Origin of the sequence: Echinicola jeungdonensis (assembly GCF_030409905.1) — a bacterium.
Lineage (GTDB): Bacteria > Bacteroidota > Bacteroidia > Cytophagales > Cyclobacteriaceae > Echinicola > Echinicola jeungdonensis.
In genome coordinates this window covers 288,357-403,699 of record NZ_JAUFQT010000002.1, presented here as the reverse complement: position 1 = coordinate 403,699, position 115,343 = coordinate 288,357, and the positions used below count along the sequence as shown (strand labels likewise).

107 protein-coding genes (1 of these 107 only partly in view) are annotated in these 115,343 nt (G+C 38.4%); 52 read left to right on the top strand and 55 right to left on the bottom strand.

What is annotated here, in order from left to right; all coding sequences use genetic code 11:
• Positions 1 to 1,008, bottom strand: the 5' portion of a protein-coding gene (locus QWY93_RS14975) for a DUF4861 domain-containing protein (protein WP_290249195.1). 258 nt of this gene lie to the left of the window's left edge; only the first 1,008 of its 1,266 coding nucleotides appear in the window; it begins with the start codon at positions 1,006 to 1,008; its stop codon lies off the left edge, out of view.
• Between the two features lie 710 nt (positions 1,009 to 1,718).
• Between QWY93_RS14975 and QWY93_RS14970 the strand changes: the two genes are divergently transcribed.
• The 15 genes from QWY93_RS14970 (at position 1,719) to QWY93_RS14900 (ending at position 18,463) form a co-directional block, all read left to right on the top strand.
• Positions 1,719 to 2,504, top strand: a complete 786-nt coding sequence (locus QWY93_RS14970) for a gluconate 5-dehydrogenase (protein WP_290249194.1) — start codon at positions 1,719 to 1,721, stop codon at positions 2,502 to 2,504.
• Between the two features lie 48 nt (positions 2,505 to 2,552).
• Entirely contained in the window at positions 2,553 to 3,593 is a 1,041-nt protein-coding gene (locus QWY93_RS14965) for a LacI family DNA-binding transcriptional regulator (RefSeq protein WP_290249193.1), read from the top strand.
• Between the two features lie 24 nt (positions 3,594 to 3,617).
• A complete protein-coding gene (gene uxaC / locus QWY93_RS14960) occupies positions 3,618 to 5,051 on the top strand; it encodes a glucuronate isomerase (RefSeq protein WP_290249192.1) in 1,434 nt (477 codons plus the stop codon).
• Between the two features lie 20 nt (positions 5,052 to 5,071).
• Positions 5,072 to 6,487 (top strand): tagaturonate reductase, encoded by a 1,416-nt coding sequence (locus QWY93_RS14955; RefSeq protein WP_290249191.1) that lies wholly within the window; start codon positions 5,072 to 5,074, stop codon positions 6,485 to 6,487.
• Between the two features lie 620 nt (positions 6,488 to 7,107).
• Entirely contained in the window at positions 7,108 to 7,584 is a 477-nt protein-coding gene (locus QWY93_RS14950; RefSeq protein WP_290249190.1) for an Lrp/AsnC ligand binding domain-containing protein, read from the top strand.
• Between the two features lie 238 nt (positions 7,585 to 7,822).
• Positions 7,823 to 9,268, top strand: coding sequence for a Fe-S cluster assembly protein SufB (gene sufB / locus QWY93_RS14945; protein WP_290249189.1), 1,446 nt, complete (start codon positions 7,823 to 7,825; stop codon positions 9,266 to 9,268).
• A gap of 97 nt (positions 9,269 to 9,365) precedes the next feature.
• On the top strand, positions 9,366 to 10,127 hold the full coding sequence (gene sufC, locus QWY93_RS14940; RefSeq protein WP_290249187.1) for a Fe-S cluster assembly ATPase SufC: 762 nt from the start codon (positions 9,366 to 9,368) through the stop codon (positions 10,125 to 10,127).
• 37 nt (positions 10,128 to 10,164) lie between these two features.
• A complete protein-coding gene (sufD, locus tag QWY93_RS14935) occupies positions 10,165 to 11,457 on the top strand; it encodes a Fe-S cluster assembly protein SufD (RefSeq protein ID WP_290249186.1) in 1,293 nt (430 codons plus the stop codon).
• A 10-nt stretch (positions 11,458 to 11,467) separates the two neighbouring features.
• Complete coding sequence (locus QWY93_RS14930) at positions 11,468 to 12,691, top strand: aminotransferase class V-fold PLP-dependent enzyme (RefSeq protein WP_290249185.1); 1,224 nt, start codon at positions 11,468 to 11,470, stop codon at positions 12,689 to 12,691.
• A complete protein-coding gene (locus QWY93_RS14925) occupies positions 12,688 to 13,119 on the top strand; it encodes a SufE family protein (protein WP_290249183.1) in 432 nt (143 codons plus the stop codon). The genes QWY93_RS14930 and QWY93_RS14925 overlap by 4 nt, the downstream gene beginning before the upstream one ends.
• A gap of 3 nt (positions 13,120 to 13,122) precedes the next feature.
• A complete protein-coding gene (locus QWY93_RS14920; RefSeq protein ID WP_290249182.1) occupies positions 13,123 to 13,461 on the top strand; it encodes an SUF system Fe-S cluster assembly protein in 339 nt (112 codons plus the stop codon).
• 26 nt (positions 13,462 to 13,487) lie between these two features.
• The gene (locus tag QWY93_RS14915) at positions 13,488 to 13,910 is read left to right on the top strand and encodes a BrxA/BrxB family bacilliredoxin (RefSeq protein ID WP_290249181.1); all 423 of its coding nucleotides are present in this window, start codon (positions 13,488 to 13,490) and stop codon (positions 13,908 to 13,910) included.
• A 307-nt stretch (positions 13,911 to 14,217) separates the two neighbouring features.
• Entirely contained in the window at positions 14,218 to 15,504 is a 1,287-nt protein-coding gene (locus tag QWY93_RS14910) for a citrate synthase (protein WP_290249180.1), read from the top strand.
• A gap of 346 nt (positions 15,505 to 15,850) precedes the next feature.
• Entirely contained in the window at positions 15,851 to 17,536 is a 1,686-nt protein-coding gene (locus QWY93_RS14905; protein WP_290249179.1) for a DEAD/DEAH box helicase, read from the top strand.
• Between the two features lie 219 nt (positions 17,537 to 17,755).
• On the top strand, positions 17,756 to 18,463 hold the full coding sequence (locus tag QWY93_RS14900) for a 16S rRNA (uracil(1498)-N(3))-methyltransferase (protein ID WP_290249178.1): 708 nt from the start codon (positions 17,756 to 17,758) through the stop codon (positions 18,461 to 18,463).
• A gap of 294 nt (positions 18,464 to 18,757) precedes the next feature.
• Here the strand turns inward: QWY93_RS14900 and kdsB are convergent, their stop codons facing one another.
• The gene (gene kdsB / locus QWY93_RS14895; protein WP_290249177.1) at positions 18,758 to 19,489 is read right to left on the bottom strand and encodes a 3-deoxy-manno-octulosonate cytidylyltransferase; all 732 of its coding nucleotides are present in this window, start codon (positions 19,487 to 19,489) and stop codon (positions 18,758 to 18,760) included.
• Between the two features lie 343 nt (positions 19,490 to 19,832).
• Between kdsB and QWY93_RS14890 the strand changes: the two genes are divergently transcribed.
• The 4 genes from QWY93_RS14890 to istB (QWY93_RS14875) all read left to right on the top strand — a co-directional run bounded on the left by QWY93_RS14890 (position 19,833) and on the right by istB (QWY93_RS14875) (position 24,024).
• Positions 19,833 to 20,381: a ferritin gene (locus QWY93_RS14890; RefSeq protein WP_290249176.1), complete on the top strand. Its 549-nt coding sequence runs from the start codon at positions 19,833 to 19,835 to the stop codon at positions 20,379 to 20,381.
• A gap of 218 nt (positions 20,382 to 20,599) precedes the next feature.
• Positions 20,600 to 21,061, top strand: coding sequence for a DUF1801 domain-containing protein (locus tag QWY93_RS14885; RefSeq protein ID WP_290249175.1), 462 nt, complete (start codon positions 20,600 to 20,602; stop codon positions 21,059 to 21,061).
• Between the two features lie 666 nt (positions 21,062 to 21,727).
• Positions 21,728 to 23,275, top strand: coding sequence for an IS21 family transposase (gene istA, locus QWY93_RS14880; protein ID WP_290249173.1), 1,548 nt, complete (start codon positions 21,728 to 21,730; stop codon positions 23,273 to 23,275).
• A gap of 11 nt (positions 23,276 to 23,286) precedes the next feature.
• Positions 23,287 to 24,024 carry an IS21-like element helper ATPase IstB gene (gene istB / locus QWY93_RS14875; RefSeq protein ID WP_290246385.1) on the top strand — a complete coding sequence of 246 codons (738 nt, stop codon included), beginning with the start codon at positions 23,287 to 23,289 and terminating at the stop codon, positions 24,022 to 24,024.
• 125 nt (positions 24,025 to 24,149) lie between these two features.
• On the opposite strand, the gene QWY93_RS14870 is transcribed toward istB (QWY93_RS14875), so the two are convergent.
• From QWY93_RS14870 to alaS, 7 genes are all read right to left on the bottom strand, one after another.
• A complete protein-coding gene (locus QWY93_RS14870; RefSeq protein ID WP_290249172.1) occupies positions 24,150 to 26,597 on the bottom strand; it encodes a leucine-rich repeat domain-containing protein in 2,448 nt (815 codons plus the stop codon).
• Complete coding sequence (locus tag QWY93_RS14865; RefSeq protein ID WP_290249170.1) at positions 26,584 to 27,426, bottom strand: hypothetical protein; 843 nt, start codon at positions 27,424 to 27,426, stop codon at positions 26,584 to 26,586. The genes QWY93_RS14870 and QWY93_RS14865 overlap by 14 nt, the downstream gene beginning before the upstream one ends.
• Entirely contained in the window at positions 27,423 to 28,001 is a 579-nt protein-coding gene (locus QWY93_RS14860) for a hypothetical protein (protein WP_290249169.1), read from the bottom strand. Before QWY93_RS14860 ends, QWY93_RS14865 begins: the two co-directional genes overlap by 4 nt.
• Positions 28,002 to 28,030: 29 nt before the next feature.
• Complete coding sequence (locus tag QWY93_RS14855) at positions 28,031 to 28,498, bottom strand: nucleoid-structuring protein H-NS (RefSeq protein ID WP_290249168.1); 468 nt, start codon at positions 28,496 to 28,498, stop codon at positions 28,031 to 28,033.
• 75 nt (positions 28,499 to 28,573) lie between these two features.
• On the bottom strand, positions 28,574 to 29,689 hold the full coding sequence (locus QWY93_RS14850) for a TlpA disulfide reductase family protein (RefSeq protein ID WP_290249167.1): 1,116 nt from the start codon (positions 29,687 to 29,689) through the stop codon (positions 28,574 to 28,576).
• 4 nt (positions 29,690 to 29,693) lie between these two features.
• The gene (gene gatB, locus QWY93_RS14845; RefSeq protein ID WP_290249166.1) at positions 29,694 to 31,154 is read right to left on the bottom strand and encodes an Asp-tRNA(Asn)/Glu-tRNA(Gln) amidotransferase subunit GatB; all 1,461 of its coding nucleotides are present in this window, start codon (positions 31,152 to 31,154) and stop codon (positions 29,694 to 29,696) included.
• Positions 31,155 to 31,251: 97 nt separating this feature from the next.
• Positions 31,252 to 33,882, bottom strand: a complete 2,631-nt coding sequence (gene alaS / locus QWY93_RS14840) for an alanine--tRNA ligase (RefSeq protein WP_290249165.1) — start codon at positions 33,880 to 33,882, stop codon at positions 31,252 to 31,254.
• A gap of 135 nt (positions 33,883 to 34,017) precedes the next feature.
• Here alaS and QWY93_RS14835 point away from each other — a divergent pair, with 135 nt between their 5' ends.
• Complete coding sequence (locus QWY93_RS14835; protein WP_290249164.1) at positions 34,018 to 34,995, top strand: M23 family metallopeptidase; 978 nt, start codon at positions 34,018 to 34,020, stop codon at positions 34,993 to 34,995.
• Between the two features lie 174 nt (positions 34,996 to 35,169).
• On the opposite strand, the gene QWY93_RS14830 is transcribed toward QWY93_RS14835, so the two are convergent.
• The 7 genes from QWY93_RS14830 to QWY93_RS14800 form a co-directional block, all read right to left on the bottom strand.
• Complete coding sequence (locus QWY93_RS14830; RefSeq protein ID WP_290249163.1) at positions 35,170 to 35,382, bottom strand: hypothetical protein; 213 nt, start codon at positions 35,380 to 35,382, stop codon at positions 35,170 to 35,172.
• A gap of 140 nt (positions 35,383 to 35,522) precedes the next feature.
• Positions 35,523 to 35,687, bottom strand: coding sequence for a hypothetical protein (locus QWY93_RS14825; protein ID WP_290249793.1), 165 nt, complete (start codon positions 35,685 to 35,687; stop codon positions 35,523 to 35,525).
• 29 nt (positions 35,688 to 35,716) lie between these two features.
• Positions 35,717 to 35,881 (bottom strand): hypothetical protein, encoded by a 165-nt coding sequence (locus QWY93_RS14820; protein WP_290249162.1) that lies wholly within the window; start codon positions 35,879 to 35,881, stop codon positions 35,717 to 35,719.
• 6 nt (positions 35,882 to 35,887) lie between these two features.
• On the bottom strand, positions 35,888 to 36,043 hold the full coding sequence (locus tag QWY93_RS14815) for a hypothetical protein (RefSeq protein WP_290249161.1): 156 nt from the start codon (positions 36,041 to 36,043) through the stop codon (positions 35,888 to 35,890).
• Positions 36,044 to 36,057: 14 nt separating this feature from the next.
• Positions 36,058 to 36,291 carry a type 1 periplasmic-binding domain-containing protein gene (locus QWY93_RS14810; protein WP_290249160.1) on the bottom strand — a complete coding sequence of 78 codons (234 nt, stop codon included), beginning with the start codon at positions 36,289 to 36,291 and terminating at the stop codon, positions 36,058 to 36,060.
• A gap of 648 nt (positions 36,292 to 36,939) precedes the next feature.
• A complete protein-coding gene (locus tag QWY93_RS14805; protein ID WP_290249159.1) occupies positions 36,940 to 38,196 on the bottom strand; it encodes an MFS transporter in 1,257 nt (418 codons plus the stop codon).
• 604 nt (positions 38,197 to 38,800) lie between these two features.
• The gene (locus tag QWY93_RS14800) at positions 38,801 to 39,028 is read right to left on the bottom strand and encodes a hypothetical protein (protein ID WP_290249158.1); all 228 of its coding nucleotides are present in this window, start codon (positions 39,026 to 39,028) and stop codon (positions 38,801 to 38,803) included.
• Between the two features lie 392 nt (positions 39,029 to 39,420).
• On the opposite strand from QWY93_RS14800, the gene QWY93_RS14795 reads away from it, so the two are divergent.
• The gene (locus QWY93_RS14795) at positions 39,421 to 39,855 is read left to right on the top strand and encodes a hypothetical protein (protein ID WP_290249157.1); all 435 of its coding nucleotides are present in this window, start codon (positions 39,421 to 39,423) and stop codon (positions 39,853 to 39,855) included.
• Between the two features lie 39 nt (positions 39,856 to 39,894).
• Here QWY93_RS14795 and cfa read toward each other — a convergent pair whose 3' ends face one another.
• Entirely contained in the window at positions 39,895 to 41,067 is a 1,173-nt protein-coding gene (gene cfa, locus QWY93_RS14790) for a cyclopropane fatty acyl phospholipid synthase (protein ID WP_290249155.1), read from the bottom strand.
• Positions 41,068 to 41,625: 558 nt separating this feature from the next.
• On the opposite strand from cfa, the gene QWY93_RS14785 reads away from it, so the two are divergent.
• The 3 genes from QWY93_RS14785 (at position 41,626) to proB (ending at position 45,292) form a co-directional block, all read left to right on the top strand.
• Entirely contained in the window at positions 41,626 to 43,164 is a 1,539-nt protein-coding gene (locus QWY93_RS14785; protein WP_290249154.1) for a SulP family inorganic anion transporter, read from the top strand.
• A 132-nt stretch (positions 43,165 to 43,296) separates the two neighbouring features.
• Positions 43,297 to 44,073, top strand: a complete 777-nt coding sequence (locus QWY93_RS14780) for an amino acid kinase family protein (RefSeq protein WP_290249153.1) — start codon at positions 43,297 to 43,299, stop codon at positions 44,071 to 44,073.
• 394 nt (positions 44,074 to 44,467) lie between these two features.
• Entirely contained in the window at positions 44,468 to 45,292 is an 825-nt protein-coding gene (proB, locus tag QWY93_RS14775; RefSeq protein WP_290249152.1) for a glutamate 5-kinase, read from the top strand.
• Between the two features lie 230 nt (positions 45,293 to 45,522).
• On the opposite strand, the gene gap is transcribed toward proB, so the two are convergent.
• Together gap and QWY93_RS14765 are read right to left on the bottom strand one after the other, a co-directional pair.
• Positions 45,523 to 46,530, bottom strand: coding sequence for a type I glyceraldehyde-3-phosphate dehydrogenase (gene gap / locus QWY93_RS14770; protein WP_290249151.1), 1,008 nt, complete (start codon positions 46,528 to 46,530; stop codon positions 45,523 to 45,525).
• 339 nt (positions 46,531 to 46,869) lie between these two features.
• Entirely contained in the window at positions 46,870 to 48,276 is a 1,407-nt protein-coding gene (locus tag QWY93_RS14765; RefSeq protein ID WP_290249150.1) for an alpha/beta hydrolase family protein, read from the bottom strand.
• 123 nt (positions 48,277 to 48,399) lie between these two features.
• On the opposite strand from QWY93_RS14765, the gene QWY93_RS14760 reads away from it, so the two are divergent.
• On the top strand, positions 48,400 to 48,627 hold the full coding sequence (locus QWY93_RS14760) for a DUF3820 family protein (protein ID WP_290249149.1): 228 nt from the start codon (positions 48,400 to 48,402) through the stop codon (positions 48,625 to 48,627).
• Between the two features lie 65 nt (positions 48,628 to 48,692).
• Here the strand turns inward: QWY93_RS14760 and QWY93_RS14755 are convergent, their stop codons facing one another.
• Positions 48,693 to 49,934: a S8 family peptidase gene (locus QWY93_RS14755; RefSeq protein WP_290249148.1), complete on the bottom strand. Its 1,242-nt coding sequence runs from the start codon at positions 49,932 to 49,934 to the stop codon at positions 48,693 to 48,695.
• 379 nt (positions 49,935 to 50,313) lie between these two features.
• Here QWY93_RS14755 and QWY93_RS14750 point away from each other — a divergent pair, with 379 nt between their 5' ends.
• From QWY93_RS14750 to QWY93_RS14740, 3 genes are all read left to right on the top strand, one after another.
• Positions 50,314 to 53,097 carry a TonB-dependent receptor gene (locus QWY93_RS14750; protein ID WP_290249147.1) on the top strand — a complete coding sequence of 928 codons (2,784 nt, stop codon included), beginning with the start codon at positions 50,314 to 50,316 and terminating at the stop codon, positions 53,095 to 53,097.
• Positions 53,098 to 53,382: 285 nt separating this feature from the next.
• Positions 53,383 to 55,587 carry a TonB-dependent receptor gene (locus QWY93_RS14745; RefSeq protein WP_290249146.1) on the top strand — a complete coding sequence of 735 codons (2,205 nt, stop codon included), beginning with the start codon at positions 53,383 to 53,385 and terminating at the stop codon, positions 55,585 to 55,587.
• Between the two features lie 134 nt (positions 55,588 to 55,721).
• Positions 55,722 to 56,333 carry a hypothetical protein gene (locus QWY93_RS14740; RefSeq protein ID WP_290249144.1) on the top strand — a complete coding sequence of 204 codons (612 nt, stop codon included), beginning with the start codon at positions 55,722 to 55,724 and terminating at the stop codon, positions 56,331 to 56,333.
• A 65-nt stretch (positions 56,334 to 56,398) separates the two neighbouring features.
• On the opposite strand, the gene QWY93_RS14735 is transcribed toward QWY93_RS14740, so the two are convergent.
• Entirely contained in the window at positions 56,399 to 56,878 is a 480-nt protein-coding gene (locus QWY93_RS14735; protein WP_290249143.1) for a hypothetical protein, read from the bottom strand.
• A 261-nt stretch (positions 56,879 to 57,139) separates the two neighbouring features.
• Between QWY93_RS14735 and QWY93_RS14730 the strand changes: the two genes are divergently transcribed.
• Positions 57,140 to 58,297, top strand: a complete 1,158-nt coding sequence (locus QWY93_RS14730) for a PQQ-dependent sugar dehydrogenase (protein ID WP_290249142.1) — start codon at positions 57,140 to 57,142, stop codon at positions 58,295 to 58,297.
• A 6-nt stretch (positions 58,298 to 58,303) separates the two neighbouring features.
• On the top strand, positions 58,304 to 58,741 hold the full coding sequence (locus QWY93_RS14725; protein ID WP_290249141.1) for a c-type cytochrome: 438 nt from the start codon (positions 58,304 to 58,306) through the stop codon (positions 58,739 to 58,741).
• A gap of 50 nt (positions 58,742 to 58,791) precedes the next feature.
• On the opposite strand, the gene argJ is transcribed toward QWY93_RS14725, so the two are convergent.
• From argJ to QWY93_RS14680, 10 genes are all read right to left on the bottom strand, one after another.
• Positions 58,792 to 60,003, bottom strand: a complete 1,212-nt coding sequence (argJ, locus tag QWY93_RS14720; protein WP_290249140.1) for a bifunctional glutamate N-acetyltransferase/amino-acid acetyltransferase ArgJ — start codon at positions 60,001 to 60,003, stop codon at positions 58,792 to 58,794.
• A 10-nt stretch (positions 60,004 to 60,013) separates the two neighbouring features.
• Positions 60,014 to 61,060: an N-acetyl-gamma-glutamyl-phosphate reductase gene (gene argC / locus QWY93_RS14715; protein WP_290249139.1), complete on the bottom strand. Its 1,047-nt coding sequence runs from the start codon at positions 61,058 to 61,060 to the stop codon at positions 60,014 to 60,016.
• Positions 61,060 to 62,253, bottom strand: a complete 1,194-nt coding sequence (locus tag QWY93_RS14710) for an aspartate aminotransferase family protein (RefSeq protein ID WP_290249138.1) — start codon at positions 62,251 to 62,253, stop codon at positions 61,060 to 61,062. The genes argC and QWY93_RS14710 overlap by 1 nt, the downstream gene beginning before the upstream one ends.
• An 11-nt stretch (positions 62,254 to 62,264) precedes the next feature.
• Positions 62,265 to 63,089, bottom strand: coding sequence for an acetylglutamate kinase (gene argB, locus QWY93_RS14705; RefSeq protein WP_290249137.1), 825 nt, complete (start codon positions 63,087 to 63,089; stop codon positions 62,265 to 62,267).
• 742 nt (positions 63,090 to 63,831) lie between these two features.
• The gene (locus QWY93_RS14700) at positions 63,832 to 65,283 is read right to left on the bottom strand and encodes a TrkH family potassium uptake protein (protein ID WP_290249135.1); all 1,452 of its coding nucleotides are present in this window, start codon (positions 65,281 to 65,283) and stop codon (positions 63,832 to 63,834) included.
• A gap of 3 nt (positions 65,284 to 65,286) precedes the next feature.
• A complete protein-coding gene (gene trkA, locus QWY93_RS14695; protein WP_290249132.1) occupies positions 65,287 to 66,633 on the bottom strand; it encodes a Trk system potassium transporter TrkA in 1,347 nt (448 codons plus the stop codon).
• A gap of 178 nt (positions 66,634 to 66,811) precedes the next feature.
• Positions 66,812 to 66,886, bottom strand: coding sequence for a hypothetical protein (locus QWY93_RS20145; protein WP_494337482.1), 75 nt, complete (start codon positions 66,884 to 66,886; stop codon positions 66,812 to 66,814).
• The gene (locus tag QWY93_RS14690) at positions 66,873 to 67,148 is read right to left on the bottom strand and encodes an avidin-fold protein (protein ID WP_353959654.1); all 276 of its coding nucleotides are present in this window, start codon (positions 67,146 to 67,148) and stop codon (positions 66,873 to 66,875) included. The genes QWY93_RS20145 and QWY93_RS14690 overlap by 14 nt, the downstream gene beginning before the upstream one ends.
• Positions 67,149 to 67,264: 116 nt before the next feature.
• Positions 67,265 to 67,828, bottom strand: a complete 564-nt coding sequence (locus QWY93_RS14685; protein ID WP_290249130.1) for a DUF4136 domain-containing protein — start codon at positions 67,826 to 67,828, stop codon at positions 67,265 to 67,267.
• 181 nt (positions 67,829 to 68,009) lie between these two features.
• On the bottom strand, positions 68,010 to 69,257 hold the full coding sequence (locus tag QWY93_RS14680) for a DNA recombination protein RmuC (protein WP_290249129.1): 1,248 nt from the start codon (positions 69,255 to 69,257) through the stop codon (positions 68,010 to 68,012).
• Positions 69,258 to 69,505: 248 nt separating this feature from the next.
• On the opposite strand from QWY93_RS14680, the gene pxpA reads away from it, so the two are divergent.
• From pxpA to QWY93_RS14635, 9 genes are all read left to right on the top strand, one after another.
• A complete protein-coding gene (pxpA, locus tag QWY93_RS14675; protein ID WP_290249128.1) occupies positions 69,506 to 70,234 on the top strand; it encodes a 5-oxoprolinase subunit PxpA in 729 nt (242 codons plus the stop codon).
• A gap of 6 nt (positions 70,235 to 70,240) precedes the next feature.
• A complete protein-coding gene (gene pxpB, locus QWY93_RS14670; protein WP_290249127.1) occupies positions 70,241 to 70,966 on the top strand; it encodes a 5-oxoprolinase subunit PxpB in 726 nt (241 codons plus the stop codon).
• Positions 70,953 to 71,804, top strand: coding sequence for a 5-oxoprolinase subunit C family protein (locus QWY93_RS14665; RefSeq protein ID WP_290249125.1), 852 nt, complete (start codon positions 70,953 to 70,955; stop codon positions 71,802 to 71,804). The genes pxpB and QWY93_RS14665 overlap by 14 nt, the downstream gene beginning before the upstream one ends.
• Positions 71,805 to 72,202: 398 nt before the next feature.
• Positions 72,203 to 72,886 (top strand): hypothetical protein, encoded by a 684-nt coding sequence (locus QWY93_RS14660; protein ID WP_290249124.1) that lies wholly within the window; start codon positions 72,203 to 72,205, stop codon positions 72,884 to 72,886.
• Between the two features lie 23 nt (positions 72,887 to 72,909).
• On the top strand, positions 72,910 to 73,353 hold the full coding sequence (locus tag QWY93_RS14655; protein WP_290249123.1) for an SRPBCC family protein: 444 nt from the start codon (positions 72,910 to 72,912) through the stop codon (positions 73,351 to 73,353).
• Between the two features lie 19 nt (positions 73,354 to 73,372).
• Positions 73,373 to 73,714, top strand: coding sequence for a YciI family protein (locus QWY93_RS14650; protein ID WP_290249122.1), 342 nt, complete (start codon positions 73,373 to 73,375; stop codon positions 73,712 to 73,714).
• A 328-nt stretch (positions 73,715 to 74,042) separates the two neighbouring features.
• Positions 74,043 to 74,432 carry a SpoIIAA family protein gene (locus QWY93_RS14645; protein WP_290249120.1) on the top strand — a complete coding sequence of 130 codons (390 nt, stop codon included), beginning with the start codon at positions 74,043 to 74,045 and terminating at the stop codon, positions 74,430 to 74,432.
• Positions 74,433 to 74,445: 13 nt separating this feature from the next.
• Positions 74,446 to 75,132, top strand: coding sequence for an NADPH-dependent F420 reductase (locus tag QWY93_RS14640; RefSeq protein ID WP_290249119.1), 687 nt, complete (start codon positions 74,446 to 74,448; stop codon positions 75,130 to 75,132).
• 66 nt (positions 75,133 to 75,198) lie between these two features.
• Positions 75,199 to 75,957 carry a Mut7-C RNAse domain-containing protein gene (locus tag QWY93_RS14635; protein WP_290249118.1) on the top strand — a complete coding sequence of 253 codons (759 nt, stop codon included), beginning with the start codon at positions 75,199 to 75,201 and terminating at the stop codon, positions 75,955 to 75,957.
• Between the two features lie 492 nt (positions 75,958 to 76,449).
• On the opposite strand, the gene QWY93_RS14630 is transcribed toward QWY93_RS14635, so the two are convergent.
• From QWY93_RS14630 to istA (QWY93_RS14615), 4 genes are all read right to left on the bottom strand, one after another.
• Entirely contained in the window at positions 76,450 to 77,802 is a 1,353-nt protein-coding gene (locus QWY93_RS14630; protein WP_290246189.1) for a transposase, read from the bottom strand.
• A gap of 276 nt (positions 77,803 to 78,078) precedes the next feature.
• On the bottom strand, positions 78,079 to 78,801 hold the full coding sequence (gene istB / locus QWY93_RS14625) for an IS21-like element helper ATPase IstB (RefSeq protein WP_290246350.1): 723 nt from the start codon (positions 78,799 to 78,801) through the stop codon (positions 78,079 to 78,081).
• 18 nt (positions 78,802 to 78,819) lie between these two features.
• A complete protein-coding gene (locus tag QWY93_RS14620) occupies positions 78,820 to 79,344 on the bottom strand; it encodes a Mu transposase domain-containing protein (RefSeq protein ID WP_435380197.1) in 525 nt (174 codons plus the stop codon).
• Positions 79,345 to 79,382: 38 nt separating this feature from the next.
• Positions 79,383 to 80,396, bottom strand: coding sequence for an IS21 family transposase (istA, locus tag QWY93_RS14615; protein WP_290249116.1), 1,014 nt, complete (start codon positions 80,394 to 80,396; stop codon positions 79,383 to 79,385).
• 541 nt (positions 80,397 to 80,937) lie between these two features.
• On the opposite strand from istA (QWY93_RS14615), the gene QWY93_RS14610 reads away from it, so the two are divergent.
• Positions 80,938 to 82,275 carry an aminotransferase class I/II-fold pyridoxal phosphate-dependent enzyme gene (locus QWY93_RS14610; RefSeq protein ID WP_290249115.1) on the top strand — a complete coding sequence of 446 codons (1,338 nt, stop codon included), beginning with the start codon at positions 80,938 to 80,940 and terminating at the stop codon, positions 82,273 to 82,275.
• A 383-nt stretch (positions 82,276 to 82,658) separates the two neighbouring features.
• On the opposite strand, the gene QWY93_RS14605 is transcribed toward QWY93_RS14610, so the two are convergent.
• The 8 genes from QWY93_RS14605 to QWY93_RS14570 form a co-directional block, all read right to left on the bottom strand.
• A complete protein-coding gene (locus tag QWY93_RS14605; protein WP_290246175.1) occupies positions 82,659 to 83,579 on the bottom strand; it encodes an IS1595 family transposase in 921 nt (306 codons plus the stop codon).
• Positions 83,580 to 83,757: 178 nt separating this feature from the next.
• Positions 83,758 to 84,873: a formylglycine-generating enzyme family protein gene (locus tag QWY93_RS14600; protein WP_290249114.1), complete on the bottom strand. Its 1,116-nt coding sequence runs from the start codon at positions 84,871 to 84,873 to the stop codon at positions 83,758 to 83,760.
• A gap of 190 nt (positions 84,874 to 85,063) precedes the next feature.
• Complete coding sequence (locus QWY93_RS14595) at positions 85,064 to 86,443, bottom strand: aminopeptidase P family protein (RefSeq protein ID WP_290249113.1); 1,380 nt, start codon at positions 86,441 to 86,443, stop codon at positions 85,064 to 85,066.
• Positions 86,444 to 86,687: 244 nt separating this feature from the next.
• Positions 86,688 to 87,740, bottom strand: coding sequence for an ACR3 family arsenite efflux transporter (gene arsB, locus QWY93_RS14590; RefSeq protein WP_290249112.1), 1,053 nt, complete (start codon positions 87,738 to 87,740; stop codon positions 86,688 to 86,690).
• 2 nt (positions 87,741 to 87,742) lie between these two features.
• Positions 87,743 to 88,360: an arsenate reductase/protein-tyrosine-phosphatase family protein gene (locus QWY93_RS14585; protein ID WP_290249110.1), complete on the bottom strand. Its 618-nt coding sequence runs from the start codon at positions 88,358 to 88,360 to the stop codon at positions 87,743 to 87,745.
• A gap of 43 nt (positions 88,361 to 88,403) precedes the next feature.
• Positions 88,404 to 88,937 carry a DUF6428 family protein gene (locus tag QWY93_RS14580; RefSeq protein ID WP_290249109.1) on the bottom strand — a complete coding sequence of 178 codons (534 nt, stop codon included), beginning with the start codon at positions 88,935 to 88,937 and terminating at the stop codon, positions 88,404 to 88,406.
• A gap of 51 nt (positions 88,938 to 88,988) precedes the next feature.
• Positions 88,989 to 89,324, bottom strand: coding sequence for an ArsR/SmtB family transcription factor (locus QWY93_RS14575; RefSeq protein ID WP_290249107.1), 336 nt, complete (start codon positions 89,322 to 89,324; stop codon positions 88,989 to 88,991).
• 69 nt (positions 89,325 to 89,393) lie between these two features.
• A complete protein-coding gene (locus QWY93_RS14570; RefSeq protein WP_290249106.1) occupies positions 89,394 to 90,038 on the bottom strand; it encodes an SDR family oxidoreductase in 645 nt (214 codons plus the stop codon).
• Positions 90,039 to 90,566: 528 nt separating this feature from the next.
• Here QWY93_RS14570 and QWY93_RS14565 point away from each other — a divergent pair.
• The 7 genes from QWY93_RS14565 to ftsH all read left to right on the top strand — a co-directional run bounded on the left by QWY93_RS14565 (position 90,567) and on the right by ftsH (position 97,059).
• On the top strand, positions 90,567 to 90,746 hold the full coding sequence (locus tag QWY93_RS14565; protein ID WP_290249105.1) for a BF3379 family histone-like protein: 180 nt from the start codon (positions 90,567 to 90,569) through the stop codon (positions 90,744 to 90,746).
• Between the two features lie 287 nt (positions 90,747 to 91,033).
• Positions 91,034 to 91,672, top strand: a complete 639-nt coding sequence (locus tag QWY93_RS14560; protein ID WP_290249104.1) for a phosphoribosyltransferase — start codon at positions 91,034 to 91,036, stop codon at positions 91,670 to 91,672.
• A 69-nt stretch (positions 91,673 to 91,741) separates the two neighbouring features.
• Positions 91,742 to 92,092, top strand: coding sequence for a C2 domain-containing protein (locus tag QWY93_RS14555; RefSeq protein WP_290249103.1), 351 nt, complete (start codon positions 91,742 to 91,744; stop codon positions 92,090 to 92,092).
• Between the two features lie 658 nt (positions 92,093 to 92,750).
• Positions 92,751 to 93,218, top strand: a complete 468-nt coding sequence (locus tag QWY93_RS14550; RefSeq protein WP_290249102.1) for an Hsp20/alpha crystallin family protein — start codon at positions 92,751 to 92,753, stop codon at positions 93,216 to 93,218.
• A gap of 245 nt (positions 93,219 to 93,463) precedes the next feature.
• Positions 93,464 to 94,453: a CapA family protein gene (locus QWY93_RS14545; RefSeq protein ID WP_290249101.1), complete on the top strand. Its 990-nt coding sequence runs from the start codon at positions 93,464 to 93,466 to the stop codon at positions 94,451 to 94,453.
• A gap of 193 nt (positions 94,454 to 94,646) precedes the next feature.
• Positions 94,647 to 95,108 (top strand): hypothetical protein, encoded by a 462-nt coding sequence (locus QWY93_RS14540; RefSeq protein ID WP_290249100.1) that lies wholly within the window; start codon positions 94,647 to 94,649, stop codon positions 95,106 to 95,108.
• 7 nt (positions 95,109 to 95,115) lie between these two features.
• Positions 95,116 to 97,059, top strand: coding sequence for an ATP-dependent zinc metalloprotease FtsH (ftsH, locus tag QWY93_RS14535; RefSeq protein WP_290249098.1), 1,944 nt, complete (start codon positions 95,116 to 95,118; stop codon positions 97,057 to 97,059).
• Here the strand turns inward: ftsH and QWY93_RS14530 are convergent.
• The 6 genes from QWY93_RS14530 to QWY93_RS14505 form a co-directional block, all read right to left on the bottom strand.
• Complete coding sequence (locus tag QWY93_RS14530; protein WP_290249097.1) at positions 97,038 to 97,283, bottom strand: hypothetical protein; 246 nt, start codon at positions 97,281 to 97,283, stop codon at positions 97,038 to 97,040. The genes ftsH and QWY93_RS14530 overlap by 22 nt on opposite strands.
• Positions 97,284 to 97,452: 169 nt before the next feature.
• On the bottom strand, positions 97,453 to 97,938 hold the full coding sequence (locus QWY93_RS14525) for a YbhB/YbcL family Raf kinase inhibitor-like protein (RefSeq protein ID WP_290249096.1): 486 nt from the start codon (positions 97,936 to 97,938) through the stop codon (positions 97,453 to 97,455).
• Positions 97,939 to 97,953: 15 nt separating this feature from the next.
• A complete protein-coding gene (locus tag QWY93_RS14520) occupies positions 97,954 to 98,214 on the bottom strand; it encodes a YtxH domain-containing protein (protein ID WP_290249095.1) in 261 nt (86 codons plus the stop codon).
• A gap of 130 nt (positions 98,215 to 98,344) precedes the next feature.
• Positions 98,345 to 99,370, bottom strand: coding sequence for a hypothetical protein (locus tag QWY93_RS14515; RefSeq protein ID WP_290249094.1), 1,026 nt, complete (start codon positions 99,368 to 99,370; stop codon positions 98,345 to 98,347).
• Positions 99,360 to 99,863 carry a P-loop nucleotide/nucleoside kinase family protein gene (locus QWY93_RS14510; protein ID WP_290249092.1) on the bottom strand — a complete coding sequence of 168 codons (504 nt, stop codon included), beginning with the start codon at positions 99,861 to 99,863 and terminating at the stop codon, positions 99,360 to 99,362. The genes QWY93_RS14515 and QWY93_RS14510 overlap by 11 nt, the downstream gene beginning before the upstream one ends.
• 43 nt (positions 99,864 to 99,906) lie before the next feature.
• The gene (locus QWY93_RS14505; protein ID WP_290249091.1) at positions 99,907 to 100,341 is read right to left on the bottom strand and encodes a hypothetical protein; all 435 of its coding nucleotides are present in this window, start codon (positions 100,339 to 100,341) and stop codon (positions 99,907 to 99,909) included.
• Positions 100,342 to 100,709: 368 nt separating this feature from the next.
• Between QWY93_RS14505 and QWY93_RS14500 the strand changes: the two genes are divergently transcribed.
• From QWY93_RS14500 to QWY93_RS14480, 5 genes are all read left to right on the top strand, one after another.
• The gene (locus QWY93_RS14500; protein ID WP_290249089.1) at positions 100,710 to 101,186 is read left to right on the top strand and encodes a hypothetical protein; all 477 of its coding nucleotides are present in this window, start codon (positions 100,710 to 100,712) and stop codon (positions 101,184 to 101,186) included.
• A gap of 26 nt (positions 101,187 to 101,212) precedes the next feature.
• Positions 101,213 to 102,916: an alpha-amylase family glycosyl hydrolase gene (locus tag QWY93_RS14495; protein WP_290249088.1), complete on the top strand. Its 1,704-nt coding sequence runs from the start codon at positions 101,213 to 101,215 to the stop codon at positions 102,914 to 102,916.
• Between the two features lie 143 nt (positions 102,917 to 103,059).
• A complete protein-coding gene (locus tag QWY93_RS14490) occupies positions 103,060 to 103,509 on the top strand; it encodes a pyridoxamine 5'-phosphate oxidase family protein (RefSeq protein ID WP_290249087.1) in 450 nt (149 codons plus the stop codon).
• A 683-nt stretch (positions 103,510 to 104,192) separates the two neighbouring features.
• A complete protein-coding gene (locus QWY93_RS14485) occupies positions 104,193 to 105,473 on the top strand; it encodes a glycosyltransferase family 4 protein (protein WP_290249086.1) in 1,281 nt (426 codons plus the stop codon).
• Between the two features lie 26 nt (positions 105,474 to 105,499).
• Positions 105,500 to 106,771: a glycoside hydrolase family 57 protein gene (locus QWY93_RS14480; protein WP_290249085.1), complete on the top strand. Its 1,272-nt coding sequence runs from the start codon at positions 105,500 to 105,502 to the stop codon at positions 106,769 to 106,771.
• A 310-nt stretch (positions 106,772 to 107,081) separates the two neighbouring features.
• Here the strand turns inward: QWY93_RS14480 and QWY93_RS14475 are convergent, their stop codons facing one another.
• From QWY93_RS14475 to QWY93_RS14450, 6 genes are all read right to left on the bottom strand, one after another.
• A complete protein-coding gene (locus tag QWY93_RS14475) occupies positions 107,082 to 108,839 on the bottom strand; it encodes an adenosylcobalamin-dependent ribonucleoside-diphosphate reductase (RefSeq protein WP_290249084.1) in 1,758 nt (585 codons plus the stop codon).
• Between the two features lie 209 nt (positions 108,840 to 109,048).
• Positions 109,049 to 110,143: an AI-2E family transporter gene (locus tag QWY93_RS14470; RefSeq protein ID WP_290249083.1), complete on the bottom strand. Its 1,095-nt coding sequence runs from the start codon at positions 110,141 to 110,143 to the stop codon at positions 109,049 to 109,051.
• A 105-nt stretch (positions 110,144 to 110,248) separates the two neighbouring features.
• On the bottom strand, positions 110,249 to 111,097 hold the full coding sequence (locus tag QWY93_RS14465) for a universal stress protein (RefSeq protein ID WP_290249082.1): 849 nt from the start codon (positions 111,095 to 111,097) through the stop codon (positions 110,249 to 110,251).
• 99 nt (positions 111,098 to 111,196) lie between these two features.
• On the bottom strand, positions 111,197 to 112,261 hold the full coding sequence (locus tag QWY93_RS14460; RefSeq protein ID WP_290249081.1) for a response regulator: 1,065 nt from the start codon (positions 112,259 to 112,261) through the stop codon (positions 111,197 to 111,199).
• Between the two features lie 9 nt (positions 112,262 to 112,270).
• A complete protein-coding gene (locus tag QWY93_RS14455; protein ID WP_290249080.1) occupies positions 112,271 to 113,884 on the bottom strand; it encodes a sensor histidine kinase in 1,614 nt (537 codons plus the stop codon).
• A gap of 411 nt (positions 113,885 to 114,295) precedes the next feature.
• Positions 114,296 to 115,303: a 2-hydroxyacid dehydrogenase gene (locus tag QWY93_RS14450; RefSeq protein WP_290249079.1), complete on the bottom strand. Its 1,008-nt coding sequence runs from the start codon at positions 115,301 to 115,303 to the stop codon at positions 114,296 to 114,298.
• Positions 115,304 to 115,343: the final 40 nt, after the last annotated feature.

Sequence of the window (115,343 nt, the reverse complement as noted above, 5' to 3'; positions counted from 1 at the left end):
TGCCAAGTAAGTAAACTTTTGGCTTTTATCTCCTACCATCAATGGGGCTTCTTCATTCTTTATCAGCCCTGTGCAAAAATTATTGATACCCTGTTCAGCTACTACTTCATGTTTTGTCATACGTGACCCTGCTTGAATTGAAAGCTTCGAAATAATATTGGTCTTTCCACTTTCCAAATCCCAACCAAAATATTGGGTTTGTATCACTGACTTCAAAATTCCATCTAGAAGGATCTTTACATGAACACTATCCGTTTCATCCACACGCCTTGCCTTGCCGTTTTCCCAGGTTCCCAAAGAGCCCAATCCTAGAGAAGGACCTACTTTTAGGATATCCATCCCCCATTCAGCCGGCTCATGGTAACTGTCAAACCCGTCTAACCCCACATGTTGAAGAACAGGTTGGTTTACTTTTTTCCCAAACACATCTATCCCATTTCTCCAATCTAGATAAAACCGGTACCCTACTTTGTCTGATTCCCAACCAGGCCCTTCATACCTTATAAAGTAAGAATGGTCGGTATGTTCTTCTGGCACAAGAAGTTCACTTACATTCTGGAAATCTCCTCCAATGTATTTATTGTTTTCGAAATGCCCACCTGTTTTATGGGATAGTTCGGCTTGAGTTCTTTTTGGATAGTCGTGGTTGATTTTCTTTTCGGGGTGGTATTGGATCGATAACCCTTTTGAATCGCCCTTTTCCAATTGAGGAATGGAACAAATCAATTGTTTTTCCCCTTTGGCGTTACTATAAATTTCTGAGGAAACCTCTTTCTCATCATAAAATACCGTAAACCCTTCCGGGTTAAAATCCGGATGCTTTTCTAAAATTTTATCCAAAGGCACTTGGATAAATGCATCTTCCCGGTCCAATTCATTGACCAGCCCAAAAGTAATTTCCTTTTTCTCATTATTTTCAGAATTGCTTTGGCAAGCACCCATTATTTGAAAGGCCAATCCAACAGCACAAAGTCTAATAAAAAATCCACCTCGTAAACTTTGTTTCATAATACGGTTATTTAGGGGTTTAAAATCCACCTAGTTGCACCCAAATTTGGCCTCATATTTAAGACCAATTAATTTAACTAGGACAATCGATTGCATATTTAAATATTTTTTTTGAGACATTAAAACTTTTCCCAATTATTTCTTTCAAATCGCATTATTATTGGGCCATTTAAGGAATAGTATCCATTTTATTTCTTATAACGTATTTTTGACAATTATAAATAATATGCACTTTCTTTGGGTTTAAGTAAATTAATAACTTATATTGCGCAAACGATTACACTTAATTATTCATTTAGATTTAATCTTATAATGATTATTAGGATAATCAAGGTATCTTATTGATTTGGTATCAGGGTTTATCATCCAAGAAAAAAAAAATAAGCTTTGGTAGAGAATGGTATTTTAAAGAAATAGGAACAACCACGATTCTTATTTTCTTCATTGATTACCTTTTGGTACCTCCCTATTGGAATCAAATCTTTATTATTATAATTGCAATTTGACAACTATAAACCTAAGGTTAAATAAGAAAGCTATTGGGATTACAAGTATAGGTGATTACATGCCAACCCAACCGAATATTTTACCATTTATTATGATATAGGTTTTAAAACAACCCTATATTTGCGGATTAACTATAAAAAGTTAAGATTTCGGGAATTTTAGCATTCAATTAACCTATTTATAAGAGAAAATAAAAACTAACAATGCAAGAATTATTTGACTTGACAGGAAAAGTGGCTTTGGTAACTGGTGCTACGCATGGATTAGGAATGGCAATGGCTAAATCCCTAGCAAAAAGCGGAGCAACTTTGATTGTCAATGGCCATACTCCCTCAAAAATGGATGCAGCTATAAAGGAATATGCAGATGAGGGAATTAAAGCCCACGGATTCTTGTTTGACGTCACCAAGCCAGATGAGGTAGATGAAAAAATCGGAGAAATTGAATCCCAATTTGGCCCGATTAACATTTTGGTCAACAATGCTGGCATGATCAAAAGGATCCCTGCCCTTGAAATGGAAGTAGATGATTTTAAACAAGTGGTAGATGTTGATTTGGTATCTCCGTTTATCCTTTCTAAAAGAGTAGGAAAAACCATGAAGGAAAAAGGAGGAGGAAAAATCATCAATATCTGTTCAATGATGAGTGAGCTGGGCCGAAATTCAGTTTCCGCATATGCTGCAGCCAAAGGCGGTTTAAAAATGCTCACCCAAAACCTGGCCACGGAATGGGCAAAATACAATATTCAGGTCAATGGCATTGGCCCAGGCTATTATGCCACAGACCAAACCGCCCCTATTAGAGTAGACGGGCACCCTTTCAATGAATTTATCATTAACAGGACACCTGCCGGAAGGTGGGGTAATCCCGAAGATTTAGCAGGTACCACAGTTTTCTTAGCCAGCAATGCCAGTAATTTTATCAATGGCCAAGTGATCTATGTTGATGGCGGCATTTTGGCGACCATTGGAAAACCCCATGGAGAATAACCAATAAAGTCGAAAGCCACCTGGTTTTCGGCTACCTTGACTAAAAAAATGAGTAAGAGGAATAAGGCGACAATACATGATATTGCATCAAAACTTGGAATAACGGCTTCAACCGTTTCCAGAGCCCTGAATAACCACCCCCGGATAAGTGATGCTACTAAAAAGCTGGTTCAAAAAACGGCCAGAGAGGTCAATTATCAGCCCAATAATATAGCAGCTGCCCTTAGAATTGGAAAAAGTAGGCTGATTGGGATCATTGTTCCCACGGCAAACAGAAATTTCTTTTCATCTGTGGTCCGGGGAATCGAGGAACTGGCTAATAAACTGGATTATAAGGTGATCATTTGCCAGTCCTATGAAAATTATAAAAAGGAGGTACAAACCATCGATGCTTTGCTAAGTGCCAGGGTTGATGGTATTATCATGTCCATTGGAAAAAACACTGAAAAATTTGATCATTTACAAAGGGTATTGGATAAAAGTATCCCATTGGTCCTTTTTGACCGGATCACAGACCAAATAGAGGTCAACCAAGTGGTCATTGACGATTATATGGGGGCTTATAAATCAGTTCAGCATTTAATAGATAATGGTTATAAAAGAATCGCCCATTTTACCAATCCTCGAAAAATCAATATTTATAGCGAAAGGTTAAGAGGGTATTATGATGCCCTGAAAGACAATGGGATTCCATTGGATCCGGAACTGGTAATAGAAAGCAATATGCAGTTGGAAGATGGCAAACAAAATATTGTGAACATGTTGGAAAGCAATTTAGGGTTTGATGCCATTTTCTCCTCCAGTGATTATGCGGCTATGGGAGCCTTGCAGATGCTAAAAGAAAAAAACATAAAAGTCCCTGATCAGGTTGGTTTGGTTGGTTTTGGAAATGAACCGTTTACCTCCTTCACTGAACCTTCCATTACAACCATTGATCAAGTCAGTATCCCGATGGGGAATGTGGCAGCGGAACTTTTCTTTGAGTTATTAAAGGCGGATCCCAAAAAATTTATCCCGCAAAAAACCGTTTTAAAACCAGAATTGATCATCCGGGGATCTTCTGTCCGGAAAATAAAAGAAACCGTTTAAAAAACTTCAATAAATCAGAAATTTATGTTGGACCAAGTGAGCAATCGATTGCACGTCAACAAAACTTTCCTAAGCGATGACTTTTTGCTTAAGAGTGAATTTGCAAGGAAATTGTATCATCGTTATGCAAAAGACCTTCCAATTATCGATTACCATTGCCATCTTTCACCCAAGGACATTGCTACCAATCGCAATTTTAAAAATTTGAGTGAAGTATGGTTGGCAGGAGATCACTACAAATGGAGGGCAATGAGAACTCTTGGAGTCGATGAAAAATTTATTACAGGTGATTCTTCTCCTGAAGATAAATTTTCAAAATGGGCAGAAACAGTTCCTTATACCCTTAGAAACCCTTTATTCCATTGGACCCACCTGGAACTAAAGCGTTATTTTGATATTGATTCATTGCTGACTCCTGAGTCCTCTGAAGAAATATACCAAGAAGCCTCTAATAAACTTCAGGAACCTTCTCACAGTGTTCAGGGCCTATTAAAAATGATGAATGTGGAAACGGTATGTTCCACAGATGACCCTGTAGACGGTTTGGAATATCATATTCAAGCCAAAAAAGAGGGGATTAAACCTAACCTCTACCCTGCTTTTAGACCTGACAAAGTTTATGCAGTAGAAGATCCTAAATCTTATATTACTTACGTCAATCAGTTAGCAGAAGTAAGCGGAGTAAAAATTGAAAAATACGACGATCTTTTGGATGCTTTGCAACAAAGGATTGACTTCTTCCATGAACATGGAGGCCGCCTTTCTGACCATGGGCTTGAGCAAATGTATTTCTTCGAAAAAGGGAAATATGATATCAACAGCCTTTTCCAAAGGGTAAAAGTTCAAGAAACTCTAAGCCAAGAGGAAATCAATTATTTCAAATTCGAAACATTGGTTCACCTAAGTAAAATGTACCATGCAAAAGGATGGACCCAACAGTTCCATTTGGGAGCGTTGAGAAATACCAATGAAAGGATGCTTGGTGAATTGGGACCTGATACTGGCTTTGATTCAATTGGTGACTTCTCCCAAAGTGTTGCCTTGGCAAGATTTCTAAATCACTTGGACAGCACTGATCAATTGGCCAAAACCATCCTTTACAACCTCAACCCAAGAGATAATGAAGTGATGGCTACGATGATTGGTAATTTCAATGATGGGAGTATCAAAGGTAAAATTCAATTTGGGTCTGCATGGTGGTTTTTGGATCAAAAGGACGGAATGGAAAAACAAATCAACGCCCTTTCCAACCTAGGAATGTTGAGTTGCTTTATAGGGATGCTTACCGATTCCAGAAGCTTCCTTTCCTTCCCAAGACATGAATACTTTAGAAGAATCCTTTGTAATTTAATTGGAGAAGATGTAGCCAATGGAGAATTGCCTGCTGATGAAGAATGGCTGGGTAAAATAGTCAGCGATATCTGCTATTACAATGCAAAAGAATACTTCCAATTTTAACATCATTAAAACCAACAGTAATGAAAGCACTAAACAGACAAAATATTTCCCCAGTACCAGAAAGACCTGTCAAAGTCCTTCAATTTGGAGAGGGTAATTTCCTTAGAGGATTTGTAGATTGGATCATTGATACCCTAAATGATAAAACTGATTTCAATGGAGACATCCAATTGGTTCAGCCTATCGACAAGGGACTGGGTGAAATGATCAACAAACAGGACGGTCTTTACCATGTCCAATTAAGCGGTATTCAAAAAGGCGTAGCCAAAGAAGAAACCAAGCTAATCACCTGTGTTAGAGGGGTAAACAACCCATATGAGGATTATGAAGCCTATCTTAAATTGGCGGAAAATCCGGACTTGAGATTTATCATTTCAAATACCACTGAAGCAGGTATTTCATATGACCCTAAAGATGATACGTCTAACAAATTATCAAACTCTTTCCCTGGCAAACTTACAGCCCTTTTATACAGAAGATATAATACATTCAATGGTTCCAGAGATAAAGGATTGCACATAATCCCTTGTGAGCTTATTGATAAAAACGGGGAAAAACTAAAAGAAATCATTCTTCAATATGCCCAATTATGGGATCTTCCTAAGGGTTTTGTTTCTTGGATCCAGGAAGCCAATACCTTTAGCAATACTTTGGTGGATCGTATTGTTCCAGGATTCCCTAAAGAAACCATCAAAGAAATCCAGGAAGAAATTGGATTCGAAGACAATTTGGTCGTTAAGGCAGAACCTTTCCACTTATGGGTAATTGAAGGCCCAGAAAACTTGAAGGATGAATTCCCAACCGAAAAAGCAGGGTTAGATGTCCTTTTTGTAAAAGACCAATCTCCATACAGGACAAGAAAAGTGAGAATCCTGAATGGTGCACACACTTCTTTGGTTCCAGTAGCCTATTTAAACGGGCTTCGTACGGTGAGGGAATCCGTTGAGGATCCTGAAGTTGGTGAATTTATCAAATCGACCATCCAAGATGAAATCATTCCAACGTTGGACCTTCCCAAGGAAGAACTGGAGCAGTTTGCCAATGATGTCTTGGACAGGTTCAAAAATCCATTTGTTAAACACCTGTTGAGTGCCATTGCTTTGAATTCCATATCTAAATTCAAAGTGAGGGTATTGCCTTCTCTGTTGGAATACATCAATAGAAAAAATGAATTGCCAAAAAACCTGGTTCACTCTTTAGCGGCCCTAATTTTGTTCTACAAAGGTCAATATAACGGAGAAGAAACTCCTGTAAATGACAGTCAGGACATCATGGATTTCTTTGCCCAGGTTTGGGAAAGTGATGATGCCAAACAAGTGGCTCACCAAGTCTTGGCCAATAAGAGCCTTTGGGACCAAGACCTAAGCCAAGTAAATGGTTTAGAACAAGCTGTAGCTGAACAGATCCTTGTTTTGGCTGAAAAAGAAAAGGTTTAAAAAGTAATAACAGTTTATTTTTTTCATAATAGTTTGGGTTTGAAAAGGGGGGGCCATTGGCCTCCTCTTTTTGTTTTTATTCCCAGGACAAGCCCAAGAACATATTGTTTCTTATAGCTTGTGGGTACAAAGAGTAGGCAACTTATAAAAACCCATTTATTCCCTGCATCGAAAATATTAAATTCTATCCAGAAAATGGGATTTAGATTCTTTCACCTTCCAGCTAAAAACAATCCAGACTTGTTAAGGTGGTATGTAATATTTTTTATCAAGATTGGAATCCAATTAGGCTTAGAAAGGTCTAAAAAATCAATAAAATGATAACAAAAAAGTCTTGCCAATGGCAAGACCCTTTTCAGAATATAAACCCAAATATAACTTTAGAGATTAAAAGTTTCACATTTTCGACCATTACAAAAGATTATCTATTGGCTCCGAACCAAAAATTATTTAAATGATTCGGACTATACACCAAATATTTAATCCCACACGTAATGTAAATCCAAAGTACGTATATTTTCAGGTATTTTGCAAATCAAAAAAAATGTTCCAATAATTTTTGACAATTTAATAATTTAACTGCATCTTTATTCAAATAACAATAACCAACCAAATAAATAATGGATAAAAATTTAGATATTGACAATATTGACCTCAAGATCATTTCATTACTGAATGAGGATGCCAAAACACCCTACACAGAAATTGCCAAAAAAGTGTACGTTTCTTCTGGAACTGTCCATGTGAGAATGAGGAAGTTAGAGGAAATGGGGATTGTAAAGAGCGCCACTCTCAATATTGACTTTTCAAAGCTAGGCTATGACATTTCAGCCTATCTGGGCATTTATTTGGAAAAAAGCTCTTTATACGATAATGTTATTGAGCGCTTGAAAGAAATAGCAGAAGTGGTCAATGCCTATTACACTACAGGAAATTACAGCATCTTTGCCAAAATCATTTGTAAAGATACCAATCACCTTAGAGAGGTACTGGACAAAATTCAAAAAGTGGAGGGAATAGACCGTACAGAAACGTTGATTGTACTAGAAGAAAGCATCAACAGACCCATACAATTGTTTGGAATAGACTCTAAATAAATAAGATTAAATCTAAATAAAGCGCATTTATTATTATTCCAATATTTATTATAATTTATTTAACCTAACAAACACCCCCTCTTTCAGCCCTGAAAACAATTAAATATTTGTTTTTTAATGAATTACTGAATCTTTTTGTCAGAATTAATTAGAATTTTAATTCTGTCTGAACATAATAATTTAGATTAATGTTATATCTTTGCGTTATAAAATGTAATTAGTCTAAATAACTCGATTTATGAGCAAAGACAATCAAATTTTAGAGGAATTTACCTCAAAAGAGTATGAACATGGTTGGTCAGTAGATTTTGAAGCTGATGAAGCTCCTGTCGGTCTTACCGAGGAGACGGTTCGTTGGATTTCGGCCAAGAAAGAAGAGCCGGAATGGCTTTTGGAATGGAGACTAAAAGCTTTCAGGATCTGGGAGTCTATGAAAGAACCTGCGTGGGCCAACGTGAAATACCCTAAAATTGACTTTCAAGCCCTTAAATATTATTCTGCCCCTAAGCAAAAATCCAAGCCCAAAAACTTGGATGAAGTGGATCCGGAATTATTGCAGATTTACGAAAGATTGGGTATAAGCTTAAATGAACAGAAAAAGTTGCAAGGCATTGCAGTAGATGCTGTTTTAGACTCTGTGTCTGTGGGCACTACTTTTAAGGAAACCCTGAGCGAATTAGGGATCGTTTTCTGCTCATTCAGTGAAGCGGTTCAGGATCACCCTGAGTTGGTTAAAAAATACTTGGGTTCCGTGGTTCCCATGACGGATAATTACTATGCATCACTGAACTCTGCAGTTTTCTCTGATGGTTCTTTCTGCTACATTCCAAAAGGCGTGAGATGTCCTATGGAGCTTTCCACTTATTTTAGGATCAATGCAGCCAATACCGGCCAATTTGAAAGAACCCTGATTGTGGCTGAAGACGAATCATATGTTTCTTATCTGGAAGGTTGTACAGCTCCTCAAAGGGATGAACATCAGTTGCATGCAGCTGTGGTTGAAATTTATGCAGCCAAAGATGCTGAGGTAAAATATTCTACCGTACAAAACTGGTTCCCAGGTGATAAAAATGGTAAAGGTGGAATTTACAACTTCGTTACCAAAAGAGGTCTTTGTCAAGGAGACAATTCTAAAATATCCTGGACCCAGGTAGAAACAGGATCTGCAATTACATGGAAATATCCTTCCTGTATCCTAAAAGGGGATAATTCAGTTGGGGAGTTTTATTCCGTTGCAGTAACCAATAATTGGCAACAAGCCGATACGGGTACCAAAATGATCCACATCGGTAAAAACACCCGGTCAAGGATTGTATCCAAAGGTATTTCGGCAGGTTATTCCCAAAACTCCTACCGTGGACAAGTTCAGGTAATGAAACGTGCCGAAAACTCCAGGAACTTTTCACAATGTGATTCCCTATTGATGGGGGCCAAATGTGGGGCACATACCTTCCCCTACATTGACATCCAAAACCCATCAGCACAGGTAGAACACGAGGCCACTACTTCTAAAATCGGGGAAGATCAGATTTTCTACTGTAACCAAAGAGGAATTGACAGTGAGGAAGCAGTAGCTCTGATTGTAAACGGCTATGCCAAGGAGGTGCTAAATCAGCTTCCTATGGAATTTGCCGTTGAGGCCCAGAAATTATTGGCCTTGACTTTGGAAGGAAGTGTAGGGTAACCCCCTGCCCTTTCCTGACTGTTCTTATAGGTTTTGAAGTAACCCTTCCAATTACTTCGTGAATGCTTATACTCCAAAAGAAAGAAAAATCGTAAAAATGTTATCCATAAAAAATTTACACGCATCTATTGAGGGTAATCCTATTTTGAAAGGTATCAACCTGGAAGTAAAACCAGGGGAAATTCATGCCATCATGGGGCCTAACGGTTCTGGTAAATCTACCTTAGCTTCCGTTTTGGCAGGACGTGAGGAATATGAAGTAACTGATGGAGAAGTTACCTTCAAGGGGAAAGACCTACTGGACCTTAATCCTGAAGACAGGGCTAGAGAAGGTGTTTTCCTTGCTTTTCAATACCCGGTGGAAATCCCAGGTGTTAGCTCTACTAACTTCTTGAGAACTGCCGTTAACCAAGTGCGCGAATACCGAGGCCAGGAACCATTGGATGCGGTTAAATTCCTTACCCTGATGAAGGAGAAAATGAAATTAGTAGATATCGACCAGAAATTACTAAGCAGGGCTCTTAACGAAGGTTTCTCTGGCGGTGAGAAAAAAAGAAATGAAATTTTCCAAATGGCGATGCTAGAGCCTACCCTTTCCATCCTTGATGAAACTGATTCCGGACTCGATATTGACGCCCTTAAAATTGTAGCAGACGGAGTTAATGAACTTAGGACTCCTGACAATGCTACCATTGTGGTTACCCACTATCAGCGATTGCTCAACTATATAGTTCCCGATGTGGTCCATGTATTGTATAAGGGGAAAATTGTAAAATCCGGACCAAAAGAGTTGGCATTAGAATTAGAAGAAAAAGGATATGACTGGATCAAAGAAGACGCCGGAAGCACTACCGTCTGATTTAATCCTATTGTCAAACCCGCTTATTTCTTAATTCATGACTACACTTACTAAAAACAAAATCACTGATTCGTTTATTGAGTTAATCGCTAACCTACCTAAACCAGATCAGTTTGCTTCGATAAAAAATACTGCTTTGGAGGTACTTCAAAGTCAGGGACTTCCCGCCCCAAAGGCTGAGGAATATAAATTTACAGGTGTAAGCAAAAAGTTGGAATCAGCTATTTCCAACCTTAAGACCCCTCAAAAAGCTTCAGTTAGCTCTGAGATGATCCAAGAGGCTTTAATACCTGGATTGGATGCGGATGTTTTGGTATTTAACAATGGTCAATGGGATAAGGAGGCTTCTGATTACAAAGAAGAAAATTATTCCATTACCAGGCTTACAGAAATACCGGAAGATGCCGTTCAATTTTTGGGTAAAATAGCTAAACCTGAAAAGGATGCTTTTACCGCCTTGAACACATCTCTTTTTCAGGATGGTATTTATTTAGATGTTCCCAAAAATAAAGTGGTTGATCGTCCCATCCTTTTCCTCTACTTTAACCAGGCAAATGAAGGGCAGGTAATCAGCCCAAGAGTGTTGATTCATACTGAGGGAGGTTCTGAGGCTAGTTTTATTGAAAAAATCATCAGTATAGATGAGGAACCTTACTTCTTAAATGGAGTGACCGAAATCAATGTAGGTGAAAATGCCCACCTTACTTATTATAAATTCCAGGACGAAAACAAGTCAGCAATTGAAGTCAATAACTTTGAAGCGGATGTGCACCGGGATTCCACATTTTCTTCGGTGGTCCTTTCTCTTCAAGGTGACATGATTAGAAATAACCTCAGCCTAAACCTGCTGGACAGTGGTTGTGAAGGAAATATGTATGGACTATACCTATTGAATGGTAATAGTCATGTGGACAACCACACCAATGTAGATCATACCATGCCCCACTCCGATTCAAATGAATTATATAAAGGTATTTTGGATAACAAGTCCAAAGGGGTATTTAATGGGAAAATTTTTGTAAGGCAGGATGCACAAAAAACAAATGCTTTTCAGCAAAACAACAACATCCTGTTATCAGATGATGCGATCATCCATACCAAACCCCAGTTAGAAATCTGGGCAGATGACGTGAAGTGTTCCCATGGTTGTACTACCGGTCAATTGGATGATGAAGCTTTGTATTACCTGCGAACCCGTGGAATCGGAAAAGATAAAGCCAAGGGATTACTACTATATGCATTTGCAGGAGAAATTTTAGATCACATCAAAAACGAAGCCCTCAAAGAATACTGCATTCAATTGGTTCAGGAAAGATTAGGTAAATTCTAAAAAGCCTTTCATGACATTGAACATTAATAAAATCAGAGAGGAATTTCCAGTACTCCATCAGGAGGTCAATGGAAATCCTCTTATATATTTTGACAATGCCGCCACAACGCAAAAACCAAAAGCGGTGTTGGAGGCATTGTCTGCTTATTATCTCAAAGATAATTCCAATATTCACAGGGGAGTTCATACCCTTGGAGACCGTGCTACCAGAGCATTTGAAAAAACCAGGGGGCTTTTGAAGTCCTTTATCAATTCCCGGGAAGAAGAAGAAATTATATTCACCAAGGGTACCACTGAAGGCATTAATTTGGTGGCCTCTTCTTTTGGGAAAAAATACATTAATGAAGGTGATGAAATCATTATTTCCACCTTAGAACACCATTCCAATATTGTCCCCTGGCAAATTCTCTGTGAACAAAAAGGAGCCACCTTAAAAATCATTCCTATCAATGACAAGGGTGAAATCCTAATGGAGGAATTTGAATCCATGCTCACTGATAAAACCAAAATGGTATCGGTAGTGCATGCTTCAAATGCCCTTGGCACCATCAATCCTGTAAAGGATATCATTCAAAAAGCCCATTCCATTGGTGCAAAAGTATTGGTTGATGCTGCCCAGTCTGCTGCTCATTTGGATATTGATGTGCAGAGCCTGGATTGCGATTTCCTTTCTTTTTCCGCCCACAAAATTTATGGGCCTACCGGCTTGGGCGTTCTTTACGGAAAAAGGGAGCTATTGGAAGCGATGCCTCCCTATCAAGGAGGTGGGGAGATGATCAAAGAGGTTACTTTTGAAAAAACGACCTACAACGAAATTCCTTTTAAATTTGAGGCCGGAACCCCAAATATTGCCGATGTCATTGCTTTCCAAAAAGCTTTGGAATTTGTGGACGATCTTGGCAAGGAAAACATCCGTGCCCATGAGGAATCCCTTCTCCAGTATGCCACCGAAAAATTAAATGCAATTAAGGGATTTATCCCTGTCGGCACGGCGGAAAAAAAGGTAAGTGTTATTTCCTTTTTGATCAATGGCATGCACCCCTTTGATGTCGGCATGATGCTCGATGCAGCAGGTATTGCAGTCAGAACCGGGCACCATTGTACCCAGCCATTGATGCATCGATTTAAATTGGAGGGAACTGTTAGGGCATCTTTTTCTGTTTATAACACCAAAGAAGAAATCGACCGGCTAATTGAAAGCGTCAGCAAAATTGCCAAAATAAAGAATAAATGACTGATATTAACCAAGTTCAGAACGATATAATTGATGAATTCAGCATCCTGGGTGAGGATAGGGAGTCCACTATATTTTATATCATGGAACTGGGCAATCAACTTGGAGAGTTTCCAGAAGAAGATAAGATTGAAGAAAATATTATCAAAGGTTGCCAGTCCAAAGTATGGTTGACGACCTCCGATGAAGATGGGAAAGTACATTTTTATGCGGATTCCAACACAGATATTACCAAAGGTTTGATCAGCTTATTGATCAGGGTTTTGTCTGGACGGAAGCCTCAGGAAATCCTTGATGCCGATTTATATTTTATCGACAAAATAGGAATGGGTAATATCATTGGCTCCCAAAGGTCAAATGGATTAGCAGCCATGATTAAACAAATGAAGCTATTTGCCCTTGCCTATCAATCCAAATTAAACGTATAAATTATGGCTGAAACAGAAAAAAACAAAGAGGTTAATGTACCCAATTTGAAAGATAAAGTGGTTGATGCCATTAAATTGGTATATGACCCTGAAATCCCGGTGGATATATATGAATTGGGGTTGATTTACGAAATCAGCATATTTCCTGTAAACAATGTTTACATTTTGATGACATTGACCTCTCCCAATTGCCCTGCTGCAGAATCCATACCGTCAGAAGTAAAGGATAGAGTCCAACAGATCAATGGGGTAAATAATGTAGAAGTGGAAATGACCTTTGATCCACCTTACTCCCAGGACATGATGTCCGAAGCCGCCAAATTAGAGCTAGGCTTTTTATAAATTCAAACGAATAAAATATAGAATATATGTACCCTGAAGAATTAGTAGCACCAATGCGTGCAGAATTAACTGAAGTAGGTTTTCAAGAATTCAAAACTGCAGAGGATGTAGAAAATCACCTCAAAGAACATAAGGGAACTACCTTTATTGTTGTCAATTCAGTTTGTGGATGTGCAGCAGGTGCTGCCCGGCCAGGAGTAAAATATGCCCTGGACAAAACAGATGCCCGCCCGAATGTATTAGCAACTGTTTTTGCAGGCAATGACACCGATGCAGTCAACAAGGTAAGAGAATATTCACTTCCCTACCCTCCATCCTCACCAGCTATGGCATTATTTAAGGATGGAGAACTGGTACATTTCATCGAAAGACACCATATCGAAGGAAGAAATGCCCAGATCATCGGAGAACATTTAGTAGAAGTATTTGAGCATTTTTGCAAGTCATAAAAAAATAGCCCGAAATGGGCTATTTTTTTATTGATTCTCGAAAATCAGGTTATTATTTAACTTCCAGATATTATTTTGTATTATCAGTAATTTGCTGAAATAACATTTGAAACGAACCTATCTGGAAATTCATTAATTGCGCAAACCCTGCGTAACTACGCTTTTCATTAGGCAGAAAATCAAAAAATGCCAATTAAAAAAACTGCATTTAACACCGCTATTAGTGTTTTTAAGGCGTGTTTTTACTATCTTAAGGCCGCGAAACTTGAAACACTGAACAAAACCACAATAGATAAACGTAAAACTTATGTCTGAAATTGCTAAGTTATCCTTCGATGGTAAGGATTTTGAATTACCCGTATTAGAAGGTACTGAAAAAGAAAAGGCAATTGATATTGCTAAACTAAGAGGCCAATCTGGATTGATCACTATGGATCCAGGCTTCAAAAACACTGGTTCTACCAAAAGTGCAATCACTTTCCTTGATGGAGAAAAAGGTATATTAAGATACAGAGGATACAATATTGAAGACTTGGCAGAAAAGTCTAATTTTTTGGAGGTTTCTTACCTTCTTGTTTATGGGGAATTGCCAACCCAGAAACAATACGAAAAATTTTCTAAAGAAATCACTACTCATACCCTAGTGCATGAGGACATCAAAAAGATGTTAGATGGCTTCCCATCCGTAGCCCACCCAATGGGGGTTTTATCTTCTTTGATCTGTTCTTTGACTGCTTTTTACCCTACCTCTTTGCATCCTAACCGATCAGAGGAAGAGAACAACCTTAGCATCATCAGGTTAATGGCTAAAATGCCTACGTTTGCTGCTTGGGCATTCAAAAACAAAATGGGGCATCCGGTAAATTACCCTGATAACAGCTTGGATTATTGCTCCAACTTTCTAAAAATGATGTTTGAGCTTCCTGCTGAAAAATATGAAGTTGACCCTATCGTTAGCAAAGCGCTTGACCAATTGTTAATTCTTCATGCTGACCATGAGCAAAACTGCTCTACTTCCACTGTAAGAATCGTAGGGTCTTCCCAAGCCAGCATCTACGCTTCTATCTCTGCAGGTATCAATGCACTTTGGGGCCCCCTTCACGGTGGAGCCAACCAATCTGTTATTGAAATGCTTGAAGCCATCAAAGCTGACGGGGGAGATTCTAAGAAATACCTTGAAAAAGCCAAGGATAAAAATGATCCATTTAGATTGATGGGCTTTGGTCACAGAGTATACAAAAACTTTGACCCAAGAGCCAAAATCATCAAAAAAGCTGCTGATGATGTTTTGGGTAAACTAGGTGTAGATGATCCCGTATTGGAAATCGCCAAGGAGCTTGAGGAAGCTGCCTTGAATGACCAATACTTCGTGGATAGAAAACTATATCCTAATGTGGACTTCTACTCAGGTATCATTTACAGAGCCATGGGCATCCCAACTGATATGTTTACAGTAATGTTTGCTCTTGGACGTCTACCCGGCTGGATTGCACAATGGAAAGAAATGAGAGAAAATGGTGAACCTATCGGTAGGCCAAGACAGGTTTATACTGGTGCCAATGAAAGAGAATATGTATCTATGAATAAAAGGTAATTTTCTTGATTCTTTCAGAATAACTTAAAGCGGGAGCATAAACTCCCGCTATTTTTGTTCCTTATCCCCCATTTCCATTTTAATTTTTTTCAAAAACATGGCCTTTTCAAAACCCTATCTAATTTACGTTTTTTCAAAATTTCCAAATTTTTATTTATGATTCCTTAAGTTTCTTTTTAATTGTTTCAAAATAAATCAACAACCTCTTGATAAAACGAATAATTACTTTTACTTTTGCACCAAGTTAATTATAAGCAAATTTTTCTGGGTCGTGATTTTCCTTGCTCTGTCGCTAGTTATTGGGATGTAATAAAGGAAATTAGGACACAGGAGTAAGGAAAATTTCATGGAAAACGAAACATTATTTTCAGACCTGGGGATATCATCTGAAATCCTACAGGCAGTGGAAGATATGGGCTATACCCAACCTTCCCCTATTCAAGCACAATCAATTCCACTTTTATTGGAGGGTAGAGATGTCATTGGGCAAGCCCAAACCGGTACTGGAAAAACCGCATCATTTGCCATTCCTATTATTGATCTGGTTGACCCAAACTATTCCCAACCACAGGCATTGATCCTATGCCCCACCCGTGAACTAGCGGTTCAGGTGGATGGTGAAATTGGAAAGTTGGCCAAACATAAAAAAGGAATCTACAGCACCGCTATTTATGGAGGGGAATCCATCGACCGACAAATCAGAACATTGAAAAAAGGTGTTCAGATTGTGGTAGGTACTCCAGGAAGGATCATGGACCACATGAGCCGTGGTACCCTTAAATTGAATAACGTTAGAACCATCGTTTTGGATGAGGCTGACGAAATGCTGGATATGGGATTTAGGGAAGATATCGAAAAGATATTGAAAACCATGCCTGAAGAAAGACAAACTGTCTTCTTTTCAGCCACTATGGCCAAGCCAATCTTGGACCTGACCAGAAAATACCAGACCAACCCTGAAATCGTTAAAGTTCTTCGAAAAGAACTTACCGTAGAAAATATCAGCCAGGTTTATTATGAAGTAAAGCCAAGCTTAAAAATGGAATTGATCACCAGATTGATCAATGTCCACCAATTTAACCTTGGGGTAGTTTTCTGTAATACTAAAAGAACCACCGATGAAGTTACAGAAGGCCTGATTGCCAGGGGAATTATGGCCGAAGCTCTACATGGTGACTTATCCCAAGCACAGAGAGACAAGGTAATGAACAAGTTCCGAAAAGGTCATTGCTCGGTTTTAGTGGCTACTGATGTGGCTGCCAGAGGTATTGATGTGGATGACGTAGAGGTAGTTTTCAATTATGACCTTCCCTTGGACGAAGAATATTACGTTCACAGAATCGGTAGAACAGGGAGAGCAGGGAAATCTGGTATGGCCATTTCCTTTATCACTGGAAGAAAGGATATTTTCAAGCTGAAAGATCTGGAAAGATTCATCAAAGTAAGTTTGACCAAAATGGATCCTCCGTCTGTCTCAGAATTACTAGACCAGAAAAAAGATCAGTTGGTCAAAGACGTATCTACTCAGCTCTCCAGGGATGAGGACAATCAGATTTTTGAAGCTGCATTAGGCCAACTGTTGGCAGAAGGGTTGAGTATGGACCAAATTGCTCTAGGTTTGGTAAAACTTCAAATGGGCAATTCCCTGAAAGAATTGTCAGAAATAAACTTCACCCTGGACTTTAGCCGGGGTGGTGCTGACAGAAAAGGTAAAGAAAAAGGTAGAAGAGGTAAAGACCGCTTTGAACGAGGGGAACGAAAAGGTGGCCGAAGAGACAGAGGAAAAAAAGATGCCAACATGGCAAGATTATTCCTCAACCTTGGCAAAAAAGACCGAATCAGACCCAATGATATTGTTGGTGCAATTGCCGGAGAAACCGGGGTACCTGGCCGCCAAATTGGTGGAATTGATATATATGATAATTTCTCCTTCGTGGATGTCCCATCAAAGGATGCTTCCCATGTTATTAGTGTTATGAAAACAAACACCATCAAGGGCAAGCCCGTAAATGTAGAACTTTCAAAAGGTTAAATTTATATAAAGGTTAAGTAAAGGTGGAAAAGCGCAAAATGTTATGTTTTGCGCTTTTTTTTTTAGGCTATACTTTCCATAAAACATAATTTTTAGTTGATCGGTATTTACAATTCTTACCCCTTGTACTTGGGAGTTGAAAACCCATTATGAAAGCTCATATCATATTGGCTACTTCTGAGTATTCTTATTAACTTTGGCCAGGCTTTATTTCAGTATATGCAGCTATTCTTTCATAAAGAAACATCTCAAAATCCCATAAAACTATCCCCAGAAGAATCCAGACACCTTGTTAAGGTACTGAGAAAAAATGAAGGGGAACATATCCATCTTACAGATGGAAAGGGGGAATTATTTACCTGCAAAATTTCAAAATTAGATCCAAAAAAGACCGAATTGGAGGTTTTGGAAAGGGAAAAAACCCCGGAAGATAGTTACCATATCCATTTGGCCATTGCCCCAACCAAAAATGCTGAGAGGATGGAATGGATGTTGGAAAAAATTACTGAAATAGGTTTCCATGAACTGACATTTTTGAAGACGTTCCATTCGGAACGGAGTTTTTTAAAAAAAGAAAGACTGGAAAAAAAGTTAATAGCTTCTTGCAAGCAAAGCTTAAAAACTTTTTTACCCGTAATTCATTCTACCCATAGATTAGAGGATTTATTGGAGGAATCAAAGTTCGATGGCTACCAAAAGTTTATTGCTTATGTAGATGAGGACCATCAAAACCACTTGTATGACCTTGCTCAAGAGAAAAAAAATTATTTAATCCTTATAGGACCTGAAGGGGATTTTTCTCCCCAAGAAATCCAAAAAGCCATGGATAATGGCTTTGAAGCCTGTTCATTAGGGAAAAGCAGACTACGCACCGAAACAGCCGGACTGGTAGCGGTCCATACTTTAAATTTGAAAAACTCCCATTAAAGAGGTAAGGAATTAATAAGAGTTTTGATTTTTCCTGGCTCATGGGTCAACCACCTTTGCAGTACTAAGTATCTGGAGTTTAATAACTCTAGTAAAGTTAGTCCTGCCTCCATCAATAAAGTTTGATCAGGTACATCATATCAGTAAGCCAATAGTTCTAAAAAATTTGATTTAATATAAAAATATTAGAAACCCCTAGTTTAGAGGTCTGATGGAGGGATTTTTAGTCATCCTACATATCCTATAGGAATCCTTTACAGGATACAATTCCTCCAAAATCCAAATAGGCCGAAATCACCTCAAATTATTTTGATAGAAAGCAATAGCTTTATCAAGGTCCTCTTCAGTGTCAATGGCTACTGCCTGGTGGCTCGTCTCAACCATTTTTATTTTAATTCCATTTTCTAATAGCCTAAGCTGCTCCAGCATTTCTGCTTTTTCCAGCATGGTTTTCTCCCAATTTGTATATTCCATTAGAGTTTGTTTGCGGTAAGCATATACTCCAATATGGCGGAAAAAATTAATAGATTGCTTTTGTTCCCTGATATATGGAATTGGAGATCGGCTAAAATAAAGTGAAAAATTATTTTGGTCTACTACCACTTTTACCGCGTTGGGATCCAGCAACTGAGTTTCATCGGTTATTTTTCTCATCATGGAAGCCACTTGAACCTTAGGATCTTCAAAAGCCCCTACCAATTCTGCCAAAGAGCTTTTATCCTGAAAAGGTTCATCTCCCTGCACATTGACTACCACATCAGCTTCGATACCGGAAATGGCCTCTGCAATTCGATCAGAACCACTTTCATGTTCCTTTTGACTCCTAAATACTTTTCCTCCTTCTTTCTCAATTTGTTGGGCAATGATATCATGATCGGTAACAACAATAACCTGGTCAAATACTTCTGTAGCCAAGGTACTCAAATAGGTCCTCGCTATTACAGATTTCCCACAAAGATCGGCGGTTAACTTACCAGGAAAACGGGTGGCCCCAAACCTGGCTGGAATCAGTGCAACAATTTTCATTTGGCAATGTTAACTAAAAAACTAAAGAATTTGGAGCCTCGCCCCTATTTTTATTCCAAAGCCTTAGGAATTTGAACCATTTTGGATTAGGTACCGATTTTCCCAACGTATACCCCAAAATTAACGTTTCAATAACACAAGGGAATTTGAAAGGGATATTAATTAACATGAAAATGAAACCAACAGGTACATTATTTATAATTAATTCAAATTAAAATAACCAAATTTTATTCTCTGGATTTTTACTTATACCAATTCTAAATTCTGATTTATGTGGTAAGACACTTAACTAAAGTCTTAAAGTTTGGTTAAGTTTGTTATAAATCATTAAACACTTATGGCTATGAAAACAAAAGAAAAAGAAATAGTAACCCTTCAGCGTTCTTTGCTGCAGGATACTGAAAAAATGTTGAACAAGCAGATTGAGATGGAAGGAAAGTCATCTGCTTCTTATTTGTCTATGGCTTCCTGGTGTGATATGATGGGCTATGACAATGCTGCCAAACTGCTATATGAACATGCAGAGGAGGAAAGGAATCATATGCTTAAATTATTCCATTATATCAATGATGCTGGTGGCCTTGCCATCCAACCTGAAATAACCGATATCAAGCATCATTTTGATTCATTAAAAGAAGTTTTCCAATTGGTTTTGGAACATGAAATACAAGTAACCAAATCCATTAATATCATTGTAGACCATTGTTTTGGCGTAAAAGATTTTGCTACTTTTAGCTTTATGCAATGGTATGTAACCGAGCAAAGAGAGGAAGAAACTTTAGCGAGGAGAGCTTTAGAACTCTTTGATATCATCGGTGAAGAAGGGGTTGGTCTATGGACTATAGACAAGGAGCTTGGAAAACTTCACGATACCACGACTGAAGCCGAGTAAATAATGAAAATTTTCCCACTAAAAAAAGCGACTTTGTAAACGAAGTCGCTTTTTTTAGGTTTATATACCGGCAAATAATCCTGCGATTTCAAAAATCCGGAAAGGCTCAATAAAATAGATTCCTTTCATAATATTTACCAATAGGCAATAAAGCGGTTAACCAAATTCCGGTTTAAAGAATTCTCCAAAAAAACAATGTTCAATAGGTTTTTATTATTATGAAGATAAATGCCAATAGTCCTGAAGATAAGATTAAACAGATTCCAGAAGACCGAAAAGGGGCTTTTATACAGTTAAGGAATACCATTCTAGATAAATTCCAGAAGGGTATGAAGAACCATGAATTATGGCAGGATAGGGTATGTTATGTAGTGCCCCTTAAAATTTATCCCAGCGGTTATCATTGTGATCCTACATTACCTCTCCCTTTTATCAATATTGCCTCCCAAAAAAACTTCATTGCCTTTTACCATAGTGGACTTTATTCACAACCAGAACTTTATGCATGGTTTGTTTGGGAATTCCCTAAATACAGTTCAAAAAAACCGGATATGGGAAAAAGCTGCGTTAGATTCAAAAAAACTTCTGATATACCATTTCGGTTGATTGGGAAATTGGTGCAAAAAATGTCAGTATCAGATTGGATACAACTTTATGAAGAAAAAGTGAAACCCAAATAATATTGAATTTTCAACAAAAAAATGTTTCCATTTAAAATGCAATAGTCATTTCCCAATTTTTTCAACCACCTAAATACGTTTATTTGGTTAATTGTTTAACCGAAGACCTGTTTGATTAAAATCCCAATTCAGAAAAAATAGGATTCAAAATCTTCGGTATTAAGCATAGGGGATTTTAAATTTGGAAACCAGTTAAGTTCACCTAAGCCAGATTGTTGCTACCTATTCACTTCCCTTTTTTGGAGCAATAAATTTTCAACCACAGAAATATTTATAGAGAACTATACCAGGGAGTTAGCATTGAGGGTGAAAGGGAACAACTACCTCTCAACTTCTTTAAGTTTGAGAAAATTCCCCTCCCAATAACGGTACTGATTTTATTTCAGATCTTTTTTCGAATTTGGGTAACCTAGGATTCAAGTCTTGATTATTCCTGGTTAGACAAGAGAAATACCAACGGCTATAAATGGATAGGATAAAAGTTGGTTAATAAAATATGCAGAGGAGATTGGATATAACGGTTTGATTTGTGCCACCCTTTTCGGCCAAACTGTGCCAGTCCTTTCGGTTTAAACCGTGCCAATTCCAGGGCAGATTTCGGTTCGAACCGTGCCACTTTTGAAAGATCAAGTTTAACCTGCTATATCGCCTGTAAAAAAGAGCGATATGGCCAACATACTTGATCCTATGGATATAAAGCAGATTTTCAGTTTACACAGGGACGGGCTCAGCAACCGGAAAATAGGTGCCGTACTGGGGATTTCCCGCAACACGGTCAACCAGTACATCTCCTGGCTTGCAGCCTCGGACTACGAAGTTGATGAGGTTCTGTCCCTTACCAGCGTTAAATTAAGGGAGCTGTTCCCTTCCCGCACAACCATAAAGAATGACAGGTTTGATGCCCTGATGCGTTATTTTGACCAAGGGAAAGCCGCCAGAAACCACCCGGGATTTACTTTTCTGCACCATTACGAGGAGTACAGGCAGCTTGTGGATTCTCCTTACAGCTATACGCAGTTCATGGAGCATTACCATAGAAAATATCCCAGGGAAGAGGGATCCATGAAGCTTGAACACCTTCCAGGCCATGAGGTGTTCATCGATTTTGCGGGCACAAAGATAGAAGTCGTGGACCGTGATACCGGGGAAGTCAAAAAGGCGGAAGTCTTTGTGTCAGTGCTTCCCTTCAGCCTGTTCACCTATGTAGAGGCATGTTGGAGCCAGAAACGTGAGGACCTTGTCCATTGCATGAACAACATGATGTGGTTTTTTGGGGGTGTCCCCAGGGCCGTGGTATCGGACAACCTAAAATCGGCGGTCAGCAGGGCCAGTAAATATGAACCGGAGATCAACCGTTCCCTTAAGGATTTTGCAAGGCACTATGATTGTGTCATCAATCCCACCAGGGCATACAGCCCCCAGGACAAAGCACTGGTCGAGAATGCGGTACAGCTGAGTTACCAGCGCATATACTATCCCCTTCGGGAGATGACCTTTTTTTCGATCCATGATCTGAACCGGGAGATAAGAAGGCTGTTGGAAAACTACAACAACATGCTTTTCCAGAGAAAGGAGGCCAGTAGAAGGGAGCTTTTCCAGTCCATGGAAAGGGAATGCCTGAAACCGCTTCCCACAGGCATATACCAGCTCAAGGACTATACCAGGGCAAAGGTCCAGAAGATAGGGTACGTCTACTTCTCCCCGGACAAAAGCTATTACAGTGTCCCGTATAGGTATATCGGAAAGTCCACCCAGATCCATTATACCAGGGACACCGTGGAAGTCTACCATTACCATGAAAGGATCGCCCTGCACAAAAGGAACGGGGCAAAGGGTTGCTACAACACCAACAGGGAACACCTCAGCAGTACACACAAAAAATACCTCGACTGGAGCCCGGACTACTTCAAGAAGCAGGCAGCTCCCTTGGGCTCCAATGTGGCCACATGTATCAGTGAACTTTTTATCGAATCAGATTACCCGGAAACGGCCTACAAAAGGGCACAGGGTATCATAAAGCTTGCAAAGCTTTATGGCAGGGAAAGACTGGACTCCGCATGTGGCAGGGCCATATATGCCAAGGCAATATCCTACCGCAGGATCAGGAACATACTTGAAAACAACCTGGACAAGGTCACCCCGGAAGAGCTGGACAAAAAAGAATCCCATATTCCCGACCACGAAAACATCAGGGGTGCATCCACTTACCAATAAACAAAACAATTATGAACAGTAACCAGACAGTAGAAAAACTCAGGCAGATGAGGCTCAGTGCCATGGCAGAGCTCCATCATCAACACATTGGCAGCAACAGGTTCGCCGACTTTACCGCCGATGAATACATCGCCCTACTGGCAGACCACGAATGGGAAGACCGGCAGAACAAGAAAATGGCCCGGTTGATCAAAAAGGCCGCTTTCAAACAGAAAGCATCCGTTGCCGACATCGATTACAGCCATAGCAGGAACCTTGACAAGAATATGTTCACCAGGCTTGCAGGGCTTGGCTTCGTGGACAAAAAAGAAAACATTATCATTACCGGACCTTCGGGGGTAGGGAAAAGCTATCTGGTACAGGCCCTGGGAAACCAGGCATGCCTGATGGGGTACAGGACAGTATACAGCAGCACCTCAAGGCTGCTGTCAAAACTCAAGCTCTCCAAAGCCGACGGAACCTACCTCAGGGAACTGAGGAAACTCCAGAACACCGACCTGCTCATACTCGACGACTTTGGGCTGCAGGCTTTTGATGCAACGGCAAGGGAAATAGTATTGGACATCATTGATGACAGGTTTACCGAAAAATCAACCCTTGTATCCTCCCAATTGCCAGTATCCACCTGGTACGATATCATTGGGGAAGGAACCATCGCAGATGCCATACTGGACAGACTGGTAAACTCTTCCCATAGAATAGACCTCAAAGGGGAATCTTTGAGAAAGGGAATCTTGAAAAATGAATAAAAATTAACCTACTTTAAATGATCTTTCTTAGTGGCACGGTTTGACCGAAATCACTGGCATGGTCAGACCGAAATAACCAGAGATTTCCTCTGCATATCCTTTAGGTTAAATTTAATATCTTTCCCTTAGTAATACTTAATATCACATTCAGGATTAGCTGTTCTGAAATTGTTAATTTGTCTATTGTTGACCCGGGTATTGAAGCAAACCAATTGTTCTAGATTAATTAAATCATGGATAGGGTTCAAGCTTCTCACATCCGTACTGGCAATATCAAGTACACGGAGATCATATAGGCTTTCTAAGCCCTTCAGTCTTTTCACCCCTGTCCCGGAAAGGATCAACGTTTTGAGCCTGGCAAGAGATTCCAGCTCCCTTAAATCTTCCACTCCTGTATTGGATAGGTTCAACTTTTCCAAATACTGCAGACTTGCCAAAGGTTCAAGGTCCTCAACCGGAGCTTGATTTATCGTCAATTCTTTCAAATACTCCAACTGGGTAACAGCGGAAATATCTGACAAAGGAACATCCCTAATTTCAAGTTTTTGGAGATTGATGAAATATCCCAAAGGTTGTAGATTATAAATCCCCGAATTTGAAATATTCAAATTCCTGGTTGAAGTCAACTTATGGAGTTCATCAGTTCCCGGATCTTCAGATAATTCAAATTCCTTTCTGAAAACATCTTTCCATACGCTCTCAAGGTTTTCCCACCAAAATTGGAGTTCCTCGGTCCGGAATATCACATTCGCTTTGGGAACTATCTGTAAAATTTCCTGAACTTCCCATTTAGGCACCTCTGTCCCATCAACATCCAAATATTCCAATTTTTCCAATGATCTTAACGGAGTAATGCTGGCTATTTGAGATTGATTAAGAGAAATATAAACCATTGTTTTAAGGTTTTTCAATGGTTCGACATTGGTAACGGCAGAGTGGTTACCAGATAGTTTTTCCAGGGTTTTAAGCCCCGCCAATGGAGAAAGATCATGGATTTTAGTACTATCAATATTGAGGGCTTTAAGTTTCTTAAATTTCAAAATAGGCCTCAAGCTGATAACCTCACTATTGGAAATATCTAATGAGTCCATACTTACGATGGCAGATATCTCTTCCACTGTAGGCATATTACTGCTACCCAAATTCCCAATTTTTTGCAAAACAACTACCCATCCATCTGGAAGAGTATTCCACCAGGTCTGCAAGTTTTCAACATTATGAATTAACAAGACCTGATTATTTTTCCTGGCAAAATCATCAGCCTGATCTTCTGTAATATTGGTCCTGTCTGCATATAACTTTTTCAGAGATTCCAAACCATTCAAAGGCTCTAAACTGTTAACTTCGGTTTGGTTAATATTTACCACTTGGAGTTTTTTTAATTCCTTCAATGGGGATAAATCCAGAATATTTGTTTGTTCTAAATTTACTTCCTCCAGGTTAGTTAGTTCGCCCAAATAATTAAAATTTATCAGGTAATTCCTTTTTATATTGAGTTTTTTCAGATTTTTAAGCCTTTGAATACTTTCCAGGTTATTGAACCCACTTTTTTCCAGGGATAATACTTCCAAGGACTCAAAATCATTCATAGAAGCAAAACTCATCAAGGGAGTATTGTTTGCTTTTAAGTTTTTTAGTTTATCTAAGTTTTTGAGTTCATCAATATTGGAGATTTGGGTATTGGAAATATCCAGATAAACCAATTCCTCTGAATACTTGATAAACTGAATATCCTCGGTTGGGGTATTAGAAACATCCAAATATGCTAAATAAGTTACATTACTAATCGGCTTTAGTTCTTGAATGAGCGTTCCACTGATATTAATGTATTTTAAATCCCTAAGGGCTTCTATTGGGTAAAGATCCTGAATATAATCGTTTCCAGAAAGGTCAAGGCTATCCATAGCACTGATTTTATATATCTGATCCAGACTAACGGTATCCTCAACGATCTCAAATTTCTCCCTAAAATAACTTTCCCAACCTAAAGAAAGGCTATTCCACCATTCCTGAAGCTCCTTATCCCTACTAAGTTTTGTAGTGTAAATACTGGCAATTTTTAGTTCATTTGATTGCCTGTTCAGGTTTACTTCTACAAATCGGGGTTTGGTATTTTCAATTTTTTCGTTGTCCAATCCGGTTGCTGTAAGGGTCCTATCCATGGAGACAATGAACGAAAGCTCCTCATTATCCCTTAAAAAAGGTTCAACCTTCCTGACTTTAAATTTAAAACTGGCATCTTTAAAGAAGAACTCAACATCTTTTAGATAAGCAGTAATATCTTTATTAGTAATAACTTTTCTATCCATTACCAGATCGTCTTCGACCTGGACTTCTCCATCCCTGAATATCTTTTTATAGCTTTCTGTAATAATGACATCCTTATCCCGGGCAGGAGTTTCCTCACTACCTACGGTATTAAGAAAATACTCCAAAAACTGGATTTGGTCTTCCACTTTCTGGGAAAAATCTTTGATTTCTTGTTTAGTATAGTCTCCCATTTCCTGGGCCTTACCCAGAGAGCTAACCAACAAGGCCAAAATTAAGCATATATAAAACTTACTTTTGATCATATATGTAGTTTAGGATAACTTCTTTATCTTCTTCGTTTTTAATCTTCACTAAATTTGAAACCAACCAACCCGTATTAAATCCCGGCCTGTTAAATTGGGCCACTTCAAAATACCATTTATCAATTTGAAAGAAATGGAATTTTACGCCTCTGACGGTTACAAAATTGATATTGCCTTTTTTTATTTCATAAAGAAAAAGGGAAAGGTAATCAGGCTGAAATTCATCAGGTGTATATGATTCCGGCTTTTTATTATCCTGCAATGCCTTCCTTAGGTTCATAAATCCTAGTTCATGACTTAAAGGATGCAAAAAAGGCTTATCTTTTCCTTTTTCTTTGTCAAAAAACTGTTTAAATGCCTCGAAATTCACTTTATGAATAACCCATTCATATCCTAAGCCTTCTGGTTGAAGTTTTAAGTAAAGGGTAATATTTTCTTTATTTCCTTTGTAGTTGAAAACCGTGGAAACCTCAGCAAACCACTGGTCACCATGAAACTGCAAGTATTGAGGGTAATTTATTGAATTAACCTGATTAATAAATTCCCTTTTTAAGCTGGAAGGAATTTCAGAGGTTTCATTATCAAAAAGTATATTAATGTATTTTTGTCTAAGGTCCCTATCACGGTAATTTTTATCCCCAGGATGATACCGGGTCAGGCCATCTTCACTTTCTTCGGCATTAAATCGTCTAAAGAATTGGTTAAGTTGTTTGGTAGAAGCAGCAAATCTGCCATCATCCTTAGGTTGCCCGGGGCTGTATAAACCTTGCCCCGGAGCAAACTGTAAGGATAAAATGAATGCAAAAACAAATAATGTTATTCTCTTCATGCGGAAGTTTCAGTCACTCTGATATCACCCAGCATCACGTCCCAAAATTCGATGGTTCTTCCTGCCACCTGGGTTTGCTTTTTCTCTACATAGATGGTGATATCCTTCTTGGTAGTATCTTTATAATTAAGGCCACTTTCAGCAGAAGTTCCTTCAAATCTCTGATAAATGGTTACCACACCTACGTAACGACCATCAGGCTGTCTTTCCAAATCGGAAATGTAATGGATGTCATACCAACTGATCCTTACCTGGTCGTAGTTTAGCGCCATCAATCTTTCGAAGTACCTTCTTACAGGATAATAGGCTATTTCTTCTCTGTTCAAAGAAGAAACCCCCATTTCAGCTCCTGGTGCAAAAAGTTCTTCAGCTCTATCCATCACACGGTTAGCTTCAGAAAACTGGGTTTCTTTGCTACCGATGATGCTGATATATTTACTCAAATCCTTTACTTTTTCAAGTGCCAAGGAATCAATGGCTTGTTTTCTTTGTGGACTGATGTTATCAGACTGAGCAACGGCAAGTAAAGACGTTGCAAAAAACATTAATATAAATGCTGGAATATATTTTTTCATAGTTGACAATCTTTTCAGATGGTTATTTTTTATCGACGACGAAGTTCAAGCTCAGTCACTTTCCCGCTTCCATTCAAGCGTACATCACTGATAAAATTAAGATTCTTCTTGGTGTCTTTTAGGTAATTCAAATACGCTTCAATGGTCGTAGGCTGGTCATAATCTTTGATGCCATTTTCTTCATGAATTACGATGAGCACAGGAGTATTTTGGTTGGCAAACATACTCAATGCCTCTTGGATGGATCTGTTAGCACTTTGTACATTAGAAGAATTGGCAATTACAGAAAAGTAATTTTCAAGTTTTCCTACGGCTACTTCTTCCTCAGAAGGCTCCATTTCTTTTTCAGGTTCTGGAGCTGGCTCTTCTACAGGGGCTGGTTCTGGAGCGGCTTCCACCACTTTTTTCTTACTTTTACATGCTCCCATGGCCAACAAGCCAAACAAAGCCAAGGTCAACAACCTGCTTAGTGGAGATTTTACACTTCTTTTTTTCATCTTCAAATAGTCTATTTTATTATGAGTTGGTTATTTAAGTTCATTTTTATGGGCTCTCGATCAAAAAGCATTCCACTATTCAAATATTTCTTTTAATTTGTTTTCCAAGCTTGGCCCTCTAAGATCTTTTGCAATTATTTTTCCCTCGGGATCAATTAAATAGGTAGCTGGAATGGCATTAATTTTATATGTGGATGCTGCTTCTGAATTAAAATATTTCAGATCGGAAACCTGCGTCCAGGTGAGGTTATCTTCCTCAATTGCTTTTTCCCAAGCCTCTTTGGTCCTGTCTAAAGAAACCCCAAAAACTTCAAACCCTTGATCGTTATACTCTTCGTATAACCTGACCACATTAGGGTTCTCGGCCCTACAAGGTTTACACCAAGCTGCCCAGAAGTCAATCAATACATACTTTCCTCGAAAATCAGATAAATTAACCGTATCCCCTTCTGGGTTGGGCAGGGAAATTTCAGGTGCAGGTTGTCCCATTGAAAGGGCCCTCATTTCATCCAATTGCTGCTTCAGGTTGACGATCATTTTTGTTTCGGGGTACTTCTCATCCAAAGCCTGAACAACGCTATCGACAAATGAAAAATCATTCCGGGGATTCAACATGCCAATGGCTGCCAAAGAAGCAAAACTTCCCTCCATGCTATTTATGGTTTCCTTTACCCTTTCGGATTGTTTGGTTTCCAATTCCATTGCCTTTTGCTGAATAGATTTTACAGTCGATTCATCCTTTTTGGATAAGGCCTGGTAATATTCAGCATTTAAATCATTGATATCCTTTTGATAATTTTCCGCAAGTTCATCCACTTTCAGAACCTGTTTGGTGTCGAAAGAACCTTCCAGCTCCAAACTTCCTTCTTGATCAAAATCATATTTAACCTCCAAATCTTCATCATACAAGGCTAGTTTCACTTGCTTTTCACCGTATAAGTCCAATTCATAAAAAGTTGGACCATCAAGTTCTAAAGTATATTCAAAGGCACCATTGTTTTTTACTTCAATGGTATCTATGGGCTCCACCCGGTCTTCCAAATATTTGGAAAGTACCAGATGGCCTTTAGGAGTATTTTCCAATTTCCCGGAAATCATCACATTCCCATCAAATCCACTTTTCACTTCATTGGAACATGCCGCTATCACCATGACAAGGGCAGCCAATGTCAAATTTTTCATTTTATTCATATAATCAATTTTCCAGTAATTCGGTCAATAATTTATTGGCCACTTTAGGATCAGCCTTTCCTTTGGACTTTTTCATCACCTGCCCCATAAACATTCCCAAAAGTCCCTTTTTCCCGGATCGATATTCCTCTACTTTTGCCTGATTTTCTTCCAATACCCTTTCAATGATTGGCTTTAGGGAGTTTTCATCACTTTCCTGAATCAGGTTAAGTTTCTGAGCGATTTCTAACGGGGTCCGGCCGGAATTCTTGATCATTTCAGGGTAAATCTTCTGCGAAGCTACCGAAAAGTTCACTTTCCCTTCATCAATTAAGGCAATCAAACTGGCCAGTTGCTTTGGTTTAACAGGGAAATCAGAAATATGTAGTGTCAGCTCATTCAAATAAGATTTGACCGGCCCCATCATCCAGTTGGAAGCCGCCTTATAATTTTTTGTTTGATCACATAATTCCTCAAAATATAGGGCAATTTCCTTTGAATCCGTTAGCACCGTCGCATCATATTCCGGAAGGCCAAAAACATCCACAAATTTGTGATGCAATTCCCTAGGAAGAGAAGGCAAATTAGATTGTACCTTTTCCAGCCATTCTTCAGAAATCACCACTGGACTTAGATCAGGTTCGGGGAAATAACGGTAATCATTCAGGTCTTCTTTTGTCCGCATACTTGAAGTCAAACCAGTCGTGGCATCAAATGTTCTTGTTTCAGAGATAATTTCCTCATCATTTTCAATCATTTCCACTTGCCGCTCAAATTCGTGTTCTATTGCCCTGGAAACATTACGGAAGGAGTTCATATTTTTCACTTCCACTTTTTTACCCAAGGTCTTTTCCCCTTTTAGACGAATGGAAATATTAGCATCGCACCTCATGGAGCCTTCTTCCATGTTACCATCACATATCTCAAGGTACCTTACCAATTTCCTGATTTCTGTCAAAAACTGATAAGCCTCCTCAGAAGACCGGATATCCGGTTCGGATACCATTTCCAATAAAGGCACTCCGGCCCTGTTAAAGTCCACAAGGGTATCCACTTCCCCAGCTAGGTGCATGGATTTCCCGGCATCTTCCTCCATGTGGATTCTGGTCAATGCAACCGAACGCTTTTCTCCACTTTCGAGGGTCACGGGAACAAAACCACCTACACAGATAGGGTTTTTATCCTGAGTCAATTGGTAGCCTTTGGGAAGGTCGGGATAGAAATAATTTTTTCTGGCAAATACATTATGCCGGGTTATTTCACAATTGCAGGCAATGCCCAATTTTATGGCATACTCCACGGCCTTTTTGTTTACCTTGGGTAAAGTCCCTGGATGGCCAAGGGTGATGACGGATATGTTGGTATTGGGCAAATTTCCATATTCGGTGGAATCCGAGGCATACATTTTACTTGCCGTTAACAACTGCACGTGCACCTCCAGCCCAACGACCAATTCGTATTTATCCTTAATTTCCTGTGATGGCATTTTCCTTTTATTAAATACTTTTCAATTAAAATTAATTAGAACACCAAAAATGGCAGTTTTTAAACTAAAACCAAATGTAATTTACAGGGAAAGTCAATTAAAGGGATGAAAACATCTCCCGTGCTTTTTCCACAGCCTGGTCGAGCCCCTCCAATTTCTTTCCGCCCGCGGTTGCGAAAAAGGGTTGTCCTCCTCCGCCGCCTTGAATTTCTTTGGCCAGCTCTCTGACTGCATTTCCTGCATGAAGCCCCTTGTTTTTCACTATTTCCTCATCGATGATGATAGCAATTTGGGGCTTATCATTGATATCTGCACCTATGACCGCCAAAACATCCCCAACTTCATTTTTCAACTCAAATGCCAGTTTTTTCAAAGCATCTGCAGAAGGTAAACTTACCTTGGCAAATATTTTATTAATGCCATTAACCTGCTCTGCAGAACGGATCAGGTCTTCTTTCAATGCACCGGCTTGTTGTTGATGAAGATTTTCTACCTCCTTTTTAAGGTCATTCTTTTCCTGAACCAAAGCCTCTATTGATTTTTTAAGGTCTTTGGGACTCTTTAACATTTCCTGAAGGTCTTTCACCAAAGAAAGTTGGTCATTTACAAATTGTTCTGCTGCCTGGGCAGTATAAGCTTCTATCCGTCTTACACCAGAAGAAATCGAACCTTCGGAAATGATCTTAAACAAGCCAATTTTTCCCGTGGAAGGCACATGTGTTCCACCGCACAATTCTACGGAAAAATCTTTTCCAAAAGTGATCACCCGAACAAATTCTCCATATTTTTCACCAAACAAAGCTGTGGCACCCATTTCTTTGGCTTCTTCAATAGGCACATTCCTTCTTTCCCAAAGGGCAATATTTTCCCTGATTTTTGAATTCACGATTTGCTCCACCTGGGTCAATTCCTCATCAGTCATTTTTCCAAAATGGGCAAAATCAAAGCGCAATAATTTATCATTTACCAAAGACCCTTTTTGTTGAACGTGGTCCCCCAACACTTGTTTCAAAGCGGAATGAAGTAAGTGGGTAGCCGTATGGTTATTCATGATCAAGCTGCGTCTTTTACGGTCAACCTGGCAGGTAAATTCCTGTTTTGGATCCTGTGGAAGCTTGTCAACGAAATGTACAATCAGATCATTTTCCTTTTTGGTGTCCAACACTTTTATGGTCTCCTCTTCACCCACCAATAAACCGGTGTCTCCAACCTGTCCTCCACTTTCAGCATAAAATGGTGTTTGGTCAAGAACGATTTGGTATTTGGTCCCTTTTTTCTCTTTAATTTCCCGGTACCGGAGAATTTGGGTTGTAGTTTCCAAATTATCATAACCAACGAATTCCACTCCCCCATCTTCATGTACCAAAACCCAATCTCCTAATTCTTGTTCAGAAGCAGAACGGGATCTTGCTTTTTGTTTTTCCATCTCTATATCAAATCCAGCTTCATCAACTGAAATCCCTCCTTCCCTAGCAATGAGGGAGGTCAGGTCTAATGGAAAACCAAAGGTATCATAAAGTTCAAAAGCCACTTTTCCGGGAATTACCTTTTCACCCTTACTGGCCAAATCAGCCTTGATTTGATCCAATCTTTTAAGGCCGTTGTCCAAAGTCCTCAAGAAAGCGGTTTCCTCTTCCTTGATCACCTTAGCAATAAAATCTTCCTGAGAGGGAATTTCAGGGAAAATCTCCCCAAAATGCTCAGAAAGCAATGGCATTAATTCATATAAAAATGGTTCTTTAAAACCTAAAAAGGTATACCCATATCTTACGGCTCTTCTCAGGATCCTTCTAATTACATACCCGGCTTTATTATTGGAGGGCAGTTGACCATCCGCAATGGAAAAAGCAATAGCCCGGATATGATCTACAATGACACGGATAGCTATATCTATCTTTTCTTCATTGCCATATTTTTTTCCTGATTTCTTTTCTACCGCTTGAATAAAAGGCTGGAAAAGATCTGTATCGTAATTCGAAGTTTTATTTTGAATGGCCCTTACCAACCGCTCAAAGCCCATTCCTGTATCAACATGCTTGGCTGGTAATTCTTCCAATTTACCATTGGCCATCCTATTGAACTGAATAAAAACCAGGTTCCAAATCTCGATTACCTGAGGATGGTCGGCATTCACCAATTCCTTACCGGGAACCTTTTTTATTTCCTCTTCAGGCCTTAGGTCCATATGGATTTCCGAACAAGGTCCGCAAGGCCCGGTATCCCCCATTTCCCAAAAGTTGTCAGTTTTATCCCCAAAAAGAATTCTTTCTTTATCGATATGGGCGGTCCAAAGATCAAAGGCTTCCTGGTCTTTTTCTAGGTTATCGGATTCGTCCCCCTCAAAAACAGTTACATATAATCTCTCTTTGGGCAACTGATACACCTCAGTAAGCAACTCCCAAGACCAGGCAATTACCTCTTTTTTGAAATAATCCCCAAAGGACCAATTCCCCAACATTTCAAACATGGTATGGTGGTAGGTATCCACCCCCACTTCTTCCAGGTCATTATGTTTTCCGGATACCCTCAGGCATTTTTGGCTATTAGTGGCACGGGGATGTGCTGGGATTTCGTTGCCAAGAAAATAATCCTTGAACTGATTCATACCAGCGTTGGTAAACATCAGGGTCGGATCATTCTTGACCACTATAGGTGAAGATGGGACAAATTGGTGTTGCTTTGATTTAAAATACTCCAAATAAGTATTCCTGATTCGTTTAGCGTCCATGTATCGAGTTATACTGGTTAATATTCGGATAATAAATATGTAATGACTATATTGGGCAATTCTCGTCAATGACTAAGATCACCCCAATTTAGTCATAGGGCTTACAAAATTATAAGAATTACCCTTGAATTAATAATGAGTAGAATAAAATATTACTACGACCCAAAATCCTGCAAATACGAAAGATATACACGCAGCAAATGGGATGTTCTCGTTGGGGCATTGGGTTTTCTATCATTATCCCTAATTCTTGCAGTTGGAATTCTCTTGGTTTTCAGCTATTATTTTGATAGTCCTAAAGAGTTACTGCTAAAAAAAGAAAACCAAGAGCTTAAAATCTATTACGAAATGCTTGAGGAGGAGGTCGCAAATCTCAACGCCATGATGGATGATCTCCAAGAAAGGGATGATAACCTTTACCGGGTTATTTTCGAATCTGAACCCATCCCTACTTCAATTAGAAATGCTGGGTATGGAGGAAGCGATAGATACAGGGAGATCAAGGAAAAAGGATTAAAACAGGAAGATCTGATACTTTCTGTCACCAAAAAGGTGGACCAACTCAAAAAGCAGCTTTATATTCAGTCCGTTTCTTATGATGAATTGGCAGAAAAAGCCCTCAACAAAGAAAAATATTGGGCATCTATTCCTGCAATCCAACCTGTCCATAATGAAGACCTGAAAAGACTGGCCTCCGGATACGGCATTCGTATTCACCCCATCCTGAAAGTTAGAAAAATGCATACAGGAGTTGATTTTTCAGCTCCTAAAGGAACACCGATTTATGCCACGGGAGATGGTGTAGTCAAAGAGGTAAAGACGGTTTTTGGAGGGTTTGGGAAATCTATCATCATAGACCATGGCTTTGGTTTCACTACCCGTTATGCCCATATGAATGAATTTATGGTCAGAAGAGGACAAAAAATTAAGAGGGGTGACCAAATTGGTACTGTAGGTAATACTGGGTCTTCTACTGCTCCCCATGTTCATTATGAGGTTATCAAGGAAGGGAGAACGGTAAATCCGGTACATTATTTCTTCAAGGATCTTGAACCTGCAGAATTTGACTTGATTTTGGAATTGGCTTCCAAAGAAAACCAGTCCTTATCCTAATGGAAAGATTTCACCTTTAATTATTTAAATTTTTTCAGAATTAACCTAGGCTAGTACCAAAAATCATTATCTATCCATATGTTTTAAGAGGCTCTAAATTTGACCAAAACAGGTCAGATAAAATATCCAAAAGTAATAAAAATTAGGCTGATCGGTCCAATCTCAAGAAACCCTTCAAGGAAAAAAGTACATCATAGCAGAAGCCAATAAATATCCAGCTAAAAATGAAATAAAAAAGGGCTCGGACAATCTCAATTTCAAATAAGGCGGGGCATTTTGATTGCGGTATTTATGGCTGAATTTCTTTAAATACCTTTCTGGATAGAGTCCCAAAAAAACAAGCCCATAAATGGTGGTAAGCATCAATAATGTAACGACGGTCTCCATTTTTTGGCTCGTTTTAACCCCAGTACTAACAAAGTTAACCACCTAATAACTAACAACATAACTTCAATTTAATATATTGATTAATAGCGATTTAATGGTTGTTTTTTTGTTAACAAACACCCATGAAAAGTAAATCAACCTCATTTTTTTCTGATGGACCCCCTAACAATCAGGTCCGCATTTAAATCCATTGTTTGGTTGGGAAAGGCTATGCCTTTTTCAATTTTTTCCAATAATAGTGATGTTGCTTCTTTTCCCAACTCATAACCCGGTTGATGGACAGTCCAAAAGGAAGGTTTAACCACCTCTCCAAATTTCCAATTACTGAATCCAATCACTCCAACTTGATCAGGAATTGGACCTTTTGCTCCCTAAGGTATTCCAAATCTCCCAGGGCAATCAAGTCCATAACACAAAATACGGCATCGGGTGCCGGAGCAAGAGACATCAATTCCTTTGTCATAGCATAGCCTTCTGCTTCATTGAGCTGATGACCCACTTTTATTTAATCATCTGAAACCATTAATCCCTTATCATTTAAGGCCTGAACATAAACCCTGCAACGCTCATTGGAATGTTGTACAATCATTCTTCCCCTGATGTGGACTATCCTTTGGTAACCCATATCAATAGGAAAACTGACGGCCTTGTATGCTCCCAAATAATCATCTACAATTACTTTGGGTGTATCCAGGCCATCAAATATTTTTCCACTTGAACCACCGGGATCTCTGAGGATAGAAACTCCTCCAGATGGGTTGCCTCATCTGTTTCAATGTAAAGGGAAATAATTAATCCATCCACCTTGCTATTCAATAAAGCTTTGACAATTTTCTTTTCATCTCCAACTTTTTCCTTGGACTGGCAAACCATCACATTGTAGCCATGCTCATTGGCCTCCTTATTCACACCACAGATGATATGGAAAAAATTGATGGACGAGTTTAGGAATAATCAGTCCAATATTATAGGTCTTATTTTTCCTACAATTTACTGCCAAAAGATTAGCCACATACCGGTACTTTACGGCATAGTCTTTTTCCCGTTGGATGGTTTCTTTACTGATTTCAGGATGGGATTTTAGGGCTCTCGAAACTGTACTGACTGCCAACCCTTATTCATGGGCTATATTTTTAAAAGCTAAGGTTGTATTTCTGACATAGGTGACAAAATTTTAAAATGAAAATAAAAATACTTTCTAAATCTAGGACAGCTTTCAATTGACAAAAGAAAAACCCGACCGATTATTTAGATAAATTATAAATTATCTTTCCGAAAACGATTGTGCAATCCTTTTCGGAAAGATACCTTTTGGAAAGCCAAATTATTTTCGGGTTATTTACTTTACAAGATTGGAAAGAATTCAAACCTATAAAACCCAAACTGGTGGCCAATGTGTCACCTTTTTTTATTTTACTCTTATTAAATGGTTTGGTTCCAGCACCAATTCAATAATTGTAAAAGAAAAAGTTATTATTGGTCTTTCTTTATGATCGAAAAATTTGAAGCCCGTTCCTATCGCTAAAACTAACTTATTCCAAGTTAAACTGTTTTATTTTATTTAAAACTATCAAAACGCCTGTGTCTTTGCTTAAACTTATATTTATACTTGGCCAAGGTAAATTTGGGAATGGCTCGAAAAGAAAGGACAATGACAATGGCCACTAAAACCCCTGCCGCCAAAAACACTTCCTCAAAAGTAAAGCCTGCATCTAGGATTAATCCAAAAGCTGCCGGACCAATGGCCGAGCTCAACACCATGATGGAGGTAAACAAACTCCTAACCGATCCTATGGAAGTTGAACCAAAAAACTCCACTTGCAATGCAGATTTTAAGGCTCCTCCAAAACCAGAAGAAGCCCCCATAAGGATCATGTAAGGAAATATTACCCAGGAATCACCAAAGCTTCCGATAAAGACAATGGCAACCAAAAAAGGAATTAAGTAGTACGGGAAAAATTTTCTTGCACTGTATTTATCAATTAAAGGCCCAGAAAACAATATAAAAACCGAGCCTGCTACAGCATAAAAGGTCAATCCTAATGCCATATCTTCCATGGGCCAGCTCTTAAATTCTGCTATCGAGAATTGGTAAAAAAACAATCCTGTTACGGTAAAGGAAAGAATAAACATATTAGGCGCCAGAAGCCAAAAACTCTTGGTTTTAATAATTTCCTTTTGGGATAAAGCCTTACCTTTATTCACATTAATAATTTCCTTTTCCTTGCCGCTCAAGTCCTGATTCTTTAGGAAAAATATCAAATATCCACATACCATAAAGGCAACCAATCCAGCATTTACAAATAGGGATTGCCTCCACCCCACCCATTCAATGATCGCCAAAACCAATAAAGGTAAAAAGGCCTGACCTAATGGATGTCCCAATGAGGCCAAACTGATGGCTTTGCCCCTACCTTTATTAAAATATTTGGACATGGCCGTCATCGAAATATGACTGAACAAACCTTGACCCGCCAATCGTAATCCAAAAAAAGCAATAGGGATCAAAAACCAATATTCAATGGTAGCCATCAAGGCTAATGCCATAAGAAATAAAAACATTGCTCCAAGGGTATATTTCCTGATTGGGATCCGGTCAATGAATTTTCCGGCATACGGAATCAAAAATGCACTTCCAAAAGTGGCTATCATATAATGTAAACTGACCTCCGAATTCTTTAGGTCAAAGTCTTTCATTATAAAGGGTACATACAAACCCAATAAAAATGTCTGCCCAAAACTGGACAAAAAAGTCATCATGATTCCAAAAAACAACAGTCGAAAATGTTGTCCGACAAATTTGAGATAATTCATTCTACCTGGGAAAGTTTAGCTCCTCCATACCACTAAGTTTGCAATTCAAACCAACATTGGTTGAAATAAGGCTCTTTTTTTAAGGTCGCAAAGCTAAGCCCCTCAACTAGGATTGAAAAAATTAATTGAAATAATAATTTAATTTTTTCTTTTTTTGAATTGGGAAATGGAATCAATTTATGAGGCATTAGGTTGGTAACGGACTTACAAACTTAGATCCGGAACTTTTGATTTATTGATAAACAAAAATGAAAAAATTTGTCTTGGGCCAATTCATATGTATCTGGAATATCCCTGAAATCAGTGAACTTATGCCCTCCAGGAAAAACCTTGACTCCTGCTTTTAATAAAGTATCATATAGGAGTCGCGGCATTAAAAAATGAGTGAAATAGTACTCGATGCCTCATAATGGCTTTCCATCAATTGACCCCCAAAAAAGTTTACAAAATAAATTCAAATTCTTCTGTTAAGGACTATTATTTTGGGTGCTATCAATCCCATCCAACTCTTCCTGGGCTTAATCCACTCCATCCTGAATGCAACTCTATCCTGTCCCGTCAATGCGACCCAATCTCCGTTAAGTTCCAAAATATTAAAATAAGTCTAAAATGCTGCCCTATTAGCCTCCAATTTAGTTTCATTTGGATTATTGACATAAATCAGATCAGACTGGGAAACATCATCTATTTCCAATTCTGAAGACCAAGCCTCTGAATAATCCGCTATTTTATCTACATCATCACTATTACATTTTGAAAAAGCAAGAGCAAGTATCAGACCCAATATCAATGGAACAAAAGGTAATTTATATTTCACATATCTATGTCCCATGCTACATTAATTTTCAACTGATTACCTATATTTAATATACTACAAATCATCCAAATTAAAAAGTTAAAATGCGTTTTTTTCTATAAAAAAAGCATTTTTTTTAGTTCAAAACATAAATCTTTTTAAAATCATTTACAACATATATACCCTCAAAGATTATTTTATGGCACAGGATATAAAATGAAATACCTACCCAATAAATTAAGATCCTTTCATTTATTAAAAAGGACAAGGCAAATCTGTTATTTATTATCCAAAAAGAATTTTTCAATTATTCTTTTTTTTAATCCGGTCAAAGTAAAAACCAGAAAAAGATTATATGCTCAAAAATGCATTAAAATGTCATTGGTTTTATTTTACTTTGAGCCTTCAAACCATTTTATTTAGATATCATGCAAACAGGATTTCAACATCTACATTCAGGATTGGCCTATTTGGTTTTGGCAGGACTTATAGCAGTTTTTATTTATGCCTTCATCGGCACCTTTTCCAAAAGGGAATTTACCGAAAAAGACCGGAAATTCGGACTATTGGGATTGATACCTGCCCATATTCAGCTTTTAGTGGGTATTATCATTTATTTCATTAGTCCATTGGGTTTTTCCAATCTCAGCAGTGGCAATGCCATGGGAGATGAAATTAGCAGACTTTATGCTTTGGAACATCCCCTAATAAATATTGTAGCTGTTATTCTGATCACAGTAGGCTATTCCAGAGCAAAAAAATTAAGTTCCCATAGAGCACGATTTAGAAGCCTTTATATGTTTTATGGGGTCGCTCTTGTATTGATTCTTTCCAGAATTCCTTGGGCCTCTTGGTTAGGATAAAATGAGCATTAAATAAAAAAGGAGCAATTTCCTCCTTTTTTATTTTTCAACCTCTACAGCGGGTTGTTTTCCCAAAAATCTAACAGATTTATATTCTTTTGGATAGGTACTCTTTACCATTACAATCTGCCATAAATTATTCTTTCGAGAACGGAAACTGCCTGCACAGCTGCTCAAATAATATTCCCACATCCGATAAAATCTTTCATTGTATTTCCCCTGTAATTCAGGCCAGGCTGCTTTAAACCTCCTTAACCATTCCATTAAGGTATAGTCATAATGAAGACCAAAATTATGCCAGTCTTCCAATATAAAATAAGGTTCCATAGCATTTGATAATTGCGCGGCTGAGGGAATCAAGCTATTTGCAAAAATATATTTATTTATCCACGGATCAGTAACAAAACCTGTTTTATTCCCTCCGATGGTATGTATCAAAGTAATTCCATCATCCTTTAACAGACGGTTTACCACTTTCATATATACGGGATAGTTTTTGTATCCTACATGTTCTATCATCCCAATAGAAAGGATCCTGTCAAATTGTTCATCTACATCCCGGTAATCCTGGAGTCTAATTTCTATAGGTAAACCCTCACACCTTTTTTTTGCCAATTTTTCCTGCTCCTCCGAAACGGTAATCCCTACTACCTGGACTTGATAGTTCTTAGCCGCATATGCGGCAAATCCACCCCATCCACAACCAATATCCAACACCTTCATTCCAGGTTCCAATTTCAACTTTTGGCAGATCAGTTCCAGTTTATTTTCCTGAGCTTGTTCTAAAGTTTCAGCCCCATCCCAATATCCACAACTATACATCATGTGTTTGTCCAGCATTTTCTCATACAGGCCATTTCCAGTATTGTAATGCTGGGCAATCACTTTTTTGGAATGGGCACGGTTTTGTTGGTTAAATATCCTAGCTTTCAACCCTTGCAACATCACATTCCAATTGCCCTTTACCTTTTTATCCAACTCAGCACCAAGGATTTTGGTGAAAAATTGATCCAAAGATTCACAGTCCCACCACCCATCCATATATGCCTCCCCAAGCCCTACAGACCCGGATTGAAGGACTCTTTTAAAAAAATATTTTTGATGCACTTGGATATCCCAAGGTTGGGAGCCATTGATGGTAATATCCAGATCCTGCAGCAAATCTTGAATTGTCTTTTGATAGGCATCCATGATCATTAATTTTAATAACACATAACTTTACCCTTTTCAATACACATCGGTCAAGTATTAAAAATCTGCACCTTAAACCTACCCTAGGGTATTATCACCTAAACAGAACTTAGTTAAATTTATTAAAATGAATTGATTTTTAAAACAATCAAAGCAATAGTGCTCAACAGACAGGGTAATTTTCAATTAATTCGGTTCTTTGAAGTAATAGGTTTTCTGTTCGTATTAATTTCCAATTAAGTAAATAAGTAAATCTTTAATAGTTTGATGATTTCAATACCCAAAGGGAACACACAGGCTATTACAAACTGTAATACAACAAGTTACATGCTAAAATTTTATTTCAAATCCCCCGGTAATCCTTGCAGGTAGAGGAAGATAATTTCGTTTTCCAAAAAATTATTTAACTTTGCATCATCAAATGAAGAAACAATCCACAAAACGGTCCATACCCACTCTCCCTTGAGAAGGGGTGATTTTTGTAATAAATGAAGGAGAACAAATGACCATTTGATATTCAATCCCCAAATTAACTCAACATACCAAACAAGTAATAAACCAATCAATTATATAAAAGACATGACTCAAATGTTCTTTAATTTATTTCGTCCTAAGCAATCCAATCTAAAGGACGAAGTACTATCAGGATTTACGGTTGCCCTGGCATTAGTTCCAGAGGCGGTGGCATTTTCATTTATTGCCCAGGTATCTCCTTTGGTAGGTCTTTACACCGCATTTATTATTGCACTTATCACTTCAATTATTGGTGGCAGGCCGGGAATGATCTCCGGAGCTACTGGAGCAGTTGCTGTGGTAGTCACTGCCTTGGTAGTTACTCACGGGGTAGAATATTTATTTGCTGCGGTGGTTTTGATGGGATTGATCCAAGTTCTTGTCGGAATACTCCGATTGGGAAAATTAATTCGCTTGGTCCCCCATCCTGTTATGTTTGGTTTTGTAAACGGTCTTGCCTTTATCATTTTCACCTCACAATTTGACCATTTTAAAGTGGAAACCAGTCCTGGTATTAAAGAATGGATCAGTGGCCCACCTATGTACATTATGATTGGGTTGGTGGTTTTGACCATGATCATCATCAAGTTCCTTCCAAAATTAACCAAAGCCATCCCTTCTGCACTTGCAGCCATACTTGTGGTTACAGGAATCGTAATTTTTGGAGGTGTCGACACTCGATCTGTCGGAGATATGGCATCCATTTCAGGCGGCTTACCTGAATTCCATATTCCTTTGGTAGAATTAAGCTGGGAAACCTTTATGATTATCCTCCCCTATTCTGCTATCATGGCCGGTGTAGGTTTGATCGAAAGCCTTTTGACCCTCTCTATTGTGGATGAAATTACAGAAACCAGAGGAAATGGAAATAAAGAATGTATCGCCCAGGGTGTTGCTAATGTGACAACCGGCTTTTTTGGCGGTATGGGAGGCTGCGCCATGTTGGGTCAAAGTCTGATCAATGTAAATGCTGGTGGTAGAAACCGCATTTCCGGAATCGTGGCAGCTATTGGGTTGTTGACCTTTATCCTTTTCTTTTCTTCCTATATCGAAATGGTTCCTATGGCAGCCCTGATAGGTCTAATGTTTATGGTGGCCATCGGAACTTTCGAATGGGCATCCTTAAAAGTGTTTGGAAAAGTACCAACTTCCGATGCTTTGCTGATGGTGATTGTTACCCTGGTTACAGTATTTTTACATAATCTGGCATTAGCAGTTTTGGTTGGGGTGGTTATTGCGGCTTTAATTTTTGCCTGGGAAAACTCTAAAATGATCCGTGCCAGAAAACGTATTGATGACAATGGAGTGAAACATTACGATATTTACGGTCCTCTGTTTTTTGCTTCTGCTAAAACTTTTGGGGAAAAATTTGACCCCACAAATGATCCTGATGAGATAATAATCGATTTTGCCGAAAGTAGAATTGTGGACCATTCAGGTATCGATGCGGTACATAAAGTTTCAGAAAGGTACACTAAGGCGGGCAAAACTGTCTACATCAGGCACCTGAGCACGAGTAGTAAATCTCTGCTGGAAAAGGCTGAAAAGATAATTAGTATTAATTATGCAGATGATGATCCTAGTTATAAAATTGTAATGGATTGACACTATTTAAAAGGCAAGATGTTTCCATCTTGCCTTTTTTGCTTTTAAAACAGGAAAATCTTCCAAATTAAATTTTAAGTTAACTCAAAAACCTGAATACTACTTAATCAATAAGTACACCAACTAAAAGTGATGCGAAAAAATTTCGAAAAACCGAACCGCGTGGTCATTAAGTTAAGTTCCGACCTAATGGCCAATAAAGAAAAACGAATTAACCATTCCCTATTAGCGAATCTTGTCGAACAAATTGCTGAGCTACACCATGAAGGAATTATGTCTGTCTTGGTAACATCCGGTGCTGTTGTCTCTGGTCAGGAAGACTTAAACAACCAATTGAAAACTAAAGATGAAGTGATTAGAAAACAAGTTTTTTCTGCCGTTGGCCAGCCCCGGATGATGAGAAATTATTACAATATTTTTTTGGAGCATGGGATCCGTTGTGCCCAGGTGTTGGCTACTAAAAGGGATTTCGAACCAGGCCTTCACAGGGAAAATATGATCAATTGTTATGAGGGACTTTTGTCCCAAAATATCATCCCTATTGCCAATGAGGACCATGCCGTCTCCTTGGCCATGTCCTGTTTTTCCAATAATAATGAATTGGCAAGTTTGGTTGCTGAATTGATTGATGCAGACATGTTAATTACCTTAACCCAAAGTGTGGATATAAAAGATAAGGTGAACGGCAAGGAAAGTGACGAAACCTCTGTTTTGGAATCCCAGGAGCATCGATTGGAAAATTTCATACAGGAATTTTCCACGGGTGTAGCTGAAATGACTTCCAGTTTGGGAGTAATCAATATGACTTCGCAAAAGGAAATCCCAAGCTTTTTGGCTGATGGAAAAATTCCTAAAGTCATATTGGAAATAGTTAATGGCTTTTCACTAAAATCTCAGGTGACAGCATAAAACATAGAACATTTACCAACCTTACCAAAGCACTTATAAGTTCAGTTCCCCTTGAACTTATAAGTGCTTTAACATTGATGATTTTCCATACGGAGCTAATTTTAGGGCTCCAACTCATTTCTATGATGCGCATTCCATTTTTTTTGAAAATTTTCAAAAAAAATTTATCCGCCAATGATTAAAATAGCTTTCACTATTTCATTTATTGAATCATTTGATAATCAAAGGCTTTACACAATTGTCCACCATTAAGTTTTACTGTTTCTTATTCTTGAGCGTTTAATTTATCAGTGTTTTTGAAATTCCTAGCCCATTGGAAATTGCAAGAAACAATATGGTTTTGTAGATTAATAAGAGTTCAAAACGGAAAATAATTTACAGCGTATAATAATTTATGGCAATCCAAGAAAATGAAACTCCCAAACGGGTGGTAATTAAACTGGGAACCAACCTTGTCACCAATAAAGATGACCGCATTATTCATACTTTATTAAGCAAGATTGTTGAACAGGTAGCCGCCCTTCATGAACAAGGAATTATGTCTGTCCTTGTTTCCTCAGGGTCGGTATTTGCCGGGAAGGAAGTTATGGGGGAATTAAACCAGGTAACCGACAAATTTATTTCCCGACAAGTTTATTCAGCGGTGGGCCAGCCAAGGATGATGAGGCATTTTTATAGTATTTTTCAAATCTTTGGTATCCGTTGCGCCCAGGTATTGACAACCAAGAGGGATTTTTCCCATGGAAAGCATCGTAAAAATATGGTCAATTGTTATGAAGGATTGCTTTCACAAGGGATTATTCCCATAGCCAATGAAGATGATGCTGTCTCCCTTTCCATGTCTGCTTTTACAGATAATGATGAATTGGCAGCTTTGGTTGCTGAACTTATACAAGCTGATAAATTGATTATCCTCTCCCACATGGATGGTTTATATGACCGTCCACCTCATGAAGAAGGCAGTCTAATGATCCGGCATATCACCTCTGACCAGCACGTGGATCATTACATTGAAGAACCTCCTTTTGATGAGGAAAACATCGACCTAAACAGGCCGGGAGGAATGAAAAGCAAAATGAAAGTGGCCAAAGAAACCGCCAAGAAAGGTATACCCACTATTATCGCTAATGGCAGCCTGGAAAATGTCATACTGGATATTGTAGAGGGAAAAGAGGTGGGTACCCTGGTAACCAAAGGTCCAAAACCTACTGCAGACTAAAGAAGGCCGTAAATATTCATTTGGAAAACTTTTAAAATCATACAGAAAAGTAATTTTTGGGTTCAAATATTTAGGAGATCCAGATAAATAATCCCTAGGAAAAAGTATAAGTATTTCTTATCCAATTTAAGGTTTCGGGTCAAGTCCTGTGTTGGAAATTAAAAATTATGGGACAAAAAAAACCGGTCAAAGTTACCTGACCGGTTTTTTTTATATTTTATGGATTTGGATTATCCTTGCTTAGCAATGTAAGTTACAAGGTCAACCACTTTATTGGAATAACCCCATTCGTTGTCATACCAAGATACCAACTTAACGAATTTATCGCTCAACTGGATACCAGCACCTGCATCGAAAATAGAAGTTCTTACATCACCGATGAAATCATTGGAAACAACTGCGTCTTCAGTGTAACCTAAAATGCCTTTAAGCTCACCCTCTGCAGCTTCTTTCATTTTAGCACAGATTTCTTCATATGAAGCAGCTTCTTTCAATTTAACAGTCAAGTCTACAACAGACACATCAGGAGTTGGAACTCTAAAAGCCATACCGGTAAGTTTTCCGTTCAATGAAGGGATAACTTTACCCACAGCTTTGGCAGCACCAGTAGAAGATGGGATGATGTTCTGTCCGGCTCCACGACCACCTCTCCAGTCCTTCATAGAAGGTCCGTCAACAGTTTTTTGGGTAGCAGTAGTGGCGTGTACAGTAGTCATCAAACCTTCCTCAATGCCCCAGTTGTCATTAACAACTTTGGCTAAAGGAGCCAAGCAGTTGGTAGTACAAGATGCATTGGATACGAATTGCATATCTGAAGTGTAAGCAGACTCATTAACACCCATAACGATCATTTGAGTGTCATCTTTAGAAGGAGCAGACATGATTACTTTCTTGGCACCTGCTTCAATATGTCCTTTTGCAGTTTCTTTGGTCAAGAACAATCCAGTGGATTCCACTACGTAATCAGCACCTACATCAGACCACTTCAAGTCAGCTGGATTCTTTTCAGCAGTAACTCGGATAGATTGGCCATTGACAACCAATTGTCCGTCTTTAACGGCAACGTCACCTTTGAACTGACCATGAGTTGAGTCATATCTCAACATGTAAGCCATGTAATCAACATCCACAAGGTCATTGATGGCCACTACTTGAATATCATCTCTCTCTTGGGCAGCCCTAAATACCAATCTCCCAATTCTTCCGAATCCGTTAATTCCAACTTTAATTTTTGTCATGTTTAAATAAGGTTAATAGGTAAAATTATGTTGTTGCTTGTTTTGACAAATTTGATTTTTAATCAAACTCCCTGCCTATAATTCTATTTTTAGGCAAGGTAATTTCATCATTATTTTTCCTTCACACCAGAAGTACTGGATTAATGACTGGCCAAATTTATCGAATTAAATTTTAGGAAGGAAATAAGACTACCAATAATCTGGCATTTCCGGGGATTTTTTACATTTATCGGAATGAATTAACCTTTATTCCTACTTCAATGACAGTATTTCAAAAAATCAGCATTTGAAATACAACTTCATTAGTCATATTTCACATTAATTGTTCGCTTCTTTCAATTATTGTGCTAAGATCCATTGGGCAATATCCCGCATAACTTCTTCATTAAAAGTCTCCTCAATGATGCTATATTCAGATATGGCCCCTGTTTCGGAATTCTGAAATAAATGGTTCATTTTCGGGTATAACCTGATATCAATATTTTCCATTTGGCCATTTGATTTCAGAGAATCAAGCTTGTTACTATTGATTTTTCCGTTGACTTGGAGGTCTTTTTCTCCAAACAAAGCTAAAGCAGGGCAATTCGCATTTTGAACATAATTGGTTGGATCAAATCGAATAAACTCATAATACCAGGGTGTAAGCAGGTTTTTGTAGGCATTTTTTATCACCTTATATTGTTCCTCCACTACCTCACCATCTTCCCCCAATTCAATTAAATAGCCTTTAATGGTATTATCCAGTTTATTTTGGAGGCTATCTTTATGTTGGGTTTCCAAAAATGTTTTATAAATCCGGTCGTTTAATTCCATCTGCATTTGTTTTCGTTCTTCTGGCAATCCGGACTGTTCCAAAATATCCTTGGTTTGTTGATTCATCAAGTCCACTATTGGAACCACCGGACCGGCCAAGGAAACAATAAATCCCAAACCTTTTTTCTCCGCCGCTAACATCCAGGCGATCATTCCACCTTCACTATGGCCTAATATTCCGGTTTTCATTTGATCCACAAATGGATATTTTTTGAGGTGATCCAGGGCTAATTCCGCATCCCTTCTGAAATCATAGGTGGTGGCCTGGTTATATTCGCCTCCTGACTTTCCTACCCCCCTTTCATCATACCGTAAAACGACAATCCCTTTTCGTGTCAGGAAATCCGCAATCACCCAAAAAGGTTGATGCCCCATCAATTCTCCATTCCTGTTTTGAGGCCCGGAACCTGTAACCAGGACCACTGCGGGAAAAGGCCCCATTCCCTTAGGTTTGGTAATGGTTCCCTTTAAATTAAACCCATCTTGAAGGTTATTGAATGAAGTTTCAATGGTTTCATATTCAAAAGGGCCTTTAGGGTTTTGAGGCCTATTAGGGATGAGGGATTCAGCTTCAACTTTGGCTAATTTCAATTGAAAATTCATCCCTCCTTGCGAAAAGGTACCTTGAAGGGTATCAGAGACCAATACGCCAATATACCTAGCATTTATTTGGTTAATCTCAAGGGTCAAATTGGGTTTTAAATATTGTACTTTGCTCATTGGAATTCCTTTAGCCCCTTGGGCAGGATTATTCAGAGATCCTTTCCAACCTTCCTCCGTTGCCTCAAAATTAAAAATGAGAGGAAGTTCTTGACCTGAAATTTTCAGCACCCCTTTCCAATGACCAGCAAGGTCAATTTGGCTTTGAACTTTGCCAAATAAAAAAAGGGCAAAAAATGCTGCTAACAACAATGATTTTGTCTGAATGTTCATTTTTAAAAACTTAAAGCCTTTCTACCAAAGCAATAAAGTCAATGGAAACAAATAACCTATTTTTCCTGAAAATCGACTTTATTTTCAATTAAAGATATAAGGATTTTTATAATACCTTTAGGTATGCAACAAGAAATATTGATTGATTTGGTAACTAAAAAAATGCCTTTTGGAAAGTACAAGGGGAGATTAATCTGTGACATACCAGAACATTACCTTATTTGGATGCACAGAAAGGGATTTCCTGAGGGGAAGTTAGGCATGTGGCTGCATACCATGTATGAAATAAGGGTGAATGGTCTTGAATATTTATTAACCGAATTAAGGACAAAAATCATCCCAAAAAAATAATCCCACCTCCTGTTGATTTCTTAAAACTTTTAAAAACAAACAGGGGTGGGAAATATGTTAAACTTTTAATGGCTGGCAACAGGGTCAGCATTTCCATCCGGATCATTATTTACTTGTCCATCCTGGGAAATTGCTCCCAACAACCGAACCCCTGCCACATGAGGGGCAGCCATAGAAGTCCCGCTGATAGTATGATGTCCTCCATCATTCCAAGTGGATAAAATACTAACTCCTGGAGCACACCAATCAATTGGTGGGTTCGCAAAATTGGAGAAATAGGCAAAATTGTCGTTAGAATCCATGGCGGAAACAGTATAAATACCATTTCCTTCCACCCTTGCTGGAGAATAATCATTGGCATCTTTTGCCGAATTTCCAGCAGCAATAGAAAAATAGATTCCTTGGTTGGCAGCGGTTAAAACTGCATTATCAAGTGCATAGGAAGGAGGTCCTCCCAAACTCATATTGGCAACATCCCCTGGATTTCCATTCGCCCCAACAAAATCTACTCCGGCAATAACTCCACTATAATAGCCTGAGCCATTTTGATCCAATACCTTTATAGGGACTACAACCGCTCCTGCAGCTACACCTACAACCCCAAATCCATTTTCTTTGGCAGCAATGGTCCCTGCTACATGGGTACCATGACCATTGTTGTCATTTAAATCTTTACTATCCCGGCCATTGGTGAAGGCATTAAAACCAAGTGAACCTTCTACATTTAAATCCCTATGATTTAAATCTATTCCAGTATCAATAATGTAGGCTTTATTATTTCCACTATAGTTGACTGGGCCTCCTACGCGGGTTACACCATAAGGTACAATTTCACTGGAACCTCCGTCACCATTATCTGGATCATTTTTATCAGGCCCCTTTCCTGGAGGAGGTCCCAAAGCAACTACCCTGTCCGGCTCAATTAACTTCACTCGACTATCGCTTTCAAGGATTTTCTTTTGGTCCTCACTCAATAATACTGAAAAGCCTTCAATAGTACTGCTATAAACCCTATCCAATTGGCTTGGATCCATTCTAAAGCTGGCTAGTAAGGATCCCACCTCTTTTCTCAAAGCAGCCTGATTTTCAAGATAATCCCCACTTTTTTTGTAATGAAGTTGGTTGTTTTCTAATACAACGATGTACCTTCCTGGCACCACCGCCCCATTTTGATAGGCTTGAAACTCAATCCTATCCTCTCCTTGAACAATTTCCTGCTCTTCCTGACACGACACAAAAAGGAAGATGCACAAAATAAATAAAAGGGCATACTGCCTTTCAATTTTTTGTTTTCCTCGGTACAACATGGCATTATTATTTAGGTTGGAACTTTAAATCTTGGCAACAATATACCTTTCAAATTAAAACTTTAAATTATAAACACCAATACATACGAAACTTTATTTTATTTAAAAACCATATTTTATTATATAAAAGTACTTAATACACTTAATGCAGATTAATGTTAAACACCTAATAAAACATCTAAAAATTCAAATGCCCCCCTTACTTAATGGTATATTATTTTCCGGTTTTAATAAAAACATAAAAAGACCATCTCTTTAAGTCCGTTAAAACCCCTTATTTTCCATTTATACAAAATACTCCAATGGCCTTAAACCTTTACCATATTCTAAAGTCCTACCTAATCTACGAAACCTATTTTAAACCGACTTTGATAAAGGGATGATGCGTTATTTTACATTGTTGATTTTAGTTTTATGGGCAACAGCCACCACAACACTTGCCCAACAAAGCCTCCAAGGAAAGGTGGTTGACAAAAATTCAGGAGAAAGTCTACCAGGGGCATATATTTTTATCAAGAATCTGGAAAACAACACCCTGAGCAGTACATATTCTGATGATGAAGGGAATTTCACCATCAAAAAACCCCAGATAAATCAATTTATACTTGAAATAAGTTTTATTGGTTACCAAACCCTTCAAAAAAGAATCGATTATAACGGATCAAATAGTTTAGGCACCTTTTCAATTGAAGAAGACACCAAGCAGCTTGATGAGGTAGAGGTTCAGGGAAATGTTTACACTGGTGAAGTTAAAGGAGATACAGTTTCATTTAACGCCAGTGCCTATAAAACCAGAACCCAAGCAAGCGCAGGGACCTTGATAAGAAAAATGCCTGGGGTAACCATGCAAGGAGGTACTATTACCGTCCAAGGTGAAACCGTTGGCCGGGTGTTGGTGGATGGTGAACCTTTTTTTGGGGATGACCCCGCCATGGCCATGCAAAATATCCCCGTTGAGATAATTGATAAAATTGAGTTTTTGGACCAAAAAAGTGACCAAGCCAGATTAACCGGTTTTGATGACGGGGAAACCATTAAAACCATCAATATCATTACTAAAGAAGATAAAAGAGGAGGAAAATTCGGCAAAATTTTTGGTGGCTATGGGACGGATGATAATTACCTCCTTGGGGGGAATATAAATTTATTCGATGGACCACAAAGGCTTACAATATTGGGACTCAGCAACAACATCAACCAACAGAACTTCTCAGCTGACGACCTTTCTGGAGCCTTTGGTGGCGGCAATCGTGGACGGGGCCGTGGTCGGAGAGGCAATGACCTCATGGTTAGGGAACGTCCTGGGATCACTTCTACCAATTCTTTTGGAGTAAATTTCACAGATAAATTTGATGACGGGAAAGCTGAATTTACAGGAAGTTACTTTTTCAATGATAGTAAAAACACCCTCAACCGTACCTCTTCCCGAAATTATATCTTGTCCAATGATAGCCTGCAGCTTTATAATGAATCCCAAATTAACCAAAACCATGACCAAAGCCACCGCCTAGACATGCGTTTGGAATATGAATTTAATGATCAACATGCCCTGATTTGGAGACCAGAAATTGGTTATAATATGGGCGATGCCCAGCGCTTCCTATTTGGGCAAAACCTTTATGACAGTAATACCCCAATAAGTGAGACTAGAAATACTACTACCTCCCAGGAAGAATCCCTGGGCTTGGAAAGTGATTTGACTTATAGGTTTAAATTCAACAAACCTGGCAGGACCATTTCCACCAGTATTGAAACAGAATACGACCAGGACAAAAATGAATCTGATTTATTGTCAGCTTCCCAAAACTACCAAACTGAAAATCTGGACAGCTTAATTCAAAAGTCAATCAGTAAATCCAATTCATTGCAATATGAAATTGACATAGAATATACCGAACCCATTGGGAAAAAATCCCAGATAAGGTTGGAATATGAACTAAATAACGATCTGGGAGATAATCTACAGGAGGTTTCACAAAGAGAAATGGAATCTACGCTATTTGAATTGGACAGCACTTTAACCAATGAATTTGAAAACGGATATAAAAGGCATGAAATAGGATTGGGGTACCGTTATGGGGGAGAAAAACTTAGGATTTACTCCTCACTGGATTATGAAATTTCACTTCTGGACAGTGATAGACTGTTTCCAGGATTTGAAAACACAAAACGGACATTCAAAAATTTTGTCCCCAGGATATTTATGAATTATGAGCCTAATGAATCCACCAGCATCCGCTTTGGTTATAGGACTGATACCGATGCTCCTGCCGTAAGGCAGCTTCAGGATGTGATTGACAACAGTAATCCCTTACAAATTTCCATGGGTAACCCGGATTTAGAGCAGGAATATGGCCACCGCTTCTTTACCAGAATCCGCAAAATCAATCCTGAAACCTCTAAATCCTTCTTTATGTGGTTTTCAGGGGGAATCCGAAACAACTTCTTTGGTAACAGCACTTTTATTGCAGAAAAAGACACCCTCATTCAAAATGAAGTATTACTCCGCCAGGGAGGTCAGTTAAGCATGCCTGTTAATCTATCTAACGCCTGGAATGCCAATACCAGCATTTCATTTGGCTTTCCTTTAAGCTTTATCCAAAGTAATTTGAACCTAACCACACGGCTAAATTATTCCAAACAACCCGGGAAAATAAATGGCCAGGATAATACTAATCAAAATTATGGCATGAGCCAGGGAATTGGAATTAGCAGTAATGTAGGCGAACACCTTGACTTTAACATTTCCACTGATGGAAATTATAATATTATAAGAAGTAGTTTACAGGAAAACCTGGATAACGATTACTATTATCAAAGCACACGCTTAGATTTATTCTGGAATTTTATTGGGGGATTTTTCCTAAGCACCGATATCAATAATCAGTTTTACCAAGGCTTAGGGGATGAATACGATCAATCAATTTGGCTAATGAATGCTGACTTTGGTTACCAGTTCCCCCCTAAGGAAAAACTTGAACTCAAATTGACCATTTTTGATTTGTTGAACCAAAACACCAGCATTAGCAGAAATGTAACAGACGTTTATATTGAAAATGAAAGAACCGAGGTTTTAAGACAGTTTTTTATGTTAACTTTAACCTATAACCTAAGGGATTTTGCAAGTGGTGCTCGTACCCAAGCAAAACCTCAAAGGAGGTAATATTGAATCATCCTTAATAAAGACCGCTTAATTTCTTCGAAAACTAATTAAAGCAGCCTTTATTTTTATCCTTTAAAATTTTAGCCTCCATATCCTCTCCTATCCTTTAAATTCTACCACCAATAAATTCTACCACCAACATCAATAAAACATTTCCCTAACTATATTTCAACATTTTCATACACTTCACTTTCATCCTTTTAGTCAACTATTTTAAACCAATATGAAACATAGTTGCAACTAGGCATTAAAAAGCAACAATGTTGCATTATATTTGTTCCAATCATGAGAAGCAAGCTACTATTCACTATAACATTAATTTGTTTCCTGCTCCTCCAAAAGGGATTTGGTCAAGAAAAATGCTCATTTGAAATAAGGGGTAAGGTGTTGGTTCAGGAGAGCCATAAGCCCATTTCGAATGCTGTTATTTGGGTCGAAGCCATTCGAAAAGGAGCCCTATCTGATCAAAATGGGAACTTTCAATTGGACAATGTTTGTGAGGGACATTATATCCTTTCGGTAAAAGTATTGGGATATAGGGAACATAAACAACAGTTAAATGTGCATGGAAATATTGACCTGACCATTCGCATGCTTCAGGGAGAATACACCATGGAAGAAATAGAGGTAACAGGACATCAGGAAGCAATTCATTCGACCGGTACAGTTTCAAGCCTAGAGGGAGAAATACTGGATGAAAGGAGAGGTGAAAACCTTGGAGAAACCCTAAAAAAGATAGCTGGGGTTAATTCATTTTCTACAGGTGCAAGTATAAGTAAACCTGTCATTCATGGTTTGCACAGCAACCGTATCATGATCATGAATAATGGGGTAAAACAGGAAGGCCAGCAATGGGGCGTGGAGCATGCCCCGGAAATCGACCCCTTTATGGCAGAACAAATTACTGTGGTAAAAGGAGCAGAGGCAGTTCGATTTGGACCGGAAGCAATGGGAGGAGTAATCTTGTTGGACCCTCCAAAACTACCCATTTCTGATACAAAAAAAGGAGAATTTCATTTGATTGGTAATACTAATGGCCGTTCAGGAACAGCTTCCTTCACATATGAAGGTGGTTCTTCTAAATGGAAAGGCCTGGGCTACCGGGTGCAAGCTTCGGGAAAAACCAGTGGGAACATACAATCACCTAGCTATTTTCAAAACAATACCGGACTTCGAGAGCTCAATTTTTCGGGAGCCCTGGGGTATAGTTCAAAAAAATTGGGGGTTGAACTCTTCTATAGTCGGTTTGATTCAAAAATGGGCATTTTAAGTGAAGCTCACACAGGCAACCTTTCAGACCTGGAAGCTATTATTGAAAATGGAAGACCATTTGGAGAGGGAAAATTCAGCTATTCCATCCAAAATCCCCGACAAGAAGTACTCCATCAAATATGGAAAACAAAAGCACATTATCATTTAAAAAATGATGGGGTTTTGAATTTTAAATATGCCTTCCAAAAAAATAACAGACAGGAATATGACAAGAGAAGAGGTGGAAATAATGACAGGGCAGCTCTTGATTTAGAATTGTTTTCCAACACTTTTGATTTTTCGTATGACCACCCTGTAAAGGATCATTGGAATGGATCAATAGGCCTAAGTGTTTTACAGCAAGTCAATAATAATATCCCCGGAACAGGGGTAACACCCCTTATTCCCAATTATGACCTGATCAATCTGGGAGTATATGCTATAGAAAAATTCACAAAAGGACATGTGGAATTGGAAGGCGGAATTCGTTATGATTACCGCTATTCTGATGCAGCTCGGTACGATGCTGATCAGGAGCTTATTGAGCGGGATTTTACCTTTAATAATTTAACCGCCTTTATTGGGGGAATCTATAGCTTTAACAGCTCCTGGATGATTAGTTCGAATATTGGTTCCGCATGGAGGCCTCCTAATATTAACGAACAATTCAGCCAAGGTCTCCACCATGGTGCGGCGGCAGTAGAAATAGGAAACCCTGATTTTAAAAGTGAGCAAGCATACAAATGGGTCAACACTTTATATCATACCCATCAAAAAGGAGAAGTGGAGCTTACCGCCTATTATAATAAAATAAATAATTACATATTCCTGAATCCCACCGGGGAACAGTTTGTTTCTCTTAGAGGTACTTTCAATGTGTATCAGTACGAACAAACCAATGCGGCTTTATGGGGCTTAGATCTTTCTTCCCACTACCAACTTCTCCCTTTTTCTTCCTGGTATTTTAGGGCTTCATTGATTAGGGCAAAAGATCTGGAGTCGAGAGGTTATTTACCCTTTATCCCTACTGATCGTATCGACACAGGAATTAGTTTCACTAAAGAAAACATTGGTTCTTTTACCCAAAATAAATTCACTTTAAACTCCCTAATTGTTTTCAAGCAAAACAGGGCTCCTGATTCTGAAATTGCCCCCTCCCCGGAGCTTACCAAATCTTTAATGCCGGGGTCAGTACCGTATTTCCTTTGGGGGATAAAAATCTTATCAAAGCCAACCTGATGGTTAAAAACATCCTAAATACAGCCTATAAAGATTATATGAACCGGTTCAGGTTTTACACCCATGAAATGGGCAGAAATATTACCCTAAGACTGAAGTATGAATTTTAATTTTCAAACTAAACCAAATATTCAATGAAATCACAACAAAACAAATTATGGTTTCCTTTTATTCTATTGATGACCATTTTCTGGACATCCTGCTCCAAAGATGATCCCGTGCCCGAATTGGACCAGGAAGTGATCACCAAAGTTACCCTTACCTTTACAGAAATTGACGAATCGGGTTCCAAAATTGGCACTGCCCTGAAATACCAAGCCAGTGCAATGGAGGGGATTGCTCTTGGCGGGAACCTAAATATTGATATTATTTCCGGCCTGCAAACAGGTAAGAGATACCTTTTGGAAATAACAGCCTATAATGATATTGCAGATGAAGACATAACTGTTGAAATCCAGGAAGCTGGTGCGGAACATCAGCTCTACTTCTTGGGAAGTGCTTTTGTGGGGGACCAATCATTTATGAATTATGAGTATGATGATGAGGACCAAAATGGCAATCCTATTGGTTTAAAAGGAATTGTAACCGTTGATAATAGTTTGAAAAGCAATACCGGAGAATTGCGGTTGGTATTAAGACATGACAGCAACAAAGAATTTGAAGAGGCTCAAAATCCACATTGGGGAAATTTCACCCAGGCGGGTGGTGAAAGTGATTTGGATATTACTTTTGAGGTAACCTTTTAACTTAAAAAGGCGGCCAATCAACTTTAGCCGCCTTTTTATTTTTTCTTCAAACTAATTCAACTCCATTAATTTAGTGCATTTTTTCCCACATTTCCTGCTACTAAAATCACATCATAATCGGGCCCTTCTGAAGCCAAATGGACTTTAATATGACCATCAAAACTGTTTTCCATTTTTTCAAAATCAAGCTCTATACTTAAAATTGTTACACTTTTAAGCGTCCGTATGTCAATAGGATTTAACTTTTGAAAAATTTCAGCACCAACCTCACCATATGGCCCTGAGTGCAAATGGACTGGAAAACTATAATTTCTATTTTCAGGTTCTCCTTCAAGGGTTATTGTAAGTTCCAACCTTCCATTGGACATTTCCTTGATCACTGCCTTTCCAGTATAGTTGTATCCTGCACTGACGGTTGTCAAATCATATTCCAGTTCATTACCGGTATAAATAGATTCTTCCCATTTTTCACATGAGGAAAATAAAATTATTAATGGAATTAAAATCAATTTTCTAAATTCCATAGGCAACATCAAAATATTCATAATCACCTAATTTTCAAAAACATAAAAGGTCACTTTTAGTCAATAAAGGTACAATTAATGTCTTTCAAATTCATCTTTTTCACCAAAAATAAATCCCCAAAGAATTCAATTCTAAGTAACTTCCCGAACCCTAAGCATTTGAAACCATTCTTCTTAGGAATTGAATGTTCTTATAAGGTTCAATTACCATTTAAATAACAATACCTGAGATTCTTTGGCATTATTTTTATATTAGGGTATGTCAAACAAACCTCAATTTAAATGTTAAGATACCCTTTTAATATTATCAATCCGATATTTACTGTTATTTTAATTTTGACCGTAAACCTGGCCTGCGCCCAGAGCGATCGGCCATCCGTCAAGGAAGACCAACCACCAATCATGGGGGACAAAAAAAACTACCAGGTGGAAACAGTTGTAGATGGTCTTTCAGTACCTTGGGGAATGGCTTTTTTACCGGACGGAAGCCTCCTTATTACTGAAAGGGAGGGTGATATCATCCTGGCCAAAGAAAATAATAAAACCCAAATCGAAGGGGGGCCGGAAGTAGTAGCCCGGGGTCAGGGAGGCCTGTTGGATGTCATATTACACCCCAATTATGAAAATAATGGTTGGCTTTATTTATCCTACTCCAGTAGTGAAGGTGAAGAGGATGGTGCTAACACCGCCATAATGCGTGCCAAACTTGAGGGTTCCCAACTCACCGATCAGGAAGTCATTTACAAAGCCGTTCCAAATACCAGGAAAGGGCAACACTTTGGATCTAGAATGGCTTTTGGAGATGATGGTTACCTTTATTTTTCCATTGGGGAAAGAGGGGAAAGAGATGTAAACCCTCAAGATATCACCCGGGATGGAGGTAAGATTTATAGACTAAATCCAGATGGTAGCATCCCCGAGGACAATCCATTTTATAATGAATCAAACGCAAAAAAAGCCATTTACTCCTATGGCCACCGGAATCCGCAGGGCATGTTTAAACATCCAGAAACTGGTGAAATCTGGGTCAATGAACATGGTCCCAGAGGTGGAGATGAAATCAACATTGTCAAGAAAGGTGCAAATTATGGATGGCCATTGGTTTCCTATGGGATTAATTACAGTGGAACCACTTTTACCGAGTTAACCAGTCATCCGGACATGGAGCAGCCCTTTTATTATTGGGTTCCTTCTATCGCCCCATCTGGTTTTGAAATTATTACAGGGGACCATTATCCAGAGTGGAAAGGAGACCTTTTGGTGGGTTCATTGAAATTCCAATACCTTGAAAAACTATCAATTGAAAATAACCGCGTAGTCAAAAGAGAAAAACTCCTGGATGAAATGGGAAGGATTAGAAATGTAAAAATTGGCCCAGATGGATATATTTATGTGGGAGTGGAAGGAAAAGGAATTGTAAAAATCATCCCTAAAAATTAAACCAAAATGAAAATCATAATTATTTCTTGCCTGATGGTATCCTACATGGGCTGGACGGCTTTTAATGCCCAAAATCAAGATGATCCACTAAAGGAAAGTATAAAAAGAGGAAAAGAAGTTTATAATGACTTTTGCCTTCAATGCCATATGGCAGATGGACAAGGCGTCAAAGATGCCTTTCCACCTTTAGCAGAATCGGATTTTTTGCTACAAAAAAGAAAAGAAAGTATCAAAGCGGTAATGTATGGAATGAGCGGGGAAATTACCGTAAACGAAGTAGTATACAATGGGAATATGTCCAATCAAGGACTTTATGATGATGAAGTGGCCGATGTGATGAATTATATACTAAACAGCTGGGGCAATAAATCCGAGAAAATGGTTACAGAGGAAGAGGTCAAATCGATAAAAAAAGAGGTGGAAGAAAAAAAGGCAGAGCAGTAAGCTTTGCCTTTTTTATAATAATTTAGTCCCTAAAACTTATTTAAATAGCTTTAAGTAGTATAAACCGAATTAAATAACACATAGTCTGTTGTAAGGTCACTTCCCCATCCAATGGCTTCTTCTTTTCCTGTATGTAATTCAACATTGACCCGGATATTTGATTCGCGGAGGAGTTTTTTCATATAATTTTTATCAAACTCAATTGGTTTCCCCCTGTCAAGCACCAAAACCATATTGTTCATATCGCCGATATAAAGACTTGCCTTCTTGTAATTAAAAGAAACTCCTGCATTTCCACAGGCAGCAATGATCCTTCCCCAATTTGGATCCCTGCCAAACATGGCTGTTTTGACCAGGGAACTATCTGAAATGGCCCTTACCAATTTCCTGGCAACGTCCCCTGATCTGGCTTTGGTCACTCTGTATTCTATAAACTTGGAAGCTCCTTCTCCATCAGAAACAATTAATTTTGCCAATTGTGTCAACAGTTCCAACAAACGCTCCCGAAATAGCAGATAAATCGGATCGTCCTCTGAAGTTGCTTTATTATTCCCAGCCATTCCATTGGCCAAGATGGCTACCATGTCATTGGTAGAAGTATCCCCGTCCACAGTAATCATATTAAAAGACCGGTCAACACAATATTTTAAAGTCTTTTTAAGTAGTTCTTCTTCAATATTGAAATCGGTGACCACAAAAGCCAACATTGTGGCCATATTGGGATGGATCATACCGGAGCCTTTTGCTACTCCTGCGATATTGATTTCAATCCCGTCATATTCAAAGTCAACAAAAGCTTCTTTTGCAAAAGTATCAGTGGTCAAGATGGCATTGGCCAAAAATGCACCTGCCTTATGATTATTACTTAATTTGTGAATATTTTCTTTGATACCCTCCACCACTTCTTCTGTGGGAAATTTTTGGCCGATCAATCCTGTGGAGGCCACAATAACATCTTCTGCTTCAATATCCAACATTTCCGCCACTGCTTGGGCCATTGCTTCTGCACCTTTTTTCCCTTGATCTCCGGTGCAGGCATTGGCATTTCCTGCATTACAGACTATCACTTGGGCCCTATTATTTTTCAGGTGTTTTTCTGTTAATTTAATGGGTTCTGCCTGAACTTTATTTTGGGTAAAAGTAGCGGCAGCAGTAGCGGGGACTTCAGAATAAATGATGGCCAAATCCCGGCGCATGGATTTCACCCCTGTATGAGCTCCCCAACATTTAAATCCCCTGACATTGGTAACATTTTTGTTCATGGTTATTGTTTTATGGTTGCATTGGTGATTGCAATAATCCGGTTTCCTGCGGGATCCCTAACATTAAATTCATATTGTGAACCGCTTGCCCCGCAGCTCCTTTTACAAGATTATCAATCACGGACAAAACGATTACTCTTTGGGTTCTTTCATCCCAAATAGGCATAATATCACAGTAGTTGCTCCCCCGTACATCCTTTAAAGCTGGAATGGAAGATCGTAAACGGACAAACGGTTTTCCCTTGTAAAACTCCCCATAAATTTCATCCAGCTTTTTTTGGCTCATTTCTTCATTTACCTGGGCATAGGAGGTGGCCAAAATCCCTCTGTCCACCGGTAACAAATGGGGAGTAAATTGGATTTTGGCTTTTTCCTTTTGAAGATTTCCCAATTGCTCCTCAATCTCTATGGTATGTCGGTGAATGCGAAGCCCATAAGCTTTAAAATTATCATTGACATTGGAAAAGTGGGTGGTATTACTAGCCTTGACTCCTGCACCCGAAGTTCCTGATTTTGCATCAATAACAACAGAGCCTTCCTTTATCAACTGGTCTTTGAATAAGGGGGCCAGGCTTAGAATTGAAGCAGTAGGGTAACATCCCGGATTGGCAACCAGCTGAGCTCCTCTAATTCTGTTTTCATGCAACTCCGGCAAGCCATAAATGGCCCGGTCAAATGCCTCAGGAAAGACGTGGTCTTGTTTATACCAATTTTTATAAACATCAGGGCCACTTAATCTATAATCTCCTGATAGGTCTATCATCATGGCTTTTTTGTCTTTCCACTTTTTGATATATTCCATGGAAACTCCATGAGGCAATGCCAAAAAAACAACATCCAATTGATTCTTGGAAACTTCTTCAGCACTTTCAAGAGGCAAATCCAAAATGCCTAAAAATTGAGGATGGAGCTCGGAAAAAGGTTTTCCAGTGTGGGTTTCCGAGGTAATCATTTTTATTTCCACCTTTTGATGCTGCACCAAAATCCTCGCAAGCTCCGAACCGGTATACCCAGATGCTCCAACAATAGCAATATTGTATTTCTTCTTTCCTTCCATTATGCATCCATTTCACTAAGTATCTGGTCGATGAGATCCAATACCTGTTCCAAATCTCCTTGTGGAATATTTAATGGCGGAACCAGTCTTAATACCGTTTCTGCTGTTGCATTGGCAATGACACCTTCCTCCATTAATCTTTTTACCATGGGTGCCACTTCACGGTCAAATTGGATTCCCAGCATCAAACCTTTACCCCTTATTTCTTTGATCATGGGGTACTTTTGTTGCAATCCTGTAAACTGATCTTTTATCCATTCTCCTTTTTCAGCAGCTCTTTGACAAAGACTTTCCTCTTCAATAACCTGAAGATTTGCCAGTGCTGCAGATGCCATTAAAGGGTTGCCACCAAAAGTGGTTCCATGGTCCCCAAACTCTATGGCATCACTTACTTTTTGATGGCACAGGAAAGCCCCAATTGGAGTCCCGCCACCCAAAGCTTTTGCCAGGGTCATTATATCAGGTTGAACCCCAAAATGGTCTTTTGCAAACCATTTCCCGGTCCGCCCAATTCCGCATTGGATTTCATCAAAAATCAACAACACCCCTCTTTCATCACATAAGTTCCTCAAGGCAGAAAGGTATAGTTGATCTACCACATGGATACCTCCTTCACCCTGCACAGGTTCCAAAATAACAGCTGCAGCATCCTGTTCCATTTCCTTTTCAACAGCTTCCAAATCATTGAAAGGAACCTGGACAAATCCAGAAGGAATAGGTTCAAAACCCTTTTGGTATTTTTCCTGCCCAGTAGCAATAGTGGCCAAGGTCCGGCCATGAAATGAATTGGTCATGGAAATGATCTTCCCTCCTCTCCCATTTTGATGGGCGTACTTCCTGGCTACTTTGATAGCTCCCTCAACAGATTCGGCTCCACTATTTGTCAAAAAAACCTGGTTCATTCCCGATATCCTGACCAATAATTCACTAAGAGCAACCTGCGAAGGGCTCACAAAAAAGTTAGAAATATGAATTAATGTGGCTGCCTGGTCCTGGATGGCCTTGACTACTTTGGGATGACAATGCCCTACATTATTGACAGCAATACCTGCCAACATATCAATATATTCTTTTTCATCAGCATCCCATAACCTGCTTCCCTTTCCACGGATAAAAGCTAATGGGAAACGGTTAAATGTAGGTAAATAGTGGCGCTTATCGACCAAGTGTAAAACTTCATTACTTATTTTCATAAAACAATCAACTATTTGGTTATCGTGGTTCCAATCTTTTCTTTTCCAAGGATATACTTGATAATCTGTTCGGGTTGGGTCCCATTAAGAATAATAGCCCGCTTCACCCCTCCCTGAAGGGCTGTTTTACAAGATTCTATTTTAGGAATCATCCCTCCCTGGATACCTTTATTATAATACTGGTCCAATTCATTAAAATGAATCTCTTTCAGGATACTCTTAGGGTCGGGGTAATTTTCAAAAACTCCGTCCACATCTGTCAAAACGATATAATCATCCACCTGTAAAGCCGAGGCCACTTTTCCGGCAAAAACATCTGCATTAATATTATAGTCATCTCCTTTTAGGTCAGAGGCAATACAAGTAATAATAGGAATATAGTTCCGGTCCAATAAAATCCGGAGCAAACTACAATCCACCTTTTTGACATCTCCCACCTGGCCCAAGTCAATTTTCTGAACTTTACCTCCATTGTCCCTGCTGTAATGCCATCGCTTAACTGCAGTAACCATTTGGCCATCCTTTCCGGATAACCCCACGGCACTTAAACCTGCCTGATTAAATACTCCCACCAAGGAACTATTGACTTCACCTTTTAGGGTTTTTTCGATATGAGAAAGCGCCTCTTCTGTAGTATGCCTTTGCCCGTCATAAAACTGGGAAGCAATCCCAGCTGATTCAAGGGCCTTATTGATAAAGGGACCACCTCCGTGAACTAAAACCACCTGAATTCCATGTTCCTGAAGCTCCTTTACCTTTTTAGCAATTTCATATTTGAGCGACTGTTTAGTCATGGCATTCCCACCATATTTGATGAGAACTTTTCTAGTCACCATTTTAATATTTGTTATTTAATTAAAAACCACTTAAAGAATTCTACATTGATCTAATCTCAATCAAAACCTTAGTTCCAAGAAAAAAAGGTTCCCTTTTCCAATATACCCAGGGATTTTTTCCCTTGAACATTGTTTTTGTCATTTAATACAATGGTCACAAACCATTTCAAAATCATTACTTTTTATTCTTAAAATATAAATGATTTGGAGGTTTTAATAATTTCTTCCCATTTAATTTACCATTAAATACACTCCATTTATCCGGAAAGGCTTTTTCAATTACCCCATCCACAAAAAAAAATCCTTTGGTAACTTTACAATGAATTATTCCCTCCGTAAGAATAAAGTCTTCCTTTCCTAGGTAATGTTGTTTTTGGAATAAGGTCATAAAAATCTCTTTCTTTTAATTTAATAAAAAGGTTTGGCTTAGAAAGATGATTCGGTAGAAAATCAATATTGGATTACAGGTTATTAGTGGATTCGGTTCCCCAAATTAATTTCCAATAACTTCTGCTATGTGCAAATGATTTGTTAAATCCCAAATAAAAAGGGCTTGCAATCCTGGTAAGATTAAAAGCCCCCCAGTGATTGGAATTGAAATACTAATCCCTGGGTTTAGATTTTAGAAAAAATTTTGATAGTAGATCCGTGGTTTGTGACTAAATCAATGAAGCGGGCTCTTTGGCTCCGAATGTGGGCCAAATTTCTAAGTATTAAATATTCCACACTAAATTTCATATATCTAATTAGCTCTCCAGAAATAGGGAGAAAAAATCACCAATATGGTAAACAGTTCCAACCTTCCCAATAACATAATAATGCTTAAGAATATTTTGGCTATTGGGGAGAAAAAGGAAAAATTATCCAAAGGTCCTACCAAGCCTACTGCAGGCCCAACATTTCCCAAACAAGTGGCTACAGCCCCAAAGCTTGTGATCATATCATATCCCAAAACAGACAATACCACACTTCCCATTACAAAAGTCATCAAGTAGATCAACAAAAAGATCATAATATGGGTTATGATCTTTCCTGTAACCCTGTCCCCATTGATTTTTAGAGGCACTACCGCTCTTGGATGAACAATTCGTTTGAATTCAAGAATTGTATTTTTAAAGAAGGAAAGGTGCCTAATAAATTTAATCCCTCCTGCTGTAGATCCAGCACAGCCACCAACAAACAACAGTAAAAAGAATAATATGGTTAATCCATGGCCATAAGAAGTATAATCAGCAGTTACATATCCTGTGGTAGTCAAAAGTGAAACGACTTGAAAAGCGGTATCTCTAAAGGCCTTTTCCAAATTTTCTCCTGAGAAGTGAAAGACCGGAAAGGACAATACCAATATGATAAGAGTGGTAACAATTACGTAAGCTTTAAATTCATCACTTTTCCAAACCCTGTCAAACTTTCCTACCAGGCCGAAATAAATCACAGTAAAGTTAGTTCCTGCCAAAAACATAAAAAGGATGGCCACATATTGGATAAAGGGAATTTCAAAATAAGCCATACTGGCATTTTTTGTTGAGAATCCTCCTGTTGCCATGGTGGTCAAAGCATGATTGATAGCATCAAAAAAGTTCATTCCTCCAATATAGTAAAGCCCCATAAGCAAAAGGGTCAGGCCAACATAGACATACCAAAGCCTTTTGGCAGTTTCCCGGATGCGAGGGTGCAATTTATCGGAGGTAGGCCCTGGGGATTCAGCCACAAATAGCTCAATCCCACCTATTCCCAATAAAGGGAAAATTGCTACAGTTAATACAATTATCCCCAAACCTCCAATCCACTGTGTCATGCTCCGCCAAAAAAGTATTCCTGCAGGTAAATTTTCTATATCATTGATTACCGATGCGCCGGTAGTGGTAATCCCAGAAACCGTCTCAAAAATTGCATCAGGCAGTTTTGGAAGTGTCCCGCTGACCAAAAAAGGCAGCATCCCAAATATTGACATAAACAACCAACTTAGAAAAACAATCATATACCCTTCCCTTTTCCTGATGATTTGGTCCTGTTTGGAAAAGGAAAAAAATAAAAGTGCCCCCATGGCCATACTGACAAAGGAGGAATATATTAAGGGCATCTGGTCCCCACTGTGGTAGTAATATGAAAAACCAATTCCTGGCAGCATCAAAAGACCCAATAGCATCAATAAGCCGCCCATTAATTTTCCAATTGCCTTAAAATGAATCATACACTAATTAAATAGTTTCTCCAAACTTGTTTTGGCTGAGGGCAAGGCCAAAACTATGGCCTTATCATTCATTTGGAGTCTAAAATCACCATCGGGAATAAAAACTTCTTCACCTCGAATCACCCCTGCAACAATAGCGGTGTCAGGAAAATGAAGCTCTTTCAGTTGCTTTTTGGTCAATCGGTTATTTTTGGAAATGACATATTGAATAAATTCTGCATCTACCCCATAAATACCTGAAATGGCCTCCACTTTCCCTTTCCTGAGGAAGCGGGTAATTTGGTTAGCTGCCACCAGCTTTTTATTGATAAGGGAATCTACCCCAATACTGTGTGATATATGGATATATTCACGGGTATCCACATGGGCAATGGTTTTATACACCCCATGGTTTTTGGCACTCAAACTTGTGATAATATTGATTTCCGAACTTTCGGTAAGGGCTAAAAAAGCCTGCATTTCTTCCAGACCTTCCTCTACCAAAAGCTCTATGTTTTTATAATCCCCATGAATGACCAAAGTACTGTCCAAACGTTCCGATAACCACTTACATCTTTCCTTATCATTATGGATAAGGGTTACCCGGTATTCCTCTTCCAATTTTAGGGCGGAGGTAAAAGCCAAGTCATCCCCTCCAATGATCATTAAATTACGAATGGTGACCTCCCTTTGCTCCATCAAATCAATGATGGATTCGTTGGCTTTTTTATTGGAAATAAAGTAAACGTGATCATTGTTCCTCAGGACAGTATTCCCCTTGGGAATAATGGTCATTTGGTCCCGGACTATTGCGATGATGCGGATGTCTTCAAATAGTGGCAAAGCCCTGGTTTCTGAGAGTTTTTTATTTACCAAGGCGGAATATTGGTCTAAAATAATTCCAACCACATTTAATTTCCCCTCGTCAAATTCAAAAATATCGGAAAAGGTAGAGTGTTTCACCAAACGATAAATCTCCCCACTACAGAGCATCGTAGGAGAAATGATGTTATCAATACCCAGGTTATGAAAAAAATTAATGTTTTGCTCTTCAAGGTAATCGTGGTTCCTTACCCTTGCAATTACCCGTTTTGCTCCTAATTGTTTGGCCAACATGGCAGTAACTAGATTTGTTTTTTCCGAGGTAGTCACCGCCATTACCATATGCGCTTCTTTTACGTTAGCATTTTGCAATACCTCTATGGATGCAGAATCGCCCCATACGGTTAAAATATCTAACCTTGCAGAAACGGTCTCCAATACATCCTTATCGGTATCGATAAGGGTAATGTCCTTGTTTTCATAACTCAGGTGCTCGGCCAAGTGGAAACCCATATCACCGGCACCAGCAATCACAATATTCATGGCCATAGCCGTAAATATAAGTGCTTTTTAGGAGCAAAGACAAAATTAAAAATTATATTTTTCCTCAATTAACTCCTTTACTTATTGAAAATTCTAATTTTCAATTCACTCCAGCCATGAAAATCGCATGATACCTCCTGAACTTCTGGACCTTGCGCAACTATATCATTAGAATTTATCACACCTAAATTTCCTCCAAAACAGACTCTCCTGAGGAAAAATCTCCTGAGGTCCATTCCCATTTTTCATGAAGCCTGATTTTTCCGGAGGGTAATTTTTCTGGGGTGGATTTTCATTTCCCAGTAATGATTTTCCCTTTTTTTATCGACTTGGTGGTAACGCATATCAATTACCCCTTTTTCGTCCACAGTACCTATATGATGACCCAATACAATGTTTTCCCCCTGATAAGTTGAGGTCAACAAATTGCCATTTTGGTGGTAAGTAAAAAGGGTTTGATTGGAAACTTGCCCATTTTCCGAAACAGTTATAGGCTGAAACTTTTTATTGTTGTAATTCATTGCTCTTATATTTTAAATAAAAAAAGGTAAAACCACCCCTTATAGTTATATGGCCGAAGTATTCGGATGGTTTTACCTTAAAAAAAGTACAAATGGCAGTGGCTTTTTTAATATTTTTATCCAGCCTCTACCTTTTTAGAAAATTCATGTAGAATTTTCTCAACTGAAATCTTAATGTTTTTATATTTCTGTTTTGGATTATTGACTTCACCCACTGCACTGATCCTTAAAATAACCTGATCTGCTCTGGGATCAATAAAATCTATCACCAACTCACCCAGATCATATTTTTCCAGTTTGGTAGGGTTTCCCCAATATGGATATGGCATACGGTACATCCAAGGGTTATACATACCATATCCCCACATACTTCCAGGGTATTGACTGACCTCTTTTTCCCCTTCACTCAACAAAGTGTTGTAACGCAGTATTAGGTCGGGTGAATTTCTATCAGGTTCATAGCCCATTTCCTTCATCCCTTCAGTTAGGTTATGGACCAGATTTTGATCCAAAACCGGTGAATTCCAAGCATTTTTTCCTTTGTACTGATTGATGATGGCAAAAGTCTTATAAGATTTTTCATAATTCAATTCGCTTTTTTCAGTATAAATCTTCACGGGACTACAGGAAACCACCAGCAGAAATGGAATGATCAACGCTATTAAAACCCGAATTTTCATATCTTCCTCCGTTTACTTAAAAAACGAAGGAGATTGGCCAAAGTTGCCTGCATATTCCTAAAATGCCCAAATTTCTATTTCCATCTTTTACCGACCTTTTCAAGTATTTGTTATTCGGAGTATTTGGTATTTTGATCTCTTCTTACTTAATATCTTGTAACCTTTAATTCAGTTTCACCAATCAATCCCCCAACAACTTCGAACGCTCTTTCTCTGGCAATTCTTCTATATCCTTCAATTTCCTTTGGATTACCCTTGTCCTAGCGCCCACCAAGCTGTCCAAATCGTTATTGGCTTCATTTAGTTTCTTCTGGGCTTTTTGAATCAGGTTGCCAAATTTACCAAATTCAGTTTTTACTGCGCCTAATACCTGCCAAACCTCACTGCTCCTTTTTTGAATGGCCAGGGTTTTGAAACCCAGTTGGAGGCTATTTAACATAGCGGCAAGAGTTGTAGGACCGGTCACAACCACCTTATATTCCCTTTGCAAAGTTTGAGTTAGCTCTGCATCTCTGATTATTTCTGCATACAAACTTTCCATAGGAAGGAACATTACGGCAAAATCGGTTGTGTAGGGAGGATTGATATATTTCTGATGAATATCCTGGGCGGATTTTTTCACTGCTTTGTATAAGGCAACCTTATTGGCCGCGGTTAATGCCCGATCCCCAGTTTCATAAGCATCCAATAGTCGGTGATAGGCATCCTGGGGAAATTTAGCATCAATGGGCAAAAACACAGGCTCATCTGCATTATTTCCCGGCAACCTTACTGCAAATTCCACCCTTTCCGCAGAATTGCTTTTCATGGCTGCATTTCGGTCAAATTGATCCGGAGCCAATATATTTTCTAATATGCTTTCCAATTGGTATTCCCCTAGTACTCCACGGCTTTTTACATTGCTCAATACTTTTTTAAGATCCCCAACTCCCGTGGCCAAATGCTGCATTTCTCCTAAGCCTTTTTGAACAGCCTGCAACTGTTTGCTAACTACCTCAAAAGATTGTCCCAAACGGGTTTCTAAGGTTTTCTGGAGTTTTTCATCCACAGTTTCCCGCATTTTCTCCAACCTTTCCTCAGTGGACTGAAGCATTTTTTCTTGCCTCCTCTCAAGGTCCCTGAATTTTTCCCGCTGAAGTTCATTAAAATCCCTTACATTTTCCCTGAATAGTTTCCCAAAATCCCTCAAGGACTCATTTTGGTCCTTGGAATTGGCTCGCAGGGTATCAAAAACCATCTGGAACTGCTGTTGGATGCTTTGATTGATTTCTCCCCTGTTTTCTGACATTTGCCTGGAAAATTCCATTTTCAGGACATCAAAATGCTCAGTGACCGTTTTATCCAAAGATTTCCCATTTGAAACCTTCCAAATCAAAAACAACATTAATCCTGCATTAACAATCAAAAAGCCCAAGATCAAGTCTTCCATAATTCTTCATTTATTCTGAAAGGCAAATTAATCCCTCTTACAAGTATTACCTAAGGTTCAATAAAAGTTTTGGGACATTTTATGTCAAAACCCTTATTATAATTGTAATGGATAGGTCTTACCTATAAAAGCATTGACTTTCCAATATTTTATTGACTTTTTGATTTGGGTAAAACCATTTTTCAGGAAGAAAATCTCCCTTATTTTAATTAACTTTATTTTGAATTTTAAATCATCAGAGATTAGCCATGATGAAAATAGATATCAACAGCGATTTAGGTGAGGGAATGCCTTATGAAGAGGAACTGATGCCTTATATCACCAGTTGCAATATTGCCTGTGGTGGTCACACGGGGAATGAACTTACCATGACTGCAACCTTGGAGAGGGCTAAAAAATTCCAATTAAATATTGGTGCCCACCCCTCTTATCCTGATAAGGAACATTTTGGCCGGAAATCCATGAAAATGGAAAAAGAAGAAATGGCTATGAGTCTTTTAAACCAGATCAAAAGTTTAGAAAAACTGGCCAATAAAACAGGCCAAAAAATCCACCATATCAAACCTCATGGCGCCCTCTATAATGATGCTGCAATAAACTATGATATTGCCCAAGTGATTATTGGCTTGATGGTGGAGAATTTCCCGGAAACATTCCTTTTTGCGCCTAATTCTTCAATTATTGAAAAAATGGCAAAAGAACATGGGGTAAAAACCAAATCTGAAATTTTTGCAGACCGTAAATACCTGGACAATTTAAGCTTGGTACCCAGAACGGAGAAAAACGCAGTTTTAATTGAATCAAAAGAAGTTATCGATCACCTTTATAGAATGGTTTTTGAAGGATATGTAAAAACCGTAACAGGAAAAATTAAACCTATAAAAGCGGATACTGTCTGTGTTCATGGGGATAATCCTTCCGCCCTTGCTTTGGTGAAGGAAATTTATGAAGTTGTTAATATACCGATGGAAGAATGAACACTTATGCCTTATTCATTAAATTATAAATTTATCGCTCCTAAGATCATTGAAATTTCCTGGCCGGATATCGTGAAAAAAGAAATTTTGCTGGAAATTATGAGAATGAAGAAGAGGGTCCTAACAGCCTGGAAAGATGAGCTCCTGGATATCATCATGGGCTATCATCGTTTAAGTTTGCATTTCAACCATGAGGTGGACCTTAATCATATTATTCCCGAATTTGAAGAGTTTTATCAAGAAGGACCAACATCAAAACCTTCCCGCAGGAAATGTTGGAAAATTCCCGTTTGCTATCAGGGAAAAGATCTGGACAGAGTAAGCCAAAAAACCGGTCTGGATCAGGAAGAGATTATCAGCCTGCACCAGTCCAATAGCTACCTGCTTCACTTTTATGGGTTTATGCCTGGATTTATGTATTTGGGAGGATTGAATGAAAAGCTATTTGCCCCAAGAAAAGAAGTCCCTGATCCCCTAATAGAAAAAGGCTCTGTGGCTATAGGGGGAAAACAAACGGGCATTTATCCCATGGATAGCCCTGGAGGATGGAATATAATTGGAAAAACTCCCATATTGTTATTTGATATTAAATCTCCCCAACCGGTTTTTGCCCAACCTGGAGATGAAATCAGTTTTTACTCCATTGGAAAGGAGGAATTTATGGACCTCCAACAAAAAATAAAGCATCAACATATTCAACCCAAACACGAACCTGCTCATGCCTCATATTAAAGTGATTAAGGCCGGCTTGTACAGTTCCATTCAAGATCAGGGTAGATTTGGACAGGGGCAATGGGGGGTTCCTAGTGCAGGCCCCATGGATACACTTGCTTTTAACCTCGCCAACCATTTATTGCGGAACGATCCCAATGATGCCTGTCTGGAAATGACAATGACCGGTGGCCAATTTTTATTTGAACAGCCCACGCAAATCGTCCTTACCGGAGCTTTTGGGGATATTTTATGCAATGACACCCCATATACTAATAACCAGGTCATCAATATTTCCTCTGGAGATGTCCTGAAGATCAAACCATTTCGCCAAGGTTGCCGCATGTACCTTGGCATTAAAGGTGGATTTCAAACAGAAAAAATACTTGGCAGCCGGAGTTGGTATCCAGGTATTACTTCTGCTCATAGGTTAAAAAAAAATATTCAAATTCCTTATAAGGTCTTTAAAGAAGAACTGGATTCTACTCATGCCCATGTAGCACCGGACAACACTTATTTCCAGGAAGAGGCCTTGGAAGTTTACCCAGGTCCTGAAGCTGAAAAAATGAAAAAGGATGATTTTGAAAAGTTGTTCGAAAAGTCATTTACCCTTTCCAACAGACAGGACCGGATGGGAATCCAGTTGGAAGAAACTTTTCCAAACACCCTGGAGGAGATTTTAACCTCCCCTGTTTATCCTGGAACTATCCAGCTTACTCCTGGCGGTAAATTATTGGTCCTAATGAAAGATGCCCAGGTTACTGGAGGTTATCCACGCGTGCTGCAGCTAGGTTCAAAAGCTTTATCCATTCTTTCCCAAAAAAAGCCCGGAGAGAAAATCAGGTTTGAGGTGAAATAATATAATCTGGTTGAAAATCTAATAATCATATTCCTACAATCCATTTATTTGCCAGCTAAAATAAAATCGTAAAAAACCGTAAAAGCTTATTCACGTGGAGGGTTTTGATTCCTCCAATTGATTATTGAAATTACAGGTACGATTACGGGTATTCTTATTATTAAAATCATTAATAAAAACTGCCCAGTTATCATTTTTTTATTTCATGGAAATAATCTTAATCTAAATTTCCCAATAATAACCAATAATCCCAATTCATTTTCCTATTCAAAAAAATGGAATTGGATGCTATCCATCCTTCCTTTTTCCATAAAATCTTTACACCTGCATCAACTATTTTTTTGTATATTAGATGAGGACAGAATCTAATTTTTCCTTTCCACTAAAAACAGAAAAATATGCAGTCCTGGTTAGCAATTCTTGAAAAAATGATCTGGCCCATATTTATCATTGTTCTACTTTTTGTTTTCAGAGATAAAATCAATGGACTTTATGAAATGGCCACTGAGGGCAGGAGTGTTGAAATTGCTGGCTGGTTAAAAATCGGGGAAAAAGTCCAACAAACAGAAATCAATCAATTTGCCACCAAGGATTTATCAATAGAAGCCGTTGAGGGTTCAGGATCCGTAATAGAAAAAGGCGGGGAAAATCGCCTGATTGAATTACAGGAAAAATTAAGAAATTCAGAAATCAAAAGTTTTGACATATTAAAAATCACGAATAACAAAATCTATTACAAGGACCTTTTAGAAAAATACATCTCTACCCTTGGCATCAAACATATTGTTTTCATTAAAGATGGAAAGTTTGACGGTTGGATGGCAAGCAGCATTTTTTCAGGCCAATTGTTAGTTTTCCAGCAAAATACTTTTGGATATGACCAGCTTAGAAATTCCCTTGCGGGAATTAGAAAAACGCAGATAGGTCCTCAGGAAAAAACCTCAGTGGTACTTAAGAAAATGCGCGATGAACAAATGGACAATATTGCCATCGTAGAAAATGACACATTCAAATACATTATCAATAAACAGGACATCATAACGGCAATTGTATCCAACTCCATTCCTATAAATGGAGAGTAAAAAATAAACCCAATAAATTCAACATGGAAGATTCCTATCACATTACCCATATCTGCCATACCGACGCTTCCCAAAAGGCAGTTTTTAAAGCCTTAAGTACTATTAAAGGATTGAGCCATTGGTGGACCGCTCAAACCCATGGAAATCCTGGTATGGATGGAACCATTGTATTTCAATTTGGAAACAGTTTCAAGGATGAAGTACACGTTACCGATTTTGAACTTGATAAAAGAATCGAATGGACTGTTTTGGACTCTGTGCCAGACTGGATCGGAACTATTATCAGTTTTGATCTTGACCAACATGAAGGAAAAACCCGTATCCGACTGACCCATAAAGGTTTTAAACAACAGGATGATTATTTTGCTCAATGTAATTTTTCCTGGGCAAAATACTTAATCAGCCTTAGAAACCTGGTGGAAAATGGCCAAGGAGACCCTTACGACGATCACAAACCATTTGACTAATCATAAAAGAAAAATTATTATGAAAAAATTTATTGTCATTTATCATGCCCCCATCTCCGCCCTTGAACAAATGGAAAATACTTCCCCTGAAGAATCCAAAAAAGGGATGGAAAAATGGATGGAATGGGCAAAAAAATGCGGGGACAAGTTAGTGGACATCGGCAACCCCTTGGCTAATGGTGAAAAATTGTCCACTAATGGAAGTAGTGAAAAAAGCAAAAGGGAGGTATGCGGATATTCCATATTACAAGCAAAGGATATGGAAGAAGCTAAAAAATTACTTCAGGGACATCCGCATTTGTCTGGATGGGATGCCGCCTGTGAAATCGAGGTCCATGAAACCATGCCACTTCCTGAGTAATCCCATCAAGAGAATAAAAGTATTTAAATTGCCTTTGGGGATCATGATAAAGTGATCCCTTATTTTTTTTTCATATTCCCTCTTAAAAACCCAGCCATTATTAATAGCAAAATCAACTGACTTTCATTAAATTATAATGGAGGGAAATTAAAATGGGTTCCAACTTTACTATCCGATAATTAATTAGGTTAAACCTACTTCAAATAAAAAAATGAAATGTTTTATAATTTTCCCTTCAAAATAAAAGTTGAAGGAATATGGAATAAATCAAAAGCAAAGTCCTTAAGCTTCAAGCTAGGGCTGGATAGAAACCAAAAGATATTTCAAAATGATTGAACAATTTAAAGTTTATGATACCAATGTTTTGGCCTTGGAAGTAAAGGATGGCTTTAAAAAGGTAGATGAGCAATTATTTGAAAAACTGGTAAAGGATAAATTGAACCAGGGCTATGAAATTGTAAATGTATTGGTGAAATTGGATGAAATGGAAATTTCTAAAAGCAGCATTAAGGCATTTTTTGAGGATGCTATTTGGTGGCTTAGAAATTATAATCATGTGGGCCACTTAGCTGTAGTGGCCCATTCCAATATTGTAAAAGCCTTGATTCCAATAGACAATTTATTTTTTCAAAGGGCTAGCAAAGGGAGAATAGAACGGTATTTTGATATTTCACAATTGGATGAAGCTTTGGAGTTTGTAAAAGCTGGAAAAAAATGATCAACAAAATGCAATGAAGATAACCATATTAGGAACAGGGGCAGTGGGTCAAACCATTGCTGCCCGATTGTTTGAATTGGGTCATGAAGTAATTATGGGAACCAGGGACCCAAAAGAAACCCAAAAAAGAGAATCCCCAAATCAAATTACCGGAAAATCATTTGCCGAATGGTATCAGGACCACTCCGGAATCAAACTACTTCCATTCAAGGCAGCCAGCACATTTACCGATTTGGTGATAAATGCCACCAACGGAGCAGCCACACTAGATATTTTAAGTGAAATTGGAGCATCCAATTTAGAAGGAAAAATACTTTTGGATCTTGCCAACCCTTTAGATTTTTCCAAGGGCTTTCCCCCTAGCCTATTTGTTTGTAACACAGATTCATTGGGAGAACAGGTCCAAAAAAAATTACCCAAAACCAAAGTGGTTAAAGGTCTTAATACTATGAACGCCTACATCATGATGCATCCTCATAAAATCACTGGAGACCATCATCTTTTTTTAAGCGGAAATGACCAGGAAGCTAAAAATTCTATAATAAAATTATTATTAGAAATCGGCTGGAAAAATAAAAACATTATTGACCTGGGAGACATCAGTACCGCCAGGGCAACAGAAATGTTATTGCCTGTTTGGTTACGATTATACAAAACTTTGGGTCATACCAATTTTAATTTTCACATCCAGGGAGCTTAATTATTAATGGGAAAACAAGCCTTATTATGGCTTTTTTGAATAAACAAAATAAATACGCTATCAGTCATGGCAGGTAAAAATAAAAGCCTAAAAAAGACTTTTTTTGTACGATGCTATGCGGAGCTGAATGATTTCCTTCCTCCTGAAAAACGACAAAAAACCTTTTCCACTCAATTCAAAACTCCCGTAACTGTTCAGGAAATTTTAATTTCTTGGAAAATCCCTTTATCAGAAGTAGACCTTATTTTGGTCAATGGACAGTCCGTTAGTTTTTCTCATTTCCTTCAGGAAATGGACAGAATCTCCATATATCCCACTTTTGAATCATTGGATATCTCCAACCAAACGAAAGTGAGAAACCATGGCTTAAGAGAAAGTAGGTTTATCCTGGATGCTCATTTGGGAAAATTGGCAAAATACCTCCGTATGTTGGGATTTGATACACTTTACCGCAATGATTTTGAGGATGATGATATTATTGAAATTGCCCAAAAGGAAAATCGAATCATACTAACCCGGGACAGGCTTTTACTAAAATCATCAAAAATAAACCATGGTTACTTTGTAAGGGCGATTGATAAGCATGAACAACTTAGGGAGATTGTCCAAAAGTATGACCTTTACAGTCAGTTCAAATCCTTTTCCCGATGTATGACCTGCAATTACCCCTTAACCCGGATAGAAAAATCAAAAATACTTCCAAAAGTAAAACCTGAGATTGCCCGGGTATTTGACGAGTTTTTTTATTGTAAAAACTGTGATAAAGTTTTCTGGAAAGGCTCTCATTTTAAAAGAATGGAAAAATATATCAGAGATTTGATTTAACCATTGGATTTCAGCTTCACTTCTCAAGCTAAAACTGAATGTTGATCTGCATGGGTTTAAATGTCGGATAATTATCATAAAATCTAAAACTTCACCCTAATGAGCCAGCAAAAACTTGTGTTTTCAATAAATAAACCATCTCACAAAAATTAAATTTCGAATATAATTTTTGTAAAAAAAATTATGGAGATAATGGTGAAAGATTAGAGGACGGAATCAAATTTTAAAAGATAGTTTAATAAATAAATTGTAATCTCATGGAATTGTGGAATTAGGAAAAGTAATTAGGCCTCTTTGGGAAATAGACATAATTAACCTTTTAGTGACTTAACTAAAAGGTTAATTTGTTTTTAGGGTACTTTGAAGTAAAATTCAGAGTACAATTTGTGTAAGGAAAAGTACAATTACTGAATTGAAGGGGTTGATTTTTGGGGTGGTTTTGACAATTGGACACACCTGTCCTGTAATCCTTCTTTCCGGCGGTAGTTTTTGTCAAGCAGCTTTGTTGATGGGCGGGGATTCCTGTTGGTTTCTTCGTTTGGCAACTGCTACGGCGTTGGCTGCCATAATGCCGAACAGCACGGCCAGCTTTTCCCTTTTATCTCCCTTTACTCGTATTTTAACCAGTCCATAGTGGTTTTTATGGTTGCCGAAAGCCCCTTCCATTGCCGTTGCCCTTTGTTTGGAGACTTCAGCACTCAGAATCTTTTCGGCTTTGTTGTGCGGTTTGGGGCCTTTTTTGGGGAAGCCGGTGAATATGTCTTTGGAGGTACAATACTTTCTGTTGGCATTGGTGGCATAAATCCGGTCGGCACCCAGCTGGGAAGTCTGTCCGAAAATCCGGGTATGTTTTACCGTGGATATTTTCAACCGGGTACATTCATTGAAGTTGTTGAAGTCCAGTTTATCGATAAATGATAGCCCGCCTGTCTGAAGGATATGGGCTTTCATACCGAACTCCACAGGTTTGTTTTCCTTTCCCCGGACGATCGGCCGGAGATAAGGTTTATGGAGGGAAACGATGCGGTCCTTAAGTTCGGAGGGAGGATTTTCCAACAAAAACTGCTGCTGGACCAAGACTTTTTTGATGGTCTTCAGACAGGCAAAGTCATTTGGTTTAAGCCCCGCCCCTTGATAAAAGTCTAGGATCTCTTGTAACTGGCCAAGTCCTTTTTCCAACAGGAAGACCAGGGATTTTTTCCTTTTGAGGGTTTCCTTAAAGGATTTGCGTCTTTTACGGAAGTAGCCAAGCTGTTTGGCCTTCTGCTCCCTGTATTTTGACCGGGGCCTTTTTATGCCCAATTGTTTACATTTTTTGAACAGTTGCTTTTCAAACACCCACTGGCAGCATTCCCAGAGTAGTTTGGGGTCGGTGGGGAAACGGACATAACTTTCATAACAGGTGGCATCCATTAATAAGACGTGGCTGTTGTCCACATCCTGTTTCCAGTGATCCATTAGTACCTCTTGGATCTGTTCCCAGTGGCAATGTTCCTCGATGTAGGCCCTGATCCGTGTCATAATGGTAAGGTCCCGGATCTGTTGGTCTGCTGCCAATACTTTCCCGCAGAAATACTGAAGGCTCCAGTCGGTATTGAAACGCTCTATCAATTGGCGGTCTGAGGTATTCAGGTAGGCTTTCAAAAACATCAGGGCAAACATGCCCTTGGCACCGAACCACCTTGGGGCACCAGGCCCCTGCAGCTTTTCAGGAACAAGGCTCGAAAGCTTTTCCCATGGCAGGCTGTCATGGATCTGGCCAAGCAAGGAATTCTTGAAAAAGTGATACTTTGGAGAGTATCCGTCAAAGTCTTTGAAAATAGGGAGCTGTATGGTATCTTTCATAGTATTTTTGTCTGCAAACAAAAAATACGAAAAAGAAAACCCCGGAAAAAGCCCTTTTGGACGATTTTCGGGGTTTTTGAGTTATTTTTTCGCAACCCTGTTTATTAAGAGTCAGTGATTTAGCTAATTAACAAGAAGCCCTAATTAGCTCATTCGCATTATTTGTATTTTTTATACCCCAATATTGGATATTCCGGATGATATTGACCCCTGTTCCGGGCATATTGACCCCTCTTTAGGAGAGGTTTGGTTTAATAATCAGATGGCCTGACAATTTTACATTTTTTTTCTGAGACTTTCCCCTTTCAGCTCGATTCTGTAGGAGACGTGTACCAACCGGTCAAGAATGGCATCTGCGATGGTCGGCTCACCTATGACATCGTACCAGCTTGAGACAGGGAGCTGACTTGCAATAATAGTGGATTTTTTACCGTGCCTGTCTTCGATAAGCTCCATAAGATCGATCTGTTGCTGTTTATCCAGGTTTGTCAGGCCGAAGTCATCGAGGATGAGCAGGTCCGTTTTTGCCAGTTTATCAAAGAACCTGATGGCAGTGCCGTCCAGTCTGACCATCTTGATTTTGATCATGAGCTTTTGGGTGTTGAAGTAAGCGACCTTTTTCCCATGCACACAGGCCTGGTGGCCAAGGGCCGAGGCCAGGTAACTTTTTCCACAGCCGGTAGCCCCCGTGACAAGTACAGCATCCCCATTGGTTATATATTCCCCGGTTGCCAGGGTTGCCAGGAGCATATCATCCAGGCCCCTGGTTTTGTCCAGGGAGAGTTCTTCCAGTGAAGCTTTGTAACGGAACCCTGCGTTGGATTCCAGTCTTTTAAACCTCCTGTTGTCTCTTTCCTGTTCTTCTGCCTGTAACATAAGCTCAAGTCCTTCGGCAAGGGAGAGGCTTTGGTTTTTACGGGTCTCCTGTAGCGTTGTCCATGTTTGGTGCATGCCGTGGAGCCTGAGTTTGATAAGTTGTGTTTCGATCGGATTGGGCATAGTTGTTTAAAGTTTAAGTTATTGATATTGGTCATAATATGTTTTTCCCCTGACATTCCCGTGTTCAGGAAGTTCCCTGGCAGACGGCTCCGCTGTAGCTTCTGTCATATTGTTTTCCAGCATGTTCTTGATAAAGGTATAGGAGTATACTTTGTACTCCATGGCTGTATTGCAGGCTTTCTCCAGTCGCTCCTTATCCACCTTCCTGCCCAGGGCGAGCAGCCCGTCACAGGTCCTGTAAAGCTGTTCGGGGATCTTGCCCTGTTTAAACAGCAGGGAGATGTACCTGGACAAGACCTTTGAGTGTTGGGCGGCTTTGCTGCGGTAATATTCAGGACTTCTGTCCCTATAATGCTGGTGCTGGGAACACAGGTGTTCTTTGAGCGTGGAATAACTCCCTTGATTGAAGCCTCTGCTGTGTATGGCCACCCGTTCCCCTTTATGGAACACATAGAGCATACTCCGTGTATAGATCACCTTTACCCTTTGGCCTATCAGTGTATAGGGGACACTGAAATAGTGGTTGTCCCGGGCCAGATAGATGTGGTTGTTTTTGGCAACGGTCAGCCGGGCATAGTGTCTCAGCTCGAAGCGTTCCCGGGGAGTTTCCCCAACAGGCCCTTCTCATCGGCGAGAAACTTCTCTTCCCTGCAGTAGGGCTTTTGCTGCATCCGGGTCTGGTTATGGGCTTTTACCTTTTGGCCAATGGCCCTGTTTAAACTGTGTATATCGAAGAACTGCATATTCCTGAGCCTGGCATATACCCGGGAGTAAAGGACCTTTACCTGGTTCTCTACCAATGCCTTGTCCTGCGGCTTCCTCGCCCTGGCAGGCACTACAGCCGTGCCGTAGTGGTTGGCAAAATCCTCAAGGGCCTGGTTGATACTTGGCTCATACTTGTCGGCTTTGTTCACTGCGGCTTTCAGGTTATCGGGGACCAACAGCTGTGGCACACCCCCCAACTGCTCCATACAACGGCTTAGGGCATATAGGAAGTCCGGGATGGTCTGGGAGGCCACGGCCATGGCAAAGGCATAATCCGAATAGGGAAGGCAGGCCACAAACAGCTGGCACCGGACCTCTTCTCCGGTTTCCCTGTCTATGTAGGCGATGGGCTTGCCTGCAAAGTCTATATACAGCTTCTCTGCAGGCTTATGCTCAAGTACCATGGATGGCTTTGCCCGGGCAAGATCCTGTTGGTTGAGGTGGTGGCAAAACTGGCTACGGCCGTATCCATCGGGATAGGACTGCCTGTACTCTTCCCATAAAAGAGTTTTGGTCACCCCTTTGCGCTGGAGCTCTTTTTGATAATAAGCAAGGTTGGAGATAAAGTGTTCGTACCGGGGATCTTTGTAAGAAGGGTCCCCTGAAAGGAACTGTTTCTCAATCTCAGGTACCTCCATGGACAGGAGCTTCTCCGTCGTAAGCCCTGTTTTCTTATTGTTTTCCAACAGCTTGTCCAGCTTAAAAAGATAGCTCTTGACTGTGTTTTTGCTCATCTCCAGCATGCGGGCTATGGTTTTGATGCCCTTGCCCTGCTGCCGTAAAATAATCATCTGCTTGATCTGACTCATCGGTTTTGGTTTACCTGCCATCGGATTATACTTAGCGGTTTCGAAAATGTCCGCTAAAAAACCAAAACCATTCCATAGAGGGGTCAACTTGCTCCGGAATTTAAGCCTCAAAGGGGTCAGCTTGCTCCGGATTTAGCTCAATTTTTTCTTCAGGGGGTCAACATCCGCCGGAATGACAGGCGATTCTGGCCCTTAAAGCCACTTTGGTACCTGAATAATTGCCTAATTCGGAGGGGTCAGTTTACTCCGGATTATCCACCAATATTCCTAAACCCTAGCAAAAAAACACTCAGAAGGTGGTTTTAATTATGGATATCCGCTAAAGGCAGTCAATTAAAATCGCAGTCCTTATTATTTTGGAGGCAAAATCCTTTTATCAAAATTGAGAAAATTAAATCTTATGGTCCATTGAAATTATTGAATATTTATGGACCATACCTATTACTCCTATAGCTTTTTAAAAATTGTTTCTAATTGGTTAAATTGATAAATAATATAGGAGTAATTTCAGTATTATAATTTTATTTGAAATTTTTAGTTTTTTTACCATAAACACCTACAAATGGATACCTCAAACTTATCAAAAAGAGGAATAGACGCAGCTTCCTCTCCTATTAGAATAGATTTTGAATATTATTTTGATGCATTAAAAAACAGGTACCACAAAAAGGAAAACCCAAATGGAAGTTTCCCCATGAATGTGGCCGAAAACAATCTTTGTTGGAACCTACTAAAAAATAAAATTGCTTCTATCACCCAGGAAAAACCTATTCCAGAATGGGTGGCGGGGTATGGAAATCCATCAGGTGTATCATCCTTTAGGGAAGCAGTTGCAGAATTTCTCTCTGATTTTTTGATCGGATGCAAAGTGGACAAAGACCGCCTTGCTTTTTCTGCAGGTTTGACTTCAGTAATAGAGGTTACATCATTTATTCTGGGAAACCCGGGTGATGTAGTCGTTTTTCCCGCACCTAGTTACCCGGTTTATACCAAAGATATTGGAATTTTTTCAGGCCTGGAACGCTTCGACTTGATTACCCATACCGAATTGGACGAGCTTAAAAATGGGATGTTGGTCAGTTCAAAAACCCTTGATAAAACCCTAAAAAACCTCCAGGATAAAGGCAAAAAATTCAAAATATTGGTAATTACCAACCCGGACAACCCTACAGGTGGAATATATTCCAAAGCTCAACTGGAAGAAATTGCAGATTGGTGCATTGAAAATAAAATTCACCTGATTGTCAATGAAATTTATGGGCTTTCCATCATCAATACTGAACATCCAGATATATCCATGGATTACCAAAAGAAAATTGAATTTTATTCTTTTGGTAAAATAATGGATAAGCGAAAAAACCCCTACCTGCATTATTGGTATTCTTTTTCAAAAGATTTTGGCATTTCGGGTTTCAGGGTGGGCTTAGTCCATTCCTTTAATAAGGCCTTTTTACAAGCTTACAAAAATGTCAACTTCTCCCATTCCATTTCTAATTATACCCAATGGATCATGGAATCAGTTTTGGAAGATAAAAACTTTATTAAAAATTATATCCAAATCAACCAGGAACGTATTACCGAATCCTATGCAGTCGCAGCCAGCACCATGAAAGAGCTGAAAATCCCCTATTGCCCAGCCCGTGGAAGTCTTTTTGTTTGGTTTGACTTATCTGAGTTTTTGGAAGAAGACACCGACAAGTCCCAACAACAATTATGGATAGACCTTTACCAAAACACGGGAATGCTTATCACTCCTGCTGAAGGTTTTGGGCATAAAAAAAGAGGGCAATTCCGCCTGGTCTACTCATTTATTTCAAAAGAAGAAATCAAAGCTGCCATGGAAAGGTTTTCCCTATTTATTCATGATAAAAGAGGAGAGGTTAAGCATTATGCGATGTAAATGAGAACAGGAAGTTTTGACCACACCCAATATAAAAATATTGAAAACCATTAATTTAACGCATCCGATCATGGTAAACATATCCAGAAAAAATGCAAAATCTTTAGGTCCCACTTAAAAAAATAAAAACTTTCCAATTTGGAAAAGGTCTATTTTGTCCATTTTATTCAAAAACAATAGTATATACCTCTCCTTGCTGGGTGTCTATATCATAAAGGTAAGCCTCTTGAATTTGAGCTGGTTTTACCTCAGCTTCCTTATCTCCCAATTGTTTAATGATCTTTAGGATGGCAAGCTGGTAATAATGTAATAAGAGTAAAGCACTAGATGAAGAATTTTAGTGTTTTGAACTAAAAGTTAAATGGGGTTATTATTTTTTATGATTATCCGCAATCATGCCAGTAAGGATAAATGGAAGCAATAATGAGCCGGTCAAAAAGTTTTTGACCGAAATATTTTCTGTTGAGCTTATAACTAAACTCATCAAGATAGTTTTGCATCATCCTTTCACTTATCATATGGTATGTCTGCAGCTGTTTCTTTAAATTACTTATGGCTATATGAACCCATTTGAGGTTAAAATGGCCTTTATCAGTTCCAGAGACCTCTCTGACATGAACCTCAATACAGTCACCCAGATCTGAGAAGGTGGTACTCTTATCTGTTTGAAGCACTGAGTCCTGATCAATGAATTCTTTGACCAGACCTTGGGCTGTTTTTGCCTCTAAGTTCTTTATCTTCTTCATTTTAAAATATCTACAGCTCTTTTCAAGCTTTCCGGATTCAGGGTTTTCTAAAACTGTCGATTCGGCCATTACCGCTACAATGGACTGTTTTTGACTGCCCCTGCCTCTTTTGAGCTTGTTTTGGGATTTGGCTTTGGTGGCTTTTCCTACAAAGGCCTCATCATATTCTACCATATCCTCAAGCCTATAGATATCATCGCGTTGTCCCATGACCTTCCTGAGTTTATGGTACATCCTGAAAACAGGTTCATACCGCTTCATCCCAAGCTGCCTTTGTAGCTCTGAGGCACTGAAGCTCTTCTTAGTGGCGGTTATGAAGGTCATGGCCAGCAGCCAGGTCCTAATTGGAAGGTTGCTGTTTTCCATAACAGTACCACTCTTGATGCTGGTCCTGAACCCACATGAAGCACATTGAAAGGACTTCTTGTTTTCAAGCCAATAATGACGGTTACAGCTGCACCGTTTGCAAATGATGCCCGATTTTGTCCTTTGTTCTCTAATGAACTTAATACAGGAAGACTCGTCAGGAAACCGATTAATGAAGTTGATTATATTCATGGTCAAAACCGTTTATTTTGACCCAATTTATACAGAGTAATAACTTAACTAAAGCTATTGACACTAACTGTCACTTTTAATTTATTTGGCTACTGGTGTCATTGCGGATATACATATTATTTTTTTCAATTAATGCTTTTCATCTATTCTTTTTGTAAACCCTCTCCTTAATTGGTTACTATTTCTTAACATCCCTCACACAACGAAAACCAGTATGGCTCAACCCTGAGTCTTCGCTTGTTTTCATCCTTCTGGATACCCGGTAGCCACTGCAGTAGGAATCATTGCATAAAAAAGAGCCTCCTCTAACTACTCTTTTGGGTATCATGGGTTCATCGGGATCAAGTGACATTTGTGGTCTTTCCTTTCCGCTGATTTCATATGAATAGGCTTGAACATGGTACCAATCTTCACACCATTCCCAGACATTGCCTGCCATGTCATAAAGTCCATAGCCATTAGGTGGATAGGTCATTAATGGAGCGGTTCCTGTAAAACCATCCTCTCCCCTATCCTGGAAAGGGAAAAGTCCTTGCCAGAAATTGGCTTTATCACTGGCATTTTTTGCAGGTTCATTGCCCCAGGGATATACCGGATCATCTTTACCTCCCATGGCTGCCCATTCCCATTCTGCCTCTGTGGGCAATCTTTTACCAGCCCATTCAGCATAAGCATTAGCATCTTCATAAGAGACATGAACTACCGGATGATCCATTTTCCCCTCCAAATCACTATCAGGTCCCATAGGATGTTTCCAATTTGCACCAATCACCCATTTCCACCATCTACTTGGATTATCCATGGGCACAGGCCCATCCGTGGCAAAAAACACCATTGAACCTGGTTGCAACATTTCTTCGGCAGGCTTAGGAGTTCCTGGGGGAAGTTGTTTTTTTATTTCTTCCCAATCTATAGCCCTTTCTGCGGTGGTCACATAACCTGTGGCTTCCACAAATTCCTGAAATTGCCTATTGGTCACTTCATGTTGATCCATCCAAAATGGTTGGATTTCTTTTTGGTGCTTCGGAAATTCATCAGCAGAGGCCTGATCAGTTTTTCCTCCCATGACAAAAGTACCTCCTGGAATCCGCACCATCCCATCTTTAATTTGCCATTGTTGCGCTTTTGATTGCGTTTCCGGGGTTTTCTTATTTGGATCTGTCTGAATAACAGTAATTTTCTCTTCTTTTCTTTTGGAAGAGCGTTGCTCGGAGGAACAGCTTGTAAGAAAATAAGTCAGGGAAAGCGCCATCAAAAGGTAGGCAGGGATACTTCGATTAGTTTGGGTAAACATGTTTTATTTATTAATTAAACTTTAAAAAGGATGGAGAGATTTTTTTTCATCCATTTTTATTATTGAATATTGAACGAAAGTATAAAAATAAATTGTTCAAAGCACATTTAGAAAAACAACTATTTGAATAGCTCCTTGCCAAGGGCTTAAATAAAAAAGTGAAGAATCAACTGGTCTAAAAAAATTGGTGCTAATTCGTGGACTCCCTTCTAATCTTTTCAATATCCTCAGATGCGCTGGCCAGTGGGGTTCCCAATAGCTTTGCTCCATTATCGGTTATGAGAAAATCATCCTCTATCCGAATACCTCCAAAATCCCGGTAACTTTCCAACCGGTCATAATGGATAAAATCTTTGAATTTCCCTTCTGACTTGAACAAATCTATCAGTTCGGGAATAATATAAATTCCAGGTTCCACCGTCACTACATTACCGGCCTCTAACTCTTTTCCAAGTCGAAGGGACTTTAATCCAAATGCTTTGGACTTTTTGATCTTTTCCGAATAACCAACATATTCCTCTCCCAAATTTTCCATATCATGGACATCCATACCCATCATATGACCCAGACCACATTGAAAAAACATGGTATGGGCCCCTTGTGCAACTGCTTCCTTAGGATCCCCTCTCATCAAACCCACTTCCTTCAAACCTTCCACCAGTTTTTCAGCTGCCAACAAGTGAATATCCAAATATGGAATTCCAGGCTTTAAGGCTTCAATGGCTGTCATTTGGGCCTTATATACAATATCGTACAATTCTTTTTGACGCGGACCAAAACTTTCATTCACAGGAAAAGTCCGAGTCATATCCCCGGCATAATAATCACTTGATTCGGCGCCACAATCAAACAAAACCATATCGCCAGCTTTAATGGTATTTCCATAATAATGATTATGTAAAGTTTGCCCATCCACAGTAACAATAGGCAAAAATGAAAATCCTGCATTATGCTCCCTGGCTACTTTTTCTGCCACAGCCAAAAGCTCAAATTCTTTCATGCCAGGATGGGCGGCCTTAATCACTTCCAAGTGAATGGCAGCAGTAATACTTGCCGCCTTATCCATCTTTTCGATTTCCTCTGGAGATTTGATGTTTCTCTGTTGGGCCACTGCTTTAATAAATTTGGTAGATCCCATAGATTTCACTTCTCCGATTGGCTTATTAAAGAGCTTCTGCAATTTTAAAACGTGGGCTCCCCGGTAAGGAGGCAATACATGACAACCTTGGCGGATTAAATCTTTTAATTTTTTAAGAGGGGCATTTTGATCAATCCCCACCTTTTTTCCCAATTCGACCATGGTTGGCTTGGGACCGGTCCAAACGATTTCATCGATTTTCAGATCATTTCCAAACAAATATTCCTTATCCTCATCACAATCGATCAGGCCGATCATTCCTGGTTTATCAATTCCAAAATAATACAGAAAAGTGCTGTCCTGCCTAAAAGGGTACCAATTGTCCTTAAAATTGCGGCTGCTTTCTTCATTGCCCAAAAACAAAAGTTGACCAGTCCCCATGGCTTGCTTTAATTTCTTTCTCCTTTCCTGATAAATTTTGGCTTCAAACATGGCAAAATATCAATGAGTACAAATGACTAAATTTAAAATCTACATGTTTTTTGATTACTAAAGGTAAAAAATTTCCAGTTGTTACTTTCCATCCCTCCCAGAGGATAAAGGATCCTACAAGAATCGGTAAAGGTTTTTTACCACACGGGACGCTAAAGAATTCACAAAGGAACCAAGGGCCATATTTCTTGCCCAGCGTCCTTTGCAATTTCCCTATCTCGGCTAACTCCTTCTTTCTTTTCGTTTAAACCTTTATCCTTGCCGGATAATATTTTTGTTTTAACCAAAAGGAAACCCTTACCAACAAAATCAATGCAGGAACCTCGACCAAAGGACCAATCACCCCGGCAAAAGCTTGCCCGGAATTAAGGCCAAAAACTGCAATGGCAACAGCAATGGCCAATTCAAAATTATTTCCTGCAGCTGTAAATGCAATGGCAGCATTTTTATTATAATCGGCTCCACTTGCTTTGCTGATAAAAAAGCCCAACAAAAACATAAGCCCAAAATATACCAACAGAGGAAGCGCAATTCTTGCCACATCCATTGGGATTTGAACAATCAGTTCCCCTTTTAGGGAAAACATTACCACTATGGTAAATAATAATGCCACTAAGGTCAAAGGGGAAATACTTGGGATAAAGGTATTATTGTACCATGACTCCCCTTTAAGTCTTACCAAAATGACCCTGCTAAGCATCCCTGCCAAAAATGGGATGCCCAAATAAATAGCCACGCTTTCTGCAATAGTGGCAATAGAAATATCCACAATGGCCCCTTGAAACCCAAGCAACGGAGGCAACTTGGTAATAAACAACCAAGCATAAAAACTGTAAGCAAAAACCTGGAAAACACTATTTAAGGCCACCAAACCCGCGCCATATCCCCTACTTCCATCCGCCAGGTCATTCCAAACCAATACCATAGCTATGCATCTGGCAAGCCCAATCAAAATCAAACCCACCATGTATTCGGGGTGGTCCTGTAAAAACAACAAAGCTAAGGCGAACATCAATATTGGTCCCACTACCCAGTTTAAGAGTAAAGAAATCCCCAATATTTTCACATTTTTAAAAACTTTGGGGAGTAACTTATAATTCACCTTTGCCAAGGGTGGATACATCATCAGGATTAATCCTATGGCTATAGGGATATTTGTACTTCCTTGACTAAATGAATTGATAAAATCCGGTGTGGCTGGGAAATAAAATCCAATTGCTACACCAATTCCCATTGCCAAAAATATCCATAAGGTGAGATTTCGGTCCAAATACCCTAATTTCTTTTTTGAATTCATGCTCAAATTATTTTTGAAAACAAATAAAACATTTCTGCAGCTATCTGGTGGGATCTTTCATCGTACTTTATAGCCTCTTCCGATGTTCCATCAAATGCCTTTGGATCCTCATAGCGAACCGAAATTCTTGCTGTAGCCCCAGGAATGTAAGGACAATTTTCATCAGCATTGGAACAGGTTATCACCGCAGCAAATTCCGAAACTGCATTATACTTATCATCAAATGTTTTGGAAAAGGCAACAATGGGTTGGGCATTGTCAGAATAAAAAACCTGATATCTTGGGTTCTCTTTGCCTTTATTTTCGACTTTAAACCCTGTGCGTTTTAGGGATTCAACTGCTCTTTCATTAAAAGAGGTAACCTCCACACCTCCGGAATAGCAAAATACCTCTATCCCAAAATATGCTGCTGCAACCTGAGCCCAAACCTGGGAAAGCTGACTTCTTCTAGAGTTGTGGGTGCAGATAAAATTCAAATGAATGGGTTTGCCTTGATGCTTATGAGATTGGATATACTCAATCAAAGGTTCCAAAATCTTTTTCCGGTCATCTGAGATTTTAACATCAAGAAATTGATCAGCCTTTTTTACTAAGGGTGGAAATAAATCAGTTTTGTTCACAAAAATGTTTTTATGGTTTTAATATCTTTTTGAAACATTAACCTTAGCAACAATCAGTTCCTGCTGCACAAGAGATTTCTTTTGCTTTCAATCTAAATTTAGGCTTTCTGGTTTTGACAGGTCCACAGCAAGCCTGGTCTCTTTCTTCTTTGGTATTTGCCCGGTCTTTTGCTTTACAAGTAGCATGATCACTTCCCAGCTTCACAATTATCTTTTCAGGTCCTTTGACGATAGAAGCTACAGGCAAAACAGCGGTATTAAAAGATGGATTATCATACTCAAATTTGATTTCAGTATCCAGGTAAGTAGACCTAACTTTATTTACAACCTCAAAAATTTTAAATGCTTTACTGCTGTCAACCAGATGACCTGGTTCAGCCACCTCATTTTCCCAAAGTTGAACATGGGTTTCTGACCAATTATTGGCCACTCCCCCACAATCCACAGTATCAAAATCCACATTTTTCACCTCTGTAATATGAAAATCAGGACGAACAAATTGTCCAGGTGCATATTCAAAAGATAAAATGGTTTTAGGATTTTCTTTTAATATGTTAATAAACTCACTGGTCTTCATAATTGTAGAAATTTAATATTGCAATATTACGATATAATGGAGCGTTTTTTTTTAGCAACACCCTTCAGTTCCTGGAGGGGAAAATTGGTCAAAAACCAGATTGAAAATATCCTGAATTTCTGCCCAACGTTTGGGGTTAATGCAATAGCTAACCGAAACCCCTTCAATGGTTCCCTGGATAATCCCTGACTCCTTCAGCTCCCTCAAATGTTGACTGATGGTAGCTTGTGCAAGCCCCAATTCCTGGACCAAATCTCCATTAATACAAGTTTTGGACTTCAAGAGATGCTCAATAATAGCTACTCTGGCTGGGTGAGCAAACACCTTTGCCACTTGTGCCAATTCATTTTGGGCATCCGTAAACAAACTTGATTTTGTAACTCCCATGTTTAAACCATCATTTAATTGCAATATTACGATAAATATTGAAAATTAAAATGCTTTTCCATTTTATTTTTAAAGCTTTTTTAATGCTATCTTAATATCCAATTCCCCAGAAGTTAGATCAAATGATTTCCTGAAAGTATGGTGGTTATCTATTGCCGCCACTAGAGTCCTCGCCACATCTTCCCTGGGAATACTAGAACGCTCAAGTTCAATTCCAGCTTTAATTTTCCCTGTTCCTGCTTCATTTAACAACCTGCCCGGCCTAACAATGGTATAGTTTAATTCACTTTGTTCAAGAATCCGGTCTGCATAATGTTTGGCCACATAATAGGGCTTTAACACTGGGTTCCAATTTTCACGGTTATTGGCCTGAAGTGCACTAACCATAATATAGCGTTCTACCTCTGCCTCTTGGGCAGCTTCCATGGTTTTAACTGCTCCATCCAAATCAACCAGCAAAGTTTTATCCGGCCCCGTACTTCCTCCAGATCCTGCCGCAAAAATAATGGCATCACAGCCTTTAAACACCTCTGAAAGAAATTCGACACTGTCTTCCAAATCTGCAAGAACAGCTTTAATTCCCATGGATTCAAATTCTTCAATTTGATTTTCATTCCTGACCATGGCCTTTACTTCATGCTTTCCTTCCTGTTTTAAAATTTGAACCACCTGCTTGCCAATTTGACCATTGGCTCCTATTACCAAAATTTCCATAGGCTATTTTTGTATTATAATTAAAACTTGGATCATCATTTTAATAAAAGTGTAATGATCTTTTTTTATATAGTTAATTTAGTATAAATGAATCCCACATACTATATTAAAGAGATAACATCTTCATTAAACAAGGTTTATCAAATATCAAAATAAATCCTTAAGAAAGCCAGTAATTAAATCTTTCAAACTCCTCCCCAATAGCAGCTATCCCATCAATTTTATTTTCGATATTTCACAGAGCGGTATTATTCAAAGGGAATACTTTTGCTCAAAATGATTTCTTCAAGCCTCTTAACGGTTCAAGGGACAAGAACAATAACCTAACTCCTTTCTATTCATTTCATTTACAACCACTTAAAAAAATATTTGATTTATAACCAAATATTCAATCAGAGTTAAAAAATAATTAAAAGCCTATAATTCCTTTTTAAATTTTTATTTTTTACCCCTAATAAATTAGTAATTGTCCAAAAAGCCTGTAAATTCAGGGATTCAAACTATTTAAAAACTTAAATCACTATCACAATGAACAAATTTAGTGCAGTTCACGATCTAGTTTCTTCTCTTGAAGAAGATTTTGAGAAATTTTATGAAAAAGGTAATAAAGCGGCCGGTACACGTGTAAGAAATGGCATGTTGGATATTAAAAAACTTGCCCAGGAAATCAGAACTGAGGTTAGTGAAATTAAAAATTCCAAGAAGTAATTTATTCTTTTTTAACATGCAAACCTTGATCAAACAAATTTGGTCAAGGTTTTTCCTTCCTAATGAGCAAAATCATTTTTTATAACTTTTCTTCCAGTTACCTTCCTTTTACTGATATATTCAATTAGCAACATCTACTCTAATTGGAAATCAACTCTTTTCGAGAAAAGGGGGAATTTGTGTTTAAGGGATTCAAATTAAATAAAAACAATTTCCTTCCCTACCTTATCAATTCATTATTGGTAAAACTACAGTTGGGAAAAATTGGTATTCAAAAGTTAATTTTAATGTATAAGGATCGTGAAGAGGCAGGTGTTATTCTTGCCAGGGAATTGTTCAAGTACAAGGATTCCAATGCAATTGTGGTTGGTATTCCCAGGGGAGGAGTGCCTGTGGCCTACGAATTAGCAAAAGCCCTTCACCTTCCTCTTGAAATCATCCTTACCAAAAAACTAGGCTATCCTGGAAATAAAGAATATGCGATTGGTGCTGTTGGCTTGAAGGATCTTTATTTGACAACCCAAAGCCACATTCCAGAAGAGTATATTCAGGAGGAGATAAAAGATTTAAGGGATAGGCTTCAGGAAATGGACAAGAAATTTAACGGGAACCGAAATCCCCTAAGCTTAAAGGGTAAAACTGTGCTTCTCATAGATGACGGAATTGCAACCGGGATTACCTTACATGGGACCATACAAGTACTCAAACACCAAAAACCTGCCCGCATCATTTTGGCAGTTCCTGTTGCACCACAAGATTCTTTGGACCAGCTAGCTTCCTCGGTCGATGAAATTATTTGTCCATTAATCCCAAAAAGTTTATATGCGGTGGGGCAGTTCTATTACAATTTCTATCAGGTATCAGATGATGAAGTTTTGGAATTACTTCAAGAAGCAGAAAAGGCAGGATTCCAAAATAAATCTTAAAAAAGAATTAATATGGCTCAGTTTTGAAGTGAAAATTTAAATTATCATCCTCATTATTCCCTAATAACCATGCAAGATATAGTCAGAATACATGTTAAGCTTTTGATAAAGGGGTCAGATATTCCCTTGTCGGGGAATGAATACAGGGTTAAATTTTACGACGAAGATATTTTAAAAGATGATTACCTGGGTGAATCCACATTGGATGATAACGGCCATGCCATTTTTCCAATAACCCAAAAAAGTTTTAAATCCAAAGATTCTCCGTTTGAGGAAAAACCGGATATTTACTTTACAGTGGAAAAATACGGGCAGGTAATTTACAAAAGCAAAGTATTCGAGAACCTTGACCTCACAAAAGCAGGAGATTACCCCGTCTCCGGTGGGCATCATATCAAATTGGGCACCTTTTTGATATAAAACCATTTATTAAGATACCTTAACCCTAAAGATTTTTTGGATAGGCCGAATTTACTTGGTTGTAGAAATTATGGATAGATGATTCATGAGGGAATCCAAAATAATAAATGGGAAAGAATTGAATGTTCTCAATTGTCATTTTTCAGTTCATTTTTTTTAATTAATTATTGATTCATTCAAACCCCGAATACAAGGCCTATAAGACTCATTTACAGTAACTTTTATCGGACACATATCCGACATTAATCATTGAATATCATTAGGCATCAATTTAAATTAATGTTGCAATTTTAAGGATCAGAAAAAATTTAGAAAAGGGAATTTAAAGTAAGATCCAACTCCAAAATCTAAACGGAGGATTAATTGCAAAAAATAGTCAGTTTCCAAAAACTGCCTATACATAAACCTATGATAAACAAAGAAAAGTAATTACACCTATGATATAACGAAAACCTAAAATTTCATAAAAAAATGACAAATGCAAGGAAGGGAACCTCAATATTACATTGGGGTTTCCCGGGTACATTGGGAAAAGATATTTCGAAAAACTGGGCTACCCCCCAAATTGGAAATATTCACTCAATGGGTCACTTAAAAACAATAAATTTCTATTAACCACAACCAATCCAAATAAGGTTGGAAGAACACAAAATAAACAATGAAAACCTCAAAAAGAAATGGTGAGGAAAGCTTATTCCCTACCTTCAACAGCAGCTTAAATGAATTATTTGACATGCCATTTTTTAATTCCCCCTTCTTTGACACCTCTTCCATGTGGAGAGGAAGATCAATGTCAAGGGTTCCTGCTACCAATATCTGTGAAACCGACGCCGAATTTATCGTTGAGCTAGCAGCACCAGGAATGAAAAAAAATGATTTCCATGTAGATGTAGACAATAATTTACTGGAAATCAAGGTAGAAAAAGAGGAAAAATCCGATGTCAAAAAAACCAATTACACTCGCAAAGAGTATGATTATTCGGCCTTTTATCGTTCTTTTAATTTGCCTGAAACTATAAAAGCTGATAAAATAAAGGCAGAATATGAAAATGGTATCCTCAGGGTTCACTTGCCAAAAGTTGAAGCTTCAAAGAAAAAACCTATTAAAGAAATTTCCATTTCATAAACCGAAAATGCAATGGTTTAAAGGGCTGTGTTGATCAGCCCTTTTTACCTATTTTCATATCCATTTAATAAAACCCTGCTTCCTTATCCCCAGGATCATTTTTTGAAAACCTATTACTTCCGTTGTCTAAATCCAAAAATCCCTCAATTTTTGCATCTAATCACCTCAATTTATTGTTATGAAAATCAAAGGGGTTCATAAAATCGATCCTTGGTAACTTACATTCATTGAAAACCCAAAAAAACATGGTGCTTTCCAAAAATATCCAGAAGGCGCAACCCCAATTGCTGATTGGATTAGCTGGGGATAGCATGCTAGGCAGACTTGTAAATAAAAAAATATCTGCAACAGATTACAGATATCCCTGGGGGAATTTGTTACCCCTCTTAAAAAAAACTGACCTGAATATCATAAACCTTGAAACCACCTTTACTACCAGTAATAACAGTGTTCCGAAAACCTTTAATTTTAAAGCAGATCCGGACAAGGTTCAATGTTTAACTAGGGCACATATACAATATGTCACCTTGGCCAACAACCATATTCTGGATTTTTCAAATGAAGGTTTAATGGAGACCCTTAAAGTACTTAACAAAGCAAAAATCAAACATGTAGGTGCAGGAAAAAATGACATTGAAGCCCAAAAACCACTCATAATCCGAAAAAATGGGATAAAAATAGGATTATTAGGTTATACAGATAACGAACCAGATTGGGAGGCTCAAACCTCTCAACCAGGAATCAATTACCTTAAGGTGGGAGATATAGAAAAAGTAAAAAAGTCATTGATTCCTTTAAGGGAAAAGGTGGACCTCCTAATCGTCTCTCTTCACTGGGGACCAAACATGAAAAAAAGGCCATCACCTGAATTTGTGGAATTTGCCCACCAATTGATAGAACTGGGGGCAGATATCATTCATGGACACAGTGCCCATATTTTCCAGGGGATTGAATTGTACCAAAATGGATTGATTTTTTATGACACCGGGGATTTTATTGATGATTATGCAGTAAGTGCCTATTTAAGAAACGACCGTTCATTTTTCTTTTTATGTTCTATTGAAAAAAGTGGGGTAAAGAAAGTTCAACTCGTCCCGGTATTTATCAGAAATATGCAAGTAAATAAAGCTAAAGGAGAAGAGTATAAAGAAACAGTCCGAAGGATGAAAAAATTATCCGCAGAATTTGGCACCCATATGGGCGAAAAAGGAGACCTCATACAATTTTTCGCCTAACCCATTTAATAAATGCGGGAAATTCCTTTGCAGAGGTCACTTTACCATAGTTTTTTATTGAAACCAAAAGCTTTGAATACCTATAAAAACCACCCTTTTAGGAAATGAAGATAGGAACCAATAAGGGCCCATTTCGTTAGCGCATACCATTTTAAAATGTTATATTATAGATAACAAACTAGTAATCAAGCCCATGAAAAAGCATGATTTTAAAATAAAAGTGCTGGAAATGGCCAAAAAAAAGCAAGAACAAATCATAAACGATTTCAAGTCCAGGATTGAGGATCTGAAAAACAGTGAAATCATGATCAATGAAGATCAATATGAGTATGACCAGCAATCGCTTGATTCCAGTACAAATGACATGATCAATCACCTGGCAGATGAGCTTAATTTTGCCTTGGATGAACTAAATTTTCTCCAAAAAATGCAGGTGGGTGAAAAGCCATTAGATAGGGTTTCTTTGGGATCTATTGTAAAAACCAATAAAAAAACCTTTTTTCCAAGTGTCAGCCTGGAAAACTTCAGTGTCAATGGACAGGAACTATTTGGCATTTCCGGACAGGCCCCATTGTACCAATTGATGAAAGACAAAAAGGTTGGCGACAGTTTTGAATATAAAGGAGAGCGGTACAAAATTTTAGAAATATACTAGTTGATATATGACTGGAAAAAAACCACCCTTAACAAAGAAGCGCAATCAAAAGCCCGACCTGGGGAGAGGATGGATATATGTGATTTTACTTTTCATCCTTTTTTCCTTCTGGTATTCAGGTGGCCAGACTGGTATTCAGGAAATTACCTGGAAACAGTTTGAAGAAAACTATTTAAAGGATCAGGAAGTTGACCAATTGGTTGTAGTCAATAAACAAAGGGTTGAGGTGTATATAAAAAAAGAGCACCTTGATGATCCTCAATATCAGAACCTCCCGGAAAACATTTTTACAGGTACACCAAGTGAGGGACCACATTTTTTCTTCACCATAGGTTCAGTTGAAGTATTTCACGACCAATTGGAAAAAGCACAAGCTGATCTACCTCATTCAGATCATGTGCCTGTTAAATACCGACAGGAGACAAATTGGTGGACCAACTTAATCTGGTTATTGCCTTTCTTCTTTTTGATATTTTTATGGATATTCATAATTCGGGGAAGTGCTTCCAGAATGAAAAATATGGGATCATCTGTTTTTAATTTCAGCCAGTCCAAAGCCAGGGAAATGGAAAAAGGCGGTAAAAACAAGGTCGTATTTGATGATATTGCTGGGTTGGAGGAAGCTAAGGAAGAAATTTATGAAATGGTGAAGTTCCTGAAATCCCCTGAAAAATTCCGAAACTTAGGGGCCAAAATTCCCAAAGGAGTTTTGCTTGTCGGACCTCCGGGGACCGGGAAAACCATGCTGGCCAAAGCCGTAGCAGGTGAGGCAGATGTACCCTTCTTTTCCCTTTCGGGGTCAGAATTTGTAGAAATGTTTGTTGGGGTCGGAGCAGCTCGAATGAGGGATTTGTTCAAAAAAGCAAAAGAAAAAGCACCTAGCATAATATTTATAGATGAAATAGACACCGTTGGTAGGGCCAGGGGCAAAGCCCATGCTTTCCAGTCCAATGATGAAAGAGAAGGTACCCTGAACCAGCTTTTGGCCGAACTGGATGGCTTTGACACAGATACCGGGGTGATTGTCCTGGCAGCCACAAACCGGGGAGATGTTCTGGATCCAGCACTTTTAAGACCCGGCAGATTTGACCGGCACATTCACCTGGAATTACCAAATCTCAAGGAAAGGGTAGCCATTTTTAAAGTCCATATGCGGGATTTAAAATTAGCACCTGATATTGAACCTGAACTTTTGGCCTCCCAAAGCCCTGGTTTCTCCGGAGCTGACATTGCCAATATCTGCAATGAGGCAGCACTGATTGCGGCCAGAAGGGAAAAAAAAGCAGTGGACAAACATGATTTTATGGATGCCATTGACCGGATTATTGGTGGGCTTGAAAAGAAAAGTAAAATCATCACTCCGGAAGAAAAAGAAAGAATTTCCATCCATGAAGCAGGCCATGTTACAGTAAGTTGGTTTTTGGAACATAGCTACCCGGTATTAAAAGTTTCAATTATCCCTAGGGGAAAATCCCTGGGAGCAGCCTGGTACCTTCCGGAAGAGCACCAAATAATTACCAAAAAACAATTGTTTGATGCCATTTGTGTTGGTTTGGGTGGTCGTGCTGCAGAAAAAATAATTTTTGATGAAGTATCCACCAATGCCCTGGATGATCTGGAAAAGGTCACCAAACAGGCCTATGCCATGGTGATGAATTATGGTCTTAGTGATGAACTTCGGAACCTTAGCTATTATGATTCAACGGGTAGATATGAACAATCCCTCCAAAAGCCCTTTAGTGAAAATACGGCTGAAAAAATTGATAAAGAAGTCCAGCAAATAATAGACGATGCCTTTGATAGAACAGAACGAATCCTTCAAGATCACCAAGATCAGTTGCAACAACTGGCGAAATCCTTGAAGGATAAAGAAATCCTCCATAAAGAAGATATTGAAAAAATTTTGGGTAAGAAAAAAGTCAATAAACCCTATTCTTCTTTATTTCCATAAAACATTCCTTCAAAATAATCCTCATCATAAACTGGTCTTTCTTCACTTTTGACCAAATGGCCCTTTTCATTGAAATCCAATAAATGAATGAGCTGGTCTTCGTAAACTTTAACCTTATATTTTAGGTGGCCACTTTCGGTCTTTTCTTTTTTTATTTCACTTAAACAACCCTCTCTAAAATGATCTTTGATGTAATCTGATATTTCAAATGGAATTTTACTCATGACCTTTATTATTTTAAATTCCTTGATACACTTATAAATCGAAGCCTCAAAATCAAACCCAGGCTAAACTAAACAGTTAGCCTGGGAAATTCTTTAAATCAAATTTTAATCTTATTTATTATTTCTAAAGGATTTAGGTTTTTTATTAATTGGATATACCAATCGAAATTTAATCAGCAACCTCTTCCTTAACCCTGGAATAAACTCCCATCAGCTCACCATAAGCTATTATATGATAACGAAGGCCCTCTTCTACTTCTCTCCTAGAAGCGCCTTCCGGAAGTTTTAACAGATCATTTAAGGCATACACCTTAAAGAAATACCTGTGAGTACCTGAGGGTGGACAAGGTCCACCGTAATTAACTTTACCAAAATCATTTTCCCCTTGTTCTCCAGGAATCTCATTCTCACCAATATAATGGGTAATAGGGATATTCCACACTACCCAGTGGGTCCAAGTTCCCCCAGGAGCATCTGGATCTAACATTATCAAGGCCAAACTTTTTGCATTGGAGGGTATATTATGTATTTCTATAGGTGGATTAATATCTTCTCCTTCACAAGTATACTTAGTGGGAATAGGACCATTGGCTGGGAAAGCCTCACTTTTTATTTGCAATAGTTTATAGTCCATTTCAATTTCATTTAAATTCATCAGTCAAATCATAATTTAATTGGCCAATTCAGATTTGTCTTTAGGTTCAAGATTTTCAATTTGTTCAACTTTCTTTTTAATCAGTTCATTAACTGAACTCTTCCATTCATTAAATTTAACATCCAATTGCTCATTCAGCATTTTGGCCAAATCTTCTCCTTGTTTATATACTTTTTTTCGTGTTTTGCTACCCCTGTCCGGGGCCATCATTACACCAAAAGCTACACCCGTAACAATTCCTGCCAGAGTGCCCAGCAAAATTTTGCCCATATCCATATTTATATATTTAAGTTTTTGATTTACAGATGTTATAAATTAACATGAATGGCTATTCAAATAAATGATATTGGTCATAAGGTAAGAAAAAATTTCACCAGGGGCTTTTTATTCCCAATCCTTTCAAGGGTCAAAGATCAATGCCAGCTTCACCCAAATACCTCTTCAAAAGGTTTAGGTACCTTTTCACTTTATTCCAAAGTTTATCTTCTCCTGACTTTTGATTTACCCCTTTTTCCACCGCCCCCAAAACCTGGACTTTTGCCCTAATATTGGCTCGAAGGCATTTATAGTAAAAAAAGAGCTCTTTGTCTTTCTCAAGTTTAAACGGATTATAAAAAGATTTATAGGTTGATAAAAAAAGTTCAGCCCTATCAATTTCATTGAAACTCTCCAGATCCATACACAAAAATGCCAATTCATATAAAATATCAATCTGCCTGAACTTTTCCTCAAATTCAATACAGTCAAAAATGACGGGTTTTTCCTCTAAAAATATATTACCACTGTGAAGATCACCATGCAAATCCCTCTGGTATCCTTCCTTTATCCTTTCCCTGAACCTTTTCTCGTTTTTTTCCAAAAATTCATTGCTCCATTCAATCCCCTTTTCAATCCATCCATTATACTCATTGCCAAACTTTTTTTTCAAATAGACATCAATACTTTCAATATCATTAAAAAATTCCTTGGTTTTTGACAGCTCAAACGGGGTTTCAATAACAGGGGAATTTTGATGGATCTGGGCAATTTCCTTTGCCAATTCTTTTATTTGAAAATCCTTGATTTTTCCTGTTTCTAATAATTGGTCCATTCTTTTGTTCCCATCCAATCGTTTCATCCGAACCGCATAATCCCTTAAATTCCCCTCTCCTTTTCCAATATTCCATTTGCCTCCATTTTGATAAATGGGCAGGACATCCAAATAAATATTGGAAAACCGACCATTTAACAAAAGTTCAAGCTCACAAAATTTTTTCCGAAGGGACAGGGTGGAATAATCCAAAAAATTAAGTTTAAAAGGTTTCTTAATCTTAAAAGCATAATCTTGGCCCAAAATCACCCAGGATATATGGGTTTCCACTAAAAGCCCATTTATATTTTCCCCCTCAAACTCCCCCTCTTTAGCCAATTTTTTAATTTCATTACTTTCCATAAGTTACCCCAACGTATTGTAGTGCATCCTCTAAAAGTTGTTCTATATTGTCATCTGTGGATTTTAAAATCAAATGGGGTCTACCTATAAGTTCAAAGGCTTCTTTAACTTTTTGATAAACTAAAAAATCAGCTTGGCTATCCTTCCTATCCTGCCGGAGTCTTTTCTGGATTAAATTTTCTTTTGCAATTATTTCTATTAAAAAGACCGGAACACCCCATTTTCCTGCCAAATCATAAAACATATCCCTAATTGACCTCAGGTAAAAAGTTGCATCTACGACAATTGGTAATTTCTTTTGCAGCCCCTCTTCTGCCAATTGGACCATTTCCCTATAAACCTTGAATTTGTCAGACAATGAATATTGCCCTCTTTTTTTCAAGGCATTCCTTACTTTGTCACTGTTGATATACTGAGCTCCCACCCGGTCGGCCAATCGGACCGCAAAAAAACTTTTTCCCGAACCGGGCAATCCAGCAACAATGATCATCATGGCTACTTTCATTTGGGCCCAAAATGGGGCTGGCTTATTAATCTCACAACAAATGGCTTCCCTTGTTAAAGTTAAGTCCCTCCTCAGCCAATCTAAACATTTCTTTCTTAACTACCCGAAAATCCTTAATGAAATTCGACCACAAAACCTCCAAACTCTCATGGTTATCAAGAAGTTGGGCCCCAACTACTTTTTCATTGTTTTGGATTGGACGGGAAATTTCTTTTTGATGATCAGACACCTTTTTTACCAATTCAGCCCTCCTTTTTTCCAAACTAGTCAGTTTGCCTGCTAAAACCCGGCTATATTCGATATTAATTTCCTCGATAAACCACAAAAAATATTTTTCCATCAACAATTTCAAAAACTTGATTTCATCATCAAAAAAGAATAAATCAGACTGCCAATGCTCGGTCAGGACATATATTCCCTCCAAATTTTTCCTTTCCCATTTTTTTGGGTTTATTTCCTTTTCCATAATATCATCCTTATATTTTTAATCAAAGATAGATAACCCCCACTACCATAAAATGACCCCAATCCTTTGGGAAATAAATTTTTATCATTAGTTCATTTACCCTTATGTTTTACCCCTTCCAAAAATTAATTATAAGCTAGAAAAAATGGACTTGTTTTTTGAGGGAATCCAAGATATGAAAAATAAAAAACGAACAACAGAACTTTTTACAACAAACACAAAACTTTAATAATTAAAAAACAGAATAAACAAAATTTTAATTTAAATTAAAAAAACCTGTTAAAACTCAATTCTAAAAATGACAAATATTTTTTACCCGGGTAATAAATGTTATTACCCCCTTCTTTTTCCTAAGGTATATTGGTTTTATGATTTACGTAGAACAAAAAACCAGAGTAAAAAGGAAAATGTTAGATGCCTGCATTGCCAGGCAACAAACCCTGATCACTGATTTAAAAAATCATATCAAAAGCCTTTTTGAAAATGAAAATTTAGCCAAAGGAAACTTACAGGATTCCCTATCTACCCCTGTGGACCCTCAGATTTTTGAAGAAGCCAATTTGCTCAATAATGCTTTAAATTTCGCCAACAAAGAATTGCAGCAATTACATCAGCTTTATTCCATTGAGGATTTGCTCCATAATAAAGTGGAATTGGGGGCAGCAGTGGTGACCCATTTGGGAACCTTCTTCATTTCCGCAGACCTGGAAGAGGTACAAATGGATGGGGAATTTTTCATGGGACTTTCCTCCGACAGTCCATTTTATTTAGCAATGAAGGGAAAAAGAATTGGGGAAATGTTTATTTATAAGGGAACTTCTTATCATATTCAGGATATCTTCTAAAACATTTTAAAGGATTATCCTCATCCATGAGCTCCGCTTACACCTTCATTAAAGACCTGGACCTCAGCCCAAAACCAGGAAAAATCTATTGGAAAAATGGACACAGAGAATGGCGTGAGGAGTTCATTTATTTCCTGATGGTAGATCGGTTTCATGATGACCTGCCGAGAAAGCCCATTGGGCCAGGAAAAGTTATTAATGAAGGATTGGATAATGAAGCCCTAAAAAAAAGTTGTGGAGGAACATTAAAGGGGATTACAGCCAACCTGGATTATATTAGGGACTTGGGTTGTACTTCTATTTGGCTAAGCCCCGTTTTTGAAAACAACCCCCAATCCTATCATGGATATGCTATTCAGGATTACACTCGCGTTGATCCGAGATTTGGGACTAAAGAGGACCTTACCAAATTAGTAGATAAGGCCCACAGTATGAACATGCGGGTATTTTTGGATGTGGTTTTACATCATAGCGGGGACAATTGGGCGTACCCTTTTGACAAAGAATACTTTTATCATAAAGGAAAAAGCTTTCCATTTGGTCAATGGAGATACCATGATAAACCCAGCCCAAATGAATTGAGGAACCCTGATCTTTATTTTAGAAAAGGACAAATAAGAAATTTTGACTCCTATCCTGAAACTCAGGAGGGAGATTTTTTTGGCCTTAAAACTTTTAAAAATGATAATTCCCCAGAAGCGCATTTTGTCCAGGACATACTTACCAAAATCCATTGTTATTGGATCAAAGAAACAGATGTGGATGGTTTTCGTTTGGATACCGTCAAGCATATGGGCGAAAAAGCCATCAGTATATTTTGTTCCCATATACGGGAATATGCCTATAGGTTGGGCAAACATAGTTTTTTCTTGTTCGGTGAACTTATCGGCCCAGATAAACTTTACAACCGCTATATTGGCCCCAAAACCTCAAGTTTCAAAGACGACACAGCCCTTTATTACGGGTTAAATTCAGTTTTAGATTTCCCCTTATTTCATATTCTTTCTCAAGTAATTTTAGGGAAAATCACCCCCAAAAGATTAATTGAAAGATATGAATCCTTAAGAAAAAATGCCCTCACCAGGGGAGAATACGGTGAATTCTTAGTCACATTTATCGATAATCATGATCAGGTTGGACAGTTTTTTAAATCCAGGTTTGGGTATGAAGCCAGCCCTTCCCAAATCATTGCAGGAATGGGTTTTTTATTGTGTGCATTGGGAGCACCATGCATTTATTATGGTACAGAACAGGGATTCAAAGGCCATGGCTCCGGTGATTGGAATATCCGGGAGCCTATGTTTGACCTCACTGACCCAGAGCACAATGCTTTGGATAAAAATAACCCCATATACCAAGGAATAGCAAGCCTCGCCAAAATTAGAAATGAAAATGCAGTTTTAAAATTTGGAAGAATGTATATGCGGAAATACTCCAAGGATGGTATTAACTTCCAATTGCCCCTGCATATCAATTGTTTACTGGCATTTTCCAGGGTATTGTATGATGAGGAAATGGTTATCGCTTATAATACCTCAACCAATCTGGAAATTGAGGGTTATATTACCGTTCAGAGGGAAATCAACCCCGAGGGAAGTGTTTTCAGATTTGTCTTTGGAGGAAAAGGAAAAATCCATGTTCTAAAAGATGAAAAGGATAGCAGGCACTTTCTGAAATTACGGCTTGCCCCTACCCAGTTTGTGATCCTAAGCAATCAGCCTGTTAATTAGCCCCAGATCCTCAGTATTTTGTCAACACCGTCAATTCTGGCTGACTATTATCATTTTAAAATTAAATACAGGTCATAGGAAAAAGAAATTTGGAAGTTTACATTCATTCAATTCCATTTTAAAAAAAGTAAAATAACCTCATTATGCTTGGCAATTTATCCGATCATCAAATTGACCAAATTCTCCAAAGTCTTATTATTGGCCGGTTGGGGTGTAGGATGGATGACAAAATGTATATTATTCCTGTCACCTATGTTTTTGAAGACGGATACATTTATGCCCATTCCAAGGAAGGACTCAAAATTAATATTATGCGGAAAAACCCTAAAGTTTGCTTTCAGGTAGATTCCATTGAAAACATGACCAACTGGAGGAGTGTTTTAGTATGGGGGGAATTTGAGGAATTAAAAAGTGAAGAGGCTCAAACAGAGGCCATCCATATTTTAGCGGACAGATTTGCACCCTATGTTACCAGTGAAACTGTAAAATCATCTAACAACAGTAATCCTCCTGTTTTGGTGGAAAAGGAACTAAAAGCAGTGATTTACAGGATAAAAATCACCGAAAAATCAGGACGGTTTGAAAAGAGCTAATTCGGGGAAACCTCCAAAGGAGTGCTACATTGAATTGATTATTAATATTCTATTTGGAAACTTTTTTAGGTTGTATGTAACCGAAAAAAGGCAGGAAATACAATATTAAAATTGATAATTTGGAATGAGCAAAGAGGGCTTAATTATAGCTCGGACCAAAGGTAAAAACTCACTCCAGAACAAACTCCTACCTATTCAAATTTTCTCCTGTATCCAAAAACATTCTATTTTTTACCCCATTTTTTAAACAATTGATTAATCATTAATTCCCAAAATTTTATCATCACTTTATTAAAATTAATCAAACCTCCAAAGGCTATTTTTCCTCTATACAGATAAAAGTTTTACCCCTCTATGATAGGCATCATTTCTATTCGGTCAGTTCATTAAGAAATTTATTTCTCGATTCAGCAAAAGGATTCCGGGTTAAAATAAAACCCCTTCTGAGGAAAGATAACGAAAAGAAATCCAAGGGTAATTCCATTTCCAAGGATGGAAAACAAATCCAAGATATAATGGCATTGATAGCCATTATTTATCAAACCCCAAAATAAACTAGCATTAATTATGGCTTTAGATTACCTCTGAGCGAGGTTTTCCATAGCCTAATGTAAATAGGTACTAGGGATAGTTTACCCAATTTTCGGGGTGGTGATATTAATAAAAATTCTAAATATTTTTATATGAAAGTTTTAATGTTTGGATGGGAATTTCCTCCACATATTTCAGGAGGATTGGGCACAGCTTGCCAGGGAATCGTTAATGGATTGATTCAGAACAATGTGGAAGTCATCATGGTAGTACCTAAGGTCCATGGCGATGAATCCAAAGAAAACTTCAGATTAGTTTCTGCCGAAGATATTCCTGTTCCAATGGGGAGCTCCTATGGAAAACAGCTTCAAAATGTGTTAACCTATTTTGAAGTTAACAACCCTGTTTTCCCATATATCCAACCAGAAGAGATATTTGATTCTACCTCAAGTACGAAGTCCGTTTCAAAAATGAAAAATATCCCGGGAATGCAATCTTTCTCATTTTCTGGAAAATACGGATACTTTTTGTTCGATGAGGTTAGAAATTATGCCTTTGTATGTGCACAAATCGCCGAAAACAATGATTACGACCTAATTCATGCCCATGATTGGCTTTCCTTTCCAGCTGCTTTACTTGCCAAAAGAGCGAAAAATAAACCCCTGATTATCCATATACATTCCACCGAATTTGACAGGTCCGGAGAACATGTCAACCAACAGATTTATGACATTGAAAGAAAGGCCATGGAGGAGGCTGATCATATTATAGCTGTAAGCGAATTTACAAGGCAAATTATTATACACCGATACAGTATCCATCCAGATAAAATCACGACAATCCATAATTCCCTGGAAAAACCTTTCAGAATCAATGGAAATCCAAATGGAAAAAAATTCAGAGAAAAAGTTATTTGTTACCTCGGCAGGGTAACATTCCAAAAAGGGCCCGAATATTTTATAGAAGCGGCCGCCAAAGTATTGAGAAAAGACAAAAGGTTTCGATTTGTTATGGCAGGAAGTGGCAATATGTTGATCAAAATGATTGAATTAGCTGCCAAGCTTCGCATTTCAAGCCATTTCCATTTTACAGGTTTTTTGAAGGGGGATCATGTCCACCAGATGCTGGAAATGAGTGATGTTTATGTGATGCCTTCGGTGTCAGAGCCCTTTGGCATCTCACCTTTGGAAGCCATACTCAATCAAACCCCCGTCATCATATCCAAACAGTCAGGTGTATCGGAAATTTTAACTCATGCAATCAAAATTGATTTCTGGGATACCAATGCCATGGCCAATGCCATTCAAGCTCTGGGAAGGTACCAAAGTCTTTCCAAAACCCTTACTCAAGGAGGCACTAAGGAGGTGGAAATCATGAGTTGGGTGACCCAAACTGAAAAAATGAAAAGCCTTTACCAATCCATTCTGAATTAATCCTTCAACAACCATAATTCAAGCTTATGAAAAATCTATGCTTCTACTTCCAGGTACATCAACCTTTCAGGTTGAGAAATTATCCTTTCTTTGAAATTGGGGAAAAAAGTGACTATTACGACTTTGAAGCAAATTCAGGTATACTTAGAAAAGTGGCTCATAAGTGTTATTTGACGGCCAACCAAGTGATCCTTTACCTTATTCATCAGTATGGAAAAGACTTTAAGGTTTCTTATTCCATCTCTGGAGTTGCACTGGATCAATTTGAATGGTATATGCCGGAGGTGTTGGAAAGTTTCCAAAAATTGGCATCTACTGGAAATGTGGAATTCTTAGCAGAAACTTATTCCCATTCCCTGGCAGTGCTAAAAAGCAAAAAAGAATTTATTCGCCAAGTAAAAGCTCATGGCGAAAAAATAGAAAAATTATTTGGCCAAAAACCAACTTGCTTCCGTAATACGGAATTGGTTTATGCCGATTTCATAGGAGACATCGTCCATGAAATGGGTTATAAAGCCATGCTAACGGAGGGGGCAGATAGAATATTAGGCTGGCAAAGTCCTAATTTCCTTTACCAAAGTGCCAGCAGCCCGGGCTTGAAATTATTGTTGAAAAACTACAAATTAAGTGATGATGTGGCTTTCCGATTTTCGGACAAAAACTGGAAAGAATGGCCTCTCACAACCGAAAAATACACCCATTGGCTAAATGCCATTCCGGAAAATGAACAGATTATCAATCTCTTTATGGATTATGAAACCTTTGGAGAACACCAGTGGCCGGAAACTGGAATATTTGATTTCCTTAGAGCCTTGCCAGAAAAAGCACTTCAGTCCAATATTGGGTTTGTAACTCCTTCCGAAGCCGTCGAGAGAATGCCTGTTGCAGGCCAATTATCCTTCCCTCATCCCGTTTCATGGGCTGATGAGGAAAGGGACCTTTCAGCTTGGTTGGGAAATGATTTGCAAAACGATGCTTTTGAATCCTTGTATAAACTGGAGGATAAAGTAAGGTTTCTTAATAATGAAGCCATCAATAGAGATTGGTTGTACCTCCAAACAAGTGACCACTTCTATTACATGTGCACAAAATATTTTGCAGATGGGGATGTCCATAAGTACTTCAACCCTTATAACACACCTTTTGAAGCATTTATAAATTACATGAATATCCTTACAGATTTCTCCATGAGGTTGGACACTTTGCTGGAAAGCCAAAATGTAAAATTGTTTTCCTTCAGCGAAGAGCAAAAAATCCCGCTGGAGAGCAATGTACTTGCCTATGAGTCTAAAAATTAAAAAGGAAATACAAATTTAACCACGGCAATTATTTTTTTTGGGGAGTCGTTTTTTAGTAATTCGCTCCCCTTTTTTATCCTTTCTTCAACCGATTATGGAAATTTCCTTTTAGGACTTCTACACGCTTAATTCCTCAGTATTACAGATTCAAGAATCCGGAAAAATTAGTATCTAATATCAAAAAACACTTTTTGCAGTTGTTTTCCCCTGCATAACATACACCATTTCCCGTTCGGCTCTGCATGCAGTTTCACCCCCACTAAGCTTTACCAAATGCTGTTACCCTAAAATTCAAAATTTAACCTCCTTCTTAACGGACACAAATCCTACATCCATTATGCTCGACAGTGATTCCTTTTTCAATAACTTTCTTCATTCCTTTTACATTTCTAAAAATTGTAATACCCTTTGTTTGTAATTTCCATGCATGGAAGAAAGTTTTTTCCACTTCTTCCACAGTTGAAGACTCGGGTAAATTGATGGTTTTAGAAACCGCATTATCTATATATTTCTGAAAGGCAGCCTGGTGTTTCAAATGCCATTCAGGACTGATCTCTTCGGATATTTTATAAATCCGCCTTATTTCAGGGGGTAGAATTTTCACATCCTGGGTGCTTCCATTGGCCAAAACTTTTTCTAGTATTTCAGTTACAGGGTATTGATTTTCATATAAGAAGTCCAGGAATTGATTATTTATCGAGATCAGTGAATGATTATTTAGCACATTTTTTCGCTGAAATGCCAAGGCAAAAAACGGTTCTATGGAAGAGGAAGTATCCGCAATAATAGAAATACTTCCTGTAGGAGCAATGCTGTTAAGAGTAGCATTTCGCAATGGTCTATGGGGAAAGTGATTGCTTTTTGGCCAATTCGGGAAACAGCCCCTTTCCTTTGCCAAATTCGTGGATGCCTCCCTGCTATTGTCCCTGATAAATTTCATTATTTGGGATGCCAATTCCACGGCTTCATTTGAATCATAAGGAATATTCAATTTCACCAACATATCAGCCCATCCCATTACCCCCAAACCTATTTTCCTGTTGGCTAAAGAAATGTCCTTGACTTCGCTTTGGAGATAATAATTTACCTCTATTATATCATCCAAAAATCGGATAGCAAGATGAACCATCTTCATCAATGCTTCCCAATCCACTTTTTTCCTGCTTACAAATTTGGATAAATTAATAGAGCCTAAATTACATGCTTCAAAAGGAAGCAAAGGAACCTCGCCACATGGATTGGTTGCCTCTATCTTGCCTAAAGATAATAGAGGATTTTGCCTATTAATAGTATCCAAAAAAACGACTCCAGGATCCCCACAATCCCAAGCATTTTGGGCAATATTTCTCCATAAGTCTGAGGCATTTACAGTCTTTACTATTTCATGGGATTGAGGATGGGTTAAGAACCAATCTTTTTTTCTTTCCACCGCCAACATAAACTTATCGGTCACTCCCACCGAAATATTAAAGTTTTTAAGGGAGGTGAAATTTCTTTTACAGCTGATAAATAATTCAATATCGGGGTGATCAATATCCAATATCCCCATATTTGCTCCTCTCCTTCTTCCTGCTTGCTTGATTTGCCCAGATGCTGCATCAAAAATCTTCATAAACCCTATCGGTCCTGAGGCCCATCCCCCAGTATTTTTTAAATTAGCCTTCTCTGGCCTTAAGTGGGAAAAGTTAAACCCTGTTCCTCCCCCTTTTTGTTGGATCATGGCCATTAGCTTTAGAGTAGAAAAAATATCTGGCAAGCTATCCTCTACTGGCAAAACAAAACAAGCGCTTAACTGACCTTTCTTTCTTCCTGCATTCATTAATGTTGGAGAATTGGGCAAAAACTTCAGGCTTACCATGGCATTATTAAACTCCATGGTCCATTTTTTCACCAACGATAAGTCTCCCCATTTTTCTTCCGCCTTAGCCACCCATTTAGCAACCCTCATAAACATCTCACCTGGGGATTCTAGGCAATTATCTAATAAGTCTTTTAACAAATACCTCTCCTGAAGAATTTGAAGGGCATTATCAGAAACAGGGGAAGCATGCACACCATTTAACTCCATATGACCCCTACCTTTTTGATAGAATTTATTAAATATTTTAATTCTAGACGACTACCTAATTTACTTATATCCCAATAATAAGGATCACATAAGTGGCATTAGGAAACACCAGTCCCATAAAGGATGTACAATTTTTTCTTACATAAACAAAAATTAATCATTTTTATAATAAAAAAAATAGCAAATGGAGGCACTTCCTATGATAATTATCATTTAAAAAACCCTAATCTTTTTTTGATCACCTTAAGGAAGTTTTCATTTCTTTCATAGACTGGAATATCAGTACCTAAAAGGTATCCATATGGGCTTAACCCCTTTATATTGTCAAAAACAATTTTGAGAACCCCTACCAATGGATTAAAAAGAATCACTCCAGACAATCCCCACAACCACCCGCCAACCATAATCGAAAGAATTACTGCCAAGGGGTTCAATTTAATTTTTGTCCCCACCACAATTGGGGTGATGATGTTATTTTCAATAATCTGAATTAACCAAAGTAATAACAGGGTTAGCAAAGGATATAAAATGGAATCAGTAGTTAGCCAAACATATAAAACTGAAACAACGGAAGATAATATCACCCCAATGTAGGGAATCAAATTAAAAAGGGCTACAAATAAAGCAAAAAACAGGTAATATTTAACCCCTAAGAAATAAAATACCAATGTTGCCATAATGGCAACAATAATGGTGACAAAAAGCATCCCCTTAAGGTAATTCTGAACCATTCCCCGTGCATCCTGGAACCATTTTGGCGGGGAAGTTCCTTTTTTATAGGCCAATTTGTTGATAAAGGCAAAAAAGAAATCTTTGTAGTAAATAAAAAAGAAAATATATACAGGGATAATGCCCAGCATCAAAATGGTTTCGGCCGTGGACTGAAGCAAATTGGATAATACCTTTCCATCCAAAATTTCAGATATTCCAAATTGAATATTATCAATCCCAATATCCAAACCTAACCTATTTCTGGTCCACACATTCAATTGGGAAAAGTTTTCCTTTACTTTTCCCTCAATTAGTGGTCCCCTTTCCATCAAACCCATGGCCTGATCCACAAAATAATAGATGGTAATCATAGCCACCAAAGACAACAATATTATGACGATAAATTCTGCCAATACCCTGGGGAACCTTTTCCTTTCCAGCCAATCACAAAGGGGGTCTAAAGATATACTTAAAAATACAGACCAAGCCAGGGGAATAACTATAAAACTGGCCTGCTTCAACAAATAACTTCCCAACACCAAAAGGATTAAACCATTAGCAACATTTGAAAGAAATGAATTCCTAAAAAGCATAATTAAGGGCTTGACAAGCTTTACTCTAAGTTAATGTGGCACTAGCTAGGTTTCCATCACCAAAACCAGTGTAATCTTAAAAGCACTTTCTTTACTTTTGGGATGTTATTTTCCATTATTTTCTATTATAGGTCCAAATAGGAACTTCCAAACCATGGACCATTCTTTCCTGGACACCTCCCCAAAAAAATGTTCCAGGCCTTTTCTTTCATGGGTACCTAAGGCAATCATTCCTGCTTGAATCTCATGTGCAAATTTATGGATACCATCTGGTACATGATAATTGTTCCGTACATTAAAGGTAGCCCCCTCTAGTTGATGGTCCTCTGCAAATTGTTTCATTTTATCAAGGGCAAGGCTATCTTCCATAAACCAACTTGGGGTATTTATAAATACTAAATGAAGTTTGGCTTTAAAAAATCCCTGAAGATATTTGATCTTGTTTTCCCATTCCTCACCCAATGGCTTAAAATCAATGGGAAGAACTATGTCTTTTATTATGTTCAATGGAATGGATTTTTTAAGCGTAATTACAGGAACCTCCGATCTCCTAATGACCTTTTCAGTGTTGCTTCCTACGAAAAAATTATGCAATTGACTGTGTCCTTCAGTCCCGATAACAATTAATTCTATTCCTTTCTCACCTACAAACTCCTCAATCTTTTTTGCAACTGTACCGTGCAAAACATTAAAATTCACATGTGTTCCTTTTAAATCATGAGGGGCTTTCATATTTTCAAATCTTCCCTCAGCTCCTTTTTTCAATTCTAAGAACAAACCATCCAGGTCATAGTTAAATGAAGCCATATAATAAGGTTGTTCCAGATTAAATGGGAATTCCAATACATGCAACACTTCTACCACTCCCTCATTGGCAGAGGCTATTTGGGAAGCAAAAGCAAAAGCTGCATGGGATGCTTCAGAAAAATCACATGGCACCAATATTTTTTTCATCCCCCGATTTCTTTATCATTCCGATATTAGCAATAATTAACTGATGCTTTCCAATTTTTAAATAATCTTAACCAACAAAACCGGGATTTTGTAACGTATTTATTTTCCCAATTTTTCCAGTTTTCCCATTTCTAAAATTTTAATACCATTTCCGACCACTTCAATTAAACCTTCCTCCTTAAAATCTGAAATAGTACGATTCAATGATTCTAAAGCAGTGCCTACAATACTTGCCATATCTTTTCTTGGCAATTTTATTAGGTGCCCAGAATTGGCCCTTTCGTCCTCTTGGTGGAATAACCTTATAATGGCCGAGGCTACCCGTTGGCGAACACTTTGATAGGCCAAATCCAAAAGTCGCTTTTCAGTATCATATAAATTATTGGCCATCATTCGAATAAACCTTGCTGCAATCTCCCGGTTGGTATAAACCAATTTGTGAAAATCATGTTTGGGAATTATGCCCAATTCCACTTCCGATAAAGCAATGGCCGATTCTTCATAAGGAGTATTTTTTAATATGGGTACATATCCAAAAAAATCCCCTTCATTATACAATCCGGTAATCAGTTCTTTTCCATCATAACTTACCCGTGAGGATTTAACCTCCCCTTTCACTACATAAAAAACGAATGTGGGATGCTGTCCTTCCCTAAATATAATTTCTTTTTTACCATAGGTCCGGTGTATTCGGTTTTCTGATAAATTTTCCAAATCACCGTATTTTTGGGCTTTTTCCAAAAATTGATCTATATCTTCGGTAAGTCCACCCCCAAATGCAGATTTCAATTTCTCATTTTTTTTCAAGCGTGTTTCAACTGCTCTCAATAAGTCAAGTCCGTCAAATGGTTTAGTGATATAATCATCTGCCCCTAAACTCATCCCCTTTCTAAAATCGGTTTGCTCTGCTTTTGCTGTCAAAAAAATAAATGGAATATCAGAAGTTTCAGGGTGTTTGCTTAAAATGTGCAAAACTCCATAGCCATCTAATTCAGGCATCATAATATCACATAGGATTAAATCAGGCTTATTTTCATAGGCAAGTTCTACACCAGTTTTTCCATCAATAGCTGTAAGGACTTTATATTTATTAAGCTCAAGAATACTGGAAATGTTGTCACACATTTCCGGATTGTCTTCGATGACCAATATGGTTGTTATCATTTTGGTTAATTAATTTACTTTGGGGATGTTGTTCTTTTCTACAGGCAGGAGATTACTAGTTGTAGGAATAGTGACGGTAAAAGAAGTTCCTTCTCCTGGTTTACTTTCAAATGCTATTTCTCCTTTCATTAGGTCCACATATTTTTTGACGATATTGAGTCCCAAACCGGTCCCTTCAATATTAAGGGCATTATGGGCACGGAAAAACCTTTTGAATAGGTATTGTTGGTCCTCTGAAGGGATACCAATACCATGATCGGTAACTTTCAAAACCAATCTATCAGATTTAATATTAGACTCCACCTCAACGATATCCCCCTTGTTAGAAAATTTTATAGCATTTGAAATCAAATTGATGAGGATATTTCTTAAAAATTGTTTGTCAAACATCAAAACATTAACATCTCCAGAATGGGAAAAAATTAGTTGTTGGTCTGTTTTTTTAACTGATTCCATTTCATCCATGATTTCATCGATACAATTAGGAATATCAGTATGGGTATAAGATGCTTTAATCCTCCCCTCCTCTAATTTACTGAGGGATAAAAACTCATTGAGGATTTCGGTCATGTTCTTAACCGCCCTCTTTATCCTTTTGATATGTGTTTTTTTGGAATCTTCATATTCCTCACCTGAATAATTTTCCAACAAAAATACAGATGATAAAATAGTACTTAGAGGTGTCCTAAATTCATGGGAAGCCGTGGTAACAAACCTGGATTTCATTTCCCCCAATTCTCTTTCCTTTTCCAATGCTACCAATAAATCTTCCTCCATTTTTTTTAGGTACCCATTGCTTACTTCCAATTCCCTTAAGGCGCCTTCCAGATCTCTTGTACGACCTTCTACCCTAACCTCCAATTCTTCATTTAGTCTTTGAGTTATTTCCTTTTCTTTTTTCAATTGTTCGGAAGCTTTTTTCCGCTCAGTAATATCCAAAATAAAAGCAATCACATGGATACCTTCTTCAGCCTGAAAATAGCCCAAACTAATTTCTACAGGAAATTCCTCTTTATTTTTCCTTAAAGCAAAAAGCTCACTTCCACCACCCATGGGACGATTATGGGGGTCTTTATGATAATTATCCCTGTATTTGGCATGTTTACAGGCAAATCTTTGAGGGATCAATTTTTCAATTTTTTCCCCAATCAATTCTTTACGGGAATAACCAAAAAGCTGCTCGGCATATTTATTAACCATGATTATATCCCCAGCCTGGTTGGTCATCAAAATCCCTTCGGTGGCATTTTCAAACATAGCATCCAAGCGCTTCTTATCCTTCAATTCTCTTGCCAAATATTTCTTTTGCTTCCGGGTATAGTAGATCACAATCCAAATGGCACACACAGTTACCAAACTGGCCGAAAAAGTGGTCAGGCTTCTGTTTTCCGGGGCAGTGGACAAATAATAGCCCAAGACCAAAGCACCTGTGCTTAATACCCCTAAAAAAGTATAATATTTACCCCTCCCTCCCATCCAAAGGAGGTAGAGGATAACAATCAGGTATGCCAAGGACCGTTCCATATCATCATTGGCTTCTACTAACAAAAAAAAGAATACAGATAGGATGAGCAGAATCCCTGCTGCCAAATATTTTAATGCCGGATTGCCACGAAAAATCATAGATAATTAAAATGGATGAGAATCTATTATTTTGCCAATAGATTTCAAATCTGGTCTCTATTGAGCATTTGGCCTGATTAAGCCTCTTGATAAATTTAGATAATTCCATAATATAATAAAAGGTATGATCCTTTCTATTTTATCCCTTTGGTTATTTTAGTAATAGGTTAAAAATTGAATTACAATAATAAACGTTTAATTAACAGTGATTATCATCATTAAAAATCACTAGTTTAATCACGTAATATTTTTGAATAATTTTCTAAAAATGGGTCCTTATTACGCTTTAAAGACTATTGTCATAATTTTCCCCTAACATTAAGAAAAAACAGCCCCGCTCCAGGTATTGGATTGGGGGGCTGTTTTTTCAGGACTAGTCAGTTTGTTCTTTCTTTACAATTGTAAAGCGGGTCAGGGTTTCTTTACTTCTTCAAAAACCAACTCATTGGGATTATTTTCCAAATTTTCCCAACAATTTAAATTATAAGAAGTAGTCGCTGCAATTTGGGTCAAGGCTTCTTTTGTTAAAAATGCCTGGTGACTTGTGATCAAAACATTCTGAAAAGTCATGAGCCTGGCAATAACATCATCTTGCAAAATATCTTCGGAATGATCCTCGAAAAATAATTCTGCTTCCTCCTCATAAACATCTATGCCAAAAGAACCAATTTTCCCTGTTTTCAAACCTTGGATAACATCCACTGTATTGACCAGTCCTCCTCTACTGGTATTGATCACCATTACCCCCTGTTTCATTTGAAGAATGCTCCCTTCATTGATAAGATATTTGGATTCTTTGGTCAAGGGCAAATGAAGGCTAATAATATCTGATTCCTTGCAGAGCGTATCCAAATCCACATATTGAACTTGATACTGGTTTTTAAGATCCTTATTTTCATAAGGATCAAAAGCCAATATCCGACATCCAAACCCATGGAGGATTCGAATAACCTTGCTGCCTATTTTTCCTGTACCTATCACCCCGACAGTTTTCCCTTCCATGTCAAAGCCTACCAAACCATCCAAAGAAAAGTTAAGGTCCCTTACGCGGTTATGAGCTTTGATCAATTTTCGATTAAGGCCCAACATGATGGCTACCGTATGCTCTGCAATAGCTGCAGGAGAGTATTCAGGCACCCTGGCTACTTTTATCCCCAAGTGATTTGCCTCTTGCAAATCCACATGATTGTAGCCAGCAGATCTTAAAGCCAAAAATTTCACCCCTACTTCTTTCAGCTTTTGAAGAACAGGTCCTGAAGCATCATCATTTACAAAAATTGAAACCGCCTCTGAGCCAGCAGCCAAACTAGCTGTATCCAAGGTCAATTTGGTCTCCAACAGGTGCAACTGATGGTCCTGAATGGCAAGATTCAAGAATTCACGTTCAAACTTATGAGTACTAAAAACAGTAACTTTCATAATAATTGGCTTTTAAATACATTCCAAAGAATATTAATGG

What these genes read in the sequence shown, in the direction of transcription:
- istA (WP_290249116.1), bottom strand. Translation starts at nt 80,396, where the DNA reads ATGGCAGGTAAACCAAAACCGATGAGTCAGATCAAGCAGATGATTATT.
- QWY93_RS14805 (WP_290249159.1), bottom strand. Translation starts at nt 38,196, where the DNA reads ATGAATTATCTCAAATTTGTCGGACAACATTTTCGACTGTTGTTTTTT.
- istB (WP_290246350.1), bottom strand. Translation starts at nt 78,801, where the DNA reads ATGCCCAATCCGATCGAAACACAACTTATCAAACTCAGGCTCCACGGC.
- QWY93_RS14965 (WP_290249193.1), top strand. Translation starts at nt 2,553, where the DNA reads ATGAGTAAGAGGAATAAGGCGACAATACATGATATTGCATCAAAACTT.
- sufB (WP_290249189.1), top strand. Translation starts at nt 7,823, where the DNA reads ATGAGCAAAGACAATCAAATTTTAGAGGAATTTACCTCAAAAGAGTAT.
- QWY93_RS14745 (WP_290249146.1), top strand. Translation starts at nt 53,383, where the DNA reads ATGAGAAGCAAGCTACTATTCACTATAACATTAATTTGTTTCCTGCTC.
- QWY93_RS14635 (WP_290249118.1), top strand. Translation starts at nt 75,199, where the DNA reads ATGGCAGGTAAAAATAAAAGCCTAAAAAAGACTTTTTTTGTACGATGC.
- QWY93_RS14785 (WP_290249154.1), top strand. Translation starts at nt 41,626, where the DNA reads ATGACTCAAATGTTCTTTAATTTATTTCGTCCTAAGCAATCCAATCTA.
- QWY93_RS14520 (WP_290249095.1), bottom strand. Translation starts at nt 98,214, where the DNA reads ATGGATATGGGCAAAATTTTGCTGGGCACTCTGGCAGGAATTGTTACG.
- QWY93_RS14750 (WP_290249147.1), top strand. Translation starts at nt 50,314, where the DNA reads ATGATGCGTTATTTTACATTGTTGATTTTAGTTTTATGGGCAACAGCC.
- QWY93_RS14930 (WP_290249185.1), top strand. Translation starts at nt 11,468, where the DNA reads ATGACATTGAACATTAATAAAATCAGAGAGGAATTTCCAGTACTCCAT.
- QWY93_RS14685 (WP_290249130.1), bottom strand. Translation starts at nt 67,828, where the DNA reads ATGAAAATTCGGGTTTTAATAGCGTTGATCATTCCATTTCTGCTGGTG.
- QWY93_RS14885 (WP_290249175.1), top strand. Translation starts at nt 20,600, where the DNA reads ATGAAGATAAATGCCAATAGTCCTGAAGATAAGATTAAACAGATTCCA.
- QWY93_RS14610 (WP_290249115.1), top strand. Translation starts at nt 80,938, where the DNA reads ATGGATACCTCAAACTTATCAAAAAGAGGAATAGACGCAGCTTCCTCT.
- QWY93_RS14665 (WP_290249125.1), top strand. Translation starts at nt 70,953, where the DNA reads ATGCCTCATATTAAAGTGATTAAGGCCGGCTTGTACAGTTCCATTCAA.
- QWY93_RS14525 (WP_290249096.1), bottom strand. Translation starts at nt 97,938, where the DNA reads ATGAATTTAAATGAAATTGAAATGGACTATAAACTATTGCAAATAAAA.
- QWY93_RS14660 (WP_290249124.1), top strand. Translation starts at nt 72,203, where the DNA reads ATGCAGTCCTGGTTAGCAATTCTTGAAAAAATGATCTGGCCCATATTT.
- QWY93_RS14970 (WP_290249194.1), top strand. Translation starts at nt 1,719, where the DNA reads ATGCAAGAATTATTTGACTTGACAGGAAAAGTGGCTTTGGTAACTGGT.
- QWY93_RS14490 (WP_290249087.1), top strand. Translation starts at nt 103,060, where the DNA reads ATGCTTGGCAATTTATCCGATCATCAAATTGACCAAATTCTCCAAAGT.
- ftsH (WP_290249098.1), top strand. Translation starts at nt 95,116, where the DNA reads ATGACTGGAAAAAAACCACCCTTAACAAAGAAGCGCAATCAAAAGCCC.
- QWY93_RS14565 (WP_290249105.1), top strand. Translation starts at nt 90,567, where the DNA reads ATGAACAAATTTAGTGCAGTTCACGATCTAGTTTCTTCTCTTGAAGAA.
- QWY93_RS14920 (WP_290249182.1), top strand. Translation starts at nt 13,123, where the DNA reads ATGGCTGAAACAGAAAAAAACAAAGAGGTTAATGTACCCAATTTGAAA.
- QWY93_RS14890 (WP_290249176.1), top strand. Translation starts at nt 19,833, where the DNA reads ATGAAAACAAAAGAAAAAGAAATAGTAACCCTTCAGCGTTCTTTGCTG.
- QWY93_RS14710 (WP_290249138.1), bottom strand. Translation starts at nt 62,253, where the DNA reads ATGAAAATAAGTAATGAAGTTTTACACTTGGTCGATAAGCGCCACTAT.
- QWY93_RS14835 (WP_290249164.1), top strand. Translation starts at nt 34,018, where the DNA reads ATGAGTAGAATAAAATATTACTACGACCCAAAATCCTGCAAATACGAA.
- QWY93_RS14760 (WP_290249149.1), top strand. Translation starts at nt 48,400, where the DNA reads ATGCAACAAGAAATATTGATTGATTTGGTAACTAAAAAAATGCCTTTT.
- QWY93_RS14900 (WP_290249178.1), top strand. Translation starts at nt 17,756, where the DNA reads ATGCAGCTATTCTTTCATAAAGAAACATCTCAAAATCCCATAAAACTA.
- QWY93_RS14545 (WP_290249101.1), top strand. Translation starts at nt 93,464, where the DNA reads ATGGTGCTTTCCAAAAATATCCAGAAGGCGCAACCCCAATTGCTGATT.
- QWY93_RS14480 (WP_290249085.1), top strand. Translation starts at nt 105,500, where the DNA reads ATGAAAAATCTATGCTTCTACTTCCAGGTACATCAACCTTTCAGGTTG.
- QWY93_RS14470 (WP_290249083.1), bottom strand. Translation starts at nt 110,143, where the DNA reads ATGCTTTTTAGGAATTCATTTCTTTCAAATGTTGCTAATGGTTTAATC.
- arsB (WP_290249112.1), bottom strand. Translation starts at nt 87,740, where the DNA reads ATGAATTCAAAAAAGAAATTAGGGTATTTGGACCGAAATCTCACCTTA.
- QWY93_RS14855 (WP_290249168.1), bottom strand. Translation starts at nt 28,498, where the DNA reads ATGAAAAAAAGAAGTGTAAAATCTCCACTAAGCAGGTTGTTGACCTTG.
- QWY93_RS14465 (WP_290249082.1), bottom strand. Translation starts at nt 111,097, where the DNA reads ATGAAAAAAATATTGGTGCCATGTGATTTTTCTGAAGCATCCCATGCA.
- QWY93_RS14780 (WP_290249153.1), top strand. Translation starts at nt 43,297, where the DNA reads ATGCGAAAAAATTTCGAAAAACCGAACCGCGTGGTCATTAAGTTAAGT.
- pxpA (WP_290249128.1), top strand. Translation starts at nt 69,506, where the DNA reads ATGATGAAAATAGATATCAACAGCGATTTAGGTGAGGGAATGCCTTAT.
- QWY93_RS14550 (WP_290249102.1), top strand. Translation starts at nt 92,751, where the DNA reads ATGAAAACCTCAAAAAGAAATGGTGAGGAAAGCTTATTCCCTACCTTC.
- QWY93_RS14910 (WP_290249180.1), top strand. Translation starts at nt 14,218, where the DNA reads ATGTCTGAAATTGCTAAGTTATCCTTCGATGGTAAGGATTTTGAATTA.
- kdsB (WP_290249177.1), bottom strand. Translation starts at nt 19,489, where the DNA reads ATGAAAATTGTTGCACTGATTCCAGCCAGGTTTGGGGCCACCCGTTTT.
- QWY93_RS14950 (WP_290249190.1), top strand. Translation starts at nt 7,108, where the DNA reads ATGGATAAAAATTTAGATATTGACAATATTGACCTCAAGATCATTTCA.
- QWY93_RS14510 (WP_290249092.1), bottom strand. Translation starts at nt 99,863, where the DNA reads ATGATGATCATTGTTGCTGGATTGCCCGGTTCGGGAAAAAGTTTTTTT.
- QWY93_RS14645 (WP_290249120.1), top strand. Translation starts at nt 74,043, where the DNA reads ATGATTGAACAATTTAAAGTTTATGATACCAATGTTTTGGCCTTGGAA.
- sufD (WP_290249186.1), top strand. Translation starts at nt 10,165, where the DNA reads ATGACTACACTTACTAAAAACAAAATCACTGATTCGTTTATTGAGTTA.
- QWY93_RS14515 (WP_290249094.1), bottom strand. Translation starts at nt 99,370, where the DNA reads ATGGAAAGTAATGAAATTAAAAAATTGGCTAAAGAGGGGGAGTTTGAG.
- QWY93_RS14700 (WP_290249135.1), bottom strand. Translation starts at nt 65,283, where the DNA reads ATGATTCATTTTAAGGCAATTGGAAAATTAATGGGCGGCTTATTGATG.
- argJ (WP_290249140.1), bottom strand. Translation starts at nt 60,003, where the DNA reads ATGAACAAAAATGTTACCAATGTCAGGGGATTTAAATGTTGGGGAGCT.
- QWY93_RS14460 (WP_290249081.1), bottom strand. Translation starts at nt 112,261, where the DNA reads ATGATAACAACCATATTGGTCATCGAAGACAATCCGGAAATGTGTGAC.
- uxaC (WP_290249192.1), top strand. Translation starts at nt 3,618, where the DNA reads ATGTTGGACCAAGTGAGCAATCGATTGCACGTCAACAAAACTTTCCTA.
- pxpB (WP_290249127.1), top strand. Translation starts at nt 70,241, where the DNA reads ATGCCTTATTCATTAAATTATAAATTTATCGCTCCTAAGATCATTGAA.
- QWY93_RS14455 (WP_290249080.1), bottom strand. Translation starts at nt 113,884, where the DNA reads ATGATTTTTCGTGGCAATCCGGCATTAAAATATTTGGCAGCAGGGATT.
- QWY93_RS14630 (WP_290246189.1), bottom strand. Translation starts at nt 77,802, where the DNA reads ATGAAAGATACCATACAGCTCCCTATTTTCAAAGACTTTGACGGATAC.
- QWY93_RS14860 (WP_290249169.1), bottom strand. Translation starts at nt 28,001, where the DNA reads ATGAAAAAATATATTCCAGCATTTATATTAATGTTTTTTGCAACGTCT.
- QWY93_RS14690 (WP_353959654.1), bottom strand. Translation starts at nt 67,148, where the DNA reads ATGAATTACAACAATAAAAAGTTTCAGCCTATAACTGTTTCGGAAAAT.
- QWY93_RS14915 (WP_290249181.1), top strand. Translation starts at nt 13,488, where the DNA reads ATGTACCCTGAAGAATTAGTAGCACCAATGCGTGCAGAATTAACTGAA.
- alaS (WP_290249165.1), bottom strand. Translation starts at nt 33,882, where the DNA reads ATGGACGCTAAACGAATCAGGAATACTTATTTGGAGTATTTTAAATCA.
- proB (WP_290249152.1), top strand. Translation starts at nt 44,468, where the DNA reads ATGGCAATCCAAGAAAATGAAACTCCCAAACGGGTGGTAATTAAACTG.
- QWY93_RS14640 (WP_290249119.1), top strand. Translation starts at nt 74,446, where the DNA reads ATGAAGATAACCATATTAGGAACAGGGGCAGTGGGTCAAACCATTGCT.
- QWY93_RS14500 (WP_290249089.1), top strand. Translation starts at nt 100,710, where the DNA reads ATGATTTACGTAGAACAAAAAACCAGAGTAAAAAGGAAAATGTTAGAT.
- gap (WP_290249151.1), bottom strand. Translation starts at nt 46,530, where the DNA reads ATGACAAAAATTAAAGTTGGAATTAACGGATTCGGAAGAATTGGGAGA.
- QWY93_RS14580 (WP_290249109.1), bottom strand. Translation starts at nt 88,937, where the DNA reads ATGAAGACCAGTGAGTTTATTAACATATTAAAAGAAAATCCTAAAACC.
- QWY93_RS14600 (WP_290249114.1), bottom strand. Translation starts at nt 84,873, where the DNA reads ATGTTTACCCAAACTAATCGAAGTATCCCTGCCTACCTTTTGATGGCG.
- argB (WP_290249137.1), bottom strand. Translation starts at nt 63,089, where the DNA reads ATGGTGACTAGAAAAGTTCTCATCAAATATGGTGGGAATGCCATGACT.
- QWY93_RS14450 (WP_290249079.1), bottom strand. Translation starts at nt 115,303, where the DNA reads ATGAAAGTTACTGTTTTTAGTACTCATAAGTTTGAACGTGAATTCTTG.
- argC (WP_290249139.1), bottom strand. Translation starts at nt 61,060, where the DNA reads ATGGAAGGAAAGAAGAAATACAATATTGCTATTGTTGGAGCATCTGGG.
- gatB (WP_290249166.1), bottom strand. Translation starts at nt 31,154, where the DNA reads ATGCCATCACAGGAAATTAAGGATAAATACGAATTGGTCGTTGGGCTG.
- QWY93_RS14540 (WP_290249100.1), top strand. Translation starts at nt 94,647, where the DNA reads ATGAAAAAGCATGATTTTAAAATAAAAGTGCTGGAAATGGCCAAAAAA.
- QWY93_RS14905 (WP_290249179.1), top strand. Translation starts at nt 15,851, where the DNA reads ATGGAAAACGAAACATTATTTTCAGACCTGGGGATATCATCTGAAATC.
- QWY93_RS14830 (WP_290249163.1), bottom strand. Translation starts at nt 35,382, where the DNA reads ATGGAGACCGTCGTTACATTATTGATGCTTACCACCATTTATGGGCTT.
- QWY93_RS14575 (WP_290249107.1), bottom strand. Translation starts at nt 89,324, where the DNA reads ATGGGAGTTACAAAATCAAGTTTGTTTACGGATGCCCAAAATGAATTG.
- QWY93_RS14725 (WP_290249141.1), top strand. Translation starts at nt 58,304, where the DNA reads ATGAAAATCATAATTATTTCTTGCCTGATGGTATCCTACATGGGCTGG.
- QWY93_RS14755 (WP_290249148.1), bottom strand. Translation starts at nt 49,934, where the DNA reads ATGTTGTACCGAGGAAAACAAAAAATTGAAAGGCAGTATGCCCTTTTA.
- QWY93_RS14505 (WP_290249091.1), bottom strand. Translation starts at nt 100,341, where the DNA reads ATGGAAAAGGAAATAAACCCAAAAAAATGGGAAAGGAAAAATTTGGAG.
- QWY93_RS14495 (WP_290249088.1), top strand. Translation starts at nt 101,213, where the DNA reads ATGAGCTCCGCTTACACCTTCATTAAAGACCTGGACCTCAGCCCAAAA.
- QWY93_RS14735 (WP_290249143.1), bottom strand. Translation starts at nt 56,878, where the DNA reads ATGAATATTTTGATGTTGCCTATGGAATTTAGAAAATTGATTTTAATT.
- QWY93_RS14560 (WP_290249104.1), top strand. Translation starts at nt 91,034, where the DNA reads ATGTATAAGGATCGTGAAGAGGCAGGTGTTATTCTTGCCAGGGAATTG.
- QWY93_RS14795 (WP_290249157.1), top strand. Translation starts at nt 39,421, where the DNA reads ATGCAAACAGGATTTCAACATCTACATTCAGGATTGGCCTATTTGGTT.
- QWY93_RS14650 (WP_290249122.1), top strand. Translation starts at nt 73,373, where the DNA reads ATGAAAAAATTTATTGTCATTTATCATGCCCCCATCTCCGCCCTTGAA.
- QWY93_RS14485 (WP_290249086.1), top strand. Translation starts at nt 104,193, where the DNA reads ATGAAAGTTTTAATGTTTGGATGGGAATTTCCTCCACATATTTCAGGA.
- QWY93_RS14595 (WP_290249113.1), bottom strand. Translation starts at nt 86,443, where the DNA reads ATGTTTGAAGCCAAAATTTATCAGGAAAGGAGAAAGAAATTAAAGCAA.
- QWY93_RS14530 (WP_290249097.1), bottom strand. Translation starts at nt 97,283, where the DNA reads ATGAGTAAAATTCCATTTGAAATATCAGATTACATCAAAGATCATTTT.
- QWY93_RS14800 (WP_290249158.1), bottom strand. Translation starts at nt 39,028, where the DNA reads ATGGGACATAGATATGTGAAATATAAATTACCTTTTGTTCCATTGATA.
- QWY93_RS14555 (WP_290249103.1), top strand. Translation starts at nt 91,742, where the DNA reads ATGCAAGATATAGTCAGAATACATGTTAAGCTTTTGATAAAGGGGTCA.
- QWY93_RS14765 (WP_290249150.1), bottom strand. Translation starts at nt 48,276, where the DNA reads ATGAACATTCAGACAAAATCATTGTTGTTAGCAGCATTTTTTGCCCTT.
- QWY93_RS14870 (WP_290249172.1), bottom strand. Translation starts at nt 26,597, where the DNA reads ATGATCAAAAGTAAGTTTTATATATGCTTAATTTTGGCCTTGTTGGTT.
- istB (WP_290246385.1), top strand. Translation starts at nt 23,287, where the DNA reads ATGAACAGTAACCAGACAGTAGAAAAACTCAGGCAGATGAGGCTCAGT.
- sufC (WP_290249187.1), top strand. Translation starts at nt 9,366, where the DNA reads ATGTTATCCATAAAAAATTTACACGCATCTATTGAGGGTAATCCTATT.
- QWY93_RS14730 (WP_290249142.1), top strand. Translation starts at nt 57,140, where the DNA reads ATGTTAAGATACCCTTTTAATATTATCAATCCGATATTTACTGTTATT.
- QWY93_RS14740 (WP_290249144.1), top strand. Translation starts at nt 55,722, where the DNA reads ATGAAATCACAACAAAACAAATTATGGTTTCCTTTTATTCTATTGATG.
- QWY93_RS14850 (WP_290249167.1), bottom strand. Translation starts at nt 29,689, where the DNA reads ATGAATAAAATGAAAAATTTGACATTGGCTGCCCTTGTCATGGTGATA.
- QWY93_RS14955 (WP_290249191.1), top strand. Translation starts at nt 5,072, where the DNA reads ATGAAAGCACTAAACAGACAAAATATTTCCCCAGTACCAGAAAGACCT.
- QWY93_RS14680 (WP_290249129.1), bottom strand. Translation starts at nt 69,257, where the DNA reads ATGGAAGACTTGATCTTGGGCTTTTTGATTGTTAATGCAGGATTAATG.
- QWY93_RS14475 (WP_290249084.1), bottom strand. Translation starts at nt 108,839, where the DNA reads ATGGAGTTAAATGGTGTGCATGCTTCCCCTGTTTCTGATAATGCCCTT.
- istA (WP_290249173.1), top strand. Translation starts at nt 21,728, where the DNA reads ATGGCCAACATACTTGATCCTATGGATATAAAGCAGATTTTCAGTTTA.
- QWY93_RS14605 (WP_290246175.1), bottom strand. Translation starts at nt 83,579, where the DNA reads ATGAATATAATCAACTTCATTAATCGGTTTCCTGACGAGTCTTCCTGT.
- QWY93_RS14570 (WP_290249106.1), bottom strand. Translation starts at nt 90,038, where the DNA reads ATGGAAATTTTGGTAATAGGAGCCAATGGTCAAATTGGCAAGCAGGTG.
- trkA (WP_290249132.1), bottom strand. Translation starts at nt 66,633, where the DNA reads ATGGCCATGAATATTGTGATTGCTGGTGCCGGTGATATGGGTTTCCAC.
- QWY93_RS14655 (WP_290249123.1), top strand. Translation starts at nt 72,910, where the DNA reads ATGGAAGATTCCTATCACATTACCCATATCTGCCATACCGACGCTTCC.
- QWY93_RS14865 (WP_290249170.1), bottom strand. Translation starts at nt 27,426, where the DNA reads ATGAAGAGAATAACATTATTTGTTTTTGCATTCATTTTATCCTTACAG.
- QWY93_RS14925 (WP_290249183.1), top strand. Translation starts at nt 12,688, where the DNA reads ATGACTGATATTAACCAAGTTCAGAACGATATAATTGATGAATTCAGC.